We start from the raw sequence: 109,637 nt of genomic DNA, 5'->3' as shown, positions 1-109,637 counted from the left end.
AACGCCCCCTACCTGCTGCCCGCCATGCGCGGCGGCGCCCGGCTGGGGCACGGGAAGGCGATCGACCACATGTTCCTCGACGGGCTGGAGGACGCCTACGACAAGGGCCGCCTCATGGGCACCTTCGCCGAGGACTGCGCCGAGGCGTTCCAGTTCACCCGCGAGGCGCAGGACGAGTATGCGCTGCGCTCGCTGAGCCGCGCGCAGGGCGCCATCGCCGAGGGGCGCTTCGAGGCCGAGGTCGTCCCCTTCACGGTGCGGGGCCGCCGGGGCGAGACTACGGTCGCCGAGGACGAGCAGCCCGGCACCGCGCGGCCCGACAAGATCCCCCACCTCAAGCCCGCCTTCCGCGAGGGCGGCACGGTCACGGCGGCCAACAGCTCTTCGATCTCGGACGGCGCGGCGGCGCTGGTGATCGCCTCGGGCGACGCGGGGCTTCCGGAGCGCGCGCGCATCGTCGGCCACGCCTCCCACGCGCAGGCGCCGGGGCTCTTCACCACCGCACCGGTGCCCGCGGCGCGCAAGCTCCTGGAGCGGATCGGCTGGACGGTGGACGACGTGGACCTGTGGGAGGTCAACGAGGCCTTCGCCGTGGTGCCCATGGCGTTCATGCACGAGATGGGCCTAGATCCGGACCGCGTGAACGTCGAAGGCGGCGCCTGCGCGCTGGGCCACCCCATCGGCGCCTCAGGCGCGCGCATCGTGGTGACGCTGCTCCATGCGCTGGAGCGGCGCGGTCTGCGACGCGGCGTGGCGGCGATCTGCATCGGCGGCGGCGAGGGGACGGCCGTGGCAATTGAACGGCGCGGAGCCTTGTAAACCTGCAAAGGCGGATGTGCTGCCACATGCCGGGTTTGGAAACGCGGCGCATTCCCCGCGTTTACACGTCCTTGCGGCTTCGTGGACGGGTTTGCGCAGCGCCGGTTTCGCCCGGAACGGGGGCGCCGCTTGCTTGTGAGAACGCGTCGGTCCACGTCTAATTGACGGATCAACGAATTCAATCACAGGTGGGAGCCGTGCCCAGATTTGACTCGATACGCGCCCGTTTGCGCAATGCCACCGAGGGCGAGGACGACGTCGTCGCGCTGATGGCCACCGTGGTGCAGGAGCTGCACAACTCCGATGCCCGCTTCGACTGGACCGGGTTCTACCGGGTCGCCGGGCCCGGGATGCTGAAGCTCGGCCCGTTCCAGGGCGGGCCGGCCTGCACCAGCATCCCGTTCGGCCGGGGCGTCTGCGGCGCCGCCGCCCGCACCGGCACCACCCAGGTGGTGCCCGACGTGGACGCCTTCGCGGACCACATCGCCTGCGGGTCGACCACGCGCTCCGAGATCGTGGTGCCGGTGCGCGACGGCGCCGGCACCTTGCTCGGCGTTCTCGACATCGACAGCGACGAGCTCGACGCCTTCGACGATCTGGACGCGGAGCGGCTGGCGCTGCTGCTGGAGGACACCTTCGGGCGCCTCAACGCCGGCCCGGCGGAGCTGGACATAGCGGTCTAGGGGGCGTTGCGGACCCTGCGCGAGTTGATGGCCCGCCACCACCGCGACGGGCAGGTGGCGTGGATCGGGCTGCGGCCCGCGCGCCGCGCGCCCGTGCGGGCGGTGGAGGCGGCGGAGGTCGGCCCCGCGGGGCTGGAGGGCGACCGCCATCCCAGCCCCGGCAAGCGCGCCGTCACGCTGATCCAGGCCGAGCACCTCGCCGTGATCTCGGCGCTGTGCGGGACCGAGGCGACCTATCCTCTCCTGCGCCGCAACCTCACCGTGTCTGGCCTCAACCTCGCGGCCCTGAAGGGGCGCGAGGTGGCGGTCGGCAGCGCCGTGCTGCGGATCGAGGGGCCCTGCGCGCCCTGCTCGCGCATGGAGGAGACGCTGGGGCCGGGCGGCTACTCGGCGGTGCGCCACCATGGCGGCTGGTGCGCCTCGGTGGTGGCGCCGGGGGCGGTGGCGCTGGGCGACGCGGTGGTGCCGCGGTAGGCGCCTACTTCCGCATTCGCTCCAGGAGGCGCGGGCCGGCGTAGCCGTCGGGGACCAGGCCGCGCTCGGCCTGCCAGCGCTGGATCGCCGCGAGGGTCAGGGGGCCGACAAGCCCGTCCACGCCGCCCGGGTCGATGCCGGCCCGCTCCAGCAGCGCCTGCACCTCCATCCGCTCGTCGCGCGTGAGCGCCCGGTCCTGCCGCGGCCAGTCGCCCGCGATGGGCGCGCCGCCGGCGATGCGGTCGGCGAGGTGGCCCACGCCGATTACGTAGGCATCGGCGGGGTTGTAGGCCTCGATGGCGTCGAAGTTGGGGTAGCGCGCGAAGGCCGCGCCCTCGTGGCCGCCGGGCACGATGACGGAGACGGCGTCATTCGCCGCCAACGGGGCGCCGTCCGCGCGCGCGACCCCCAGCGCCTCCCACTCCGCTGCGGGGCGCTCGCGGCCCACGCCGGTCAGGGCGTAGTCGAAGCCCTCGGGCAGCACGACCTCGGCGCCCCAGGGCTCGCCCCGGCGCCAGCCGTGGTGGGCGAGGTAGTTGGCGGCCGAGGCCAGCGCGTCGAGCGGATCGTCGCCCCAGACGTCGCGGCGCCCGTCGCCGTCCCAGTCCACGGAGAGCTCCTCCCACGAGGTGGGCATGAACTGGGTATGCCCCATGGCGCCGGCCCAGGAGCCTTCCATGCGGGCGGGCGTGGTCTCTCCGGCGGCGAGGATGCGCAGGGCGGCGAGGAGCTGCGCCTCGAAGAAGTCGCGGCGGCGGCCCTCGGCGGCGAGGGTGGCGAGGGCGGAGATCGTGGGCGTGCTGCCCCGGAACCCGCCGAACGAGGTCTCCAGCCCCCAGACCGCCACCAGCACCTCGGCGGGCACGCCCCAGCGGGCCTCGATCCGGGCCAGCGCGTCCGCGTGGCGGGCCAGGGCCTTGCGCCCGTTCGCCACCCGCTGCCCGCTCGCGGCGATCTCCAGGTAGTCCCAGGGGGTCTTCGTGAACTCGGACTGGTTGCGGTCGCGGCGCACCACGTCCGGCAGCAGCTCGGCGTCCCCCATGAAGCGGTCGAAGGCGGCGGCGTCGATGCCGGCCGCCAGGGCGCGGGGTCGGAAGTCCGCAAGCCATGCGCCGAAGTCCACGGGCATGTCGGCGCCGGCGCGCACCGTGAGCAACGCGCCGCTGCGGGCGGGGCGCTGCACGGGCAGAGCGCTGCGGACCGGCGCGCCGGCGGGCACGGGCGCCGCGACGGCGGGGGCCAGGGCGGCGGGCGCGGCGCGGCGCGGCGTGCGGGCGAGCACGGCAAGGGCTTCGCGGGCGATGGCGGCGGCGGCCTCGGGCGTGACGGGGGCCGCGCGTACCGGCGCGGCCGCGCGCAACGGCGCCGACGTGGCCCCGGCGCGGATGCGCGGGCGCATGGAGGTGGCCGGGGCGGCGGGAGGCAGCGGGGCGGCCAGCGCGGAGGGCACGGCCGCGGGCGCGGCACTGCCGGGGGGCGTCAGCGTGGTGGTGACGATCGCGTCCTGCGCAGCGGCGGGCATGGCCAGCGCGAGGAGGGCCGCGACGGGGATCATTCGCATGGGGTCTCGCTCCGGGCAGCTATCGGGGAAGCGTAACGCGCGCGGCGGACGGCCGGAACCGGGGGCGAACGTCGCACGAGGTCTTATCCGCCCCTAGCGCCCCGCGCGCACCCGCCGCCGGCCGGCCTTGGACTTCGAAACCTTGCGCGTGGGCGCCCGCCGCGACCGCCGCACCGCCGCGCCGTCGACCGACAGGAGCTCCAGGATCAGGCCGCCGGTCACGGGCACCGCCTCGGCCAGCCGCACCGTGACGGGCTGGCCCAGCCCCAGCGACATGCCGGTCTCGGAGCCGGTGAGGGTTCCGGCGTCCTTGTCGAAGCGGAAGTACTCGTTGCCCAGGGATCGAACCGGGATCAGCCCGTCGGCGCCCGTCTCGATCAGGCGCGCGAAGGCACCGAAGCTCTGCACGCCCGAGATCATGGCCTCGAACTCCGCGCCCAAGTGGTCGGCCAGGAAGGCGGCGAGGTAGCGGTCGTTGGTGTCGCGCTCGGCCATCATCGAGCGGCGCTCGGCATTCGAGATCGCCTCGCCGGTGGCCTCCAAACCCTCCACGTCCGCCGCGGACAGGCCATCGTCGCCCCAGCCGTGCTTCGCGATCAGCGCGCGGTGCACCACGAGGTCGGCGTAGCGGCGGATCGGCGAGGTGAAGTGGGCGTAGGCCCGCAGCGCCAGCCCGAAGTGGCCGAGGTTGCGCGGGCCGTAGTAGGCCTGCGTCATGGCGCGCAGGGTGCTCAGCGAGATCAGCTCCGACAGCGGCGTGTCGGCCGCCGCATGGAGCAGGCGGTTCAGCGTGGCGGGGCGCACGACCTGCCCCTTGGGGAAGGCGAAGCCCGAGGCCTCGGCGGTCTCGCGCAAGGAGTCGAGTTTGTCCTCGGGCGGCTCCTCGTGGACGCGGAAGAGGAGGGGGCCGCCCTCCAGCGTCTCGGCGGCGGCGACGTTGGCGAGGATCATCGCCTCCTCGATCAGCCGGTGCGCGTCGAGCCGGTCGCGGAAGGCCACGGAGGTGACGGTGCCCGCCTCGTCCAGCACGATGCGCCGCTCGGGCAGGTCGAGGTCCAGCGGCGCCCGTCGCTCGCGGGCGCTCCGCAGCGCAGCGTAGGCGGCGTAGAGGGGGCGGATCACGGTCTCGAGCCACGGCGCGGTGCGCTCGGTGGTCTCGCCGTCGATGGCGGCCTGCACCTCCTCGTAGTGTAAGCTTGCCGGCGAGCGCATCAGCCCGCGCACGAAGCGGTGGTCGATCTTCTCGCCGTTCGGGGCCAGGCGCATGCGCACGGCGATGCAGGGGCGGTCCACGCCCTCGTGCAAGCTGCACAGGTCGCCCGACAGCGCGTCGGGCAGCATCGGCACCACGCGGTCCGGGAAGTAGGTCGAGTTGCCCCGCATCCGCGCCTCGCGGTCGAGCGCGGAGCCGGGGCGCACGTAGTGGGCCACGTCGGCGATGGCGACCCAGAGGACATGGCCGCCCTCGTTGTCGGGGGCGTCATCGGGCGCGGCGAACACGGCGTCGTCGTGGTCGCGCGCGTCCGACGGGTCGATGGTGACGAGGGGGAGGTCGCGCAGGTCCTCGCGGTCGCCCAAGGCCACGGGCTCGGCGGCGGCGGCCTCCTCGACCACCTCGTCGGGGAAGTCGTCGCGCAGCCCGTGCTCGTGGATGGCGATCAGCGAGACCGACTTCGCGGCCCCCGGATCGCCCAGCCGCGCGGTGATGCCGGCCTCGGGCAGGCCCATGCGGGGCTTTCCGGTCTGCTCGGCCTCGACCAGCTCGCCGTCGCGGGCGCCATTCGCGGCGCCCGGCGGCACGCGCCACTCCTTGTCGTCGCCCTTGCCCACGGGAACGATGCGCCCCCCCTCGGAGCCCTCGCGGTAGATGCCTAGCAGCTTGCGCGGCCCCGCGGCGATGCGGCGGATCAGGCGGCCCTCGTGGCTGTGATCCGCGTCTGCGATCTCGGTCAGCCGGGCCAGCACCCGGTCGCCCTCGGCTAGCGCGGGGTCGCGGCCGCCGGGGATGTAGAGGATGTGCGGCTCTGGGGCGTCCCCCTTCCAGTCGTGGGGCGCGAGGAACAGGTCGCCGTCCCTATCCGGCGCCTTGACGCGCAGCACGGCCACGGGGGGCAGGCGGTTCGGGTCGTGATGGGTGCGGCGGCGCTTGGTCAGTTGCCCCTCGTCTTCCATCTCGCGCAGGAGGCGCTTGAGCTCGGCGCGGTCGGCGCCCTTGAGCCCGAACGCCTTGGCGATGTCGCGCTTCGAGCCGTGGGCGGGGTTGTCGGCGATCCAGTCGAGGATCTGGGACTTGGAGGGGATGGTGGCCATGGGGGCCATGTAGCCCCGCGGGCGGCGCATTGCGAGCGGGGGGCGCCTCTAACGCCCGAACAGCCGCTCGATGTCGCCCAGCTTGAGGGTCACGTAAGTGGGCCGCCCGTGGTTGCACTGGCCCGAGCGGGGCGTGCGCTCCATGTCGCGCAGGAGTGCGTTCATCTCGGGCGCGGACATGCGCCGGCCGGTGCGCACCGAGCCATGGCAGGCCATGCGCGAGAGCACCGCGTCGATGCGGCCCCGGAGGGTCAGCGCCTCGTCGTCGCCCTCCTCCAGCGCGTCGGCCACGTCACGCACGAGGGCGGCGGCGTCACAGGGACCAAGGATCGCCGGGGTGGCGCGCACCATCACCGCGCCGGGGCCGAAGGCCTCCAGATCCAGCCCGAGGGGGGCGAGGTCGAGGGCGAGGAGGGGAGTGGCCCGCTCGCCCAGCTCCACCACCTCGGGCAGGAGGAGGCTCTGGGCGGCAATGCCCTTGCCATGAGCCTCGCCCTTCAGCCGCTCGTAGTTGAGGCGCTCGTGGGCGGCATGGGCGTCGACGATCACGAGGCCGTCGGCGGTCTGGGCGACGATCCAGTTCTCGTGGAGCTGGGCGCGCGCGGCGCCGAGGGGGTAGGCCTCGGGGTCCGTCTCCGTCTCGGCGGGGGCGGCCTCGTAGCGGGCCGACGCCTCGGCGAGGCCGGGCATCGGGGCCTGGCCGGCGTAGGCAGCAGTGCGCGCCCCCGCCGAGGGGCGGTCCATCTGGTAGCGCGGCGCGACGGGGCGCTCGGGGCGCGCGGTGCCGAGGAGGGCGTCGCCCACGGTGGTGCTCGATCGGTGCCCGTGCTCGGCGAGCGCGTGGCGCAGGGCCGAGACGATCAGCCCGCGCGGCACGCCCGGCTCGCGGAAGCGCACCTCGGTCTTGGCGGGGTGCACGTTCACGTCCACGGCGCGCATGTCGCACTGGAGGAACAGGGCCGCCACCGCGTGGCGGCCGCGGGGCAGGACGTCGGCGTAGGCCGCGCGCAGGGCCCCGCCGAGCATCGGGTCGCGCACGGGGCGGCCGTTCACGTAGAGGAACTGGTGTTGCGCGTTGCCCCGCGCGAAGGTGGGCAGCCCGGCGTGGCCCCGGAGGCGGAAGCCCTCGCGCTCCGCGTCCACGGCGATCTGGTTGCCCGCGAAGTCCGCCCCGAGAATCGCGGCGAGGCGGCCCAGCACGGCATCCTCGCCGGCGGCGTCGGCGCGCAGGAGCGTGCGCTCGCCCTCGCGCAGGGTGAAGGCGACGTCCGGCCTCGCCATGGCGAGGCGGCGCAGGGCATCCGTGACGGCGCCGGTCTCGGCGCGGGCCGAGCGCAGGAACTTGAGCCGCGCGGGGGTGGCGAAGAAGAGGTCGCGCAGCTCCACCACGGTGCCCGCACCCAGGGCCGCGGGGCGCACCGCTTCCACCCGGCCCGCGACCGCGCGGATCTCGGCGGCCTCGGCGGCGCCCGCGGCGCGGCTGGTGACGCGCAGGCGGCCCACGGCGGCGAGCGAGGCCAGCGCCTCGCCGCGGAAACCGAAGTGGTGGATCGCGAGGAGGTCGTCGCCGTCGAGCTTCGACGTGGCGTGGCGCGTGAGAGCGAGAGCGAGGTCGGAGGCGGGAATCCCGTGCCCGTCGTCGGTGACGCGCACGAGCGCGCGCCCTCCGTCCTCGATCTCGACCAGCACGCGGGCGGCGCCGGCGTCGAGGGCGTTCTCGACCAGCTCCTTCACGGCCGAGGCGGGCCGCTCCAGCACCTCGCCGGCGGCGATGCGGTTCACGGCCGCCTCGGCCAGCTGGCGGATCGGTCGAGGGATGCGGGCTGGCCGGTTCACCGCCCCATCATGGCCCGGCGAGGCACGGCGGGTCGAGGGGGCGGAGCGGGGGATGTCGGGGATAAGTGCGGGCGCGGTTAACGCCGGCGGCCCCCCGCCCGGGCGGGGCGGGGGGCGACGGGGTCAGCCCGGCAGGGCGCCGGTCTCCAGCCCCTCGGGCTGGCCCACGACGACGAAGTGCAGGTCGTCCGCGTCCATGATGCGCGCGGCCACGCGGGCCACGTCCTCGGGCGTCACCGCCTCGATGCGCGCGTTGCGGGTGGCGATGTAGTCGATCGGCAGATCCTGGAGCTGCATGCCCGACAGGATGCCGGCGATCGTGCCGTTGCCGTCGAAGCGCAGCGGGTAGGCGCCCGTGAGGTACGTCTTGGCCGCCTCCAGCGCCTTGGGGTCGGCGCCAGCTTCCGCCATCTCGGCCCATTCCTCGCGCACGATGCGCACCGCCTCGGCGGCCTTGGCGTTCGACGACGAGAACTGTCCCAGATGCTGGGCCGCGTGCTCGCGCGGCACGAGGTAGCTGCCGATGCCGTAGGTCAGCCCGCGCTTCACGCGCACCTCGTCCATGAGCAAGGAGTTGAAGCCCGCGCCGCCGAGCACGTGGTTCAGCACGTAGGCGGCGAAGAAGTCGGGGTCGTCGCGGCGAAGGCTCTCGTGGCCGAACAGCACAACGGACTGGGGCGAGGGATGGGCCACCACGGTCACGCCGCCCCCGAGCGCGTAGTCCGCGTCGGCGACCTCGGGGCCGCCGGTGGCGGGCAGGTCGCCCAAGAGCTCGTCGAGGAGGGGGCCCAGCTCCTCGGCGGTGATGTCGCCGGTCACGCCGACGTGGACGCGGTCCAGCGTCAGGGCGGCGGCATGGGCCGCGCGCAGGTCGTCCGGGGCGAGCGAGGAGACGGTCTCGCGGGTGCCGTCGAGGGGCGAGCCGTAGGGGTGGTCCGGGAAGGCCAGCGCGGCGAGCGTGGTGGAGGCGATCTCCTGGGGGTCGGACTCGGCGCGGTCGATCGAGGCGAGCACCTGCTCGCGCACGCGGTCCACGGCCTCGGCGTCGAAGCGCGGGGCGACCAGCGCCTCGCGCAGGAGGGCGACGGCCTCCGCGCGGTTCTCGGTGAGGATCGAGGCCTCCACGGCGACGGCGTCGTTGGTCGCCTCGAACGAGAAGCGGGCCGCGAGGTCCTCGGCGGCCTCGGCGAAGGCGCGCGCGTCCCGCTCGCCCGCGCCCTCCTCGAGCGTCGCGGCCATGAGGTTCACGGCACCGCGCTTGCCCGGCGCATCCAGCGAGGCGCCGCCCTCGAAGCGGATGTCGAAGGCGGTGAAGGGGATCGAGTGCTCCTCCACCAGCCAGGCGGTGATGCCGCCGGGCGAGACGACCTCCTGGATCTCCACCGCCGCGTGGGCGGCGGCGGGCAGGAGGGTGGCGGCGGCGAAGGCCAGGGCGCGGAGGGAAAGGCTCATGCGTCGTCCTCGGGATCGGTCGGGGCGGTTGGGGCGTCGGCGGGCGTGACGGCAGGCTCCTCGGGGACGGCCTCGAGGGTGTCCGTGGCGGTCTCGGAGGGGGCCTGCAGGTAGCCCGTCACGGAGGCGTCCGCGTCGAACAGCGCGCGTGCGGCGGCCACCACGTCCTCGCCGGTCACCGCGTCGAGGATCGCGGGCCACGCCTGCACGTCCTCGACCGTGAGGCCGGACGTGATGCCCACGCCGTAGGTGCGTGCGCGGCCCTGGAGGCTGTCGCGGCCGTAGATCTCGGCGGCGCGGAGCTGGGTCTTGATGCGCTCGAGCTGCGCCTCGTCGACGCCCTCCTCCAAGAGCCGCGCGATCATGCGGTCCATGTCGGCCTCGGCCTCGGCCAGCGAGCGGCCAGGGACCGGCATCACGACGACGCCGAAGGTCGTCTGGTCGAGCGAGGTGCCCGAGTAGAAGGCCGAGGTGTAGAGTGCGGTCTTCTCGTCCTGCTCCAGCACGCGGCCCATCAGCGAGGTCTGCGACGAGCCGCCCAGCACGCGGGCGAGCACCGTGAGAGCCGCCGCCTCCTCCTGCGCGCCTGGGTCACGCTCGGGGGCGAGGTAGGTGCGGATCACGTAAGGGTTCGAGACGCGCTCGTCCTCGAACACGAGGCGGCGCGGCGCGATCTGCGGCGGCTCCGAGGGGCGCGCGCGGGGCTCGAGGCCTTCCGTGGGCTCCAGCGGGCCGTAGTGCTCCTCGGCCAGGGCGCGCACCTCGGCGGGGTCCACGTCGCCGGCCACGATCAGCGTGGCGTTGTTGGGCGCGTAGTAGCGGCGGTAGAAGGCGAGGGCATCCGCGAGGGTCAGCTCCGAGACCTCGTGGCGCCAGCCGATGATCGGCACGCCGTAGGGGTGGTTGAGGTACTGCGCGGCGTTCCGCTGCTCCGAGAACAGGGCGCCCGGCTCGCTGTCGGTGCGCTGCGCGCGCTCCTCCAGCACCACGTCGCGCTCGGTCAGCATGTCCTTGTCGTCGAGCACGAGGTCGCGCATGCGGTCGGCCTCCATCCGCATCATGAGGCCGAGGCGGTCGGCGGCGACGCGCTGGAAGTAGCCGGTGTAGTCCTGGCTGGTGAACGCGTTGTCGGAGCCGCCCTGGGCCTCGACCACGCGGGAGAACTCGCCGGGCTCCAGGTCGTCGGTGCCCTTGAACATCAGGTGTTCCAGGAAGTGGGCGATGCCGGACTTGCCCGGCGGCTCGTCGGCGGCGCCCACGTCGTACCACATCATGTGGACGGCCACGGGCGCGCGGTGGTCCTCGATGACGATGGCGTCGAGGCCGTTGGGAAGCGTGAAGGTGGTGACCGTGTCGTCGCCGGCGGGCGCGGCGGCGGCGGCGTCCTGCGCGAAGGCGGGCGCGGCGGCGAAGGTCGCGGCGGCCAGGGCGGCGGCGAGGGCGGGGGCTCGTGCGGGCAAGGGGGTCCTCCGGTGCAGGCGTCGGGATGCATGTGCGGCCTCGCGGCCCCCGCGCACAGGGGCGCGCACGGGGACTCACGCCATTGTCAGGGGACGCGCCCCCGCTTCAGCGCGGGTCGGGCGGCGCGGCCACGGTGCGCACGCCCAGCGCGCGCAGGCGTTCCAGCTCGCGGTGCTGGTCGAGCGAGAGCGGGCGGTAGGCGTCGTAGTAGACGTTCACGTTGAACAGCCGCTCCAGCAGCAGCGGGTCGTTGCGGCGGCGGAACGCGAGGTCCTCGGCGGCGAGCACGCCGCGGATGTTCTCGCCCACGCCGTAGCGGAACACGCGGGCAGCCAGCGCCGGGTCGGCGCCCGCGCCCGCGCCGGGGCGCCCGCCGAGCGCGGCCACGGCCGCCGCCTCGGGCGCGGGATCGGCGCGCGAGGGGCCGCCGGGCAGCGGCGCGGGCAGGGCCGCGTAGGTGGGCGGCTGCTCGAGGGGGCGCGAGGGCACGATCGAGAACTCGTCGGGGGTGCGGTCGGCCTTGCTGAGGTTCAGGAGGCGCGGCTCCTCGCGGGCGCAGGCGGCGAGCAGGGCGAGCAGCGGAAGGGCGGCGAGGCGCATGGAGGTTCTCCGGGACACCGGGGCGTTGCTAGCGCGCATCGGCGGCGCCGTCACCCGCCTTGTCGGCGAACAGCACCAGCCCGAAGGCGCCCGCGAAGATGAACACGTCGGCGAAGTTGAAGGCGAAGGGGTTGTGGATGCCCGGCACCGACATGTTGAGGAAGTCGGCCACCGCGCCGTAGAGCAGCCGGTCGAGCACGTTGGCCAACGCGCCCCCCACCACGAGGCCGGCGGACACGAAGGCCAGCGGATGGCGGAAGCCGCGCGACCACCACAGCACCGCGCCGCAGATGGCGAGGGCGAGGGCGATCAGCGCCCACTTCGCGCCGGCGCCCGACATGAGGCCGAAGTTGATGCCCTCGTTCCAGCCCATGCGGAAGCGCAGCCAGGGCGGGGCCACGTCCATGGCGCCGACCTCGCGCAGGTTCAGCAGGTGCACCACGAACAGCTTCGAGAGCTGGTCGATCCCGAAGGCGGCGAGGGCGGTGGCGGCGAGCTTTCCCACGATCAGTGCCGGAAGTGCCGCTGGCCGGTGAACACCATCGCCAGCCCGGCCTCGTCGGCGGCGGCGACCACCTCGTCGTCGCGCATCGAGCCGCCCGGCTGGATCACGGCGCGCGCGCCGGCCTCGGCGGCGGCGAGCAGGCCGTCGGCGAAGGGGAAGAAGGCGTCCGAGGCGACTACCGAGCCCTGCGCCGCCGAGTGCGGCAGGCCCAGCGCCTCGGCCATGTCCTCGGCCTTGCGGGCGGCGATGCGGGAGCTGTCGAGGCGGCTCATCTGGCCCGCGCCCACGCCCACGGTGGCGCCGTCGCGGGCGTAGACGATGGCGTTGGACTTCACGTGCTTGGCGACGCGCCAGGCGAACAGGAGGTCGCGCATCTGCGCCTCCGAGGGCGCGCGCTTGGTGACCACCCGCAGGTCGGATTCCGCGATCATCGCGGCATCATGGTCCTGCACCAGCCAGCCGCCGGCGATCTGCCGCATGGCGCGGCGCGGGGCGCGCGGGTCGGGCAGGGCGCCGGTGGTCAGGAGGCGCAGGTTCTTCTTCGCCGCGAACACGGCGCGGGCCTCGTCGGTGGCCTCGGGGGCGATCACCACCTCGGTGAAGATGCCGGCGATGGCCTCGGCCGTGGGGCCGTCCAGCGGGCCGTTCAGGGCGACGATGCCGCCGAAGGCCGAGGTGCGGTCGCAGTCGAAGGCGCGCGCGTAGGCCTCGGTGAAGCTGCCGCCCGTGGCCACGCCGCAGGGGTTGGCGTGCTTGATGATGGCGACGGCGGGCGTGGCGGGGTCGAACTCGGCCACCAGCTCGAAGGCCGCATCCGTGTCGTTCAGGTTGTTGTAGCTCAGCGCCTTGCCCTGGTGCTGCGTGGCCGAGCCGACGCCGGGCCGAGCCGAGCCGTCGCGGTAGAAGGCCGCCGACTGGTGCGGGTTCTCGCCGTAGCGCAGGGATTGGGCCAGGGTGCCGGCGGCGGCGACGCGGCGGGGCGGCGTCTCCTCCCAGCGGGCCATCCAGGTGGCGACGGCGGCGTCGTAGGCGGCGGTGCGCCCGTAGGCCACGGCGGCGCAGCGGCGGCGGAAGGCGAGCGTGGTGGCGCCGTCGTTGGCCTCGAGCTCCGAGAGCAGGGCGGCGTAGTCCTCGGCGTCCGTGAGGGTGCAGACCCAGGGGTGGTTCTTGGCCGCCGCGCGGATCATGGCGGGACCGCCGATGTCGATGTTCTCGACGGCCTCGTCCTCACCAGCCCCCCGCGCGACCGTCACCTCGAACGGGTAGAGGTTCACCACCAGCAGGTCGATCGGCGCGATCCCGTGGGCCTCCATGTCGGCGGCGTGGGCGTCGCGCAGGGCCAGCAGGCCGCCGTGCACCATCGGGTGCAGCGTCTTGACCCGACCGTCCATCATCTCGGGAAAGCCCGTCAGCTCGCTCACGTCGCGCACCTGGAGGCCGGCGTCCCGCAGGGCGCGCGCCGTGCCGCCGGTGCTGACCAGCTCCACGCCGCGGGCGGCCAGCGCGCGGCCCAGATCTTCGAGGCCGGTCTTGTCGCTCACGGACAGGAGCGCGCGGCGGAGGGGGACGGGGGTGGCGGTCATGGGCAGGCTCGCGTTCAGGTCCGTCTCGAAGCCGCGTCGGGCTCCTGGGTGCGGACGAGGGTCCAGTCGACGGTGGCCGCATAGGACATGACGCTGTCGGTTAAAACCACCTGCCGCGACGGCGTGGGCCGCAGGCGCCCGGGATCGAGGAAGACGGAAGGCCGGATCTCCAGCGGGACGCCGCCGCCGGGGCGCAGCACCCAGATCTCGCCGGTGGGCAGCGCGATCGTGGCCGCGCGCCCGCCCAGCCCGGTCTCGACCTCGGCGTCGGGATGCAGGTGGAAGGCGACCGTGAAGCGCACGGGGCCGTGAGCCGCGATCGCGTCCTCCAGCCGCTCCTTGTCGGGGCCCGACACGGCGCGCAGGGCGTCCTCGCCCTCGAGCCGCCGTCCGTCTGTGGACAGCACCAGCCGGCGCAGGTGGGTCAGGCCGTGCGTGGGGCGCCAGCCGTCGTGGGACAGGATCAGCGTGGAGGCGCGGCGGCCCTCGGTGCGCTGCCACTGCACCGTCTCGGGGCCCTCGGCGAGGGGGGCGATCCGCAGCCCGGGGCCGGCGGCCACGGGCGCGCCGATCCGGGACGAGGAATGGCCGTCGAGGCCCAGCGTGGAGTGCGAGGCGGTGGCGCGCCCGGCGCGGTGCCACTCGGGGCCGAACGGGCCGCCGGGGCCGCAGTTCACGACGACCGGCGTGGTGGCCGAGCACAACTCGAAGGCCAGGGTGGACGCATGGGCCGAGCCGGACGCCGCCCCCTCGGGCGGGGCCTCGGCGTCCACCACCAGCGTGGTGCGCCCGTGGGCGACCGGCACGAAGCCCATGGCGAGGCCGGTGGAGGGGCGCCCCCGCACGCCGCTCTCGCCCAGCACCCGGTCGAGGCGCCCGGCCCGGCCCGCGCCGCCGCCGTGGAACCGGGCCAGGCCGCCGTCGCTGTGGCGCAGGGCACGCAAGGTCGGCACGATCCGCGCCACCGCCTCGCGCAGGAGGGGCGGCACCGGGCGCCCGGCGCTGTCCAGCGAGGCGGCGGCCCAGCCGAGCAGCATCGCCACTTCCAGCAGCGCCTCGGGGTTGCGCGAGGGGATGCCGCCGTCGGCGCCGACGTCCGCGTCCGCGGTGCGGGCCAGCGCGTCGGTGGCGACGTCGCCGAGCCGCTCCATGCCCTCGAGCGCCAGGCCCGCCATCAGGAGGCCAAGCAGCGCCTCGGCGCGGGGCAGGCCCGCGGGCGCGCGGCCCCAGGTTCCCGCCAGCACCTGCGCCTGGCGGTAGAGGCTGTCGCGGAACCGCTCGGGCCGCTCCATGCCGCGCAGGAGCGCGGGGGCGTGGACGATCATGCGCACCAGCCGCCGCCCGGTGGTGGCGGGCGCCCAGCCGGGGCCGGCGCCGCGCCCGAAGCGGTCGACCCAGGCGAGCGTCCAGCCGCGCGCCCGCGCGGTGGCCTCGCGCCCGCCCACCGCCATCACGTCGTCGAGCCAGCCCATGCCGTGGAGCTGCAGCGCGAAGGGCACGGAGGGCGGGCGGATCGCCCAGGGATCCGGGGCGCCCTCGACCAGATGGCCGGCGAGGTGCCACACGCCGCCCAGCATCCGGTGGCCCGCGCGCTCCGAGCCCTCGGCGCGCGGCTCGGGGTGCCACACGAGCCCCTGCGCCCCGCGCGGGGGCGCGGCGCGCCACACCCTGAGGCGGGTCGCGATCCGGTTGCGGAAGCTGCTCATGCGTCCCCGTGGGCCCGTGGATCGGGCCTCTGGCGGGCGACGTTACGCCCGCCCGCGCCCGGTGTCACGCCGCGCTCACCCCTGCGCGAAATGGGCTAGGAGCGCCGCCGCCACGGCCGCCGGCGCCTCCTCGGGCGCGAAGTGGCCCGAGGGCATCTCCCGCCCCGCGAGCTCCACGGTCCAGCGGTTCCAGATCGACAGCGGATCGGGCTGCGAGGCGGGAAAGCCGCGCTCGCCCCACAGGAACAGGGTGGGGGCCTCGATGCGCCGGCCCCGCTCGCGGTCGGCTGCGTCGATCATGCGGTCGGTGTGGAAGCCCGCGCGGTAGTCGGCGCACATCGCCGCCACGCGCGCCGGGTCGGCCATCTGCGCGCGGTACGCCTCCAGCGCGTCGGGGGCGAAGGGTCGCAGATCTTGGTCCAGCGTCCAGGACCGGAGGGTGTGGTCGAGGTAGAGTTCCGGCGCCCCGGCGATCATGCGCTCGGGCATGGGGCTCGGCTGGGCGAGGAAGGTCCAGTGGTAGGCCTTCATGGCCAGCTCGGCGGCCCAGAGGTCCCAGAACTCCACCGTGGGCAGCACGTCGAGCACGGCGAGGCGCCGCACCATCGCGGGGTGGTCGAGTGCGAAGCGGTAGGCCAGTCGCGCGCCCCGGTCGTGGCCCGCCACGTCGGCGCGCTTGATATCCAGATACCGCAGCACGGCGGCGAGATCGCCGGCCATGCGGCGCTTCGAGTAGACGGTGTGGCCCGCGTCGTCCTCGGGCGCGTCGCTGGCGCCGTAGCCGCGCAGGTCCACGAGGATGCAGCGGTGCTGCGCGGCCAGCATCGGCAGCGCGGGCAGCCAGCAGCGGTGGCTCTGGGGATAGCCGTGGAGCAGCACCAGCGGCGGCCCGTCCCCCGCCTCGTAGGCGGCGACGTGGACGCCGGGCTCGGTCTCGATGCGGTGGGCGGTCAGGGGCATGGCGGCTCCCAGGGCTGGGGTTGCTCGGCGTAGGGGATGTAGAGCGGATGCTTCGGGTGGCCCGCCTTCGACAGCCCGAGGCACAGGAGCCGGTGGCCCGCGCCCCGCAGCATCGCCTCGACCTCGGCGCCGCGGTCCAGGTGCGCGCCGTGGGTGCCCCAGGCGCAGACCACGGCGTCGGCCCATCGCGCCGCCTCCAGGATGGCGCGGTCGTTCTCGGGGCGGCCCACCGGCTCGGGGTCGGCGCGCATGCGGCGCGGGTCGGTGGCGCGCAGCGCGAAGATGTTGGTGACGCGGAAGGCGCCGAAGCCGAGCGCGCGGGCCCGGCGCTCGCAGCGTTCCACGGTGGGATCGTTGCGCGCCTCGGTGGCCGTGGAGGGGTTGAGCATGAGGAAGTTCGCGCGCGGGCCGGCCTCGTCCCAGACACGGACGAGGTCGTAGCGGTAGCGCTCGTCGGCGGAGTAGACGGCGTGGGATGGCGCGTCGCCCTTCGTGTGCTCGCGGCGGATCATGGGGGTGGTGTGGCAGAGGCGAGCGAGCGGTGGAAGGGCGGGGCGGCGCCGACCTGTGGGCTACGCCCCGCCCCGGCCTTGAGCCGGGGCCTCGGCTTGCCACTGGCGCTTCCGTCGCGGAGCGGGGGAGGGACGCCGCTCGCCATGGATCGCCACTTCCCCAACCGCATCTCCCGTGGCGGGCGGAGGCCCCGGCGCAAGGGCGGGGCGGTGAGGGGCGCCTACCGCCGGAACACGCGGCTCGGATGGAGCTGCCCGCCGAGGTAGCGCCCGATGGCCACCGCCTCGCCGCCCTCCGACGCCCAGGCCTCGGCGCCCGGCTCGGCGCCCGCGAGGACGTCGCCGGGGTTGCCGTTCGCGAGGCGCACCGCCGCGCCGGGCGCGAGGGGCAGCTCGGGCAGGCCGCGCAGCGCCGTCTCCAGCGGCAGGAGCCGGGCCTCCAGCGCGGGCGTGCGCGCCTCGGCCTCGACCGTGTCCAGCGCGACGCCGTCCTCGGCGCGGAACGGCCCCGACCACGTGCGCCGCAGCCAGGCCGCGTGACCGAGGCAGCCCAGCGCGCGGCCGAGGTCGCGGGCGATGCTGCGGACGTAGCCGCCGCGGCCGCAGGTCATCTCCAGCTCCGCGCCGTCCGCGTCGCAGGCGACGATCTCGAGTTGCGCCACGTGCAGGGGGCGGGCGGCCAGCTCCAGCGTCTCGCCCTCGCGGGCCAGGTCGTAGGCCCGCGCCCCGCCCACCTTCACCGCCGAGACCTGCGGCGGCACCTGCATGATGTCGCCCCGGAAGGCCTCCAGCGCCGCCTCGACCGCCTCCGCGGAGGGGCGTTCGGGCGACGTGCGCAGCACCTCGCCCGCGGCATCATCCGTGGACGTCTCCGCGCCCCACGCGACGCGGAAGCGGTAGCCCTTCGCCCCATCCGTCACGTACGGCACGGTCTTGGTCGCCTCGCCCAGCGCCACCGCCAGCACGCCCGTCGCATCGGGGTCCAGCGTGCCTGCATGGCCCGCCTTCGCCGCATCGAGCGCCCAGCGGACCTTGCCGACCACGGCCGACGAGGTGATCCCGGCGGGCTTGTCCACGACCAGCCAGCCGTGCACCGCGCGCCCCTTGCGCCGCCGCGCCACCCTACCGCGCCCGCACGGCGATCATCGGCCCCATGGGCCAGCCCACGTCGGAGCGCCCGCCGGCGTGGAGCCGCGAGATCTTGCCGTCGAGGTAGAGCGCGTCGCGCACGCCCAGCTCGTCGCGGAAGAGGGTGGCGATCTCGTGGAAGGTCACCGCTCCGTCCGAGATCACGAGATGCAGCGTGCGCCCATCGGGCGAGGCACCGGCACCGTTGCGGACGTTGCGGTAGGGGCTGTCCTCGATGAACCTCGGATGCACCTCGCCATCGATCAGCAGCATCGGCCCCGACTGGGTGGCGTCGCGGCAGGCCAGGGATTCCTCGGCGTAGCGGCGGCTCTCGACCACGCGGGCCTCGCCGTCGCCGAGGCACAGCACGCCGTTGGGCAGCATCCCGAAGTTGCCGGGACCGGCGGAGGTGACGAGGGGGGCGACGTCGCGCCCCTCCTCGCGGTAGAGGCCCACGGGGCTGCGATCGCGGTGGTACATGCCCGCGTTCATGGCCACGAGCGCGGGGCCGTGGGCGGCCTCCATCGCGGCGAAGCTGCCGAGGATGCGGCCCTCGGCGTCGCGCAGGTGCAGGTCGGCGCGGTATCGGTCCAGGTCCACCGAGCAGACCGTGAAGGCCTGGCCCCGGTGCTCGACGCTCCGGCACAGGTCGGCGCCCTGGGCGGCGACGTGGCCGGGCGCGGCGAGGCTCAGGAGGACGAGGAGGGCGCGGATCACCGGGCCTCTCCGCCGTCCTCGCCCTCGTCCTCGGCCTCGACGTCGCGGCGAACCGTCTCGGAGCCGAACAGGTCGCGCGCGGCGTCCATGCGGTCGAAGGTCTCGTCGATGCGGAAGCGCAGGTCGGGCGCGTACTTCAGCGTGAGCTCCCGGCCGATCAGGCGGCGCAGCTCGCCCCGGTTGCGGGCCAGCGCGGCGATGGCGGCCTCGCGGTCCTTGCCGCCGAGGGGCAGCACCCAGGCGGTGGCGACCTTGAGGTCGGGCGAGCAGGTCACCTCGCCCACGGTGATGCTCATGGCGTTCAGCTCGGGGTCGTGCACGTGCCCGCCCTGCAGCACCTCGGAGAGGGTGCGGCGGATCAGCTCGCCCACGCGGAGCTGGCGCTGCGAGGGGCCGGAGCCTTGGAAGCGGGAGCGGGCCATGGGTCGTCCTCCGGATCGGAAGGCGCCCAGATAGGGGCGCGGGCGGAGGCGCGCAACCACGGCCAAAACGCCCGTGCACCCCCCGTGCACCCCCTGTACACCCCCCGTGCAGACATTCGGAGGACATCGCATGAGCGTGGGCATCGTGGTGGCGGGCGGCTCGGGCCGCATGGGGCGGATGCTGTGCGAGGTGGTCGCCGGCAGTGATGGGGCGCATCTGGCCGGCGTCACCGAGCGCGCGGGCCACCCCTGGGCGGGGCGCGACCTCGGCGAGGCGCTGGGCGGCGCGGCCACCGGCGTGCCGGTCACGGACGACCCCATCGAGGTGGTGCGCCACGCCCAAGCGGTGATCGACTTCACGGCGCCGGCGGCCACCGTGGCCATGTCGGAGCTGTGCGCGCAGGCCCGCGCCGTGCACGTCGTCGGCACGACCGGATTGTCCGAGGACGACATCGCGGCCCTGGAGCGCGCCGCCCGCCACGCGCCCGTGGTGCGGGCCGGGAACATGAGCCTCGGGGTGAACCTGCTGACGCAGGTGGTGCGGCAGGTCGCGGCCGCGCTGGGCGAGGACTACGACGTGGAGATCGTCGAGACCCACCACCGCCACAAGGTCGACGCGCCCTCGGGGACCGCGCTGATGCTGGGCGAGGCCGCAGCTGGGGGGCGCGGCGTGGCGCTCGCCGACGTGGCCGACCGGGGCCGCGACGGCATGACCGGCGCGCGGCGGCGCGGCGCGATCGGCTTCCACGCGATCCGGGGCGGCGACGTGGTGGGCGACCACGAGGTGATCTTCGCCGCCGACGGCGAGCGCATCGTGCTGGGCCACAAGGCGTCGGACCGGTCCGTGTTCGCGCGGGGCGCGCTGCGGGCCGCGCTCTGGGGGCAGGGGCAGAAGCCGGGGAGCTACGACATGCTGGACGTTCTGGGGCTGCGGTAACGCCTTCGGGACACACGCCCCGGCCCCGCGCCGGGGCCTCCGGGTGGCCAGCGGGTGCCGCCGAGCCGGAGGGGAGCGCCGGCGGAGGGCGGAGGCCTCGGCGCGAGGCCGGGGCGAAGCAACCTAGTGCAGCGCCGCCTCCATGAGAGGCTCCACCAGATCGGGACGCGAGAGCGGGGCCATGTGGCCGCCCTCGGGCAGGGTCTCGAAGCGCCAGCCGGGGGAGGCATTGCGCAACAGGGCCACGATCCCGGCGATGGGCCGGACCGTGTCGGCGGCGGCGATCACCGTGGTGGCGCGGGGCAGGCGGGCGGCCCAAGCGTCCACGGTGCCGGCCTCGTCCATCACGGCGGCCCATTCGTGGCGGTTCGGGCGGAGCGCATGGAGGAAGCGCGCGCGGCGCGCCTCGGGCATCGCGGCCCACGTGCCCGCGCCGTTCCAGTAGTCGGCGAAGCGCGCCCCGGCCGCCTCCCACGCCGCGTCGTCCGCCGCCCCGCACAGCAGGTCGCGCAGGCGCTCCACCTCGGCGAAGGCCTCCGCGCGCCCATGGAGGCGGAGGAGCCAGAAGGGGTTCGGCTCCAGCAGGACGAGGCGGCGCACCCGGTCCGGGTGCTCGGCCGCGACCCTCATGGCGACGCTGGCGCCGAAGGAGTGGCCCACGAGCGAGACCGGCCCGCCCCCGCGCAGGAGCGGCGCGACGAGCGCCGCCTGATCCGCCAGCGTCTGGGGCCGGCCCTCCGGCCAGGGCGGCGTGGCGCCGTAGCCGTGGAGGTTCGGGGCGAGGAGGTGGAAGCGTTCAGCGAGACGCTCCATCGTCCCGCGCCACTGCCGTGCGCCCGCGCCGCTGGAGTGGACGAGGACGACGCGGGGGCCGGCGCCGGCCTCGATCACGTCGGCCATCGGGGCGTCGCGCATGGGGCGTCTCCCGCGGGGTTGGGCCTGCCCGAGCATACCACGGGCGGACCGTCTCCGGGCGGGGCGACGTTCACCGGCTGGTTCCTCGGAGGCCGAGGGGGTGCGGTCGGCCTATGAATGGGGGCTCCGCCCCCGGCGCTCCGCGCCTCCCCCGAGGTATTTGTGAAACGAAGACGGGGGAGGCTGCCGGGGGGGGCGTTCCGCGGCGGCCGCCCCGGCTGCCGGGAATCGGAGGTTCGGCAGGCTCCCTAGAAGTCGATCGCCAGCCCCTTCAGCTCCCAGTCGCCGTAGCGCACCGGCTCGGGGCCGTCGCGGCCGCCCAGCTCGGGGGGCAGAGCGAGCGTCTCGGCGCGGCGGGCCTCGGCCTCTTCGAGGGCGCGGCGGGCGGGCTCGGGGAGGGCGGCGCGGCGGGCGGCCTCGGCGGCCGGGTCCAGCGGCGCGGGCGCGGGCGCCGCGCGGTCGCGCGACGAGGTGGGGCAGGCGGGGCCGTCGTCGCCGTCGCGCAGGGGCAGGTCCGAGGGATCGACGGTCATGCGCTGGGCCATGGGGCTCTCCTTGCCGCGGGGATGCCTTCGATATACGCGCGCCGGGATGGCGAACAAGGATCAGGGCGGGGCGAAGGCCCCCATGGGGGGTGGCGGAAGCCTCGCGCCGCGGCGCGAGGCGCTGCGCCTCCTGGCGCGGGTGACGCGCGAGGGGCGGATGCTCTCGGACGCGGCCGGCGAGGGCGACGGCGCCGTGCAGGCGCGCGCGCTGCGGCTGGCCGGGCTGGCGCTGCGGCACATGGGGCGGGCCGACGCCCTGATCGCCGGCGCCATGGAGCGGCGCCCGGCGGTGCGGGTGCAGGACATCCTGCGGCTGGCGCTCTCGGAGATGTTCGAGGACGGCGCGGCCCCCCACGGAGTGGTCAACGACGCGGTGACGCTGGCGCGCATGTCGCAGAAGACCGCCCGCCAGGCGGGGCTGGTGAACGCGGTGCTGCGCGGGGCCGGGCGCGATGCGTGGGACGCGACGCCCGCCCCGCGCCTGCCCCAGTGGCTGCGCGCGCCGGTGGGCAAGGCCTGGGGGCAGGAGCGGCTGCGCACCATCGAGGCGGCGCATCTGGCGGGCGCTCCCCTGGACATCACCGCGAAGGACCCCGAGGCGTGGGAAGGGCCGCTGGCCGCGGTGCGCCTGCCCACGGGCAGCCTGCGCCGCGCGGGCGGCCAGGTGACCGCGCTGCCGGGCTACGACGAGGGCGCGTGGTGGGTGCAGGACGCCGCCGCCGCCGTTCCCGCACGCCTGCTGGGCGATGTGGCGGGGCAGCGGGTCGCCGACCTCTGCGCCGCGCCGGGGGGCAAGACGATGCAGCTCGCGGCGGCGGGGGCAAAGGTCACGGCGCTCGATCTCAGCGATGCGCGGCTGGCGCGGGTGCGCCAGAACCTCGCCCGCACGGGGCTGGCGGCGGAGATCGTGGCCGCCGACCTGCTGGACTGGGCGCCGGACGCGCCGTTCGACGCGGCGCTGCTGGACGCCCCCTGTTCCGCCACGGGCACGATCCGGCGCCACCCCGACCTCGTGCACCTGGGCGCGAGCCGCGACCTCGAGGCGCTGACGAAGCTGCAGTACCGGATGCTCGATGCCGCCCTCGCCCTGGTGCGGCCCGGCGGCGCGCTGGTGTTCTGCACCTGCTCGCTGCTGCCCGTGGAGGGCGAGCATCAGGTGCGCGCGGCCCTGAAGCGCCATCCGGGGCTGGTGGCCGAGCCGCTGGACCCTGCCGACTGGGGCCTGCCCGACGAGGCGCGCTCGGAGTGGGGCCTGCGGCTCCTGCCCGACCTCTGGCCCGAGCGGGGCGGCATGGACGGGTTCTTCATGGCCCGCCTGCGCCTGCCGGCCTGAGGCTACTCCGCGACCACGCGGATCAGCGCGGGGTCGATCGCGTCCACGCCGGCGATCCAGGCGACCACGGTGCCGTCGAGCAGGAGGGTCAGGCCGCCGTTCTCGGGGCGGGTGCCGAGCGTGCCGCCTTCCTCGCCCGCGATCAGCTCGATGCGGTCGCCCTCGGGGTCGAAGTCCATGAGGCGGGGCAGGGGGGCGCCGGGCTCGGGCGCGAGCGCGCCGAGGCCCGGGCCGGCGAAGATCGCGAGGTCCGCGCCCGCGCCGCCCCAGCCCTCGTCGCCCGCCCCCATGGCGAGCGTGTCGTCGCCCGCGCCGCCGCGCAGGAGGTCGGCGCCGTCGGCGGGGCCGCCGTCGTGGTGCGTGCCGTCGAGCAGGTCCGCGCCCGCGCCGCCCTCGAGCGTGTCGCTGCCCGCGCCGCCGAACAGCCGGTCCGCGCCGTCACCGCCCAGGAGGAAGTCGTCGCCGTCCTCGCCCGCCAGGAGGTCGTCGCCCCCGTCGCCGTGGAGCGTGTCGGCCCCGCCGCCGCCCATCAGCGCGTCGCCCTCCGCGCCGCCGCGGAGGCGGTCCGCGCCGTGGCCGCCGTCGAGGTGGTCGCACCCGGCGCCGCCGGCGAGCGCGTCGTCGCCCTCGTTGCCCATGATGAGGTCACCCGCCCCGGAGCCGCCGAGCGTGTCGTCGCCCGCGGTGCCGAGCAGCGGGTCGGAGCGCAGGCCGAGGTCGCCGAGCAGCGAGCCGCCGCGACCGTCGGTGAGGTGATCGCCCGGCACCACGTCGACCCCGTCGGGCCCCGGGTCCCCGCTCTCCTCGTCCTCCTCGGGCGGCGGCGCGGCGGCGGACGGGGGGGCGGCTTCGGTGGCGGCGCCGCGCAGCACCAGCGCGGCGTCGTCGACGGGCGGGCGCGGCGGGGTGCCGGAGGGATCGGGGGCGTCGTCGTCGGGGGTGGCCGTGTCGAGCAGGTCGCCGCCGCCCCGGTCGCCGCCGTCCGGTTCGGGCGGGGCGTCCTCGGGGTCATCGGCGGGGGGGACGTCGAGCAGCATCAGCCCGCCCAGAAGGGCGCCGAGCAGCGCGGTGATCGTGAACATGGGGCGGGCCTCCGGATGCGCGCCGGCCCCCGGCGGGCCGGCCGCCGCATCCCCCCGGGCGGCGCTGCCCGGAGCTAGCACGGGCGCCCCCCGCCGGGCGAGCGCGGCATGGCCTCGGGGTTAACGGCGCGGGAGGGGGCTTTCGCCCCGCGCGGGGCTCGTGTACGGGGCGGCCTTCCACTGGCGCGTGCTGGACGACATCCCGGCCGCCGCCGCATCAAGCCATGGAGGCCCCGATGTCGATCACCGTCGAAGAGAAGCAGAAGCTCATCAAGGAATTCGGGACGAAGGAGGGCGACACCGGCTCTCCGGAAGTGCAGGTCGCGATCCTGACCAGCCGGATCAACACGCTGACCGAGCACTTCAAGTCCCACAAGAAGGACAACCACTCGCGCCGTGGTCTCCTGATGATGGTGGCCCAGCGCCGCAAGCTGCTGGACTACACCCGCGGCAAGGACGAGGCCCGCTACCGCTCGCTGATCGAGCGCCTCGGCATCCGCCGCTGAAGGCCGGCCCCCGCGGGGGCACGCCCGACGCCCTCCGGCGCCCCCGCTCGCGGGGGCGTCCTGCGTTTGGGGGGGGCACGCGACGCCGCGTCCGTGTTGACCCGTGCGCGCCTTCGCGGCGATCCTCGGGGGCGTCACAGGGAGAGGACGTGCCATGATCCCGACGCTCCGCGTGCTCGTGCACATGGGCAGCCTGCGGCGGCTCGCGCCGTTCTGGGCGCTCGCCGTCGTGCTGGCCGTGCTGTTTCCGTCGCCGTGGCTGCTCGCCGCCGCGCTCTACGGGGCGGTGCTGCAGTTCTTCGTGGAGTACGCGATGCACCGGTTCCTGCTGCACCGTGCGCCGCCCCGCGAGCAGGGGGCGTTCACGGCGCTGTGGCGCTCCCACATCGGCCACCACGAGTTTCCCGCCGACCCGGAGTTCTTCACCGGCGACGACCACTGGTACCCGGTGCGCTTCGGGCTCCTCTCGGTGTTGCTGCACGTCCTCGTGCTGTGGCCGCTCGTCGGCCTCGGGCCGGCGGCGCTCCTGTCGTGGGTGGCGCTGTTCGGCGGCTCGGCCACGGCCTTCGCGTTCTACGAGTACTGCCACACGCTGGCGCACCTGCGGGTGCCCAAGGGGTGGTTCGGGCAGAAGGTCACGCGCAGCCACCTCACCCACCACTTCCAGGACCACCGCGCCACGTTCCACGTCAGCTTCGGCATGGGCTGGATCGACCGGCTGATGGGCACGCCCCACGATGCGGCGGCGGCGCGGGCCCGCTTCGACCCGCGCACGATGCTGTCGCTGGGCATGGACCCCGAGGACCTGCGGCTGGTGACGGCGCGCAAGGCCCACGGCATCGACACGCCGCCGCGGGCGCGGGGGACTAGCGGACCCAGCCCTCGGTCCGCATGAGCGCCTGCCCCTCCTCGCCCACGAGGAAGTCGAGGAACGCGCGGGCCTCGGGGTCCGCGTCGGGCGAGACGGCCACGTTCACGTCGCGCCAGATCGTGCGCTCGGGCGCGAGCTCGACCATGTCCAGGTCGTCCTTGGTGATCGGCCAGTTGGGCCAGGTGATCCACGCATCCGCATCCCGCTCCGCGAACTGCGCGTAGCTCGCGCCCGAGCCGAGCGCGTAGGCGACGATGTTGCCTCGGAAGCGCGCCACGTCCTCCAGCCGCCCGAGCCGCCCGGCCACGTCCTCCCACACGCCCGTGCCCGAGGTGTTGTAGACGCCAGCGCCCTCGGTGACGACGATGCGGACGTCCTCGGCGAGCAGGTCGTCGAAGCCCTCGATCCCGCGTGGGTTGCCCGCGGCTACGGCGATCACCGCGGGGCGCAGGAAGATCGGCTCGACGCTCGCGGGGTCGAACGCGGTGTAGGTCAGGAGGAACGCGGTCATGGACTGCTCGGAGGTGCCCCACAGGATGTCCGCGCCGCGCTGCGCGTCGGCGGTCCAGTCGCTCTCGGGGCCGGCGACGACCTCGACCTCGGTGCCGGTGCGTTCTTCCCAGACGTCGGCCACCTTCTGGAACGCGGTGTGCGGCCCGCCCGCGCCGTAGAGCCGCACGACTCCGTCGGCGGGGGCGTGCGCGATGGCGGGGTCGTGGAAGGCGGTGTCGCCGCGCCGGTCGGCGGCGGTGTCGGCGAGGGCGGCGGCGGGGGCGAGCACGGCGAGGGCGGCCGCGGCGAGGCGGAGCGCGGGGCGGGACATGGCGATTCTCCGATGGGTCGGCTTCCAACGCGGAGCGGCGAGGATCGTTGCCCCGCGCACCCACGCCGCGGCTTCCCTTCCGCCGCCGATGCCCCTACATGCGCACCATCTGAGACGTGACGCAGCGGACCCCGGCGTCGTGCAGAGGACACAGGGGCCGGCGGCAATGGGGCCGCCACGCATTCGGGAGACCCGCAGGGGCGGGTGCGCTCCCAGACAGGAAAACGCATGTTCGACATCGTGAAGAAAGATATGGAGTGGGGGCACGACACCCTCACCCTCGAGACCGGCAAGATCGCCCGCCAGGCCGACGGCTGCGTGATCGCGACCTACGGCGAGACCTCCGTCATGGCCGCCGTGACCTACGCCAAGGCGCCGAAGCCGGGCCAGGACTTCTTCCCCCTGACGGTTCACTACAACGAGAAGTACTACGCCGCCGGCAAGGTCCCGGGCGGGTTCTTCAAGCGCGAGGCGCGGCCCACCGAGAAGGAGACGCTCACCAGCCGTCTCATCGACCGGCCCCTGCGCCCGCTGTTCGTGCCGGGCTTCAAGAACGAAGTCCTCGTGATCTGCACCGTGCTCAGCCACGACCTCGAGAACGACCCCGACATCGTTGCCATGATCGCCGCCTCGGCCGCGCTCACCATTTCGGGCGCGCCCTTCCGCGGCCCGATCGCCGGCGCCCGCGTGGGCTTCGTGGACGGCGAGTACGTGCTGAACCCGGCCGTCGATGACATGCAGGGGCTCCGCATGGACCCCGAGCAGCGCCTCGATCTGGTCGTCGCCGGCACCAAGGACGCCGTGATGATGGTGGAATCGGAGGCCTACGAGCTGTCCGAGGCCGAGATGCTGGGCGCCGTGAAGTTCGGCCACGAGCAGATGCAGCCCGTGATCGACCTGATCGTCGCGCTGGCCGAGGACGCTGCCAAGGAGCCGTTCGACTTCCAGGCGCCCGACTACTCGGATCTGTTCGAGGCCGTGAAGGCCGCCGGCGAGCAGCGCATGCGCGACGCCTACGCCATCACCGACAAGCAGGAGCGCACCTCGGCCGTCTCGGCCGCCAAGGACGCGATCCGCGAGGCGCTGACGGACGAGCAGCGCGAGGACGCAAACCTCGGCTCCGCGCTCAAGAAGCTGGAATCCACCGTCCTGCGCGGCGACGTGGTGCGCAACGGCAAGCGCATCGACGGGCGCGCCCTCGACACCGTGCGCGCCATCGACGCCGAGGTCGGGCTGCTGCCGCGCACCCACGGCTCGGCGCTGTTCACGCGCGGCGAGACGCAAGGACTCGTGGTGACCACGCTGGGCACGGGCGACGACGAGCAGATCATCGACGCGCTGCACGGCAACTTCCGCTCGAACTTCCTGCTGCACTACAACTTCCCCCCCTACTCGGTGGGCGAGGTGGGCCGCTTCGGGCCTCCGGGCCGCCGCGAGATCGGCCACGGCAAGCTTGCCTGGCGCGCGCTGCAGGCGGTGCTGCCGGCGCCGACCGACTTCCCCTACACGATCCGCCTCGTCTCGGAGATCACCGAGTCGAACGGCTCCAGCTCCATGGCCACCGTCTGCGGCGCCTCGCTGTCGATGATGGACGCGGGCGTGCCGCTGAAGGCCCCCGTGGCCGGCGTGGCGATGGGCCTCGTGCTCGAGGACGACGGCGCCTACGCGGTGCTGACCGACATCCTGGGCGACGAGGACCACCTCGGCGACATGGACTTCAAGGTCGCCGGCTCCGAGGCGGGCATCACCTCGCTCCAGATGGACATCAAGGTCGCGGGCATCACGCCCGAGATCATGGAGACCGCCCTCGAGCAGGCCAAGCGGGGCCGGATGCACATCCTCGAGGAGATGGGCAAGGCGCTGACCGAAGGGCGCCGCGAGTTCTCGGAGCACGCGCCGCGCATCGAGACCATGCAGATCCCCACCGACAAGATCCGCGAAGTGATCGGCTCGGGCGGCAAGGTCATCCGCGAGATCGTCGAGGTCTCGGGCGCCAAGGTGGACATCAACGACGACGGCGTGATCAAGATCGCGTCCGCCAACGGCGAGGCCATCAAGAAGGCCTACGAGATGATCCACTCGATCGTGGCCGAGCCCGAGGAGGGCAAGGTCTACCGCGGCAAGGTCGTGAAGATCGTCGACTTCGGCGCCTTCGTGAACTTCTTCGGCAAGCGCGACGGGCTGGTGCACGTCTCCCAGATCGAGAACCGCCGCCTGAACCACCCCTCGGACGTCCTCAAGGAGGGCCAGGAGGTCTGGGTCAAGCTCCTGGGCTTCGACGACCGCGGCAAGGTCCGGCTGGCCATGAAGATGGTCAACCAGGAGACCGGCGAGGAAGAGGCCAAGGCCGACGCCGAGTGATAGGCGGGCAAGCGCGACAGAGGGCCCCGGCATCGCCGGGGCCCTTTGCGTTTCACGGGTCCGCGTTCTAGGCCGGGGCGAAACCCGGAGGCCCCCATGCACCTGACCGTCTACCTCGCCGGCGAGATCCACTCGGGCTGGCGCGCCGAGATCGAGCGGGCCTGCGAGGGGCTGCCCGTGCGCTTCACCATGCCGGTCACCGACCACGCCGCCTCGGACGACTGCGGCGTCGCCATCCTCGGCGAGGAGGAGCGGCAGGTCTGGCACGACCGGCTGGGCGCCGGGATCAACGGCATCCGCACGCGCAAGGCCATCGCCGAGGCCGACGTGGTGGTGGTGCGCTTCGGCGAGAAGTACCGCCAGTGGAACGCCGCCTTCGACGCGGGGCAGGCGGCGGCGCTGGGCAAGTCGCTCGTCGTGCAGCACCCGCCCGAGCACGGGCACGCGCTCAAGGAGGTCTGCGCGGCGGCGGCCGCCGTGTGCGAGACGCCCGCGCAGGTGGCAGCGGTGCTGCGCTACGTCCTGACGGGCGCGCTGCCGGACTGACCGCCGATCGGGGCCGTTAACCGACCGTCAACGCCTCGCGGCGCAAGGTTCGCGGATGATCGAACGTCTGGAAATCGCGGTCCTCGCGCTGTCGCTGCTGTCCGTCCTCGTGATCCTCGGCTGGGGCGTCGCGGCAACGACATGAGGGGCGCGGCTCAGCCCGCGCGCGGGGGCACGTCCCATCCGCGCGCCACGGCCGGGCGGGCGCGGAAGCGGTGGAGGTAGGGGGCGAGGTTCGCGAACCCGTCCCAGCCCGCGATCTCGCGCGCGCCGTACATCTCCAGCCCGTCCAGCCACGGCGCGATCGCCATGTCCGCCACCGAGTAGTCGCCGGCGATCCACGCCCGCCCCTCCAGCGCGCCGTCGAGCACCCCCAGGAGCCGCCGCACCTCGTCCGCCGCGTGCCGGCGGGGCCGCGGGTCCGCGACCGCGCGGCCCGCGCCGCGGACCAGCCAGCCCAGCCGCCCCGTGGCCGGTCCGAGGCCCCCCATCTGCCACATCAGCCAGGCGGTGACGTGCGCCCGCTCCGCGGCGTCGCGGCCGAGGAACCGGCCCGCCTTCTCGCCGAGGTAGAGCAGGATCGCGCCGCTCTCGAACAGCGCCACGGGCCGTCCGTCCGGGCCCGTGGGGTCGAGGATCGCGGGGATCCGCCCGTTGGGGTTCAGCGACGTGAAGGCCTCCGACTTCACGTCCGCCGGGTCCAGCGTGACGCGGTGGGCGTCGTAGGGGAGGCCCGTCTCCTCGAGCATGATCGCCACCTTGCGCCCGTTCGGCGTGGGGAAGCCGTAGAGCTGGACCGCGTCCGCGCGCCGGGGCGGCCAGCGGCGGGTGATCGGAAAGGCTGAGAGGTCGGTCATCGGAAGCTCCCGAAGGGTGTCGCATGGGGGACGCAGCGCGCGGCGCGCGGCGCGCGGGGGGGGCAGACATCGGCGCGCGTTCGGGGGATGGGCCGTGCGCGCAGGGCCCCCGCGGGGCCGGACAACCCAACGAGGACTTCCATGATCCAGGAATTCAAGGACTTCATCGCCAAGGGCAACGTGATCGACCTCGCCGTCGGCATCATCATCGGCGCGGCGTTCACGGCCATCGTCAACTCGCTGGTCTCGGACCTCATCAATCCGGTGATCGCGCTGTTCACCGGCGGCATCGACTTCTCGGGCTGGTTCTACGTCCTCGGGGATGGCCAGTACGCCTCGCTGGAGGCGGCCAAGGAGTCGGGCGAGCCGGTCTTCGCGGTGGGCAAGTTCGTGATGGCGGTGATCAACTTCTTCATCGTCGCCATGGTGGTGTTCATGCTGGTGAAGGCCGTGAACCGCATCAAGGCCGCCGCGGAGCGCCCCGACGAGGTGGCGCCCGAGGTGAAGACCGGGCCAAGCCAGCTCGACGTGCTGATCGACATCCGCGACGCGCTGAAGGGCGAGAAGACGCCCTGAGGGGGGCACGCCCCGGACCTGATCCGGGGCCTCGGGGTGCCGCTGGCGCTTCGGTGGCGGAGCGGGGCGCCAGCGGAGGGCGGAGGCCCCGGCACGAGACCGGGGCGTCGCCGTCCGCCCTCAGGCGGCCAGGCCGAGCACCTGCTCGACGGGCGTCGAGTCCATCCCCAGCGCCTCGCCCACGGCGGCGTAGGTCAGCTTGCCGGCGTGGACGTTGAGGCCGCGGCGCAGGTGCGGGTCGGCGGCGCAGGCCTCCTTCCAGCCCAGATCGGCAAGGCGCAGCATGAAGGGCAGCGTCGCGTTGCCGAGGGCCAGGGTCGAGGTGCGGGCCACGGCGCCCGGCATGTTCGCCACGCAGTAGTGCATGATGCCGTCCACCTCGTAGATCGGGTCCTGGTGCGTGGTCGCCCGCGAGGTCTCGAAGCAGCCGCCTTGGTCGATCGCCACGTCTACGATGGCCGCGCCCGGCTTCATGTGGGCGAGCTGCGCGCGGGTCACCAGCTTGGGTGCCGCGGCACCGGGGATCAGCACGGCGCCGATCACCATGTCGGCGGCGACGACCATCTCGGCGGTGTTGCCGGCCGAGGCGTAGCGGGTCTTGAAGACGCCGCCGAAGGCGTCGTCGAGGTAGCGCAGCCGGTCGATCGAGCGGTCGAGCACGGTGACGTCGGCGCCCATGCCGGCCGCGATGCGCGCCGCATGGGTGCCGACCACGCCGCCGCCGATCACCACGACGCTGGCCGGGCCGACGCCGGGCACGCCGCCCATCAGGACGCCGCGCCCGCCGTTGGCCTTCTGCAGCGTCCACGCGCCCATCTGCGGGGCGAGGCGCCCGGCTACCTCGGACATGGGCGCCAGCAGCGGCAGGCCGCCGCGCGGGTCGGTCACGGTCTCGTAGGCGATGCAGGTGGCGCCGGAGGCCAGGAGGTCCTTCGTCTGCTCGGGGTCGGGGGCGAGGTGGAGGTAGGTGAACAGCACCTGGCCCTCGCGCAGCATGGCGCGCTCGGGGGCCTGGGGCTCCTTGACCTTCACGATCATGTCGGCGCGGGCGAAGACCTCCTGGGCCGTGTCCACGATCTCGCAGCCCATCTGGCGGTACTGCTCGTCCGAAAAGCCCGAGCCGGTGCCGGCGTTGGTCTCGATGACGACCTGGTGGTCGTGGGCGATCAGCTCCAGCGCGGCGGACGGCGTGAGGCCGACGCGGAACTCCTGGGGCTTGATCTCCTTGGGGCAGCCGACAAGCATGGTGGTTCTCCCTGAACAGGCGTGTCTGCACGCAGTCTAGCGCGGGCGCGGCGGCGATGCTTCGCGCAACCCGGCTTGCATCGATGCCCCAGCGCCTGCATCGTGCACGAAACGGCGTTTCGGCGGGAGGATCGTGCGTGGAGCGGGAGTACGACGACACGGACGCGCGCCTCCTGCGAATCGTGCAGGCCGACGCGCGCCTCTCGGCGGCCGAGCTGTCGGAGCGGGTGCACCTGTCGCCCTCGGCGTGCCACCGCAGGCTCCAACGGCTGGAGCGGGCGGGCGTGATCCGCGCGCAGGTGGCCCTGCTCGACCGCCGCGCGGTGGGGCGGCCCGTGGTGGTCTTCGTGGAGATCAGCCTCGCCTCACAGGCCGACGACGTGCTCGACGCCTTCGAGGCCGCCGCCGCGCGCATCCCGGACGTGCTGGAATGCCACCTGATGACGGGCGCCTACGACTACCTGCTGAAGGTGGTGGCGCGCGACTCGGAGGACTTCGCGCGCATCCACCGCAAGCACCTCGCCGGGCTACCGGGGGTGGCCAAGCTGCAGTCGAGCTTCGCGCTCAAGACGGTGTCGGAGACGACCGCGCTGCCCGTCTGAGCGTCAGCTCAGAAGCGCCGCCGCGCCCAGCACCACCGCGCCCGCCGCCACCGCCTGCAGGACATCCTTGCGCCAGGCCGCCACCCCGAGGGTCGCCGCCGCCGCCAGGAGGCGCCACGGATCCACCGCGCCGCCCGTGGAGGCGGGCCAGAGCACCAGCGGCGCCACCAGCCCGGGGATCACCGCGACGCCGGTGTAGCGCAGATGGCGCAGGAGCCACGGGGGCAGGGGGCGGTCGCCGATGAGGCCGAGGAAGCTCCACCGCACGAGGTAGGTCGCCGCCCCGAGGGCCACGATCACGAACCAGACCACCGCGTCGCTCACGACCGCCGCTCCACTTCGGCGCCGGTGGCCATGGCAAGCGCGGCGGCGGCCAGCAGCCCGAGGTTCCAGGGCAGCCACGCCAGCCCCAGCGCCGCCACAACCGACACGAAGGCTGCTGCCACGTGGGCGCGGGTGCGCAGCATCGGGCCGACCAGGGCCAGAAAGGCGAGCGGCATGGCGAAGTCGAGCGGCCAGCTCTCGGGGACGCGCGCGCCCAGTTCGGCGCCGAGCAGCGTGCCGCCGGTCCAGGCCGGGAAGACGGGCAGGGCGGTGCCCGCGAAGTAGCGCATCTTGTCGGGCACGCTCCAGGGCGTCTCCTCGAAGCGCGCGGCCGACAGGGCGTAGGTCTGGTCCACCAGGAGGTAGGAGGCTGCGGCCCGCTGCCAGCGCGGCGCCGAGCCGAGGTGCGGGACGAGGGCTGCCGAGTACATCATCATCCGCAGGTTCACCGCGAGCGCGGACAAGAGCACCACCGCCACGGGCGCGCCCGCGTCCATGAGGCCGAGCGCGGTGAACTGCGCGGCGCCCGCGATCACCACCGCCGAGAAGGCCAGCGTCTGGTCGAGCCGCAGCCCCGCCTCGGTGGCGAGCACGCCGAAGAGCGCGCCGAACGGGGCCATGATGACGATGAAGGGCAGGCCGTCGAGGACGCCGCGGCGGAACGCTTGGGTCATGGAGGCGCGGTAGGGGCGCGCAGGGGCGGTGTCCAGCGGCGGTGCGGCGTTGCAGGGGAGGGGGCGGTGATTCCGGGGCGCTGCCCCGGGCCCCGAGGTATTTGGAGCCAGAGGAAGGAGGGCGGAGCGCACCACGCCCCAGCCCTGCGCCGGGGCCTCGGGGTACGATCCGCGATGCGGGTGGAATGGTGCGGGACCGGGACGGAAGTGTACCCATGCTTCGCCGCTCGCGCGCGCGGCCCGATGGCATCCCCACCGTCCCTCGGAGACCCCGGCGCAAGGCCGGGGCGTGACCCGACCCTACGGCGCCACCCCGTCCCCGCCCTTGCAACTCCCCGCCTGCGCCAGCACCTTCCGCGCCGGAGGACACGCCCTTGGCCACCCAGCTCGCCCCCTCGCTCCTCGTCGCCCCCGACCCGGGCGCCCCGGGCCTCACCGCCCCCGTCGAGGCGCGCGACGAGACCGGCGCGCCCGTGCCCTTGCGCGTGGTCGAGGAGCGGCCCCTGACGATCTACCTCAACGCCCGCGAGATCGTGACGGCGATGACCGTGGGAGACCACCCCGAGTGGCTGGCGCTGGGCTTCCTCGCCAACCAGAGGATGCTGCGCCCCGAGGACGCGGTGACGGGCGTGGACTTCGACGCCGAATTGGGCGTGGTCGTGGTCCGCACGGCCCGCGAGACCGACCACGAGGCCAAGCTCGCCCGCGCCACCCGCACCTCGGGCTGCGCCGTGGGCACCGTGTTCGGCGACATGATGGAGGGCATGGCCGGCCTGCGCCTGCCGCCCCTCGAGGTGCGGACCTCGGACCTCATGGCGCTGAGCCAGGCCATCAACCGCACGCCCTCGCTCTACCTCGAGGCAGGCGCGATCCACGGGACATGCCTCTGCCGCGGCGCCGAGCCGCTGGCCTACTTCGAGGACGTGGGCCGCCACAACGCGGTGGACAAGCTGGCCGGTTGGATGCGTGTCACGGGGACCGTGCCGGACGACAAGGTGATGTACACCACCGGGCGGCTGACCTCGGAGATGGTGATCAAGTGCGCCGCGATGGGCATCCCCGCGCTGGTCTCGCGCTCGGGCTTCACCGCCTGGGGGGTGCGCGTGGCGCAGGAGGTCGGGCTGACGGTGATCGGACGCTTGAAGGGCCGACGTTTCCTCTGCGTCGCGGGCGAGGAGCGGCTGGTGCGGGACCACGCGCCGTGACGCCCGCGGTGATCCTCGCGGGCGGCCTCGCGCGGCGCATGGGCGGCGGCGACAAGGGGCGGCTGGTGGTGCGGGGCCGGCCCCTCGTGGCCCACGTGGTCGCGCGGCTGGAGGGGCAGGCGGCGCCCCTCGCGCTGAACGCCAACGGCGACCCCAAGCGCTGGGCCGACCTCGGGCTGCCGGTGCTGTCCGACACCGTTCCCGGCCACCCCGGCCCGTTGGCGGGGGTTCTGGCGGGCATGGAGTGGGCGGCGTCGCTCGGCGCCGACGCGGTGATCTCGGCAGCCGCCGACACGCCGTTCCTGCCGCTCGATCTGGCCGGGAAGCTCCACGCCGCCGCCGGCCCCTCGGGCCTGGCCCTCGCCTCGGCGGGGGGGCGCCCGCAGCCGACCTTCGGCCTCTGGCCCGTGGCGCTGCGGGGCGACCTGCGCGCGGCGCTGGAGGGGGGCACCCGCAAGGTGCTCCACTGGACCGACCGCCACGGCGCGGGCTACGCCGAGTTCCCCGAGGCGGCGTTCTTTAACGTGAACACCCCCGAGGATCTCGCGGAGGCGGACCGGTGATCCTCTGGGGCATCGTCGGGCGCAAGGACGCCGGCAAGACCACGCTGACCGAGCGGTTGGTGGCGGAACTCACGCGCCGCGGCCTCGCCGTCTCGACGCTCAAGCGCACCCATCACGCGCTCGACCTGGAGGTGCCCGGCACCGACAGCCACCGCCACCGGGTCGCGGGCGCGCGGCAGGTGCTGCTGGCGTCCGATGCGCGCATCGCGCTGATGGAGGAGGCGCGCGAGCAGACGCTCCAGCAGCTCCTCGCCCGGCTCGATCCCTGCGACGTGGTGCTGGCCGAGGGCTGGAAGCGCGGCGACCACAAGCGCATCGAGGTCTGGCGCACCGGGTTGGGCGTGCGCCCGCTCGCTGAGGCCGACCCGACGATCCGTGCGGTGGCTTCGGACGGCGAGACCGGGCTGGCGGTGCCGCGCCTCGATCTGGGCGACGTGGGCGCCGTCGCGGACTTCGTGCTGCGGTGAGGTTCGATCTGGTCGTCGCCGCCGACTGGTCGTCCGCCGCGACGCCCAGCCCGGCCCGGCCCAGCGCCGACGCGATCTGGGTCTGCGCCGACCTGCGCGGCGAGCGGGAGGTGCGCTACTTCCGCACCCGCCACGCGGCGCTGGCATGGATCGACGCGCTGCTGGCGCAGGGGCACCGGACGCTCCTCGGCTTCGACTTCGCCTACGGCTTCCCGCGCGGCTTCGCGGAAGTCCTCACGGGGCGGGCCGAGGCCATCGCCGCGTGGGACTGGCTGGCCGAGCGCGTCCGGGACGGCGCGGACAACGGCAACAACCGCTTCGAGGTGGCCGCGCAGGCGAACGCCCGGTTCGGCGGCATCGGCCCGTTCTGGGGGCACCCGCAGGGACGCGACTACCCGGGCCTTCCCGCCCGGAAGTCGGCGCGCGAGGGGCTGACGCTGCCCGAGCACCGCCGCTGCGAGGGCGGGAGCGGCGCGAAGTCGGTGTGGCAGATCGCGTATTCCGGATCGGTCGGGGGGCAGACGCTCGTGGGCCTGCCGGCGCTGGCCCGGCTGCGGCGCACCCATCCCGATCTGGCCGTATGGCCGCAGCAGACGGGGTTCGCGGTGCCGGACGCGCGGATCGTGCTGGCGGAGATCTACCCGTCGCTGTTCGACGACATGCCCCACGACCACCCTATCCGCGACGCGCGGCAGGTGGCCGCCACCGCCGCCGCCCTGCGCGCCATGCCGGACGCGTGGTTCACCGCGCCCGCCGCAGTTCCCGATGCGGCGCGCGTCGCCCGCGAGGAGGGGTGGATCCTGGGCGTCGGGCCGGAGGGCTCGCTCGTGGCCAAGGGCTCGGTCGACCCGGGCGCGAGCGAAGGCGCCGGTCCGCAGGAGGCGCCCGCCGCCCGCGCGCCCAACGACTGCTTCGCGCTCCCCCCCGGCATCCGCTGGACGCCGGTGGACGAGGCGATGGCGACGCTCTCGCGGCTGGAGCCCGTCGCGGGCGAGGAGACCGTTCCCGTGGGCGAGGCGGCGGGGCGCGTCCTCGCGCGGGACGTAGCGGCGCTGCGGAGCAACCCGCCCCGGCCCAACGCCGCCGTGGACGGCTGGGGCTTCGCGCATCCGCCGCCCGAGGGGGCGGTGCCGATCGCCGAGGGGCGCGCGGCGGCGGGGCAGCCCTTCGCGGGCGCCGTGGCCGCGGGCCACGCCCTTCGCATCCTCACCGGCGCGGCGCTGCCCGAGGGGGTGGATACCGTGGTGCTGCAGGAAGACGCGGAGGCCGACGGCGGCGCGCTCCGCCTGCGCCACGAGCCGAAGCGCGGCGCCAACACGCGGCGGGCCGGCGAGGACGTGGAGGCGGGCGATCCGATTCTCCGGGCAGGCGCGCGGTTGCGGCCCACCGACCTCGCGCTGGCAATCGCGGCGGGGCACGGGCGCCTGCCGGTCCGGGCGCGGCTGCGGGTCGCCGTGCTCTCGACGGGCGACGAGATCGTGCCGCCCGGTGCCACGGGGGAGGGTATCTTCGACGCGAACCGGCCCATGCTGCTCGCCATGCTCGCGGGGTGGGGGATGCGGCCCGTGGACCTCGGGCACGTGGGCGACGATGTGGAGGCGCTGGCCGCCGCCTTGAACCGGGGCGCGGAGGCGGACGCGATCCTGACATCGGGCGGCGCCTCCGCGGGCGACGAGGATCACCTGTCGCGCTTGCTGGGCGAGCGGGGCACGGTCTCGCACTGGCGCATCGCGATCAAGCCGGGGCGGCCGCTCGCCTTGGGCCGCTGGCGGGGCACGCCGCTGTTCGGGCTGCCCGGCAACCCGGTCGCCGCCTTCACCTGCGCCGCGCTCCTCGCGCGCCCCGCGCTGCTGCGCATGGCCGGCGCCCCGTGGAGCGAGCCGCGCACCCTCACGGTCCCGGCGGCCTTCGCGAAGCGCAAGAAGGCGGGCCGCCGCGAGGTGCTGCGCGCCCGCCTCGATGCCCGAGGCCACGCCGAGGTGTTCGCCTCGGAAGGCTCGGGCCGCGTATCGGGCCTGAGCTGGGCCGAAGGCTTCGTCGTCCTCCCCGACGAGGCCATGACGGTGGAGCCGGGCGACCCCGTCCACTACCTCCCCTTCACGGAACTGGGCCTCGGGTAGCCCCCTTCCTCTGGCCGCAAATACCTCGGGGAGCGCGAGGGGCTGGCCCCTCGCTTCGGCCGGCGCCGTCAGTCGAGCCCGTTCGCCCGCGCCACGAAGTCCGCCAGATGCGGCACGTAGTCCTCGGCCCCGTCGCCCCCCATGTTCACCGCGCCCGCGTAGCTGTTGCGGATCGCCGCGCCCATCGGGTTGGCGAGGCCCGCCGCCTCGGCCATGGCGGCGAGGTAGGTGGTGTCCTTGAGGGCATTCGTCAGCGTGAACTTGTGGGCGTCGCGCTGCCCGTGGACGGCGGAGGCCATGAAGGTCTCGTAGAAGCCGCAGCCCATGCGGCTGCCGCGCATCACCTCGTCGAAGCGCGCGGGCGCGATGTCGACCTTGCGCGCGAGGGCCAGCGCCTCGGCGTAGATCGCGCCGTAGCCCATGGCGAGGAAGTTCATCAGCAGCTTCATGCGGTGGCCGGTGCCGCATGGGCCGACGTGCTCGACACCCGCGTCGGCCCAGCGGCGCAGGATCGGCTCGACGCGCCGGAAGGTCTCCTCGGACGCCCCCACCATGGCCGAGAGCTTGCCCTCCATCGCCTGCGCGGGCGTGCCGCCGAGGGGCGCGTCGGCCATGGCGCAGCCCGCCGCCTCGAGCCGCGCCGCCAGCGCCACCGTGGAGACGGGGTTGGCGGTGGAGCAGTCGACCACGATCGATCCGGGGGCGAGGTGGGGCAGGAGGGCCTCGACGATAACCTCGACCTGCGGCGAGCCGGGGGCGCAGACGTGGACCACGTCGGAGGCCTTCGCCAGCGCGGCGAGGTCCGCGGCCTCCGCGGCGCCCTCGGCCACCAGCCGCTCGACGGGCGCGCGGTTGCGGTGGGCGACGACCGTGACGGGGTGGCCCGCGCGCAGGAGGCTCAAAGCCATGCCCTCGCCCATCAGTCCCGCGCCGACGAATCCGATCCGTTCCATGCCTGTGCTCCCTCTGGTCCCGTGCGACTGTTCCACGCCCCGCGGGGGCGCGCCATCAGATGCTGCCGGCCTCCACCATGTAGTTGTTGGCGGTACACATGGCGGCATCATCGGAGGCGAGGAACAGCACCATGCGGGCCACGTGGGCGGGCTCGATCAGGTCGGGCAGGCACTGGCGGGCGCGGTGGGCCTCGATGGCCTCGGGCGTGACCCAGAGCGCCTTCTGCCGCTCGGTCATGATCCAGCCCGGCACCACGGTGTTCACGCGGATGCGGTGCTTGCCGAGGTCGCGCGCCATGGTGCGCGTCAGCCCGTGCACGGCCGCCTTGGCGGTGGCGTAGGCGGGAAAGTTGCCCACCGCCTCCCACCACGAGTTGCTTCCCATGTTGATGATCGCGCCGCCGCCGTGGTCGATCATGTCGGGGGCCACGGCCTGGATCGCGAAGAACATGTGGCGCAGGTTGGTGGCCTGCCGCTCGTCCCAGTACGCGGGCGTCACCTCGCGCCAGTCGTGGCGGTCGTCGTGGGCGGCGTTGTTGACCAGGACCTGGGCGGGGCCGTGGACCTCGCGCAGGCGGGCGAGGGCCGCGCGGGTGGCCTCGATGTCGCGCAGGTCGCAGTGCTCGAAACGCACGGAGTCGAAGCGCGCGGCCATGGCCTCGCCGCCCTCGCGGTCGATGTCGAGGAAGCCCACGTGGGCGCCCTGCTCCACGAAGGCCTCGACGATGCGCGCGCCGATGCCGGAGGCGCCGCCGGTCATCACGACGCAGCGGCCGTAAAGCGAGGGGTAGCGGGCGAAGGTGTCGGACATGGAGGCCTCCCGGGGTGGTTCGCCCCGGACCTATGGCGGGGGCGGGGATGCGTCCAGCGCGGGGGGGGCCGCCGCCGATGCCTGCGGCGGCCTTTCCGCGATATCGGTGGGGCGAAGGCGGCTACGCCTTCGGGCGAAGGCGGATCACCACGTCGACCTTGGCGATCTCCATGCCCTCGGGGGCCTCGGGCAGGTTGGGGATGCGCAGGCCTTCGGTGCCCGCATCCGACAGGTGGCCGCCGCCCTCCCAGTAGAAGTGGGCGTGGTCGTCGAGCCGGGTGTCGAAGTGGCTGCCCGAGCCGTCCACCGTGATCTCCTGCACCAGACCGGCTTCGGTAAAGGCGCGCAGGGTGTTGTAGACCGTGGCCAGCGACACCTTCTCGCCCGTCTCGCGGGCGGCGTCGTGCAGCCACTCGGCGGTGACGTGGCGGTCGCGCCCGTCGCCCACGAGGAGCGCGGCGAGGAGCACGCGCTGCCGCGTGGGGCGCAGGTCCGCGCCGGCGAGCCAGGCTTCGCCGCGCATGCGGTGGGTGTCGCAGAGGGGTTGCATCCCCCGAGGATAGGCACCGACCCCCCATGTTTCAAACGGATTCGCCGCCCGGGGCGCCTCACGGCCGGGTTGCGGCGTTGAAACGTGGGGTGATACGAGTGGCCGCAACTGCGCTTTGGAGGCCCGATGAGCCAGCACCCGACCTTCTTCGACCGCGACGACCTCCTGCGGTGCGCCCGCGGCGAGCTGTTCGGGCCGGGCAACGCCCAGCTGCCCGAGCCGCCGATGCTGATGATGGACCGCATCACCGACATCTCCGCCGACGGCGGGCTGCACGGCAAGGGCCACGTGGTGGCCGAGTTCGACATCACGCCCGACCTGTGGTTCTTCGACTGCCACTTCCCCGGCAACCCGATCATGCCCGGCTGCCTCGGGCTGGACGGCCTGTGGCAGCTCACGGGCTTCAACCTCGGCTGGCGCGGCTGGCAGGGGCGGGGCTACGCGCTGGGCGTGGGCGAGGTGAAGCTCACCGGCATGGTGCGCCCCGACCGCAAACGGCTCACCTACTTCGTCGACTTCACCAAGGCCGTGCAGACGCGGCGCCTGACCATGGGCGTGGCCGACGGCCGGGTCGAGGCCGACGGCGAGGAAATCTACGTGGTCAAGGGCATGAAGGTCGCCCTGTCCGAGTCGTGAAGGATACTGCCATGCGCCGCGTCGTCGTCACCGGGATGGGCATCGTCAGCCCCATCGGAAACACGCCCCAGGAAGTGGAGGCGTCCCTGCGCGCAGGCCGCTCGGGCATCACCTTCTCGGAGAGCTACAAGGAGCACGGCTTCCGCTCCCAGGTCCACGGCGTGCCCGACATCGTGCTCGAGGACCACATCGACAAGCGCGACCTGCGCTTCATGGGGCCGGGCGCGGCCTACAACTTCATCGCCATGGAGCGGGCCATCGCCGACAGCGGTCTCGGCAAGGACGAGGTCTCCAACGAGCGCACCGGCCTCGTGATGGGCTCGGGCGGACCCTCCACCTCGAACTTCTTCACCGCCTTCGACACGGTGATCAACAAGGGCTCGCCGAAGCGCATGGGGCCCTTCATGGTCACGCGCTGCATGAGCTCGACCAACTCGGCCTGCCTCGCCACGCCGTTCGGCATCAAGGGCGTGAACTACTCGATCACGAGCGCATGCACGACCTCGCTGCACTGCATGGGCAACGGCGTGGAGCAGATCCAGTTCGGCAAGCAGGACATCGTGTTCGCCGGCGGCGGCGAGGAGGTGGACTGGACCCTGTCGTGCCTGTTCGACGCCATGGGCGCCATGTCGTCCAAGTACAACGACGCCCCCGAGACCGCCTCGCGCCCCTATGACGCCACCCGCGACGGCTTTGTGATTGCCGGCGGCGCGGGCGTGGTGGTGCTGGAGGAGCGCGAGCGCGCCATCGCGCGCGGCGCGCGCATCTACGGCGAGGTCACCGGGTATGGGGCCACCTCGGACGGCGCCGACATGGTGGCCCCCTCGGGCGAGGGCGGCGAGCGGGCCATGCGCCTTGCCTTGAGCCAGATGCCCGAGGACCGCTCGGTCGACTACATCAACGCCCACGGCACCTCGACGCCGGTGGGCGACATCAAGGAGGTGGTGGCCGTCCGCAACATCTTCGGCGAAGGGTCCACCCCGCCGATCGGCTCCACCAAGTCGATGACCGGCCACAGCCTCGGCGCCACCGGCGTGCAGGAGGCGATCTACTCCATGATCATGATGAACGAAGGCTTCATCGCGCCGTCCATCAACGTGCGCGAGCTAGACCCCGCCTTGAAGCCGGAGGAGATCGCGACCGAGCTGCGCGAGGGCGTGGAGATCGACTCGATCCTGTCGAACAGCTTCGGCTTTGGCGGCACCAACGGCACGGTCATCATCTCGAAGCACCGGGCATGAGCGCCCTGTCGATGGCGGGCAAGCGCGGCCTCGTGATGGGGGTCGCCAACGACCGCTCCATCGCCTGGGGCATCGCCAGGGCCCTGCACGGGGCGGGCGCGGAGCTGGCCTTCACCCACCAGGGCGAGGCCTTCGGCAAGCGGGTCGCCCCCTTGGCCGAGAGCGTCGGCAGCGACATCGTGCTCGACTGCGACGTGACCGACGACGCCTCGCTGGATGCGGTGTTCGAGGCCCTGCAGGCGCGCTGGGACGGGCTCGACTTCCTGGTCCACGCGGTGGCCTTCTCCGACAAGTCGGAGCTGACGGGACGGTTCTCGAACACGAGCCGCGCGAACTTCCGCAACTCGCTCGACATCTCGTGCTACTCGCTGATCGAGCTGGCCCGCCGCGCGGCGCCGATGATGCGGCCCGGCGGCGGCATCGTCACGCTGACCTTCGAGGGCTCGCGCCGGGTCATGCCGCACTACAACGTTATGGGCGTCGCCAAGGCGGCCCTCGAGGCGTCGGTGCGCTACCTCGCCTCGGACCTCGGGGCCGAGGGCATCCGCGTGAACGCGATCTCGCCGGGGCCGATGAAGACGCTGGCGGGCTCGGCCATCGGCGGCGCGCGCCGCACCTTCCGCCACGCCGAGGCCAACGCGCCGCTGCGTGCCAACGCCACGCTGGAGGCCATCGGCGGAACCGCGCTCTACCTGCTGTCGGACGCGGGCATGGCCACCACCGGCGAGGTGATTCACGTGGACGGCGGCTACCACGTCATGGGCATGCCCCGGCCCGACAACCTCTGAACCCCCTTGCCCGCACGCCGTTTCAGGACGTGCGGGCAATGGGGCGGCGTGGCGCCGCATCGTCCACGCCCCGGCCGCGAAGACCCCCCAAACCGACCCATCCGCCGGTTTCTCTGCCCAACTCCTGCCCGATCGTGGGGGCATAAGGGTCCCAAGCAGCAGGGCGGAGGCTCGAACGATGCGAACGATTGGACAGATGGTGCGCGGGGCAGGAGGCCTTTCCTGGGACTGGCTCGTGCTGACCGCGGTGCTCACGGGAACCGGTGTCGCTGTGTCGCGGGACATGGCGGCGAATCCCGACCCGGCGACCGGGCTGGGCACGGCCGCCCCCGCCCACACCGCGGCGGCGTTCCGCAGCGGACCGGACTGCGATTCGGGCAGTCGGACCGAGCGCACGGAGATCGCCGGCGGCGCCAAGGTCGCGGCGGTGGGGGGCAAGGTCCGCTTCCTCTGCGAGCTGGCGGACCGCTAGCCCGCCACCCTTCGATCCGGCCCGAGGCCCGGAGCCGCGTCCCCGCCCGGACGCGGCTCCGGGCCTTCGCCGTGCGCGCGGCTGGACACCGCCCGGCCGCCCTGCGACGAACGGGGCGACCTTGGGGGGACACATGGCCATCACGACCTGCATCTTCGACGCCTACGGCACGCTCTTCGACGTCTCCTCCGCCGCCCGGCAGGCCGCGGAGGAGGACGGGTTCGAGGCGCTGGCGGACCTCTGGCCCCGCCTCGCCGCCGACTGGCGCGACCGGCAGCTCCAGTACACCTGGCTGCGCACCATCGCCGGGGCGCACGTGGACTTCTGGCAGATCACCGGCGACGCGCTGGACTGGGCGCTGGAGGCCGCGGGCCTGCAGGGCCGCGCCGACCTGCGCGAGCGGCTGATGGCCCTCTACTGGGAGCTGGGCGCCTACCCGGAGGTGGCCGACATGCTGGACGCGCTGAAGTCCGCGGGCCTCGCCACCGGCATCCTGTCGAACGGCTCGCCTGAGATGCTGGCCGGCGCCGTGAAGTCCGCCGGCATCGCCCGCAACCTCGACCACGTTCTGAGCGTCGAGAGCGTCGGCGTGTTCAAGCCCGCCCGGGCCGTCTACGACATGGTGGGCCGCTCCTTCGACTGCGAGCCGGGCGAGGTGCTGTTCGTGTCGTCCAACGGATGGGACGCGGCGGGCGCGGCGGGCTACGGCTTCCGCACCGCCTGGGTGAACCGCGCGGGCGCGCCCGTCGACCGGCTGCACGCCCGGCCCGACCTCGAGCTCGCGGACCTCACGACCATTCCCGAGGTCGCCGCCCGTGCCTGAGTTCCGCTCCTCCGACAACCTGCGGCTCTGGTACGAGGACACGGGCGAGCACGGCGGCGACGGCGTGCCGATCCTGTGCCTATCGGGCCTGACCCGCAACTCGACCGACTTCGACTACGTGCTGCCCTTCCTCGCCGGCGAGCACCGGGTGATCCGCCTCGACTACCGGGGCCGCGGCAAGTCCCAGCGCGCGCCCGACCATAAGACCTACACCGTGCCCACCGAGGCGCGCGACGCGGTGGAGCTGCTGGACCATCTGGGGATCGACCGGGCCGCGATCCTCGGCACCTCGCGCGGCGGGCTGATCGCCATGGCGCTGTCGCTGACCCACAAGCCGAGGCTCGCGGGCGTGTGCCTCGTGGACATCGGCCCGGAGCTGGCGCCCGAGGGGCTGGAGGCGATTATGGGCTACGTGGGCCAGCCGCCCGCCGCGAAGACGCTGGACGAGGCGGTGGCGATGCGCGCCTCGCTCATGGCGGGCTTCGAGGGAGTGCCCGAGAGCCGCTGGCGCGAGGAGGTGGAGCACCACTACCGCGAGGGCGCCGACGGGCTGGAGATCAACTACGACGCCCGCCTGCGCGACGCGATGCTGGAGGCGGGCGCCGCGCCGGTGGCCGACCTCTGGCCGCTGTTCGATGCGATGGCGGGGCTGCCACTCGCCGCGATCCGGGGCGCGAACTCGGACCTACTGTCGCCCGCGACCTTCGCCGAGATGCGCCGCCGGCGCCCCGACATGATCGCCGCCGAGGTCGAGGGGCGCGGCCACGTTCCCTTCCTCGACGAGCCCGAGGCGCTGGAGGCCCTGAACGAATGGACGATGCTGCTTTGAAGTCGATCTGGGAGGCGCCGTTCGAGACCGCGCCGACGCTCCGGGACATCGAGGCCGCCGCGCAGCGCATCCGCGGCCACGCGCGGCGCACGCCGCTCCTGAACGCGCCGCTGCTCGATGCCGAGGCGGGCCGCCGGGTGTGGGTCAAGGCCGAGTGCCTGCAATTGACAGGCTCGTTCAAGTTCCGCGGCGCCTTCGCCACCATCTCGGGGATGCCCGAGGCGGAGCGTGCGCGCGGTGTCCTCGCCTTCTCGTCGGGCAACCACGCGCAGGGCATGGCGCACGCCGCCGCGCTGCACGGGATTCCCTGCGTGATCGTGATGCCCCACGACGCTCCGGCGGTGAAGATCGAGCGCACGCGGGCCTACGGCGCCGAAGTCGTGCTCTACCGCCGCGGCGAGGAGGACCGGGACGCCGTGGGCGCCGCGCTGGCCGGAGAGCGGGGGCTGACGCTGGTCAAGCCCTTCGATGACGGGCGCGTGATGGCGGGGCAGGGGACCTGCGGGCTGGAGATCGGCGAGGACCTGCCCGAAGGCGTCTCCGAGGTGCTGGTCTGCTGCGGCGGCGGCGGGCTGACGGCCGGCACCGCGCTGGCGCTGGAGGGCCGCGCCACGGTGCGTCCCGCTGAGCCGGACGGCTACGACGACGTGGCCCGCTCCCTCACCTCGGGCCGGATCGAGCGCAACGAGACCGAGGTCGGGGGGCTGTGCGACGCGATCCTCACCCCGGCCCCCGGCGCGCTGCCCTTCGCGGCGATGCGCCGGCTCTGCGGGCCGGGCGCGGTGGTGACGGAGGCCGAGGCCCTGCGCGCCATGGCCGCCGCCTGGCGCCACCTGCGGATCGTTCTGGAGCCGGGCGGCGCGGTGGCGCTGGCGGCGGCGCTCTACCGCGAGGGCCCGGACTGCGTGGCCGTGGCCTCGGGCGGCAACGTGGATCGCGCGACCTTCGAGCGGGCGCTGGCCGAGGGATAGCGTCCGCCACGCCCCGGCCCTGCGCCGGGGCCTTGGGGTGACGCTGGCGATGGCGTCAGGGTGAGGTGCGGCGCCGACCGCGAACCCACGCCCCGCTCCGCCACCTTATCACCAACGAACCCCGGAGGCCCCGGCGCGAGGCCGTGGCGTGGCGCACTAGCTCCGCGTCGGTCCCAGCGCCTCCGCCGCCGCGCGCCAGCTGCGCCAGAACAGCGCCGCCGCCACCAGCATCAGCGCCGAGGCCAAGAGGAACGGCGCCCCCGGCATGTCGCGCGGCCCGGACGTGGCCCAGCCGAAGGCCTGCGTGAACGCCAGCGGCGAGACGATCGACGCGACCGCGGCGATCGAGGTCAGCACACCCTGAAGCTCGCCCTGCTGGTCGTCCGAGGCGATCCGGCTCGCCACGCCCTGCAGCGCCGGCATCACCAGCGCGCCCAGCGCCGAGAGCGGGATCAACGCCAGGAGCACCCAACCTTCGGTGATGAACGCGATGAGGGCCAGAATCGCCGCGTTGTAGGGGATCCACAGCGCCAGCGTCCGCCGCTCGCCCAGGCGCGGGATCACCAGGCGGATCACGCCGCCCTGCACCACCGCCATGGACAGGCCGTAGACCGCCAGCGACAGGCCCACCGCCCGCTCGCTCCAGCCGAAGGCCGCTTGCGTGAAGTAGGGCCAGATCGCCGGATAGACCCAGTTCGCCACCTGGTAGAAGAACCACACCATGAGGAGCGGGCGCAGCCCCTCCAGCGCGCCGATGGCCCGGAGGCCCCCGAGGGGGTTGGCGCGGCGCCACTCGAAGGCGCGGGGGCGGCGCAGGGTCTCGGGCAGGATCAGGAGGCCGAGGGCCAGGTTCGCCGCCGAGAGGACGGCGGCGGCCCAGAACGGTGCGCGCGGGCCCCACTCGGCCAGGAGGCCCCCCATGGCGGGCCCCAGCACGAAGCCCAGCCCGAAGCCTGCGGAGACCAGCCCGAAGTTCTGCGCCTTCTTCTCGGGGGCCGAGACGTCGGCCATGAAGGCCTGGGCCGTGGACATGGTGGCGGCCGCCGCGCCCGCGACGATGCGGCCCACCAGCAGCAGCCAGATCGTGCCCGCCAACGCCATGATCACGTAATCGACGGCCAGAACGGCCATGGAGACCAGCAGCACGGGCCGCCGCCCCCACCGGTCCGAGACGTTGCCCACCGTGGGCGACAGGAGGAACTGCATCACCGCGTAGCTCGCCGAGAGCACGCCGCCCCAGATCGCCGCCTGCCCGAGGTCGGCGGTGCCCTGCACCTCCTGCAGCAGCGCGGGCATCACCGGAATGATGAGGCCGATGCCCATGGCCTCGATCATCATCGTGGCGACGATGAAGAGGACCGGGAGGTCGAGGCCGCGCGGGGCCGGGCTGGACGTGTCGGACATTGGGCGGGGCTATCGCGGATCGCGGCGCCGCGCCATGCGGCGCGCGCCGGCAGCGGCGCGCCTCCGCCGCCGGCGCGGGCCGTCAGCCCCGGTAGTCGCCCTCGTCCACCGCCTCGGCCCAGTCGGCGGTGCGCCCGTCCACGCGCTCCTGCACGGCGATGTGGGTCATGGCCCCGGCGTCCGTGGCCCCGTGCCAGTGCCGCTCGCCGGGGGCGAAGCGCACCACGTCGCCCACGCCCACGGTCTCGCGGGGCGCGCCCTCGCGCTGGACCCAAGCGCGGCCCGCGACGATCACCAGCGTCTGGCCGGCGGGGTGGGTGTGCCAGTGGGTGCGCGCGCCGGGCGGGAACGTGACCCGCAGCGCCTCGGCGCGGGCGGGGCCTTCGGCGGCCACGAGGGCGCGCATCCGCACCTCGCCCGTGAAGTAGGCGGGATCGGCGGGCTTGCCCGCCGCATCATCCGAGCGGTCGATCTGCACGGCGCTACTCTCCTTCGGCCTTCGGAGCGGCCTTCTTCGCCGCCGGCTTCTTCGCGGCGGGCTTCTTGGCGGCCGGTTTCTTGGCCGCCGCCTTCTTCGCCGCGGGCTTCTTGGCGGGCGCCTTCTTGGCCGCGGGCTTCTTCTTGCCGCCCTTGGCCTCGCGCTCGGCGATCAGCTCCACCGCCTGCTCCATCGTCACGTCCTCGGGGGCGGTGCCCTTCGGAACGGTCGCGTTCACCTTGTCCCACTTCACGTAAGGGCCGTACCGCCCTTCCATGACGTTCACGGGGCCGCCGCGCTCGGGGTGCTCGCCCAGCTCCACCAGCGGCTTGGCCGCCGCCCGCGCGCCGCGCCCGCCGGCCTGCTTCTTGGCCAGCTCCTCGACGGCGCGGTTCATGCCCAGCTCGAACACGTCGTCGGCGGAGATGGGGGCGTAGACCTTGTTCCAGCGGACGGCGGGGCCGTAGCGGTAGAAGTTGGTCTCCACCGTCTCACCGTCCTCGGGGTGCTTTCCGATCTCGCGCGGCAGCGTCAGCAGGCGCAGCGCCTTGTCGAGGTCCATGGCCTCGGCGTCCCAGCCTTTGGGGATCGAGGCGCGCTTGGGCTTCGGGTCGGCCTCGGTGGCCTCGCCGAGCTGCACGTAAGGGCCGAAGCGCCCCGACTTCAGCCAGACCTCCAGCCCGCTCTCGGGCTCCACGCCCAGCATCCGGTCGCCGCCCGCCTGCTCGCCCTCCACGCCCGGCGGGCCGAAGGGGCGGGTGTAGCGGCACTCGGGGTAGTTCGAGCAGCCGATGAACGCCCCGCCCGAGCGCGCCGTGCGCATCGACAGGCGCCCCATGCCGCAGTTGGGGCACAGGCGCGGGTCGATGCCGTCGCCCCGGTCCGGGAAAAGGTGCGGCTCCAGCACCTCGTTGATCTTCTCGAGCACGTCGGTGATGCGCAGCTCCGCGGTCTCGTCCACGGCGGCCTTGAAGTCGCGCCAGAAGCGCTCGAGCACCTCCTTGTAGTTCTCCTCGCCCGCCGAGACCTCGTCGAGCTCGTTCTCCAGCCCGGCCGTGAAGTCGTAGCCCACGTAGCGGCGGAAGTAGTTCTCGAGGAAGGCGATCACGAGCCGCCCCTTGTCCTCGGGGATCAGGCGGTTCTTGTCCTTCCGGACGTAGCCGCGGTCCACGATCGTCGAGAGGATCGAGGCGTAGGTCGAGGGCCGGCCGATGCCCAGCTCCTCCATGCGCTTCACGAGGGTCGCCTCGGTGTAGCGGGGGGGCGGCTGGGTGAAGTGCTGCTGGCCGAGGGCGGCATCCTGTGCGCCCCGGATCAGCGCGTTGTCGGAAGTCTCGTCCGCGTAGGTGCCGGCGGCCTTCCTGGCCTCCTCGCCCTCGTGGATCTGCGGCAGGCGGCGGTCGTCGCCGCTCGCCTCCTCGTCGTCGCGCCCTTCGGTGTAGACCTTCATGAAGCCGTCGAAGACCACGACCTGCCCCGAGGCGCGCAGCTCCGCGTCGCCGTCCTGCGAGAGCACGGACACCGTGGTGCGCTCCAGCCGGGCAGCCTCCATCTGGCTCGCCAGCGTGCGCTTCCAGATCAGGTCGTAGAGGCGCTTCTGGTCGGCCTCGGACACCTTCACCTCGTCGGCCGAGCGGGTCATGTCCGTGGGCCGGATGCACTCGTGGGCCTCCTGCGCGTTCTTGGCCTTGTTCTTGTACATGCGCGGCGAGGAGGGAACGTAGTCGGCGCCGTAGCGATCCTTGATCGCGTCGCGCGCGGCGTGGACCGCCTCGGGCGCCATGTCGATGCCGTCGGTCCGCATGTAGGTGATGAGGCCCGCCTCGTAGAGGCGCTGCGCCGCCGACATGCAGGCCCGCGCGCCCATGCCGAACTTGCGGCTCGCCTCCTGCTGGAGCGTCGAGGTCATGAAGGGGGGGCTCGGGTTGCGCGTGGCGGGCTTGGCCTCGACCGACTGGATGCGGAAATCGCGGTGCGCGATGGCCTCCACGGCCAGCTCGGCCTCGTGGGCCTCCCGAAGCGTCATGCGCTCGATCTTCTTTCCGGCCAGTTGCACCAGCCGCGCCTCGAAGCGCTGACCCCGCGGCGTCTCGAAGGTGGCGCGGACCGACCAGTACTCCTGCGGGCGGAACGCCTCGATCTCCATCTCGCGCTCACACACCAGCCGCAGGCAGACCGACTGGACGCGCCCGGCCGATTTCGCGCCGGGCAGCTTGCGCCAGAGCACGGGGGACAACGTGAAGCCCACCAGGAAGTCGAGGGCGCGGCGGGCGAGGTAGGCGTCCACCAGCGGCACGTCGATGTCGCGGGGGTTGGCGATGGCCTCCTGCACGGCCGCCTTGGTGATGGCGTTGAAGGCCACGCGGCGCACCGGCGTGTCCTTCTTGATGGCGCGCCGCTTGGTGAGTGCCTCGTGGAGGTGCCACGAGATCGCCTCGCCCTCGCGGTCGGGGTCGGTGGCGAGGATCAGGTCGGGGTCGGCGGCCAGCGCGTCGGCGATGGCCTTCACGTGCTTCTTGGACTCGGGCGGCACCTCCCAGAGCATCTCGAAGCCCTGTTCCGGGTCCACCGATCCGTCCTTGGCCAGGAGGTCGCGCACGTGGCCGTAGGAGGCCAGCACCGTGTAGTCGGGGCCGAGATATCCGTTGATCGTCTTCGCCTTGGCGGGGGATTCTACGACGACGACCGGCATGGGCAGGGACCTCGGACTTGGGACACGGGCGGCCCGGGGGCCACGGGCCGAACCCATGTGGGCGGGGCGCAGGGGTTGTCAACGGGGTGGCGACGGGCCGTTTCCGGGGCGTCGCCCCCATGCCCTACGGGCATTCCCGCGGCGCATTTCCGGTCTGCCGGCCCGTAGGCTGCCGCTAGAGCCGCACCACGCCGCCGCCGGGGCGGCGCGCGGCGAGGCCTTCCAGCTCCAGCTCGGCCAGCGCGGCGAGCAGCGCGGACGGCTCCGCGCCGGCGTCGCGGCAGAGCTGGTCCTCGGGCGAGGGGACCGGCGAGAGGAGGGCGAGGAGGCGCGCGCGCAGGGCGTCGTCGGGCAGGGAGGGCGGCGGGGCGTCCGGCGCGGGGGGCGGGGGCGCGGCGTCCTCGCGCTGGGCTTCCAGCGCGGCGAGCACGTCGTCGGCGCCGCGCACCAGCCCCGCGCCGTCCCGCAGGAGCAGGAGGCACCCAGAGGCGCGGCCGTCGATGGGGTGGCCGGGCACGGCCAGCACCTCGCGCCCCTGGTCGAGCGCGTCGCGCGCCGTGATCATCGAGCCGGAGCGCGCCGCGGCCTCGACCACCACCACGGCCTGCGCCAGCCCCGACACGATGCGGTTGCGGCGCGGGAAGTCGCGGGCCTGGGGGGCGAGGCCGAAGGGCCGCTCCGACACGGCGCAGCCCTCGGCGGCGATCCGCGCGGCGAGGGCGGCGTTCTCGGGCGGGTAGGGGCGGTCGAGCCCGCCCGCGTGGACCGCGACGGTGCGGGGCAGGGCGGCCCCGTGGGCGGCGCCGTCGATGCCGCGGGCGAGGCCGGAGATCACGGTGACGCCCGCCTCGGCCAGGTCGCGCCCCAGGGCGCGCGCCATGCGCAGGGCCAGCGACGAGGCGTTGCGGGTGCCGACGACCGCCACGGCGGGGCCACCCATGAGGGCCGCGTCGCCCTGCGCCCAGAGCACCGGCGGCGCGTCGCGCACCGAGGCGAGGCGGGCAGGGTAGCCCGGCGCGCCCCAGAGCAGCAGCCGCGCGCCGGCCCGGCGGGCGGCGCGGACCTCGGCGCGGGCCGCGTCCTCGGAGGCCGGGGCGTAGCGCTCCAGTCCTGCGGCGCGGGCGGCGTCGGGCAGGGCGGCGAGCGCAGCCTCGCCCGATCCGTGCTCGGCGAGCAGGCGGCGGAAGGTGGCAGGGCCGACGCGGGCCGAGCGCGCGAGGCGCAGGCGGGCCAGCGCCTCGGCCTGGCTCGGCGGGCCGTCCATGGGCGGCGGCGGCCCCTCGGCGAGGCCCTCGGGGAGCAGCTCGGTGTCCATGGGGCGGGAGGGTGCGGGGCGGGGGGTTAAGGAAGAGTGAAGCTGGCGCGTCGCGCTCGGAACGGCCGCCCCGCCCCGGCCTCGCGCCGGGGCCTCGGGGTGAGACGAGCGGCGTCGGGATGGGGCGCGGCGTCAGCGGGCTGCGCACCCCCCTGACAGACCATCACCAACGGCCCCCGAAGGCCCCGGGTCGAGCCTGGGGCGTGTCGCGCCTACCCCGCGGCCGAGCCCCCCACCGTCAGCCCGCCGATCAGCAGCGTCGGCTGGCCCACGCCCACGGGCACCCACTGGCCCTGCTTGCCGCAGTTCCCCATGCCCGGATCGAGCGCCATGTCGTTGCCGATGGCCCGGATCTGGCGCAGCGCCGTGGCGCCGTCGCCGATGAGGGTGGCGCCCTTCACCGGCGCGCCGACCACGCCGTTCTTCACACGGTAGGCCTCGGTGCAGGAGAACACGAACTTCCCGTTGGTGATGTCGACCTGCCCGCCGCCGAAGCCGACCGCATAGATGCCGTCCCGCACGTCCGCCACGATGCCCTCGGGCGCCGCATCGCCGCCCAGCATGTAGGTGTTGGTCATGCGCGTCATCGGCGCATGCGCGTGGCTCTCGCGGCGGCCGTTGCCGGTGGGGGCGACGCCCATGAGGCGCGCGGACTGGCGGTCCTGCATGTAGCCCACGAGGATGCCGTCCTCGATCAGCGTGGTGCGACCCGAGGGCGTGCCCTCGTCGTCCACGGTGATCGAGCCGCGGCGGTCGGGGATCGTGCCGTCGTCGAGCACCGTCACGCCGGGCGCCGCCACGCGCTGGCCGAGGAGGCCCGCGAAGGCCGACTGGCCCTTGCGGTTGAAGTCGCCCTCCAGCCCGTGGCCCACGGCCTCGTGGAGGAGGATGCCGGGCCAGCCCGAGCCCAGCGCCACGTCCATGACGCCGGCGGGCGCGGGCTCGGCGCGCAGGTTGACGCAGGCGATGCGCAGGGCCTCGGCGGCAACGCTCTCCCAGTGGGACCTCTCCAGGAGGCCGTCCAGCGCGATGCGCCCGCCGCCGCCCGCAGAGCCCGATTCGCGCCGGCCCCCCTCGTCCACGATTACCGAGACGTTGAGGCGCACCATAGGGCGCACGTCGGAGACCTCGCCGCCCTCGGGGCGCAGGATCGCGACCTCCTGCAGCGAGGCCGCCACCGAGGCCGAGACCTGCACCACGCGGGGGTCGCGCTCCCGGAGCCACGCGTCGATCTCCCGCAGGACGTCGACCTTCACGCCGAAGGCGACGCCCGCGATGGGGTCGGCGTCGCCGTAGAGGCGCCGGTTGGTGGCCTGCGGGGCGTCGGCCATCGTGCCCCCGCCGTCGGCCACGGCGAGGCGCGCGGTCTCGGCGGCGCGGCGCAGGGCGCTCTCGGAGACCTCGGTGGAGTGGGCGTATCCGGCGGCCTCGCCGCGTACGGCGCGCAGGCCGAAGCCCTCGGACGCGTCGTAGGAGGCGGTGCGCACGCGCCCGTCGTCGAACACCACCACCTCGGAGCGCCGCCGCTCCAGGAACAGCTCGCCGTCGTCGGCGCCGTCGGTGGCGGCGCGCAGGATGCCGAGCGCGGCGTCGCGGTCGAGATGGGTCTCGAAGGGGCGGAAGGGGGCGTCGGTCATGGGGCGGGCCTCGGATGCGGTTTCCCGCCCTAGATAGGGGCGCGGGGCGCGGATGTCGCGGGTGCGGCATGGGGTCCGCCCCCGGCGGGCGGCCTTGCGGACAGCCCCCCCGGTGTGGTCTTAGACCGGGCGAGCGGCGTCATGCCGTCCGATCCGACCGCACAAGACGCGAGACCTGCCATGAAGAAGCTGCTCCTCTCGGCCGCGCTGGCCCTTCCGGCCCTCCCGGCGGCCGCGCAACAGACCGCGGAGACGCTGTTCGGCGAGCTGCCGATCATCGGCGCGCCCTCGGCCGGGGGCATCGGCTTCCAGCCCGCCGCGACCTCGCTCGCCGCCGAAATCCAGTGGCTCGACGGCTTCCTGCTGGTGATCATCACCATCATCACCCTGTTCGTGATGGGCCTGCTGGCCTGGGTGGCGATCCGCTACCGCCGCTCCGTCAACAAGGTGCCCGCGCGCTTCACCCACAACTCGCCCCTGGAGATCGCCTGGACCATCGTGCCGGTCGTGATCCTGATCTTCATCGGGGGCTTCTCGCTGCCCGTGCTGTTCGACCAGCAGCGCATCCCCGAAGGCGACGTCGTGGTGAAGGTCACCGGCTACCAGTGGTACTGGAACTACGAGTACCCCGACGAGGAGCTGGACTTCGCCTCCTACATGATCGGCGCCGATGCGGGCAACGATCTGACCCCCGCCGTTCTCGAGCAGCTCGAGGCCGCGGGCTACTCCGAGGACCTGTTCCGCCTCGCCACCGACACCGCCGTGGTGGTGCCCGTGGGCAAGACCATCGTGATGCAGGTGACCGCGGGCGACGTGATCCACTCCTGGACCATCCCCGCCTTCGGCGTGAAGCAGGACGGCCTGCCGGGCCGCCTCGCGCAGCTGTGGTTCCGCCCCGAGGCCGAGGGCGTCTACTTCGGCCAGTGCTCGGAGCTGTGCGGTCAGGCCCACGCCTACATGCCGATCACCGTGAAGGTGGTCTCCGAGGAGGCCTACGCCGCGTGGCTCGCCGCCGTGAAGGCGGGTGAGCTGGAGAGCTGGTGATCCATCGCCCCCCGCGCGGGGCAGGGAGGCCCTGAGCCGATGACCGACGCGTCGCTGCACACATCCACCGGGGCCGCCTCCCAGGAGGCGGCCTTCGGCGACTACGTGGCCCTCCTCAAGCCGCGGCTCATGTCGCTGTGCGTGTTCACCGCGCTGGTCGGCCTCGTGGTCGCGCCCGCCGCGATGCATCCGCTGCTGGCCGCCGCCTCGGTGCTGTTCGTGGCGCTGGGCGCGGGGGCCGCGGGCGCGCTCAACATGTGGGTCGACCACGACATCGACGCGGTGATGCGGCGGACGCGGGGCCGCCCGATCCCCGCGGGCAAGGTGCGGCGCGAGGACGCGCTGGGCCTCGGGCTGGGGCTGTCGGGCCTCGCCGTCGTGATGCTGGGGCTGACCGCGAACTGGCTGGCGGCCGGGCTGCTGGCCTGCACGATCTTCTTCTACGCCGTGGTCTACTCCATGTGGCTCAAGCGCCGCACGGACTGGAACACCGTCGCCGGCGGCGTGGCCGGCGCCTTGCCGCCCGTGATCGGCTGGGCCGCCGCGACCGGCTCCGTGGGCTGGGAGGCGGCCGCGATGTTCGCGCTCCTGTTCGCCTGGCAGCCCACGCACTTCTGGGCGCTCGCCCTCTTCGTGAAGCTCGACTACCACCGCGCCGGCATCCCGATGCTCACCGTCACGCGCGGCCGCGCCGAGACGCGGCGGCAGGCGCTGATCTGGGCCGCCCTCACGGTGCCCGCCTCGCTGGCGCTGGCGCTCTCGGCGGTGGGCGGCCCGCTGGTGCTGGCCGTGGCGCTGCCGCTCAACGCCGTGTGGCTGTGGCGCGCCTTCGCCGTGTGGCGCCGCGACGACGCCGCCTCGGAAGGGGACGCCCACCGCGCCGAGCGCGCCCTGTTCCGCTGGTCGCTGGTCTACCTCTTCGCGTCCTTCGCCGTGCTCGTGGCGCAGGCCGCGCTGCCCGCCGCGTGGGGGTGGTGATGCGCCCCGACAGCGAGACCCACGTCCGCCGCCGGGGCCGCAACTTCGGCGTGCTCGCGGCCCTCGTGGGCTTCATCCTCGTGGTCTTCGCCGTCACCGTCGTGAAGGTGCGCGAGGGCGGGCTCTCGGAAGGGTTCGACCACGTGATGCGCCCGCAGATGCTGCCGCTGCCGGAGGACACCGAATGAAGTGGTTCCGCGACCTCTCCCCGAACGGGCGCGTGGTGGCCGCCACCCTCGCCACCGTGATCGGCATGGGGAGCCTCGGCTGGGCGTCGGTGCCGCTCTACGACCTGTTCTGCCGCGTGACGGGCTACGGGGGCACCACGGTGGCCTCGGCTTCGGGCGCCGCGGAGGTGCTGGACCGCACCGTGAAGGTGCGCTTCGACGCCTCGCGCGAGCGCGGCATGCCCTGGGAGTTCCGACCCGTGCAGCGGCAGATGGAGGTCCGCATCGGCGAGACCCACATCGCCTTCTACGAGGCCACCAACCCCACCGATGCCCCCGTGGCCGGCACGGCGAGCTTCAACGTCGCGCCTTTCGCCGCCGGGCCGCACTTCGTGAAGATCGACTGCTTCTGTTTCGAGGAGCAGGTCCTTGCCCCCGGCGAGACCGTGTCCATGCCCGTGACCTTCTACGTCGACCCCGCCATGGTGGACGACGTCGAGGCGCAGGGGGTAAGCGAGATCACCCTGTCCTACACGTTCCACGTGACGGACCTGCCCGAAGACTATGCGGCGCTGGCGCAGGACGCGCCGCCCAGGACCAACTGAGAGGGACGACGATGGCCCACGCCAAGAACCACGACTACCACATCCTGCCGCCCTCGATCTGGCCCTTCCTGGGCGCCGTCTCGGGCTTCTTCATGCTCATCGGCGCGGTGCTGTGGATGAAGGGCTCCGGCCCCTGGCTCTTCGCCGCCGGCTTCGTGGGCGTGCTGGGCGTCATGTTCGCCTGGTGGGCCGACGTGATCCGAGAGTCGAACCAGGGCGACCACACCCCCGTGGTCCGCATCGGCCTGCGCTACGGCTTCATCTTCTTCATCATGTCCGAGGTGATGTTCTTCGCGGCGTGGTTCTGGTCGTTCTTCAAGCATGCCATGTACCCGATGGGCCCCGGCTCGCCGGCCGTGGACGGCGTCTGGCCGCCCGCCGGCATCGAGACCTTCGACCCCTGGCACCTGCCGCTGATCAACACGCTGATCCTGCTGTGCTCGGGCGCCGCCGCCACTTGGGCGCACCACGCCCTGGTCCACGAGAACAACCGCGAGGACATGAAGTGGGGCCTCGTGCTCGCCATCGGCCTCGGCGTCCTGTTCACGTTCTTCCAGGCCTACGAGTACTCCCATGCCGCCTTCGGCTTCTCGGGCAACATCTACGGCGCCAACTTCTTCATGGCGACGGGCTTCCACGGCGCCCACGTGGTGATCGGCACGATCTTCCTCGCGGTCTGCCTCGTGCGGCTCCAGCAGGGGCACTTCACGCCCGAGAAGCACATCGGCTTCGAGGCCGCCGCCTGGTACTGGCACTTTGTGGACGTGGTCTGGCTGTTCCTCTTCGCCGCCGTCTACATCTGGGGCGGCTGACCCCCGCACCCACGACCCATCTTCGCGGCGCGGGATCTCCCGCGCCGCTTCGCGTTTGAAGGGCCCGCCCATGCGCTTTCTCTTCCTCGTCCTGTTCGGCCTCGGCGGCTGCGCCGTGCTCGTGGCGCTGGGGCTGTGGCAACTCGACCGCATGGCGTGGAAGCGGGGCGTGATCGCCGACATCGAGGCGCGTCTCGAAGCCGCGCCCACCGCGCTGCCCGAGGCGCCCGACCCCGAGGCCGATCGCCTGCGCGCCGTCACCGTCGAGGGCGCCGTGGGCGAGGGGCGCCTGCGCGTCTTCGGCACCTGGCGCGGGGGCGGGGCGGGGCACCGCGTGGTGGTGCCGCTGGAGACCCCGGCCGAGGCGGGCGGCCGCCGCATCCTCGTGGACCTCGGCGTCTCGCCCGAGGGCACCGAGCCGATCCCTGCGCGCCTCCTGGTGACCGGCAACCTCGACTGGCCTGCGGAATCGGGCGGCGCGATCCCGGACCCGGACGGCGACCTGTGGTTCGGCCGCGACGTGCCCGCCATGGCGGCGGCCCTGGGCACCGAGCCGGTCATGGTCGTCGCCCGCACCGTCTCGCCCGCGGGCATCCCCGTGCGGCCCGCCCCCGTGGGGACGGCCGGCATCCCCGACAACCACCTCGGATACGCCGTGCAGTGGTTCGGCCTGGCCCTCGTCTGGGCGGGGATGACAGCGTTCCTCGGCTGGCGTATGACCCGCCCGACCGCTTGAGGGGCCCTATGCGCTACGTATCCACCCGGGGGCAGGCCCCCGTGCTTTCGTTCGAGGACACGATGCTCTCCGGCCTCGCCCGGGACGGCGGCCTCTACGTGCCCGAGACCGTGCCGACCCTCTCGCATGCCGACATCGCCGCCCTCGCGGGGCTGCCCTACGAGGAGGTCGCGCGCCGCGTGATGATGCCCTTCGTCGGGGACGCCTTCGACGAGGCGACCTTCGCGGACCTCGTCACCTCCGCCTACGCGGGCTTCGGCCACGACGCCCGTGCGCCGCTCAAGCAGCTCGGCCCCGACCACTTCCTGCTGGAGCTGTTCCACGGGCCGACGCTGGCCTTCAAGGACTTCGCCATGCAGCTCATCGGCCGCATGTTCGAGCACGTGCTGGCGCGCCGGGGCGAGCGCGTCACGATCGTCGGCGCCACCTCGGGCGACACCGGCTCGGCCGCGATCGAGGCCTTCGCGGGGCTCAATGCGGTGGACGTGTTCATCCTCTACCCCCACGGCCGCGTCTCCGAGGTGCAGCGCCGGCAGATGACCACGCCCGATGCCGCCAACGTCCACGCCGTCGCCGTGGACGGGCACTTCGACGACTGCCAGGCGCTGGTGAAGGGGATGTTCAACGACTTCGCCTTCCGCGACCGGGTGGGGCTGGCGGGCGTGAACTCCATCAACTTCGCCCGCGTGCTGGCGCAGGTGGTCTACTACTTCACCGCCGCCACCGCCCTCGGCGCCCCGCACCGGCCCGTCAGCTACACCGTGCCCACGGGCAACTTCGGCGACGTCTTCGCCGGCCACATCGCCAAGCGCATGGGCCTGCCGATCGAGCGGCTGGTGGTGGCCACCAACCACAACGACATCCTCGACCGCGTCCTGCGCACCGGTGAATACCGCACCGGCGAGGTCCTTCCTTCGATCTCGCCGTCGATGGACATCCAGGTGTCATCCAACTTCGAGCGCGCGCTCCACCTCGCCTACGGCGGCGACGGCGCCGCAGTCCGCCAGCTGATGGAGGAGCTGGCCTCGGGCGGCTTCACCGTCTCGCAAGGGGCATTGCAGGCGTTGCAGGAGACCTACGCCTCGGGCCGCGCCTCGGAGGCGGAGACCACCGCCACGATCCGCGCCTTCGCCCGGCGCACCGGCGAGACGCTGTGCCCCCATTCGGCGGTGGGCGCCTTCGTGGCCGAGCAGCATCTGGGAACCACGCCCATGGTGACCCTCGCCACCGCGCATCCCGCCAAGTTCCCGGACGCCGTGGAGGCCGCGACGGGGGTGCGCCCCGCGCTGCCCCCCCGCATGGCCGACCTCATGGACCGCCCCGAGCGCACCGAGCGCATCGCAAACGACCTCGCCGCCGTGGAGGCGCTGATCGACCGCAGCCGCGAGGCGCAGGCCGCATGAGCGCGCAGCTCCACCGCCTTGCCAACGGCATGCGCATCGTGACCGAGCGCATGCCGGGCCTCGAGTCGGCCGCCGTCGGCGTATGGGTCAACGCGGGCGGCCGCCACGAGCGGCCCGAGCAGAACGGCATCGCCCACTTCCTCGAGCACATGGCCTTCAAGGGCACCGCGCGCCGCTCGGCCCTGCGCATCGCCGAGGAGATCGAGGACGTGGGCGGCTACATCAACGCCTACACCTCGCGCGAGGTCACCGCCTACTACGCCCGCGTGCTGGCCGCCGACGTGCCGCTGGCCGTGGACCTGATCTCGGACATCGTTCTGAACCCCACCTTCGATCCCGCCGAGATCGAGATCGAGCGCGGCGTGATCCTGCAGGAGATCGGGCAGGCGCTGGACACCCCCGACGACATCATCTTCGACTGGCTGCAGGAGGCCGCCTATCCGCGGCAGGCCATGGGCCGCACCATCCTCGGCCCCGCCGAGCGGGTGGGGACCTTCGGGCGGGGCGACTTCCAGCGCTTCACCGCCGAGCACTACGGCGCGGGCTCGCTGATCCTCTCGGCCGCGGGCGCCGTGGACCACGACGAGATCGTGCGCCTGGCCGAGCGGCTGTTCGGACATCTGCCACCCTCCGCCCCCTCGGCCGCCGATCCCGCCGAGTGGCGCGGCGGCGAGCACCGCACCCGCAAGGACCTCGAGCAGGCCCACCTCGCCTTCGCGCTGCCCCAGCCGGGCTACCGGGACGACGCGATCCACGCCGCCCAGGTCTATGCCGGCGCCATGGGGGGCGGCATGTCGAGCCGCCTGTTCCAGGAGGCCCGCGAGAAGCGCGGCCTGTGCTACACCATCTTCGCCTCCGTCAGCGCCTATGCCGACACTGGGATGCTGACGGTCTATGCCGGCACCGGCGCCGAGGACGTGGGCGCACTGGCCGAGCTGTGCGTCGACGAGCTGAAGCGCTCCGCCGAGGACATGACCGAGGCCGAGGTGGCGCGCGCCCGGGCGCAGATGAAGTCGGGCCTGCTGATGGGCCTCGAATCCCCGTCCTCGCGCGCCGAGCGCCTCGCCCGCGTGGTCGCCATCTGGGACCGGGTGATCCCGCTTTCGGAGACCGTAGAGCGCATCGACGCCGTGGACGCCGCCGCCCTGCGCGCCCATGCCGAGGCGCTGGTGGGCACCGAGCCTGCGCTCGCGCTCTACGGCCCCGTGGAGGCCGCGCCCGAGGCGGCTCGCCTGCGGGAGCGGCTCGTCGCCTGATGTTCTCGCGCCTGCGCCGTCCCCGCATCGAGACCGACCGCATGACCCTGCGGCTGCCCCAGCACGGGGACTACCGCGCCTGGGTCGCGCTGCGCGAGGGCTCGGCCCGGTTCCTGCAGCCATGGGAGCCGTCCTGGGCCCACGACCACCTGAGCCGCCGCGCCTTCACCAACCGCGTCTACTGGGCGCAGCGCAGCCAGTCCGGGGGCACCGCGCTGGCGCTGTTCCTCCAGCGCCGCGAGGACGGCGCGCTCCTGGGCGCGATCACCCTCGACAACGTGCGGCGCGGGCCGGCGCAGTCGGGCACGCTGGGCTACTGGATCGGCCAGCCCCACGCCCGGCAGGGCTACATGCGCGAGGCCATCGACGCGCTGGTCCACCACGCCTTCCGCCGCCTCGACCTCAGCCGCCTCGAGGCCGCCTGCCTCGAGGAGAACGCCGCCAGCCGCGGGCTCCTGGAGCGCTGCGGGTTCAAATACGAGGGCGTGGCGCAGAGCTACCTGCAGATCGACGGCCGCTGGCGCAACCACGTGCTCTACGCCAGCCTGCGCTCCGACCGCCGGGGCCGCACCGAGGTCGGCTAGGGGGGGTGCCGCGCCCGCATCCCGCCCTAGCTCTCCGGGCGGAGGGTTCCGCCATGATCCGAACGCTTGCCGCCATGCTCGCCGCCGCCGCCACGCTCGCACTGCCCGCGGGCGCGCAGGAGCGGCGTCCCAGCCACTGCATCGCCGTGGCCGACGCCGCGCCGGGGCTGGTCTGGCGAGCCGCCTTCGGGGCGCCGCTGGAGCGGAACTCGGTGCGCCTGAACTACGTCGACCACTCCATGTTCCTCCTGGAGACCGAGGGCGGGCTGCGCGCGGTGACCGACTACAACGGCTTCGCGGGCGTCGGGATCGTGCCGGACGTGGCCACCATGAACCGCGGCCACATCTCGCACTGGACGCCCGACCCGGGCGAGGGCATCGCCCACGTGCTGCGGGGCTGGTCCGAGGACCGTCCCGGCACGCCCGCGGATCACTACCTCGACCTAGGCGAGATGCTGGTGCGCTCGGTCTCCACCGACCTGCGCCCGGGCCGGGGCGGCGAGCGGAGCGGCAACAGCATCTTCGTGTTCGAGGTCGCGGGCCTGTGCATCGGCCATCTCGGCCATCTCCACCACGAGCCGACCCCCGAGCAGTACGCAGCCCTCGGCCGGCTCGACGTGGTGATGGCGCCCGTGGACGGCGGCCTGACGCTGCCCCACGCGACGCTCGCGCGGGTGCTGGGGCGCCTTCAGTCCTCGCTGGTGCTGCCGATGCACTGGTTCGGCGAGGCCACGCTCGGGCGCTTCCTCGACGCGATGGCGGCCGAGGGCGCCTTCGCGGTGGAGCGCCGCGCCGAGCCCTTCGCGGAGGTCTCGCTGCGCACGCTGCCCCAGCGCCCCACGATCCTCGTCCTCTCCCCCCGCTACCCGAGCGCGCAGTGACCCCGGCCTCCGCCATCGAGGCGCGCCTCCGCGCGGCGCTCCCCGCGCGCGCCGTGCGCGAGACGGAGCCGCGCTACCTCGAGGAATCGCGCGGCCGCTGGACCGGGCGCGGCGGCGTGGTGGTGGCCCCCGGCAGCACCGCGGAGGTCGCCGAGACGGTGCGGATCTGCGCCGACGCAGGCGTGCCCGTCGTCCCCTACGGTGGCGGCACCGGGCTGGTGGGCGGACAGGTCTCGGACGACCTGGAGCCGGTGATCCTCTCGCTCGAGCGCATGGACCGCGTGCGCGCCGTGGACCCGACCGAGAACGCCATGACCGTGGAGGCGGGCGTGGTGCTCCAAGCCGCGCAGGAGGCCGCCGAGGGCGTGGACCGGCTGTTCCCGCTGACCATCGCGGCGCAGGGATCGGCCCGGATCGGTGGCGTGCTCGCCACCAACGCGGGCGGCGTGAACGTGCTTCGCTACGGCAACGCGCGCGACCTGTGCCTCGGTGTCGAGGCGGTGCTGCCCGACGGATCGGTCATGCACGGGCTGTCGCCGCTGCGAAAGAACAACACCGGCTACGATCTGCGGCACCTGCTGATCGGGGCGGAAGGCACGCTCGGCATCATCACCGCCGCCACGCTCAAGCTTCTGCCGCGGCCCGCGCGCGCGGGCGCGGCGATGATGGTGGTGCCCTCGCCGGATGCGGCGCTCGGCCTCCTGAACCTCGCACGCGAGCGAATCGGCGAGGGAGTGTCGGCGTTCGAACTGATCGGGCGCCAGGGCCTCGACTTCCTCGCGGAGCACATGCCCGAAGTGCGCCTGCCCGTGGGCCGGCCCGACTGGTCGGTGCTGGTGGACCTCGGGCTGGGCGCGTCGGGCGATCCGCAGGCGGCGCTGGAGGGTCTGTTCGAGGCCGGGCATGCGGCCGGGCTGGTCACCGACGGCGCGGTGGCCCAGTCCGAGGCGCAGCGGGCCGAGATGTGGCGCGTGCGCGAGTCCATTCCGGCGGCGAACCGCAAGGTCGGCGCGGTGTCGAGCCACGACATCGCGGTGCCCATCGCCGCGATCCCGCGCTTCATCGCCGAAGGTCCGGGGCGGATCGCCCCCATCGGGGATTTCCGCGTGAACTGCTTCGGCCATGTGGGCGACGGCAACCTGCACTGGAACGTGTTTCCCGCCGAGGGGCGCTCCCGCGCCGATCACGAGGGCGACCGCGATGCGATCAAGCGCGCGGTGCACGACCTCGTGCACGAGATGGGCGGCTCGGTCAGCGCCGAGCACGGTGTGGGGCGCCTGAAGGTGGGCGACCTGGAGCGCTACGGCGACCCGGCGCGGCTGGCGGCGATGCGGGCGATCAAGCGCGCGCTCGACCCGGCGGGGATCATGAACCCCGGCGCGGTGCTGCGGCGCCTCTGACGCGGCGAACGGCGCGGCCCCCCGCGTGGTGGCGGCCCGCGCCGCCGCGCAGCGGCGATCGACCCGGACCCTTGCATGCGCCCGCGACGACCATCCGCACCCTAGCACGCTTCGGCCCCGCGGCGAAGCCGCGCGGCGTGGCCCCTCCCCGAACGAAGTGCGCCCCGCCGGGGGGAGGCGGGGCGCTGGGGGATTGTGTGACTTCTGCGATCGCCACGTCCGAGCTGTAGCCGGGCAATCGTTAAGGATGCGTTACCGCGGAGGCGGAAACCGTCAGGCGCCCTCGAATTCGCACAGGGCGTGCACGGGCATCCCGGCCGCCTCCAGCCGGGCCCGTCCGCCCAGCTCCGGCAGGTCGATCACGAAGGCCGAGGCGACGACCTCCGCGCCCAGGCGGCGCAGGAGGGCGATGCCCGCCTCGGCGGTGCCGCCCGTGGCCAGCAGGTCGTCCACCATCAGGACACGCGTGCCCGGCTCCAGCGCGTCGCGGTGCACCTCCAGGGTGGCCTGGCCGTATTCCAGCGCGTAGTCCTGCTGGTACGTGGGCCCCGGCAGCTTGCCCTTCTTGCGCAGCGGCACGAAGCCGGTGCCGAGCTGGTGGGCGATGGCGCCGCCGAGGATGAAGCCCCGCGCCTCCAGCCCCGCCACCGCGTCGATGGTGCGCCCCGCGAAGGGGTCGAGCATCTGGTCCACCGCGAGCCGCATGCCGCGCGGGTCGGCGAACAGCGTGGTCACGTCGCGGAACAGGATGCCCGCGTGGGGGAAGTCCGGAATGGTGCGGATGTAGTCGCGCACGGTCTTCTTCTGCATCGCATCCCCCGGATCGGCCTCCCTCCCTAGCGGCGAGCGGGACGGGGGTGCAACCGGCGGCGCGCGGGCTCAGCCGGGGTAGTGACGCCGCAGCGCCATGCGGTCGCGCTCCGACAGGGCCTCGGCGGCGTTGGCGTCCTCGGAGAACACGCTCCGCCCGAGGCCGGGGCCGCGCACGTCGGTCATCAGCCCCGTGGCCTGCAGCACCTCCTCGAGCAGCACGGGCGCCACCTCCGGGGGCGGGGCGTGGGCCGAGATGGCGATGAGGCCGCGCTGGATCTCGCCGCCCCGCGAGGCCAGCGCCACGCGCCCGAGCTGCAGCAGTTCGCCGTCGAGGCCGGGCACGCCGATGCCCTCCATCACCGTGTCGGGCGGCGTGGGCACCACGTGGATCGCCACGTCCGGCGCCACGTCGTCGCGCAGGAGCCGCAGGCCCGCGCCGGCGCCGTTGATCTGCGCGATCGCCGCATCGAGGCCTTCGTCGAAGCGCCGCTGGTCCGGGCCGCGCAGGATCGGCGTGACCGAGACGAGGCCGACGCGCAGCGGCGCGCGCCGCGCCTCGGGCCAGTGGAGGAAGGGCTTGGCGCACTCGCCCCCGGGCGGCGCGGCGCAGGCGACCGCGCGGTAGAACGCCTCGTCGTCCGGCACGGCGCGGAAGGGCACGAACTCCTGCGCCACGGCAGAGGCGGGAAGGAGCGCGGCGAGGAGGAGGGCGCGCGTCACAGGACGCGGCCCGCCACGGGGCGCAGGCGCTCCACCATCGCGGGGTCGCGGCGGTCGGGCGCGGTCATGACGGCGCCGTCGAGCGCCGTGGCGCAGCCGGTGCCGCAGGCGCCGTCCAGCCGCTCGGCCAGGAGGGCGACGGTCCGCTGCGCCGCGGCGCGGGTGCGGCGGAGCGTGTCCAGCACCTCGGCCACGTCCACCGCCGCGTGCCCGGGGCGCCAGCTGTCGTAGTCGGTCACGGTGGCCAGCACGGCATAGTGCAGCTCCGCTTCGCGGGCGAGCAGGGCCTCGGGCATCGCGGTCATCCCGACCACGTCGGCGCCCATGCCGCGGTGCAGCGTGCTCTCGGCTCGGGTGGCGAACTGGGGGCCTTCGATGGCGACGTAGCTGCCGCCCTCGTGGACGCGCGCGCCGGCGTCGCGGGCAGCAGTGGCGCAGGTGACCGACAGCCCTGCGCAGACCGGGTCGGCGGCGCCCACGTGGGCCACGAGGCCGGGGCCGAAGAAGGAGCGGGCGCGGCCCTCGGTGCGGTCGATGAACTGGTCCACCACCACCACGTCGCCCGGCGCCATCGCCTCGCGCAAACTCCCCACGGCCGAGACCGAGACCACGTGGGTCGCGCCCAAGTCCTTGAGCGCGCAGAGATTCGCGCGCCGCGGCACCGAGGCGGGCGTGTGCACGTGGCCGCGTCCGTGGCGGGCGAGGAACAGCACGCGCCGGCCCGCGAGGGTGCCGTCGAGCACCGCGTCCGAGGGCGCGCCCCACGGGGTCCCGACCTCGCGCCACGTGCCGCGGAGGCCGGGCATGGACCCCAGTCCCGATCCGCCGATGATGCCGAGCACGGGCCCGTCCGCATTCCCCATGGGCGCGATAGAGCGGATGGGGCGGGGGCGCGTCAACGCCCCGAATCCGGGGGGCGCCCCCCGTACACCCCCCGTGCACCCCCCGTGCATACCGAAGGGCACCGCCCCCCCGGCCCCCGGCGCTTCCCATCCCGGCCCCCGGCTGATAGGCGCGCCCCCGACCGACCATCCCGAGAGACCCGCCATGACAACCCCCACGCTCCTCGCGCGGCTGGGCGACCGCATCGGCTCGCCCGACCTGCGCGTCGCCCCGACCGATCCGCTCACCCCCTCGCGCATGCGGGTCGAGGTGTTGGCCGGCCTCACGGTCGCGCTCGCCCTCGTGCCCGAGGCGGTGGCCTTCGCCTTCGTGGCCGGGGTGGACCCGCTGGTGGGCCTCTATGCGGCGTTCATCGTCGGTATGGTGACCGCGCTGATCGGCGGGCGGCCGGGCATGATCTCGGGCGCCACGGGCGCACTGGCCGTCGTGATGGTGAGCCTCGTGGCGCAGCACGGGGTGGAGTACCTCTTCGCCGCCGTGGTGCTGATGGGGATCTTCCAGTTGATCTTCGGCGCCATGCGCTGGGGCAAGTTCATCCGGCTCGTGCCGCACCCCGTCATGCTGGGCTTCGTGAACGGGCTGGCCATCGTGATCTTCCTGGCCCAGCTCACCCAGTTCCGGGACGGCACGGGGGCGTGGCTGCCCCTGGGGGACATCGCGCTGATGCTGGCGCTGGTGGGCGTGACCATGGCCGTGATCTGGGGCCTGCCGCGGATCACCAACGTCGTCCCCGCGCCGCTGGCGGGCATCCTGGTGACGGCCGTGATCGTGATCGCCGCCGGCCTCGACACGCCCACCGTGGGCGACCTGGCCTCCGTGCAGGGCGGTCTGCCGGCGTTCCACGTGCCGAGCGTGCCCCTGACCTGGGAGACGCTGGAGATCATCCTGCCTTACGCCCTCATCCTCGCCGCCATCGGCCTGATCGAGTCGCTGCTGACCCTGAATCTCGTGGGAGAGATCACCGGCCAGCGCGGCGGCGCCTCCCAGGAGTGCATCGCCCAAGGAGCGGCGAACACGGTCACCGGCTTCTTCGGCGGCATGGGCGGCTGCGCCATGATCGGCCAGTCGATGATCAACGTGAAGTCGGGCGGGCGCACGCGCATCTCGGGCGTCTCGGCGGCGCTGTTCCTCCTGCTGTTCATCGTCGCCGCATCCCCTCTGATCGAGCGCATCCCGCTCGCCGCGCTCGTGGGCGTGATGTTCATGGTGGTGATCGGGACCTTCGCCTGGAACTCGCTGAAGATCCTGGCGCGGGTGCCGCGCACCGACGCGGTGGTGATCGTGCTGGTCACGGTCGTGACCGTGGCGACCGACCTCGCCATCGCGGTGATCGTGGGCGTGATCGTGAGCGCGCTGGCCTATGCGTGGCAGAACGCGACGCGCATCTCGGCCACCACCTCGGACGCGGGCGGCGTGCGGACCTACCGGGTGCGCGGGCCGCTGTTCTTCGGCTCGGCCGCGGGCTTCGCCGAGATGTTCGACCCGGATGCGGACCCGGACACGGTGGTCGTGGACTTCGCCGAGAGCCGGGTGGCCGACCAGTCCGCGCTCCAGGCCATCGAGGCGGTGGCGGCCAAGTACGAGGAGCGCGGCAAGGAGCTGCAGCTGCGCCACCTGAGCCGCGACTGCCACCGCCTGCTCCAGCGCGCGGGGCACCTGATGATCGACAGCGACGACGACCCCGACTACGCGATCGCGGCCAACTACAACGTGCGGACGGGGATCCTGGGCGGGCACTGACCTCGCCGGGGCTTGATCGGCGGGCGCTTCGGGCGCATGGATCGGGGCGGCGGATGGCAGAGATGATCCGCCGCCCCTTTCCCATCGCCGACCGTCCGGAGGAGCCGTATCGCCATGGAGGCGTCGCGTCGTTCGCCGGGTCCGTTCGAGGCGTGGCTCGCCGCGCACGAGCAGACCCTGAAGTGGATCGCCCTGCTGCTGGGCCTGACAAGCACGGTCGCCATCGTGCAGGACTGGCAGCCCTGGCCGATGGTGTTCGGCCTGCCGTTCTGCGTGATCTGGATCGCCTGCGGCTGGCTGCACGGCGAGCGGCAGCTTAAGTGGATCAACGTGATCTTCACGGCGCTCTACGTCTACGGGCTGACGCGTTGGGCGGTGGTGGGGTAGGGGGACGCGGCGGCCGCTCCGGCTTGGCACCGCTTCGAATGTAAGGTGCCAAGCTAGGCACGCCCCGGCCTTGCGCCGGGGCCTCGGGGGGACGTCGGCGCTGCGATTACGGAGCGAGGTGCTCGTGGTGGGCGGAGGCCCCGGCGCGAGGCCGGGGCGTGGCCGGGGGCGGTGGCGTCTTCGTTGCGGAGTGCGGCGCCAGCGGCGGGCGGAGGCCCCGGATCAAGTCCGGGGCGTGGCGGACTTCACGGGGACGGCGCCCTCGCTTACGCTCGGACGTTCGCGCCTCGGGTCGATCCCCGTTCGGCGGGGCCGAAGCCCACCGGGATTCGTCCTCGATCCGCCTCACCGACCCGTCCGGCCTGTGGCCGGACCGGCGCTCACTCCCCCGGCCGCTTCAGCGTGAACACGTTCTCCACCACCGCGTAGTCGCGGTAGCCGAGGCGCGAGAGGGGGCGGAAGGTCTCCACGTCGAAGCGGCCCTCGCGCAGGCAGTCGTCGCGCATGTGCACGCCCGTGACCTCGCCCAGCACGAGGAAGTTGGCCGCGCCCGGAAGCTCCACGATGCGGGTGAGCTTGCACTCCAGCGAGGCGGGGGCGTCGCCCACGCGGGGGCAGTCGATGGTCTCGCATTCGGCCTTGAGCGCGCCCGAGACCTCGAACTCGTCGACGCCCGCCGGGTGCGCGCCCGACGAGGCGTTCATCACGTCGCGCGCCGCCGACGCCACGATGTTCACGCAGAAGACCCCGGTCTCGCGGATCTGCGCCACGCTGTCCTTGGTGCCATCCCGGTCGTCCTTGGCGGAGGTGGAGGCGAACATCACCTGCGGCGGCACGTAAGCCACCGCGTTGAAGAACGAGTAGGGGGCGAGGTTGTCGCCCTGCGCCCCCCGCGTCGAGATCCAGCCGATGGGGCGGGGCGCGACGATGGCGCCGAAGGGGTTGTGGGGCAGGCCGTGGCCGTCCTCGGGGCGGTAGAACATCGCGGGGCTCCTCGTAGGTCCGCCCGGGACGTAGCGGCGCGCCGGCCCGGTGGCCAGCCTTGCGCCCCGCCCGCAGGGGCGCCATGTCCGCGCCCCATGAGGATCGAGAGCGAGACCGCGGCCGACGGCCCGGAGGTGGAGGCCCTGCTCGACACCTGCTTCGGGCCGGGGCGCGTGGCGCTGTCGTCCTACCGCCTGCGCGACGGGGTGCCGCCCGCCGGGGGCCTGTGCCTCGTGGCGCGGGGGCGGGCGGGCGAGGTGTCGGGGGCGATCCGGTTCTGGCCCGTGCGCGTGGGGGTCTGGGACGCGATGCTGCTCGGCCCCGTGGCCGTGCACCCCACGCGCCAGGGCGAGGGGGTGGGGGCGCTGCTGATCGGCACGGGGCTGGACCGGGCCGCCGCCTCGGGGGTGGAGCGGGTGCTCCTGGTGGGCGACGAGCCGTTCTACCGCCGCTTCGGGTTCCGGCGGCTGGGCGGCGTGGCGATGCCGCCGCCCACCAACCCCGACCGGGTGCTGGGGCTGTGGGACTGGGCGGGGGTCGCGGGCGAGGTCGAGCGCGCGGCGCCCTTGCAGGGGGAGGGGGGAGGGGCCATGTCGTCGGCATGACCCAGACCGTGTTTCCCCCGCTCGACCGGGACGAGGAGCTGGCCCGCCTCGCGGCCGTGACCAAGAACGCCCAAGGGGCCGGGTTCCAGGTGCTGGGGCTCGTGGGCGCCCAGGCCGAGGGCCTGCTGCACATGCTGCCCGGCGGCGTGCGCGAGCGGCTGGAGAAGGCCACCGTGTCGGCGCTGGAGTACGGCTTCGACGCCGCCAAGCGCTCGCGCGGCGGCCGGATTCCCGACGGGTCGGACTGGCTGACGCGGGCCGTCACGCTCGGGACAGGCGCGGCGGGCGGCTTCGGCGGGCTGGGCACGGCGCTGGCGGAGCTGCCCGTGACCACCACCGTGATCCTGCGGGCGATCCAGGCCATCGCCGACGAGCACGGGTTCGACCCCGAGAAGCCCGAAGTGCGCGCCGCCTGCCTGCGCGTGTTCGCCGCCGCGGGCCCCCTCGACGACGACGACGACACCGACCTCAGCTTCCTCACCATGCGCCTGACGATCACCGGCTCGACCATGCAGGGGCTGATCGCCAAGGTCGCGCCGCGCCTGGCCATACCCTTGGGCCAGAAGGTCGCCGCGCAGATGGTGCCCGTGATCGGCGCCGCGGCGGGGGCGGCCATCAACTACGTGTTCACGGCCTACTACCAGGACATGGCGCGGGTGCAGTTCGGGCTGATGCGCCTCGCCGAGCAGACCGGCGAGAGCGTCGAGAGCCTGGCGCTGCAGATGAAGGCGAAGCTGGCCGCCTGACGGCGCACGCGGGCGGCCTCAGGGGCGCGGCGCCTCGCGCCCGGCGCGCTCGCGCGCGTGGCCGCCGTCGAAGTGGTCGGGATCGGCGGGGTAGACTCCTAGGACCGCAAGGTGGTCGGTGAAGTAGCCCAGCTCCTCGAGGGCGCGGGCCACGGGCGGGTCCGCCGGGTGGCCCTCGATGTCGGCGTAGAACTGCGTGGCCTGGAACGAGCCGTCGATCATGTAGCTTTCCAGCTTGGTCATGTTCACGCCGTTGGTCGCGAAGCCCCCCATCGCCTTGTAGAGCGCCGCGGGGATGTTGCGGACGCGGAACACGAAGGTGGTCTTCACGGGGCCCGCGCCGGCCTCGGGCGCCGCCGGCGCGGGGGCCATCACGAGGAAGCGGGTGGTGTTGTGGCCGTGGTCCTCGATGTCCTCGGCCAGCACCTGGAGCCCGTGGGTCTCGGCGGCCAGCCGCGAGGCGAGCACGCCCTCCGCGGGGTCGCCGCGCGCGAGCAGCTCGGCGGCGGCGCCGGCGCTGTCGGCGGCGGCTTCGGCGCGGATGCCGCGGGCATGGAGGAAGGCGCGGGCCTGGGGGATCAGCACGAGATGGGCGCGCACGCGGGCAATGTCCTCGAGCCGCGCGCCGGGCAGGCCCATCAGCGCGATCCGCACCCGCAGGAACGCCTCGCCCACGATGTGGAGGCCGGATTCGGGCAGGAGGCGGTGGATGTCGGCCACGCGCCCGTAGGTGGAGTTCTCCACGGGCAGCATGGCGAGCGCGGCACGGCCCTCGCGCACGGCGGCCACCACGTCCTCGAAGGTGTCGCAGGGCAGGGGATCGAAGTCCGGGCGGGCCTCGGCGCAGGCCTCGTGGCTGTAGGCGCCGAGCGCGCCCTGGAAGGCGATGCGGTCGGCCATCGGCGCCTCGCGTGCTGCATTTGGTCGCGTGACCTATCCCTTGCGCCGGGGGGGCGAAAGCCCATAGATGCGGGCCGGACGCGAAGGCACGAAGGAACGCCCCCATGGACACCATGACGCTCACGAAGGCTGGCGGCGCGCTGTGCGGCGCGCTCCTGGTGTTCCTGCTCGGGGGCTGGGCCGCCGAGGAGCTGTACCACGTGGGCACGGAGGCGCACGGCGACGAGGAGGTGGCCATGGGCTACCGCATCGAGGTCGCCGAGGCCGGCACGGGCGGCGACGCCGCCTCGGCCGAGCCCGAGGTGCCCTTCGAGGAGGTGTTCGTGAACGCCTCGGCCTCCGAGGGCGAGAAGCTCTGGCGCCAGTGCGGCTCGTGCCACAAGCTGGAGGACGGCGCCAACGCCACCGGCCCCTACCTGCACGGCGTGGTGGGCCGTCCCATCGCCTCGGCCGCAGGCTACAGCTACTCCGACGCGCTGGCCGGCAAGGACGCCGCCTGGACTCCCGAGGAGCTTCAGGCCTTCCTGCTGAACCCCAAGGAATACGCGCCCGGCACCAAGATGGCCTACCGCGGCATGAGCGACGTCGAGGACCGCGCCAACATCATCGCCTACCTCGCCACCCAGGGCGGCTGACGCCGCCGGCACGGGGATGGATACCGGGGCCGCCACCGCGAGGGGCGGCCCTTCGCATGCTCGCCTCCGATCACAGCGGCGCTAGATGGGGCGGGACACGGGCGGCGCCCCTTGCGGAGCGCGGCGCGCCGTCCGTAGGTGTCCGGGAAGCGATTTGGGAGAGGATTGCCGATGTTCCGCCTTCTCGCCGCGGGCGCGCTCGCCGCCGCGGCCCCTTCCGTCCTCCTGGCCGACGCCCACGAGACGGTGATCGAGACCCACGCCTACGCCAACTTCGGCGAGCCGAAATACGGCCCCGACGCCGAGCGGCTGGACTACGTGAACCCCGACGCCCCCCGCGGCGGCGAGATCAGCCTGAGCACGCAGTCGACCTTCGACAGCTTCAACGGCTACACCCGCAAGGGCGTCGAGGAGACCACGGTGCGCGCGCTGATCCCCGAGGGGATCCTGCAGGGCACCGCCGACGACGCCTACGCCTCGTACTGCTACCTGTGCACGACCATGGAGTACCCCGAGTCCAAGGACTGGGTGATCTTCAACCTCCGCGAGGACGTCACCTTCTCGGACGGCACGCCCTTCACCGCCGAGGACGTGGCCTTCACCCACGACCTGATCATGGAGCAGGGCATCCTCGAGTACCGCGCCGTGGTCGAGAACTTCGTGGAGTCGGTCGAGGTGCTGGGACCGCATCGCATCCGCTTCAACTTCCAGCCCGACGCGCCGCGCCTCGACGTGATCGGCTTCGCGGGCGGGGGCACGGTGTTCTCGAAGGCCGAGTTCGAACGCGACGGCCTGCGCCTCGACGAGAGCCTGGAGCGCCCGTTCCTCGGCACCGGGCCTTATGCGATGGGCGACGTGGACATGGGGCGGTCGGTTACCTACCGGCGCGTCGACGACTGGTGGGGCGAGGACCACTGGATGAACGTTGGTCGGCACAACTTCGACGCCGTGCGCGTGGAGGTGTTCGCCGACGGCGCCGCCGCCCTCGAAGGGTTCAAGGCGGGCGAGTACACGTTCCGCGACGAGAACTCCTCGAAGCAGTGGGCCACCGCCTACGACTTCCCGGCCGTCGAGAAGGGCTGGGTCAAGGTGGTGGAGCTGCCCGACGGCAACATCGGCGACGCGCAGGGCTTCGTGTTCAACCTGCGCGACCCGAAGTTCCAGGACCCCCGCGTGCGCGACGCGATCGCCATGATGCTGAACTTCGAGTGGGCCAACGACACGCTGTTCTACGGCCTCTACGAGCGGCCCCAGAGCTTCTGGCAGAACACCGAGCTGATGGCCGTGGGTGCGCCCTCGGACGAGGAGATCGCGATCCTGCAGCCGCTGGTGGACGAGGGGCTGCTCGATCCTTCGATCCTCACGGACGAGGCGCGGATGCCGTTCGTGAACGACGCGGCCCAGAACCAGCCGCCGCGGGGCACGCGCCGCACCGCCTCGCGCCTCCTGGAGGAGGCCGGCTGGGTCACCGGCGACGATGGGATGCGCCGCAAGGACGGCGAGACGCTGGAGCTGGTGATCCTGCAGACCTCGCCCGCCTTCGACCGCATCGTGAACCCGTATGTGGAGAACCTGCGCGGCATCGGCGTGGACGCCTCGCTCCGGCGGGTGGACCCGGCCCAGTACACCGAGCTGCGCCGCACCGGCGCCTGGGACCTGGCGAACCACACGCCGACCCAAGGGTTCGAGCCGACCATGACCGGGCTCAAGCAGTGGTTCCACTCGTCGACGGCCGAGGATTCGAGTCGCAACCTCATGGCGCTGACGGACCCCGCGGTGGACCGCATCGTGGAGGGCTTCGACGGGCTGGAATCGCTGGAGGCGGTGCAGCTCCAGTCGCGGGTGCTCGACCGGGTGCTGCGGGCCTACGGGTTCTGGATCCCGCAGTGGTTCAAGGACGTCCACACCGTCGCCTACTGGGACCAGTACGACCACCCCGAGGCGCTGCCGCCCTACGCGCTGGGCGTGCTCGACTTCTGGTGGTTCGACGCCGAGCGTGCCGCCGAGTTGCGCGCCGCCGGGGCGCTCTAGGTGGGTGCCTACGTCCTCCGGCGGCTCCTGCTCATGATCCCCACGCTGCTGGGGATCATGATCATCAACTTCGCGCTGGTGCAGTTCGTGCCGGGCGGCCCCGTCGAGCAGGTGCTGGCGCAGCTGGAGGGCGGGGGCGACGTGTTCGAGGGCATCGCGGGCGGCGGCTCGGAGCTGGCCACCGGCGCCGAGACCTCCGGCTATGCCGGCGCGCGCGGCCTGCCGCCTGAGTTCATCGCCGAGCTGGAGCGGCAGTTCGGCTTCGACAAGCCGCCCCTCGAGCGGTTCCTGAACATGATGTGGGACTACATGCGCTTCGACTTCGGCGAGAGCTACTTCCGCTCCATCTCCGTGGTCGACCTCGTGCTCGAGAAGATGCCCGTGTCGATCACGTTGGGGCTGTGGTCGACGCTGATCGCCTACCTGATCTCGATACCCTTGGGCATCCGCAAGGCGGTGCGCGACGGCTCGCGCTTCGACACCTGGACCTCCGGAATCGTGATCGTGGCCTACGCCATCCCCGGATTCCTGTTCGCGATCCTCCTGCTGGTGATGTTCGCCGGCGGCTCGTACTTCCAGATCTTCCCGCTGCGCGGCCTGACCTCCGACAACTTCGACCAGCTCTCGCCGCTGGCCAAGGTGGGGGACTACATCTGGCACATCACGCTGCCCGTCGTCGCCTCCACCATCTCGGCCTTCGCGGGGCTGACGCTGCTGACCAAGAACTCGTTCCTGGAGGAGATCCGCAAGCAGTACGTGACGACCGCCAAGGCCAAGGGCTTGCGCGAGAGCCAGGTCCTCTACGGCCACGTGTTCCGCAACGCGATGCTGATCGTGATCTCGGGCTTTCCGGCGCTGTTCGTAAGCGTCTTCTTCGGCGGCTCGCTCATCATCGAGACGATCTTCTCGCTCGACGGGCTGGGGCGTCTCGGCTTCGAGGCCGCCGTGAGCCGCGACTACCCGGTGATGTTCGGCACGCTCTTCACCTTCTCGCTGATCGGCCTCGTGATGGGGCTGATCACCGACCTCACCTACATCTGGGTCGATCCGCGCATCGACTTCGAGAGCCGGGAGACCTGAGATGGCGCTCCTGTCCCCCCTGAACCGCCGCCGGCTGGCGAACTTCCGCGCGAACCGCCGCGCGCTCTGGTCGTTCTGGATCTTCGCGGTCCTCTTCAGCCTGTCGCTGGTCGCCGAGCTCATCGCCAACGACAAGCCGCTGCTGGTCGGCTACCGGGGCGAGCTCCACGTCCCCGTGATGCGCTTCTACCCCGAGACGGCGTTCGGCGGCGACTTCCGCACCGAGGCCGCCTACCGCGACGCCGAGGTGCAGTGCCTCGTGGTCTCAGGCGGGCTGGAGGACTGCTTCGACACCCCCGACGAGGTCATCGCGGAGGTGGAGGCCACGGGCGCCTTCAATGGCGAGGCGGTGGAGCGGGGATGGCTGCTCTGGCCGCCGATCCCCTACAGCTTCGACACCGTGTCCGACATCGAGGGCGCCGCGCCCTCGGCGCCCGACGGCGAGCACTGGCTGGGCACGGACGACACCGCGCGCGACGTGCTGGCGCGGGTGATCTACGGCTTCCGCCTGTCGGTGGCCTTCGCGCTGATCGTGACCGTGCTGACCTCCGTCATCGGCATCGCGGCGGGCGCGGTGCAGGGCTACTTCGGCGGCTGGCTGGACCTGATCTTCCAGCGCGTGATCGAGATCTGGGGCGGGGTGCCGAGCCTCTACATCATCATCATCGTGGCCGCGATCCTGCCCATGAACTTCTGGCTGCTGGTGTTCCTGATGACGCTGTTCGGATGGACAGCCCTCGTGGGCGTGGTGCGGGCCGAGTTCCTGCGCGCGCGCAACTTCGAGTACGTGCGCGCCGCCCGCGCGCTGGGCGTGGGCGACGCCACCATCATGTTCCGTCACGTGCTGCCCAACGCCATGGTGGCCACGGTCACGTTCCTGCCCTTCATCGTGACGGGCACGATCGGGAGCCTCGCCTCGCTCGACTTCCTGGGCTTCGGCCTGCCGTCCTCGGCGCCCTCGTTGGGGGAGCTGACCCTGCAGGCCAAGCAGAACCTCCAGGCGCCGTGGCTGGGCTTCACCGCGTTCTTCACCTTCGCGATCATGCTGTCGCTGCTGGTGTTCATCTTCGAGGGCATCCGCGACGCCTTCGATCCGCGCAAGACCTTCACCGCCGAGCCCGCGCCGCCCATCGCGACGGTGCCGCAGGCCTCGTCCACCGCCGCCGAGGGCAACGCATGAACCTCCTGAAGGTCCGGGGCCTCGACATCCGCTTCCGGCAAGGATCGACCGAGACCCATGCCGTGCGCGGCGTCTCGTTCGACGTGGCCGAGGGCGAGACCGTGGCGCTGGTGGGAGAGTCCGGCTCGGGCAAGTCCGTGACCGCCCTGTCCACCGTGTCGCTCCTGCCAGACTCGGCGGTGATCGGCGGCTCGATCCGCTACCGCGACCGCGAGATGGTGGGCGCCTCCGAGGACGCCCTGCGCGACGTGCGCGGCAACGACATCAGCTTCATCTTCCAGGAGCCGATGACCTCGCTCAATCCGCTGCATACCATCGAGAAGCAGCTGGCCGAGTCGATCCGCCTCCACCAGGGGCTGGAGGGGAAGGCGGTGCGCGCGCGCATCCTCGATCTTCTCGGCAAGGTCGGGATCCCCGATCCCGAGACCCGGCTCGGCGCCTATCCCCACCAGCTCTCGGGCGGGCAGCGCCAGCGGGTGATGATCGCGATGGCGCTGGCCAACGGGCCGGAGCTGCTGGTGGCCGACGAGCCGACCACGGCGCTCGACGTGACCATCCAGGCGCAGATCCTGAACCTCCTGGCCGACCTCCAGCGGGACGAGGGGATGGCGATGCTGTTCATCACCCACGACCTCGGGATCGTGCGCCGCTTCGCCGACCGGGTCTGCGTGATGCAGCACGGCGAGATCGTGGAGACCGGCCCCACGGCCGAGATCTTCGCCAACCCCCAGCACCCCTACACGCGCACGCTCCTGGAGGCCGAGCCGAAGGGCCGCCCCGACCCCGTGCCGGAGGGCGCCCCCGAGATCGCGCGCACCGAGGGGCTGCGGGTCTGGTTCCCGATCCACAAGGGCCTGCTGCGCCGCACCGCGGGCTACGTGAAGGCCGTGAACGACGCCTCCGTGCGGGTGCGCGCGGGCGAGACCACGGGCATCGTGGGCGAGAGCGGCTCCGGAAAGACCACGCTGGCGCTGGCCGTCATGCGGCTGATCTCCTCGGACGGGCGCATCGTGTTCATGGGGCGCGACATCGACGGGCTGCGGTCCAAGGCCATGCGGCCCCTGCGGCAGGGCATGCAGATCGTGTTCCAGGACCCGTTCGGATCGCTCTCCCCGCGCATGACCGTGGCCGAGATCGTGGCCGAGGGGCTGCGCCTCCACGACACCGGCGACAGCCGCCCCCACCGCGAGCAGGTGGCCGAGATCCTCCGCGAGACCGGCATCGACCCGGCCACCATGGACCGCTACCCCCACGAGTTCTCGGGCGGGCAGCGCCAGCGCATCGCCATCGCGCGGGCCATGATCCTGCGCCCGAAGCTGGTGGTGCTCGACGAGCCGACCTCGGCGCTCGACCAGACGGTGCAGGTGCAGATCGTGGAGCTGCTGCGCCGTCTCCAGCGCGACTACGGGCTGGCCTACCTGTTCATCTCGCACGACCTGAAGGTGGTGCGGGCGCTGAGCCACCAGCTCGTGGTGATGCAGCGCGGCGACGTGAAGGAGCAGGGCGAGGCGGCGGCGATCTTCGAGGCGCCGCAGCACCCGTACACGCGGGCATTGATGGCCGCCGCCTTCGACCTGCGCGCCGAGGAGGCCGTGGTCGCGGTCTAGGCCGGGCGAACCGCGAATCTACACTTCCGAAACGAAGCGGGGCGGCGCACTGCGCCGCCCCGTCCGTGGCTCGCGAGGGAGGGCGCGAGCCGGCTCGTGAGGGGGAGGACTCACGAGCCGAAGGTCACCCGGCATTCCACCTCGCGGGCCTGGAGGCGCAGGCAGGCGCGCTGCGCCTCACGCTGGCTGAGGCCCACGAAGGACGGCTCGTAGCCGCCTGCCACCTGCGCCACCTGCCGCAGCGCGTCGTCGAGCGCCTCGAGTTCCTGCAACGCGGTTCGCAGGAGGAGCTTGTCGGCCTCCCAGCGCGAGGGCTGGCGGGGCAGGGTGATGCCGTAGATGCCGCTGCCGGCCTCGGCGCGGCGCACCACCTCGAGCACGGGCGCGTCGGGGCGCGGCTCGGGCGAGGCGGCGGCGACGAGGATCGTCGCGGTGCCCTCAGCGCGGGCCACCAGAACGCCCTCGTCGCCGGGACGCATCATGGGGCGGCGCGAGCGCGCGGGCGCGGCGGGGCCGGCGGGCGGCAGGCCGCTGTAGGCGGGCGCGGCGGGCCGGCGCTCGGCCACGTTGCGGGGGGCGCGCTGGAAGCCCAGGTCGAACAGCTCCATGATGCGCTGGTTGCGGGTGGTGGCCGAGCGGCCGCCGAACACGGTGGCGATCACGCGCACGCCGCCGCGCTCGGCCGAGGCCACGAGGTTGAAGCCGGCGGCGTTGGTGAAGCCGGTCTTGATGCCGTCGGCGCCCTCGTAGGCGTCGAGCACGCGGCGGTTGGTGTTGCGCACCGTCTTGATGCCGATGTTGGTCGTGCGGCGGCCGAACAGGTTGTAGTACTCGGGGTAGTCGTAGAACAGCCGCCGGCCCATGATGCTCATGTCCTCGGCGGTGCTCATGTGGCCCTTCTGGGTCAGGCCGTGGGGGTTCTTGAAGGTGGAGCTCTTCATGCCGAGCGCGCGGGCGGTGCGGTTCATGCGGGCCGAGAAGGCGTCCACGGAGCCGGACACCGCCTCGGCGATCGCCACCGCCCCGTCGTTCGAGGAGCGCACGGCAGCGGCGCGCAGCAGGTAGCGCAGCGGCACGGTGCTGCCGGCGCGGAAGCCGATGGCGTAGGGCGTGCGCGCGGCGTTGCGGCTGATTGGCACCTGGGTGTCGAGGGTGATCTCGCCGCGGCGCACCGCCTCGAAGGCGATGTAGAGCGTGACCATCTTGGTCAGCGACGCGGGATGCAGCGGGGTCTCGGCGTTGCGCGCCCGCAGGGTCTCGCCGGTGCGCGCGTCCATGAGGAACTCGGCGTAGGGCGCGGCGGAGGCCGGCGCGGCCAGGACGGACACGACGAGGAGGAGGGCCGAAAGGCCCCGGGAAAAGATGTTCATGATACTGCTCACTGCCCTGCGGCCCGGTTTCCGGGTCCACTGATTTGCGTCGAGCCTACGTCGAAGGACCCTTCGAATCCAGCAAAACTCTTGCAACGGCGAGTTTTACCTCAGGTTGTGAACAATGCCAGAAACTCGCCTCACCTTCGCCACGATCCGGTCGCCGGCCCGCCACGGAACCGCCGCGAACCGGCCCCGGCCCGCCCCCGCGGCGCTTGTCCGCGCGGCGGCGCCGGTCCAGATCGGGGGCGCATCGAGAGGAGCGCCCATGCCCGATACCGACCGCCGCCGCCGCGCCGCCGCGTGGTTCCGATCCCTGCGCGGCGAGATCGTCGCCCGCTTCGAGGCGCTGGAGGCCGGGACGCCCGGCGACGGCGCGCCGGGGCGCTTCGACGTGACCGAGACGCGGCGCACCGCCGAGGACGGCTCGGAGGCGGGGGGCGGCGTCATGTCGGTGATGCGCGGCGGGCGCCTCTTCGAGAAGGTGGGCGTGAACTGGTCCGAGGTGCACGGGCGCCTGAGCCCCCGCGCCGTGGCGGCGATGGCGGCGCGCAAGGACCTGCCGGGCATGGCCGCCGACCCGCGCTTCTGGGCCAGCGGGATCAGCCTCGTGGCGCACATGGCGAACCCCCACGTGCCGGCTGTCCACATGAACACCCGCATGTTCTGGACCCCTCACGGCGCGTGGTTCGGGGGCGGCAGCGACCTGAACCCCGCAATCCCCTACGCCGAGGACACCGAGCATTTCCACGCCACGATGCGCGAGCCCTGCGAGGCCGCCGAGCCGGGGCGCTACGCGCGGCTGAAGGCTTGGGCCGACGAGTACTTCTTCGTGCCCCACCGCAAGCGGGCGCGGGGCGTGGGCGGCATCTTCTACGACGACCTCGATACCGGCGACTGGGAGGCGGACTTCGCGTTCACGCAAGGGGTGGGGCGGGCGTTCCTGCCCGCGTTCGTGCCCCTGGTGGAGCGGCGGCGCGCACAAGCGTGGGACGAGGCGGACCGCGCGGCGCAGCTCGCGCACCGGGGGCTCTACGCGGAGTACAACCTCGTCTACGACCGGGGCACGAAGTTCGGGCTGGAGACGGGGCACGACCCGGATGCCGTGCTGATGAGCCTGCCGCCGCTGGCCGCCTGGCCCTAGGCCCAGCGGGCCTCGAAGGTGGCTCGGTAGCCCTCGCCCGCCAGCTCCGCGCCGGTGGCCCGGAGCATGCCCAGCCGCCCCAACTCGTCGCCGCACTTCGCCGCGGCGCCGTTGCCGCCCGCGAGGACGGTGACGCCCGGACCAGCGGCATCGACGTAGGGAAAGCCGGTCTCGGTCCAGACCACGGCGCAGGGGCCGGTGCTGGTGGCGGCCTCGCGCAAGCCGGGCAGGGCGCGGCGCAGCTCGGCGAGGAGGGCGGCGCCCACCTCCGGGTCGCCCGGCCCGTGGAACCACGCGGCCATGTCCGCCGCATCCTCGATCCGCGGCCCGCTCGCGCCTTGTCCGCCCACCTTGAGGCGCCAGCGCCCGTCCGGGTAGCGCACCGGGGGCAGGGCGTAGAGGTCGTGGGTCCACGTCTCGCCCGGCACCCAGATCAGGGTGGAGAGGTCCGCCAGTCGCTCCGCCTCGGTCTCGTCCACCTCCACGAAGGCGACGGTGCGCGCCCAAACGGTCATCGCGGGGCGGCGGGGGAGGAAGCCGTCGGAGGCGGCGTGGGGACCGGAGGCGACAATGACGTGTCCCGCCGAGAGTCGCGTGCCGTCGGCGAGCGTGACGTCCCGGCCCGCGCGGGCGATGGCGGCCTGCGGGAACACCTGCGCGCCCGCCGCCTCGGCCAGCCGCACCTGCGCGCGCGCCATGGCACGGGGGTCGATCCAGCCGCCGCCCGGTTCGCAGGCGGCCACCGACCCTTCGGGCAGGGTCCATCCGCCCGCGTCGCCCTCCGCCACCGCGGGCGCGGGGTCCATGCCGCTCGCCACGGCGAGGAACCGCTTGGTGAAGCCCGCAAGCGGTCCCGCCCGCAGCCCCGCCAGTACGCCCCCGGAGCGGCGGAAGATGCGCTCGCCCGAGCGCGCCTCGATGTCGGCGTAGCGCGCCATCGACCGCGCCCCGAGGCGCGCCCAGTCCGGATCGGAGGCCAGTGCCCGTGCGATGCGGGCGGCGTCATGGTGGCTCGCGAACGGCCCCGCGCCGCCCGGCGCCGGTTCGGGCGCCGCGACCAGCGCCACGGAATGCCCCGCCTCGGCGAGGTAGCGGGCGCAGGGCGCCCCCATCATCCCCCCGCCGATCACGATGAAATCGAAGCGCTCCATGATCCCCGTCTTCGTTTCGAAAATACCTTGGGGGGAGGCGCGCAGCGCCGGGGGGCAAAGCCCCCTGCTACGTCTGTTGCTCCCGCAACACCGCCAGCATCCGCGCCACGTTCTCCGGATCCGCATCCGGCGTGATCCCGTGCCCGAGGTTGAACACGTGCGGCCCCCCCGCGAAGGCGTCGCGGATGCGCCGGATCTCGGCGTCCATCGCCTCGCCCCCGGTCACCATGTGGCGCGAGGCGAGGTTGCCCTGCACGCAACCCCCTGCCTGGACATGCGCGGCGGCCCACGCGGCCTCGACCCCGTCGTCGAGCGCGATGCAGTCGGCGCCGATGGCGGCGTGGAGCCCCTCGTAGCGGGCGCCGGCGCCGCGCGGGAAGGCGATGACCGGCAGGCCGGGGTGGCGGCGCTTCAGGGCCTGGGTGATGCGGCGCATGGGCTCGACGGAGTAGCGCCGGAAGTCGCCGCCCTCCAGCGAGCCGGCCCACGAGTCGAAAAGCTTCACGACCTCGGCGCCGGCCTCGACCTGTGCGGAGAGGTACTCGACCGTGGCGGCCTCGATGCGGTCCAGCAGGGCCTCGAAGGTCGCGCGGTCCTCGCGGATCAGGGCGTAGGCCGGCCCCTGGTCGGGCGTGCCGCGGCCGGCGATCATGTAGGTGGCCACGGTCCAGGGCGCGCCGGCGAAGCCGATCAGGGCGACCGGCGCGGGCAGGGCGCCCGCGAGGTTGCGGACGGTCTGGTACACTGGGGCGAGGTGGTCGTGGATGGCGTCCGCGGGCTTCAATGCTGCGACCCCGGCGGGCGTGGTGATCGTGGACAGGCGCGGGCCCTCGCCGGTCACGAACCACAGGTCGGCGCCCAGCGCCTGCGGGACCAGCAGGATGTCGGCGAAGAGGATCGCGGCGTCGAAGCCGAAGCGGCGGATGGGCTGAAGCGTGACCTCGGTGGCGCGCTCGGGATCGTAGCAGAGGCTCAGGAAGTCGCCGGCCTCGGCGCGGGTGGCGCGGTACTCGGGCAGGTAGCGGCCCGCCTGCCGCATCATCCAGGCGGGGGGCACGGGCAGCGTCTCGCCGGCGAGGGCGCGCAGGAGGGGCTTGGCGGCGGCGGCGTCGGGCAAGGGGCGTCTCCGGGTCGGGGGCTGGACAGCGAATGCGGGGCCGGGGATGGAGTGTCAAACCCCCGAGGAGCGCCCATGGACCTGCCGACCCCCGACCGCCCGTTCCGCATCGGCACCCGCGGCTCGCCCCTGGCGCTGGCGCAGGCGCACGAGACGCGGGCAAGATTGATGCGGGCGCACGGGCTGCCGGAGGAGGCGTTCGCGGTGGTCGCGATCAAGACCACCGGCGACCGGGTGCAGGACCGGCCCCTGAAGGAGATCGGCGGCAAGGGGCTGTTCACGAAGGAGATCGAGGAGGCGCTGCTGGCGGGCGCGATCGACGTGGCCGTCCATTCCATGAAGGATATGCCGACCGAGCAGCCCGCGGGGCTGGTGCTCGACGCGTACCTGCCGCGCGAGGACCCGCGCGACGCCTTCGTGGCGCTGGACGGGGGCACGCTGGCGGCGCTGCCGGAGGGGGCCGTCGTGGGCACGTCGTCGCTGCGGCGGGGCGCGCAGCTCCGGCACCGGCGGCCCGATCTGCGGGTGGTGGAGTTCCGGGGCAACGTGCAGACGCGGATGCGGAAATTGCGCGAGGGGGTGGCGGACGCCACGTTCCTCGCGGTGGCGGGGCTGAACCGGCTGGCGATGGCCGAGGTGCCTCGCACGGCGCTGGAGCCGGCGGAGATGCTGCCCGCGATCGCGCAGGGCGCCATCGGGATCGAGCGGCGCGGGGCCGACGACCGGGCGGGTGCGATGCTGGCGGCGATCCATGATGCCCCCACGGGCCTGCGGCTGGCCTGCGAGCGAGCGTTCCTCGCCGCCCTCGACGGGTCGTGCGAGACGCCGATCGCGGGGCTGGCGGAGCTGGAGGGCGGGCGCCTGCGGTTCCGGGGCGAGATCCTGCGGCCCGACGGGTCGGAGGTGCTGACGGCCGAGGGCGAGGCGGTGGAGGGCGAGGGGGCCGAGCTGGGCGAGCGCCTCGCGCGGGACCTCTCGGGCCGCGCGCCGCGGGGGTTCTTCGACTGGCGGGCGGGGTAGGGCCAAGCCCCGGCCTTGCGCCGGGGCCTTTGCTTGCGGGGAGGGCTCCGCTCCGGAGTGACGGTGCCGACGGGCAGCCGGAGGCCCCGGGTCAAGCCCGGGGCGCAGCGGACGTCACGGGTACGCCACGCCCCGGCCTCGCGCCGGGACCTTCGCCAACCAGGGGCGCTTAGCTCCCCAGCGATTGCGCAAGCGGCGGCCTGGGGCTCTGGCGCGAGGCCGGGGCGGGGCCCGTGTGCTCAGTCCGGGAGCGCCACCCCGCGCCGCTCCAGCGCGGCGACGAGCGGCTCCAGCTCCGCCGCGTGCCGCCGCCAGGCACCCACGCGGCCCGCGTGCATCGGCGCGCGCACCTGCTCGAAGCTGAGCGTGTCCACCCGTCCCGCGCGCTCGTGGAAGCGCAGGACGTCGGCGTCCCATTCCAGACCGCACGCGTCCAGCAGGGCGCGGGCGCGCCCCTCGGGGTCGGCGAGGAGGTCCTCGTAGGCGATCTCGTGGAAGGCATCCTCGGGCAGCGCGGCGCGCCAGTGGGCGAGGGCGGCCTCGAACAGGGCGACGTGCTCGGCGATGCCCTCCCAGGTGGCCGCGTATCGGTGGGTGCCGTCCGGGAAGTGGTTGCGCCAGATCGACAGCGCGGTGTCGCGGGGGTCGCGGCGCACCACGACGACGCTCGCCTGCGGCATGGCCCGCAGCACCGCGCCGACGTGCAGGAAGGTGTGGATCGACTTGTCGGTGATGCGTCCCGGCCCGCGCAGGCGCTCGACCGCGTCCACGTAGGCGTCGGCGGCGGCGCGCAGGGGCGGGGCCATCCCGGCCTCGGCGGCGTCGTAGAGCGGGGCGAGCGCCGGTTGCAGCACCCCCATCTCGCCGCCGGCCCGAAGCGCGGGGTGGGCGGCCAGCACCTGCTCGACCAGCGTCGTGCCGGAGCGTGGCAGGCCGGTCACGAAGACCGGTCGGGCCGGGCTGTCCGAGGGCGGCACGTCGCGCAGGGCGTTCCACAGGGGCCCTGCGATCCGCGCCCAGCCGGCGGCGTCGGCCTCGGCGTCGTAGGGAAAGGCCTCGGACTGGAGACGGTTGGCGCGGGCGAGGTGCGCGGCGGCGGCCTCGGGGGCGTGGGGCGCCTCGGCGCGGGCGAGGGCGTAGGCGGCGAGCCGGCCTTCGGGGCCGTCGAGGGCGGCGCGCATCACCGGCAGCACCGGATCGTCGGGCGCGAGCGCGGTGCCGTAGGCCAGCGCGCGCATCGCAAGCCCCGCGCCGGGGTGGGCGCGGATCGCGGCGCGCAGGTCGGTCTCGGCGGGCTCCGCGCGGCCCAGCGACTGAAGGAGCTGCGCCCGGCCCGTCAGCGCGGCGAGGTCGGTGGGGGCCTCCGTGAGGATCGCGCCGTAGGCGTCGAGCGCCGCCTCGTCCTCGCCCGCCGCGGCGAGGGCGCGGGCCTCCAGCAGGGCGCGGCCCGGTGCATTCTCGGGCATGCGGCGCAGGTGGGCGAGGGCGGTGCGCGGGTCGCGGGCGAGGGCGGCCTCGGCGGCGCAGCGCAGGGCGTGGGGGTCGCGGGGCGCGAGGCGCAGCGCGGCACTGGCCAGGCGGGCGAGCGCCGGCGCGCGGGCCGCGAGGGCGAGCCGGGCGGCGAGCACGGCCGGCGCGGCGAGGCGGGGGGCGAGGCGCGCCGCCTCGGCCGCCTGCGGCAGCGCCGCCGCCGGGCCTTGCACGCGCGCGGCGACCTCGGCGAGGCGCGCGCGGGTGGCCGCGACCCAGGGCTCCGCGGCGGCGGCGCGCTGCAGCGCCTGCGCGCCGCCCGCGCCGTCGCCGCGCCCGAGCCGGGCCTCGGCCAGGAGGCCGAGCGGCACCGCGCCGGGCGTGGCCCCTGCGAGCGCCGCCTCGGCGCCGCGCCAGTCGCCCGCGTCCAGCCGCCGCTGCGCCCCGGCCAGCGCCTTCGGCGCCAGCCCCCCGGTGCCCTGCGCGCGCGCGCCGCGCCCCGAGGCCAGCTCGCCCAGGGCGGCGGCGAAGGCCGGCGGCAGGCCCGCATCCCGCACGCGGCGCCCGAAGGCCCGCGCGCCGTCCGCCGCGTGGGCCGCCAGCGCGCGGTCGGCCCACAGGGCGGCCTCGCGCGGGCGGGCCTCCAGCGCCCGGTCCAGCCACGCCTCGGCCTCCGCGGGCGCGCCGACCTCGAGCGCCACGCGCGCGCAGGCCTGCAGCGTCCGGGGGTCGGCGTCGGCGGCGGCCTCGCGGGCGCGGGCCATGGCGAGGAGGGGGCGGCCCGTGTCGAGCAGGCGGCGGAGCGTTGCGGCATCGGCGGTCATGGGGCGCGCCCTAGCACGGGGGTGCGGCGGGGCGCGAGGGCGGTGGAAACCCGCTGTTTCTCCCATGCCGCTTGCTCGATGCGCCCCGCGCCGCGATAACCGGCGCAGCGGTGGGGGCCGCCACACGAGGGGGGCCGCCCCATGTCTGCCGAACGCCATCCGCCATCCTCCTTCCGCCAGGGCGCCCGCGCGGTTCCGCCGGCGGTGCCGGAGGGGCCGCTCGCCACCTACGACGTGTCTTGGCTCGACGCGCAGGGCCGCGAGCGCTGGGAGACGCTGCGCCTGCCGGCCGAGGGCGCCGTCGGCGACGTCGTCGCCACCTTCGCGCGGGGCACCCCCATCGAGACCCCGCGCGGCCCCGTCGCCGTGGAGGACCTCTTGCCGGGCGACCGGGTGCGCACGCCGTCGGGCAGCGCCGCGCTGCGCTGGTGCGGCTCGCGCAGCCACGGGCCGACCGAGGCGCGGCCCACGCTCTACCGGATCGGCGAGGGCGCCTTCGGGCGCGGGCGCCCCGCGGGCGACGTGGTGCTGGGCGCGGGCGCGCACGTGCTGGCCGAGGGGCCGCGCTGCCGCCCCCTGGTGGGAAGCGACGCGGCCTTCGCGCCCGTGGCGGCCTTCGAGGACGCGATGCACGTGATCGCCGTGCAGCCCCCCGGCGAGGTCGCCACCTACGGGCTGGCCTGCGAGGGGCAGGAGGCGGTGATCGTCGGCGGCATCGCCGTGGGTAGCTACCACCCCGCGCGCGAGATGATGCGCCGGGTCACGCCCGCCACGCTCGAGGCGCTGCATCGGCTGATCCCGCCGCTGGCCGAGGGCTTCGGCGCGGCGCGGATCCCGTACCTCACGGCGACGGAGGCGCAGTCGCTGAACCTTCCCTGACCGGCCGGGGGGGCCGCGAGGGGAACCGGGGGGTGGGGAGCGGGGGGCGTGCCTGGGGACACGCCCCCCGCGACGTGTCCGGATGGCGGGCGTCAGGCCTCCTCGGCGAGGCGGGCCTCCAGCACCTCGAAGGGCACGCCGGGCGCGTCCTTCGCGCCGCGGATCACCAGCGAGGTCTTCACGCTCGCCACGTTGTCGGCGGCGGTCAGCGCGCCGGTCAGGAACTGCTGGAAGGTCGGAAGGTCGGGCGCGACGCACTTGAGGATGAAGTCGATCTCGCCGTTGAGCATGTGGCACTCGCGCACCAGGGGCCATTCGCGAGCGCGGGCCTCGAAGGCGGCGAGGTCGGCCTCGGCCTGGCGCTGGAGCGACACCATCGCGAAGACCTGCACCTCGAAGCCGAGTCGCCGCGCGTCCACGTCCGCGTGGTAGCCGCGGATCAGCCCCGCCTCCTCCAGCGCGCGCACGCGGCGCAGGCAGGGGGGCGCGCTGATGCCCACGCGCCGCGCCAGCTCCACGTTGGTCATGCGCCCGTCGGCCTGGAGCTCCGCGAGGATCTGCCGGTCGATCGGGTCGAGCTTGCCGCTGGCCATGGGGGTCCTTCCTGTTTCGTGGCGTTTCCTTCCCATGCGGGAGGCCTGCGCGCAAGAAAGTTTCGCGGAAGGGGGCTCCGCCCCCGCGCCCGTCGGGCGCTCCCCCGAGGTATTTCCGGAACGAAGACGGAGGGGCCGTCCCGCGCGTGCGTGTGCCCCTTCCGTCGATGGCGATTCCCGCCCATATCGGGGGCCGCCCATCCGAGGAGTCCGCCCATGTCCGACACCAAGCACAGCCGCGTCCTGATCGTCGGCTCCGGCCCCGCCGGCTATACCGCCGCCGTCTACGCCTCGCGCGCCATGCTGGAGCCGGTGCTGGTGCAGGGCATCCAGCCGGGCGGGCAGCTCACCATCACCACCGAGGTCGAGAACTGGCCCGGCGACACCGAGGTGCAGGGCCCCGCGCTGATGGAGCGCATGGAGGCCCACGCCCGCGCCGTGGGCACCGAGATCGTCGGCGACCACATCTCCTCGCTCGACCTGTCGAAGCGTCCCTTCACAGCCCACGGCGATTCGGGCACCACCTACACCGCCGACGCCCTGATCCTCGCCACCGGCGCACAGGCGAAATGGCTTGGGCTGGAATCGGAGGAGCGGTTCAAGGGATTCGGCGTGTCGGCCTGCGCCACCTGCGACGGGTTCTTCTACCGCGGAGAGGAGGTCGTGGTGGTGGGCGGCGGCAACACCGCCGTGGAGGAGGCGCTGTTCCTTACCAACTTCGCGTCGAAGGTCACCCTCGTGCACCGCCGCGACGCCTTGCGCGCCGAGAAGATCCTGCAAGACCGCCTGTTCAAGCACCCCAAGGTCGAGGTCGTCTGGGACCACGTGGTGGACGAGATCCTCGGCACCGACATGCCGCGCGGCGTGGAGTCGGTGCGCCTCGCCCACCGCGAGACCGGCGAGACGCGCGAGCTGCCCTGCAAGGGGGTGTTCGTCGCCATCGGCCACGCCCCCGCGAGCGGTCTGGTGAAGGACATCCTCGAGACGCACATGGGCGGCTACGTGGTCACGAAGCCCGACTCCACGGCGACCTCGATCCCGGGCGTGTTCGCGGCCGGAGACCTGACCGACCACATCTACCGCCAAGCCGTGACCTCGGCGGGCATGGGCTGCATGGCAGCCCTCGAGGCCGAGCGGTTCCTCGCGGAGCACGGGCAGGACGCGGGGCCGGCGGACGACGTGCGCGAGCCTCTGGGCTACGGCGCGCCCGTGGACGAGGGCGCGAGCGAGCCGGCCGAGTAGGCGCGCCTTGCCCGCGCCCGCCGCGCCGGCCTAAGCAGGGCCGACCCCGACGGAGACCCTCCCCATGCGCCTCGCCCCCCTCGCCGCCCTTCCGCTGCTCCTGGCCGCCTGCAACGCGGGCGCGCCGGCCCCGAGCGCCAACCCGTCGCTGGAGACCGCGCGCAGCCTCGCCGAGGGCCGCAGCTGCCCCCTCGCGGTGCCGGAGCGCGACGCGCTGCTGGGCGGCGCGATCGCGGCCGGCGACGCGGCGCCGATCGACGCCTTCCTCGACGCGCGCCCCGAGGACCCCGTAGGCCTCGCGGCGATCGACGTGGTGCGCGGACAGCCCGTGCGCGACCCCGACCAGCTGGCCTGCCTCGCGCCCTTCCTCTAGGCGCCGCGGCGGGGCGCGGGGCGCATTCCGGCAATGCGCCGGGCGCGCTTGAATTCGGCCACAAACGGTGACTAGGGGCGGGGGAAATTCCACTGCCGAGGCCGCCGATGTCGTTCAACGCCCCCAATCTCGTTCCGATTCCCGAACTGTACGTGTCCTGGGACAGTGCGCAGAAGCTCAAGCACGAGGCCGGCGCGCTGGCCTCGTGGGACCTGAACCCCCGCCAGGTCTGCGACCTCGAGCTGCTGATGAACGGCGGCTTCGCCCCGCTGACGGGCTTCCTCGGCGAGGCCGACTACGACCGCGTGGTCGAGGAGATGCGCCTCGAGGACGGTACGCTCTGGCCGATGCCGATCACGCTCGACGTCTCCGAGACGTTCGCGGACGGGATCGAGGAGGGCACCGACATCGCCCTGCGCGACGCCGAGGGCGTGATCCTCGCGATCCTGTCGGTCACCGACAAGTGGTCGCCCGACAAGCACCGCGAGGCGGAGAAGGTCTACGGCGCCGACGACCTCGCGCACCCGGCCGTGAACTACCTGCACAACAGCGCCGGTCCGGTCTACCTCGGCGGGCGCATCACCGGCCTCCAGCCGCCCACCCACTACGACTTCCGGGCGCGGCGCGACACGCCCAACGAGATGCGTGCCTACTTCCGCAAGCTCGGCTGGCGCCGCGTGGTCGCCTTCCAGACGCGCAACCCGCTGCACCGCGCCCACCAGGAACTGACGTTCCGCGCCGCCAAGGAGGCGCAGGCCAACCTGCTGATCCACCCGGTGGTGGGCATGACCAAGCCGGGCGACGTGGACCACTTCACCCGCGTGCGCTGCTACGAGGCGGTGCTCGACAAGTACCCGCAGGCCACCACCACCATGTCGCTGCTGAACCTCGCCATGCGCATGGCCGGCCCGCGCGAGGCGGTGTGGCACGGCATCATCCGCCGCAACCACGGCTGCACCCACATGATCGTGGGCCGCGACCACGCGGGCCCCGGCAAGAACAGCCAGGGCGAGGACTTCTACGGCCCCTACGACGCGCAGGAGCTGTTCCGCGAGCATGAGGCGGAGATCGGCCTCGAGATGGTCGACTTCAAGCACATGGTCTACGTGCAGGAGCGCGCCCAGTACGAGCCGGCCGACGAGATCGAGGACAAGGATAACGTCACGATCCTCAACATCTCGGGCACCGAGCTGCGCCGCCGCCTGCGCGAAGGGCTGGAGATCCCCGAGTGGTTCTCGTTCCCCGAGGTGGTCAAGGAGTTGCGCCGCACCTCGCCGCCGCGCTCGAAGCAGGGCTTCACGGTGTTCTTCACCGGCCTCTCGGGCTCGGGCAAGTCCACGATCGCCAACGCGATGATGGTGAAGCTGATGGAGATGGGCGGCCGTCCCGTGACGCTGCTCGACGGCGACGTGGTGCGCAAGCACCTCTCCTCGGAGCTGACCTTCTCCAAGGAGCACCGCGACATCAACATCCGGCGCATCGGCTACGTCGCCTCGGAGATCACCAAGAACGGCGGCATCGCCATCTGCGCGCCCATCGCGCCCTACACGGCCACCCGCCGCGCGGCACGCGAGATGATCGAGGCCTACGGCGCCTTCGTCGAGGTCCACGTCGCCACCTCGCTGGAGGAGTGCGAGCGCCGCGACCGCAAGGGCCTCTACAAGCTGGCGCGCGAGGGCAAGATCCCCGAGTTCACCGGCATCTCCGACCCCTACGAGGCGCCCACCGAGGCCGAGCTGGTGGTCGACACGGAAGGCTTCGAGGTCGACAACTGCGCCCAGCAGGTGCTGCTCAAGCTCGAGGGCATGGGCCTGATCGGCACCACCTGACCGGCCGGAATCCCCCCCGCTTGCGCGGGGCGGCGCCCGGCCCTTAGTGGGGGCCGGGCGAAGCGGGACGGCGGAGCGGTGGTGGCAGCCTTGTGGAAGAGCGACGGCGCGCGCGGGCGCGGGGTGATCCGTTCGGTCCCCTGGCGCCTCGGGGCGGCGACGGCGCTCGCGCTTCTGCTGAGCGCGACGCTGATGGTGGCGGTGGCGATCCAGGGCCAGCGCATCGCCGGCGACCGCGCCTCGGCCCGCGGCGAGGCCACCGTGGACACGCTGCTGCGCCTCGAGACCATCCTGGAGCTGACGCTCGTCGCCGAGAACGGGCAGCGGGGCTACCTGCTGACCGGCGAGCCCGAGAGCCTCGCGGCCTACGAGCGCGCGATCGGCCGGCTCCCCGTCGCCCTCGACGAGACGAGCGCGCGCCTCGCCGCCGGGGGCGACCCCCAGCAGGTCGCGCGCTTCGCCACCGTGCGGCGGGCGATCGAATCGAAACTGCTGGAGCTGTCCGAGACGCTGGCGATGCACGAGGCGGGCCACGACGAGGCGATGCGCGCCCTCGTGCGCTCGCGCCTGAGCCGGGAACTGGCCGAGCAGGTGCAGGCGGTGATCGGCACCATGCGCCGCATCGAGCAGCGCGCGCGCGCCGTGAGCCGCGGCGAGGCGGACCGGGCGCGCGACCGGCTCGCCATGCTGGTGGGGCTGGCCATCGCGCTCCTGGTGGCGGTGGCGGCCCTGACGGCGTGGCTGGGCTACCACGCCGCGCGCGACCTGACCTTGCGCACCACGCTCGACTCCGTGCGCGCCGAGCGGGACCGCGTGGACCTCCTGCGCCGCGAGCTGTCGCACCGCATCAAGAACCTGTTCGCGATCACCTCCTCGATTGTCAGCGCCACGGCGCGCGAGACGCCGGGCGACACCCGCGAGACGGTGGCCGCGATCCGCGCGCGCATCGACGCGCTGGGCCGCGCCCACGCCCTGTCGCTGGGCGAGGCCGACGGCGAGCGCGGTGCGGTGGGCATGGCGCAGCTCCTGCGCAGCGTGGCGGGGGCCTACGCCGACGCGCCCGAGCAATTGCGCATTTCGGGAAATGCCGCCGCGACCGAGGAATCGATCACCCCGATCGGGCTGATCGTCAACGAGCTGGCGACCAACGCACGGAAATACGGTGGGTTTTCCCGGCCGAGCGCCCATGTGGAGGCGCGCATCGCGGGCCAGGGGGCGAACGGGTTCTCGCTCGACTGGATCGAATTTTGCGCCTCCGGACCGGAACGGATCGGCGCCTCGGAAGGTTTCGGTACCAGACTGCTGGACACGGCCCTGCAGCAACTGGGTGCGACGATAGACCGCCAGGTGACGGAAGCCGGCATCGCGGTCCGTATTGTCGTTCCAAGGCAACACGAGGGCCCGGACTGAAACCGAGTGAGGCACAATGCTGGATGATCTCAATATCCTGGTGGTGGAGGACGAGGCGCTGCTCGCCGTCGACCTGTCGATCACCCTGGAGGACGAGGGCGCCTGCGTGACCGGGCCTTGCTTCTCGCTCGACAGCGCGATGGAGACGTCCGCCTCCGCGGTGGATGCCGCCGTGCTCGACGTGGACCTGCGCGGCACCCCGGTGTTCCCGCTGGCCGACCGTCTGGCCGCCGAAGGCAAGCCCTTCGTGTTCCACACGGGCCGCGCCGACCTGTGCGAGCTGCGCCGCCGCTACGGCGACGACGTCCCGATCCTGATCAAGCCCACCCGCCCCGAGGACCTCGTGCGGACCCTCGCTGCCGCGGTGACCGCCGGCTGACACCCCCGTCGCGGGCCGCGCGGCCCCCGGAACGAGAGAGGCGCCGATCCGCGGATGCGGACGGCGCCTCTCTCGTTCGTCGGTGCGCGGGGCGGCACGGGCCGCCCCGGCGGCTCAGTGCACGCTCACCGGGTTCAGGTGGTTCTGCCGCGCCAGCGTGAAGGCCAAGGTCCGGTCGCCCACCAGGGCCACCTGCTCGCCGTCCTCGCGGTGGAGCGCGTAGAGCTCCTCCAGCCCGGTCTCGCGCGCCTCCTCGCGCACGGCCCTGGGCAGGTCGACCAGGGCGACCTTGCGGACGTAGACGGTCGCGTTCTCCGCCTCGTGCTCGGTGGTGTTCATGCGCAGGCCTCCTCTCGCAGTGGCCGAAGCGGCGCCGCGATGGTCATCGGGCCGACTCGATTTTGATCTTGGTGACAACGTTCTCGGGCGCCGATCGTTGCAGGTCGATGTCGAGCAGCCCGTTGCGGAGCTTGGCGCCCTCCACCTCCACGCCGTCGCCCAGCACGAAGGCGCGCTGGAACTGGCGGGCGGCGATGCCCCGGTGGAGCCAGACGCGCTCGCCCTCGTCGGCGGCGCGGCCGCGCACCACGAGCTGGCGGTCCTCGAGCGTGATCTCCAGGTCCGCCTCCTCGAAGCCCGCCACCGCGAGCGTGATCCGGAAGCCGTGCTCGCCGGTGCGCTCGATGTTGTAGGGCGGGTATCCGTCGGAGGCGCGCGCGGTGCGCTCCACCAGACGCTCCAGCTCGTCGAAGCCGAGCAGGAAGGGATGGGTGCCGAAGGTCGGCTTGCTCATGGTGCGGGTCCTCCTCGGGAGCGATCCGTGGGTCCGGCCCGCCAGGCGGCGCCGGTTCGAACCATCATGTGGGGGGCGGGCGCGCCGGAACAACCCCGGCGTGCTTGGCGCGGGCGGGGGGATCGGGTAAGCCCGCATCACGTCGACGCGAGGAAGGCCCTTGACCGCACCCCCCCGGAGAATGGACCACGAGGACGTGCTGCGCGCAGAGCTCGTCGTCCTGCGCCAGCGGCACCGCGACCTCGACGACGCGATCGGGGCGCTGATGGAGCGGGCCGCGCCGGACCTCTTGCAGGTGGGCCGCCTCAAGCGCCAGAAGCTGGCCCTCAAGGACCAGATCGCCCGCATCGAGGACGAGCTGCTGCCGGACATCATCGCATGAGCGCCGCTCCCGTCGGGATCGTCATGGGCTCCACCTCGGACTGGCCGGCCATGCGGGGCGCCGCCGACGTGCTGGGCGAGCTCGGCGTCGCCCACGAGGCGCGCATCGTCTCGGCCCACCGCACGCCGGACCGCCTGTGGGACTACGGGCGCGCGGCCGCGGACCGCGGCATCCGCGTGGTGATCGCGGGGGCCGGGGGCGCGGCGCACCTGCCGGGCATGATGGCCTCCAAGACGCACCTGCCGGTGATCGGCGTGCCGATCCGAACCGAGGCGCTGGGCGGCCTCGACAGCCTCTACTCGATCGTCCAGATGCCGCGCGGCTTTCCTGTCGCCACCATGGCGATCGGCGCGGCGGGGGCGGTGAACGCAGGATTGATGGCCGCCGCGATCCTGGCCCTGTCCGACGAGGCGCTGTCGCGGCGCCTGTGCGACTGGCGCGCGGCCCTCGCCGCGTCGATCCCCGAGCGCCCCGAATGACGCCGCTGCCCCCCGGCGCCACGCTGGGCATTCTCGGCGGCGGTCAGCTCGGCCGGATGCTCTCGGTGGCCGCGTCCCGCCTCGGCTACCGCACCCACGTCTTCGAGCCGGGCGACGCCCCCGCCGCCGACGTGGCCCACGCGCACACCCGGGCGGGCTACGACGACGCCGATGCGCTGGCCGCCTTCGCGCGGACTTGCGACGCGGTGACCCTGGAGTGGGAGAACGTGCCCGCCCGCGCCCTCGACGCCGTGGAGGCCCACGCCCCCGTGCGACCCGGCCGCCGCGCGCTGGAGACGGCGCAGGACCGGCTGGCCGAGAAGGACTTCCTCGCCGGCCTCGGCCTCGCCACGGCGCCCTACCGCGACGTGCCCGATCTGGCGGCGGTGGAGGCCGCACTGGAGGCGTTCGGCACCCCCGCGATCCTGAAGACCCGGCGCATGGGCTACGACGGCAAGGGGCAGGCCGTGATCCGCGAGGCCGGCGAAACGGCAGCGGCCTTCGCCTCGCTGGCGGACGCGCCGGCCATCCTGGAGGGGTTCGTGGCGTTCCGCCGCGAGGTCTCGGTGATCGTGGCGCGGGGGCAGGACGGCGAGACCGCCGCCTTCGACCCGGGCGAGAACGTCCACGAGGGCGGCATCCTGCGCACCACCACCGTGCCGGCCACCCTCAGCCCCGCGCGCCGCACCGACGCCGTGCTGATCGCCAGCCGCATCGCCGCCGCGCTCGACTACGTGGGCGTGATGGGGGTGGAGCTGTTCGAGACCGACGCGGGCCTCGTGGTCAACGAGATCGCGCCGCGGGTCCACAACTCCGGCCACTGGACGCAGCTCGGCTGCGCCGTGGACCAGTTCGAGCAGCACGTGCGCGCGGTGGCGGGCCTGCCCCTCGGCGACGGCGCGCGCCACGCGGACGTGACGATGGAGAACCTGATCGGCTCCGACATGGACCGCGTGCCGCAGCTCCTGCGCGAGGGCGGGGTGCAGCTCCACCTCTACGGCAAGGCCGAGGTCCGCGCGGGCCGCAAGATGGGCCACGCGAACCGCCTGCGGGGGCGGCCCGCCTAGGCCAGCAGGCGCGGGTCGGGGCCCATCTCCAGCCCCGGAAAGATCGTGCCCTCCAGCGTCGCGCGGTCCAGCCCGAACTGCCCCGCGAGCAGCCACGCCGCGTAGGCGCGCACGTCGCGCGTGGGGCGCAGGTCGCGCCCGTCCACGAGGTCGCCCCCGTCCAGCCCCGGCCAGTCGCCCCAGACCCGCCCGCCGCGCAGCGCGCCGCCCACGAGGATCGCCGCGCCGCCGGTCCCGTGGTCGGTGCCGCGGGTGCCGTTCTGGGCCACGGTGCGGCCGAACTCGGTGACGGCGAGCACGGCCGTGTTCCCCCAGTCGGGGCCCAGCGTCTCGCGCAGAACCGCCAGCCCGGCCACCAGCTTGCGCATGGTCTGGGCGAAGCGGCCGCTGCCGCCGATCTGGCTCTGGTGCGTGTCCCAGCCGCCGAGCGACATGGTGGCGATGCGGGTGTCGCCGCGCAGCTGCTCGGCGGCGAAGCGGAACGTCGCCTCGCGGTCGCGCGGATCGGAGGGATCGCCCGAGAGCGCCAGCGCCTCGGTGGCCGAGGCGCGGAACAGGGCGTCGTCGTGGTAGACGTGGCGCAGGAGGTCGGCGGTGGGGTCGGTGACCTCCAGCTGGGCGTCGGGTGCCCAGCGGGCGTGGGGGGCGGGGCCGGCGAGGATGTCCATGTGGTCGCGCCCCACCGCGAAGGCGGTGCGCCCGTGGGCGCCGGGAAGGACGCCCACGAGGCGGTTCAGCCAGCCGTCGCGGCGCGCGGCCGGCGGCATGCCCGGCGTGCCGGCCTCCAGGATGTCCTGCCCGTCGAAGTGGCTGCGCCCGTCGCGGTAGGGCGTGGAGACGGCCTGCACGAAGCCCAGGGACCCCTCGCGCCACCACGGCAGCAGCGGCGCCATGGTCTCGTGCATGGCGTGGAAGTCGGTCAGCGCCACGGCGCCCGCGCCGGGGCCGATCGCGAAGTCGGGGCGCAGGAGCCGGAGCGCCGGGTCGCCGAAGGGCTGGAGCGCGTCGAGCCCGTCCATGGCGCCGCGCAGGATCACCACCACCAGCCGGCGGTCCCCCGGCACGGCGGCGAGCGAGATCGGCGTGACGAGGGGCGAGGCGGCGAGCGAGCAGCCAAGCAGGAAGGAACGGCGGTCCATGCTCATCTCCGTTGGAACTCGGGCGAGGCGAGCACGAGGCCGATGCCCGCCTCGCGGGTCTCGGCGGCGCCGGCGGCGAAGCGGGTGCGCCCGGTGGCTAGCGGCCCCAGGGCGGTGTCCACGAACCCCCGCGGCTCGGGCAGATCCGCAAGCCGCACGGGCACGGTCATGGCCCACTCGATGCGCGCGGCCAGCCCCTGGGGCGTGATCCAGGCCTCGGCCGCCTCGGGCCAGCCGTCGGGGCCGGGGGTCTCGTGGATCTGCTGGCCCATGAGCTGCATGGGCTTCCAGATCGCCACGCGCAGGTCGTTGCGGCCCCGCTGCGTCAGGTCCGCGTCGGGGTCCAGCGCGCGCATCCCGGCGACGATCACCTCCAGGGGCCGGCGCACCTTGCGCAGCTCCGGCGCCCAGGCGGCGGGGTGGTCCAGCAGCGCGGCGTAAACGGCCATCAGGTCGCCGCCCGTGTGCAGCCACGTCCGCTCCAGCGCCTCCACCAGCGCGGGCTCGGGATCGTCGGCCACGAAGTGGACGGCGAGCTTGCGCGCGAGGTGCCGTGCGGTGGCGGGGTGCACGGCGAGGTCCTCGACGGCGGCGCGGAAGTGCTCGGGCGACGGATCGCCGCCGCCGTAGGAGCGCCCGAGCACGGTCTCGGCGCCCGGCTCGGCCATGTTGGGCTGGAACTGCGGCAGGCCCTCCTTCGTGACGGTGAAGCCCGTCATCAGCTTGGCCAGCTCGGTGACGTCGGCCTGGCCGTAGCCCCCGTCCGCGCCGAGGGTGTGCAGCTCCAGCAGCTCGCGCGCGAGGTTCTCGTTGAGGCCGCCCCCGCGCCGCCCCCGCGGCGAGTTCGGCCCCGCCGAGCGCCGCTGGTCGAGGTAGTCCAGCATCGCGGGATGGGTGACGGCCGCATACAGCAGGTCCGCGAAGCGCCCCGCGACGTGGCGCCGGATGTCGGAGCGGTAGGCGGGGATGGTACGCCGCAGGTAGCCCGACATGCCGGAGACGGTGAAGTGGTCGGACCAGAACCAGTCGAGCCGCTCGCGGAAGCCGTCGGTGGTGGTCACGGCGCGCTGCACGACGCGGGCCATGTCGCCCCACCAGCGCTCGGTCATGGCGTCGCGCATGTCCCGGAACGCCTGGTCGGCGGCCGCGCTGTCGTTGCGCTTCCGGCGCACGGCCACGAACTCCATAGCCTCGGCGGCGACCACGTGCCACGGCGCGTGCGGGTAGGAGGCCATGGCGAGGTCCGGCCCCGCGAGGCGCGCAAGGATCGCGCCCGCATCGCGCGGCGCGGGCAAGCGCGGCGAGAGTCCGGTGCCGAAGCGCACGGCGGCGAGGGTGGGTCGCAGGTCCATGGGGCGGAGATAGTCGTTTCGCCGCTCCAGCGGGAGGCCCTCCGGAGGCCGGCGGCGACACTTCGCCGTGCCCCCCGCCCCGGGGGCGGGCCGTCACCGGGGCGCGGTGCGCGTCCCCCGCGCCCCTACCGGCGACGGAACCGCTGGAACAGCTTGTAGAGCGCGAAGAGCTTGAGGATGCGGCGCATGGGGGTCTCCTGTGATGATGCCCCCGCAACGCGCAGGCACGTCCGGGGGTTCAACCCGGCCGCGACCTACTCCGTGGGCATCCGGCGCAGGCCCAGCTCGGCGAGCTGGCCGGGGAGGGGCTCGGAGGGGGCGCCCATCATCAGGTCCTCGGCGCGCTGGTTCATCGGGAACAGCATGACCTCGCGGATGTTCGCCTCCTCGGCGAGCAGCATCACCATGCGGTCGATGCCGGCCGCGCAGCCGCCGTGGGGGGGCGCGCCGTACTGGAACGCGCGCACCATGCCGCCGAAGCGCTTGCGCACCTCGTCCTCGCCGTAGCCGGCGATCTCGAAGGCGCGGAACATGATCTCGGGCTCGTGGTTGCGGATGGCGCCCGAGATCAGCTCGTAGCCGTTGCAGGCCAGGTCGTACTGCCAGCCGAGCACCGCCTCGGGGTCGCCGTCGAGCGCCGCGAGCCCGCCCTGGGGCATCGAGAACGGGTTGTGGCTGAAGTCGATGCGGCCCTCGTCGTCGCGCTCGTACATCGGGAAGTCGACGATCCAGGCGAAGGCGAAGCGGTTCTGGTCCACCAGTCCCAGCTCGGTGCCGATCACGGTGCGCGCCCGGCCCGCCACGGCCTCGAAGTCCGAGGCCCGGCCGCCGAGGAAGAAGGCCGCGTCGCCCACGCCGAGGCCGAGCTGCCGGCGGATCGCCTCGGTGCGCTCGGGGCCGATGTTCTTGGCGAGGGGGCCGGCGGCTTCATGCGTGCCGAAATACGCCTCGGTGAGAAAGCGAACTCGCTCCGCGTCTCCTGCACTTACGGCGTCCGCGATCTTGTTCGCGGCTGTGGCGTTCTCGGCTCTTGTCATCGCGTTCGCACGTTCGCGCAACAGTTCGACCGACGGTTCTTTTCCGGAGACTTTGGAGAGAAAGAGGTGACGTAGTGCTCCGACCTGCTCCAGATCGTCTTCGAAGGTCTTATCTTCCCGCTTCCGCCAAAAAATGTACCCCATCCCCGGCAGGCCCTCGCCTTGCGCGAACTTGTTCATCCGGTCGCAGAACTTGCGCGACCCGCCCGTCGGCGCGGGGATGGCGCGCACCTCCGTGCCGTCCTTCTCCAGCAGCGAGGCGAAGATCGCGAAGCCCGAGCCGCGGAAGTGCTCGGACACGTCCTGCATCTCGATCGGGTTGCGAAGGTCGGGCTTGTCGGTGCCGTACTTCTGGAGCGCCTCCGCGTAGGGGATGCGCGGCCACGTCTCGGGCGCGTCCACCGTCTTGCCGCCGCCGAAGCGCTCGAAGCAGCCCGCGACCACGGGGGCGATCGTGGCGAACACGTCGTCCTGGGTGACGAAGCTCATCTCCATGTCGAGCTGGTAGAAGTCCGTGGGCGAGCGGTCGGCGCGGGGGTCCTCGTCGCGGAAGCAAGGCGCGATCTGGAAGTACTTGTCGAAGCCCGCCACCATCAGCAGCTGCTTGAACTGCTGCGGCGCCTGCGGCAGCGCGTAGACCTTGCCGGGATGGAGGCGCGAGGGGACGATGAAGTCGCGCGCACCCTCGGGGCTGGAGGCGGTGATGATCGGGGTCTGGTACTCGCGGAAGTCGCGGTCCCACATCCGCTCGCGCAGGTCGCGCACCACGTCGGAGCGCAGCTTCATGTTCGCCTGCATCGCCTCGCGGCGCAGGTCGAGGAAGCGGTAGCGCAGGCGCGTCTCCTCGGGATACTCCTGATCGCCGAACACCATCAGCGGCAGCTCGTCGGACTTGCCCAGAACTTCGAGGTCCCTCACGAAGACCTCGATCTCGCCGGTCGGGATCTTGGGGTTCACGAGCGCCGCGTCGCGCGCCTTCACGGTGCCGTCGATGCGGATGCACCATTCGGACCGCACCTTCTCCATCTCCGCGAACACCGGGCTGTCGGGGTCGCACAGGAGCTGCGTCATGCCGTAGTGGTCGCGCAGGTCCACGAACAGCACGCCCCCGTGGTCGCGGATGCGGTGGACCCAGCCGGCCAGGCGGACGGTCTCGCCCACGTCGCCGGTGTCGAGCCCGGCGCAGGTGTGGGTGCGGAACTGGTGCATGGGAACCCCCTCGGATGGCGCCGCGCCTATGGGCACGGGGCGCACGGGGGTGTCAACCGCGGGGCGCGCGTCACTCGGCGGCGGTTGAGAACCCGGCGAGGAGGTCAAGAAGCCGGGGCTGGAGGCGGTCCACCACCAGGAGGCCGGGCGGGAAGTCCGCCGCCGCCGCGCCGCCGCCCGGAAAGCCCAGCACCCGGCAGCCCGCGGCGAGCGCCGCCTCGGCGCAGGGCGCGCTGTCCTCCACCGCCACCGCCGTGGCGGGCGGCACGTCGAGCACCGCGAGCGCGAGGCACAGGGCGTCGGGCGCGGGCCGGGGGCGCGCGGCGCGGGTCGCGTCGCCGACCCAGGCGAAGTCCGCGCGCAGCACCACCGGGGCCAGCGCTCCGACCACCGCCGCCACCACCGGCGCCGGCGCCGTGGAGCACAGCGCGACGGGCAGGCCGCGGCGGCGCGCCGCGCCGATGGTCTCCACGATGCCGGGACGGGGGCGCAGGCCCTCGGCGGCGACCAGGGCGCCGAACCGCGCGGCGCCGGGGGCTCCGCCGCCGGCCTCGGCGAAGGCCCTCCGCTCCAGGGCGTCGGTCTCGGCGAGCGCGCCGATGGAGCCGAAGATCAGGGCGCCGATGGCCATCGGATCGTGCTCCAGTCGGGAGGGCGGGCGTGGGAACGGGGTCGCCGGATACAACCTGAAGGTGTGGCGCGGGGCATTCCCCGTCAAGGACATTCCGTCTCCGCCCGTTCTCCGCGAGGGTTGCGGACGGCGGACGGCTGGGCTTTGGGTCGCTGCGGATCGACGGGGGAGGGGCAGATGGGCACGGCGCAGGGCATGGTGCGGAGGCTCTTGCGGCGCGTCGTGCGCCTCGGCCGGCTGGAGGTCGCCTATCCCGACGGGCTGGTCGAGGGCTACGGCTCGGGCGAGGGGGCGCCCCACGTGGCCGCGCGCCTGCACACGGACCGCGCCGTGCGCGCCATCCTGCTCGACCCGGAGCTGGCGCTGGGCGAGGCGTGGATGGACGGCACGCTGACGCTAAACCGGGGCACGCTGCACGACTTCTTCACCCTGCTCGCGCGCAACGGCGGGCGCCACAACGCCGGCCCGCTGGTGGGCGCGGGCTACAAGCTGCGCTACGCGGTGCGCCGCTGGGCGCAGGCCAACGGGGTGGGGCGCGCGCGCGCGAACGTGGCCCACCACTACGACCTCGGCGACGACTTCTACGCCCTCTGGCTCGACGAGGACCACCAGTATTCGTGCGCCTACTTCCCGCGCGAGGGCATGACCCTGGAGGAGGCGCAGGAGGCCAAGAAGGCCCATATCGCCGCCAAGCTGGTGCTGCGCCCGGGGATGCGGGTGCTCGACATCGGCTGCGGCTGGGGCGGCATGGCGCTGACGCTCGCGCGCGAGCACGGGGTCCACGTCACCGGCATCACCCTGAGCGAGAACCAGGCCGCCGCCGCCCGCGCCCGCGCCGAGGCGGCCGGGCTCGCGGACCGCATCGACATCCGCCTCACCGACTACCGCGACCTCCACGAGTGCTTCGACCGCGTCGTCTCGGTGGGCATGCTGGAGCACGTGGGCGCGCCCAACTACGGCACCTACTTCGCCAAGGTGGCCGATCTGATGGACGAGGACGGCGTGGCGCTGATCCACACCATCGGCCGCTGCGGGCCGCCGACCACCACCTCGTCGTGGCTGGCCAAGTACATCTTCCCGGGCGGCTACAACCCCTCGCTCTCGGAGCTGGCGGCGGCGTTCGAGCGCACGGGGCTCTGGCAGGCCGACGTCGAGGTCTGGCGCGGCCACTACGCCGAGACCCTGCGCCGCTGGCGGGCGCGCTTCGAGCGGAACGTGGACGAGGTGCGCGCCATGTACGACGAGCGCTTCGTGCAGATGTGGCGCTACTACCTGACCGGCGCCGAGGTCGGCTTCGACGACCTGCACCACGTGGTTTACCAGATCCAGCTCGCCAAGCGCCGCGCCACCGTGCCCGAGACGCGGGACTACCTCTACCGGTAGGGACGCGGCGGTCCCGCCGGGGGGCTAGATGCCGGGCACGACCAGCCGGGTCGCGTCCAGCGCGACGCCCCCGGCCTGCACGGCGACCGAGGCGGCCCCGATGGCCACGCCGGCCGTGCCCGTGGCGACGCGCCCCGCGGCGCATCCCGCCAGCCCCGCGCAGAGCGCGGCGGCCAGCATCAGGCGGACGGCAGGGCGCGCGCCGGTCATTCGCCGTCGTCGCCCATGCCCATGACGCGCCCGGTTCCGCGCACGACGGCGCCCGTGCCGCGGCCCACGGCCTTGCCGGTTCCCACGACGACCTTGCCCGTGCCCATGGCCACGCGGCCGGTGCCCGAGGCGACGTCGCCGACGCCGCGCGCGACGCCGCAGCCGGTCAGGGCGAGGACGAGGCCCGCCGCGGCGGCGAAGGTGAGCTTGGATTTCATGTCGCGAGTCCTTGCGGGAAGGGGCGGGACGCCCGCCGGTTGAGCGGGAATATCAACCCGGCCGCGGCCGCGGAAATCACGTTTCGTGTCCGCGCCGCAGGATCGCGTGCGCCCGCGGCCCCGCGGCGGCTCCGCCGCGCCTTGCACCCCCCTAGCGCGCCGCATACACGCCAACTCGTTTGCGCAAACGGGGGACGAGCCAATGCCGAAGCGGACGGACATCCGGTCCATCATGATCATCGGCGCCGGCCCCATCGTGATCGGCCAGGCCTGCGAGTTCGACTACAGCGGCGCCCAGGCCTGCAAGGCCCTGCGCGAGGAAGGCTACCGCGTCATCCTCGTCAACTCCAACCCCGCCACGATCATGACCGACCCGGGGCTCGCCGACGCCACCTACATCGAGCCGATCACGCCCGGCGTGGTGGCCTCGATCATCGAGCGCGAGCGGCCCGACGCGCTGCTGCCCACCATGGGCGGGCAGACCGCGCTGAACACCGCCCTCAGCCTCGACGACATGGGCGTGCTGGAGAAGTTCGGCGTGGAGCTGATCGGCGCCAAGCGCGCCGCGATCGAGATGGCCGAGGACCGCAAGCTGTTCCGCGAGGCCATGGACCGCCTCGGCATCGAGAACCCCAAGGCCACCATCGTCTCGGCCCCCAAGCGCGCGGACGGCAAGTTCGACATCCGCGAGGGCCTCGCCCGCGCCCTGGAGGCGCTGGAGCACGTCGGCCTGCCTGCCATCATCCGCCCCGCCTTCACCCTGGGCGGCACCGGCGGCGGCGTGGCCTACAACCGCGCCGACTACGAGCGCATCTGCCGCACGGGGCTGGAGGCCTCGCCGATGGCGCAGATCCTGGTCGACGAGTCCCTGCTCGGCTGGAAGGAGTACGAGATGGAGGTCGTGCGCGACCGCGCCGACAACGCCATCATCGTGTGCGCCATCGAGAACGTGGACCCCATGGGCGTGCACACCGGCGACTCCATCACCGTGGCCCCCGCGCTGACGCTGACCGACCGCGAGTACCAGCGCATGCGGACCCACAGCATCGAGGTGCTGCGCGAGATCGGCGTGGAGACGGGCGGCTCCAACGTCCAGTGGGCCGTGAACCCCGCCGACGGCCGCATGGTCGTGATCGAGATGAACCCCCGCGTGTCGCGCTCCTCGGCGCTCGCCTCCAAGGCCACCGGCTTCCCGATCGCCAAGATCGCCGCGAAGCTCGCCGTGGGCTACACGCTCGACGAGCTCGACAACGACATCACCGGCGTCACTCCGGCCTCGTTCGAGCCCTCGATCGACTACGTGGTCACCAAGATCCCGCGCTTCGCCTTCGAGAAGTTCCCGGGCGCCGAGCCGCTGCTGACGACGGCCATGAAGTCGGTGGGCGAGGCGATGGCCATCGGCCGCACGATCCACGAATCCCTGCAGAAGGCGTTGGCCTCCATGGAGACCGGCCTCACCGGCTTCGACGAGATCGCGCTGCCCTCAGATCCCGCCGGCATCCGCGCCGAGCTGGCCCGCCAGACCCCGGACCGCCTGCGCGTCGTGGCGCAGGCCATGCGCCAGGGCCTCTCGGACGACGACATCAACGCCGTGACCCACTTCGACCCGTGGTTCCTGGCCCGCATCCGCGAGATCGTCGACCTCGAGGCCGAGGTGCGGACGGGCGGCCTGCCGCTCGAGGCCGAGGGCCTGCGCCGGCTCAAGCAGTTCGGCTTCACCGACGCCCGCCTCGCCACGCTGACGGGCCGCGACGAAGGGCAGGTGCGCCGCGCCCGCCGGAACCTCGGCGTCCACGCCCAGTTCAAGCGCATCGACACCTGCGCCGCCGAGTTCGAGGCGCAGACCCCCTACATGTACTCCACCTACGAGACGCCAGTGATGGGCGACGCGGAGTGCGAGTCGCGCCCCACCGACGCCAAGAAGGTCGTGATCCTCGGCGGCGGGCCGAACCGGATCGGGCAGGGCATCGAGTTCGACTACTGCTGCTGCCACGCCTGCTTCGCGCTCAGCGATGCGGGCTACGAGACCATCATGGTCAACTGCAATCCCGAGACCGTCTCCACCGACTACGATACCTCGGACCGCCTCTACTTCGAGCCGCTGACCTTCGAGCACGTGATGGAGATCCTGCGCGTCGAGCAGGACCGCGGCACGCTCCACGGCGTGATCGTGCAGTTCGGCGGGCAGACGCCGCTGAAGCTGGCCGACGCGCTCCACGAGGCGGGCATCCCCATCCTCGGCACCACGCCCGACGCCATCGATCTGGCCGAGGACCGCGAGCGCTTCGCCGCGCTCGTGCGTGATCTGGGTCTCAAGCAGCCCCGCAACGCCATCGCCACCACGGACGCGCAAGCCCGCGAGGAGGCCGAGAAGCTCGGCTACCCGCTGGTCATCCGCCCCTCCTACGTGCTCGGCGGCCGGGCCATGGAGATCGTGCGCGACACGGCCCACCTGGAGCGCTACATCCGCGAGGCCGTGGTGGTGTCGGGCGACAGCCCCGTGCTGCTCGACAGCTACCTCTCGGGCGCCATCGAGGTGGACGTGGACGCGCTCTCGGACGGGACGGACGTCCACGTGGCCGGCATCATGCAGCACATCGAGGAGGCGGGGGTCCATTCCGGCGACTCCGCCTGCTGCCTGCCGCCCCACACGCTCTCGGACGAGACCGTCGCCGAGATCCGCCGCCAGACCGAGGCGCTGGCCAAGGCGCTCCACGTGGTGGGCCTCATGAACGTCCAGTTCGCCGTGAAGCCCAACGAGGCGGGCGAGGACGAGGTGTTCCTGATCGAGGTGAACCCCCGCGCCTCGCGTACCGTGCCGTTCGTGGCCAAGGCCGTCGACTCGGCCATCGCGTCCATCGCCGCGCGCCTCATGGCGGGCGAGCCCCTCTCGAACTTTCCCCTCCGCGAGCCTTATCCCGAGGGCACCGTCGACCACGTGCCGATCGGCGACGCCATGCAGCTCGCCCACGCCCATACCCCGTGGTTCTCGGTCAAGGAGGCGGTGCTGCCCTTCGCGCGCTTCCCCGGCGTGGACACCCTGCTCGGGCCCGAGATGCGCTCCACCGGCGAGGTCATGGGCTGGGACCGCTCGTTCGCGCGCGCCTTCCTCAAGGCGCAGCTCGGAGCCGGCACCGTCTTGCCCGAGGAGGGCACCGTGTTCCTGTCGATCAAGGACGACGACAAGACCGCGCAACTGGTCGAGACCGCGACGCTGCTGCGCGACATGGGCTTCCGCATCCTCGCCACCGAGGGCACCCGCGCCTTCTTGGCCGGGCACGGCATCGCCAGCGACCTCGTGGCCAAGGCCTACGAGGGCGGGCGCACCGTGGTCGACGTGATGAAGGACGGCGAGGTGGCCCTGGTGATGAACACCACCGAGGGCGCGCAGGCCGTCGAGGACTCGCGCTCCATGCGCGCGGTCGCCCTGTCGGACCGCATTCCCTACTACACCACGCTCGCCGGCAGCCACGCCGCGGCCCGCGCCATGCAGGCCCGCGCCGAGGGCGACCTCGAGGTGCGGCCCCTCCAGTAGGGCCGCCGCCGGGCTCGCCCGCGCGGCGGCGGCCCTTCCTCCGATTCCCCCATGGCGCGAGGCCCCCCGCCCCGCGTGCCGTCCCGCGCGAGGCGGCGCCGCACAGGCGCCCCATTTCGGGTTCCTGCAACGGCGGGATCGCTGCGGGAACGGCGACGGTCCCCCGCCGGCAGGGGTCGTCGTTTCCGGATCGTGCCGCGAGACGCCACAGGATAAACCATTTCGGCGCCGCGAAGGCGCCCGACCGGCACGGGAGAGTGAGGGCATACCACTCATCGGACGGAATTCGACAATGGACCCCATCATGCTCTCGCTCCTCTCCATCGGCGCCTCCGGGATGGTGATCCGCCGCTGCCTCTCGCGGGCCAAGGCCCGGGCCGCCGACGGGGGCCGGACCACCGCCGCCGTCGCCCCCGACCCGCTGGACCGGGGCCGGGAGGAGGGGACGCGCGTCTCCGCGCTCCGCTCGCTGTCGCGCACCGGACTGCGCGTCCGCTCCCTCGTGCGCCCCGAGGCCGAGCCGGTGCTGGCCAAGTTCCAGCGCATCGCCAATTCCGAGAACCTCCTCCTGGGCACGCAGGTGTCGCTCGGCGCGCTGTTCGCCCCCGAGGAGGGGTCCGCCTCCGCCGCCGCGGCGGCCGCCGATGCCGTGCTCGCCGGACGCCGCGTGGACGTAGTGCTCTCGACCGCCTCGGGCACGCCCCTGTGCGGCGTGGAGATCGCCCCCGCCCGGGGCGAGGGCGCCGCGCCCGGCTTCCGCGACCACGTCCGCGCCCGCGCCTTCGCCGCCGCCGGCCTGCCGCTCGCCACCGTGCCCGCCGACGCCGACTGGACCGAGCTGCGCGACCTGCTCTGCGCCGCCATGGGCCAGCCCACCGAGGCCGGGGCGCCCGCCGCCAACGACGTGACGCCGATCTCGCCCGTCACCGCGGACGCGGCCCCCGGGGACCGCGCCCTGCCCGACGCCGCCGCGCTGCTCGCCGCGCTCGGCGCCGAGGACGCCGACGTGCTGGCCTTCGATGCGCCGGACCCGCAGGGCGAGGCCGTCCCGGCCCGCCACGTCCGGGCCGCCTGACGCCAGTCCTTCCTCCAAGCCGCGTGGCGCCCCGCGCCCTTGACCCCGGCCCCGGCCGGGGTCCATCCCGTCTCGGATACGGGAGAGACCCATGCATACCGCCGCCATCACCGGCACCGGCGTCTTCACGCCCCCCCACGCCATCTCGAACGACGAGCTGGTCGAGGCCTTCAACGCCTACGCCGACCGCCGCAACGCCGAGGGCGCCGACCCGCCGGTGCCCCACAGCTCCGCCGACTTCGTCCGCTCCGCCTCCGGGATCGAGAGCCGCTACGTGATGGACAAGGAGGGCGTGCTCGACCCCGCCCGCATGTTCCCGCGCCTGCCCGAGCGCGCCGACGACGAACCCTCGCTCATGGCCGAGATGGCACTGGACGCGGCGCGCAAGGCGCTCGCCGAGGCGGGCGTGGACGCCGCCGACATCGACTGCGTCATCTGCGCCGCCTCGAACCACGAGCGCGCCTACCCGGCCGTGGCGATCGAGATCCAGCAGCTTCTCGGGGCGGGCGGCTTCGCCTTCGACATGAACGTCGCCTGCTCGTCGGCCACCTTCGGGATCCAGACCGCCGCCGACATGATCCGCGCGGGCTCCGTGCGCCGCGCCCTCGTGGTCTCGCCCGAGATCTGCTCGGCCCACCTCGAATGGCGCGACCGCGACTGCCATTTCATCTTCGGCGACGTGGCCACCGCCGTGGTGCTGGAGCGCGAGGCGGACGCGGCGGCCAAGGACCGCTGGACCGTCGAGTCCACCCGCTGCGCCACGCAGTTCTCGAACAACATCCGCAACAACGACGGCTTCCTGCGCCGCACCCGCGACGCGATGGAGGACCGGCGCGACATGCAGTTCGTCCAGGAGGGCCGCAAGGTGTTCAAGGAGGTGCTGCCCCTCGTGTCGCGCCACATCGCGGGCCACCTCGCGGAGGAGGGCGTCGCCGCCTCGGAGCTGCGCCGCCTCTGGCTGCACCAGGCCAACAAGGCGATGAACGACTACATCGGCCGCAAGGTGCTGGGGCGCGAGCCCGAGCCGGGCGAGCAGCCCAACATCCTGCAGGATTACGCGAACACCTCGTCGGCCGGCTCGATCATCGCCTTCTCGAAGCACTCGGACGGCCTCGCGCCCGGCGACCGGGGACTGATCTGCTCGTTCGGGGCGGGCTACTCGGTGGGCTCGGTGCTGGTCACGCGGCGCGCGGCCGCGGCCTGAGCGCTACTCGGCGGCTTCGGCGTCCATGCCGAGGTCCACGCGCAGGTCGTGGAGCATGTGCTCGAGGTTCCGCAGCTCCGCGAGCAGCGCGCGCCGCTCCAGCGCGTCGCCGCCGTCCGCGAGGATGCGGGAGTGCTCGGCCAGCGCCCGGCGCAGCCGCCGGGGCGGGGCGCTCTCGGCCTCGGCGTCCGACGTGTCCACGCCCGCCAGCTCGCACAAGGTCAGCGTCACGATGGGACGGCGCGCCGCCTCCTCCAACAGGGCGAGCGAGTCGACCGGGATGAACCGGTCCCGATGCTCGTCGTGCACGGAGTAGTAGCGGCCGAGCGTGGCCTTGGACTTGCCGATCGCCGCGCAGGCGGCTTCGACGCCGACGGACTTCACCAGAAGCTCGGTGCGGCGCTTGAGAAGGGGGCGGACGTCTCGGGGCATGGAGCACCTCCCGACGTGCATGTTACCCTACGTAAGCCTCCGGGGGAACCGGGTAGAGTGCCCTAATGTTACGCAGCGCGCGAACCGGCCCGTGCGGGTCCGGGCCGCCCTTGCGCGCGGGCCCCGCCCTCGGCCATCACCGCGCCCATGGCCAAGCTGCACTTCAACTACTCCACCATGAACGCCGGCAAGAGCACGCTGCTCCTGCAGGCCAGCTACAACTACGTGGAGCGGGGGATGCGGACCTACCTGCTGACGGCCGACTTCGACGGCCGCTCCGGCGAGGGGCGCATCGCCAGCCGAATCGGCATCGAGGCCCCCGCCGACACCTACGGGCCCGCGACCGACCTCTTCGCCCGGATCGAGGCCCGGCTTGCCGAGCCCTGCGCTTGCGTGTTCGTGGATGAGGCCCAGTGGCTGAGCCGCGAGCAGGTCTGGCAGCTCGCCCGCGCCGTGGACGACCTCGGCGTGCCGGTGATGTGCTACGGCCTGCGCGTGGACTTCCGGGGCGAGCTGTTCCCCGGCTCCGCCGCCCTCCTGGCCCTGGCCGACGAGATGCGCGAGGTCCGCACCATCTGCCACTGCGGGCGCAAGGCCACCATGGTGGTGCGGGTGGACGCCGAAGGGCGCGCGCTGCGCGAGGGCGCGCAGGTCGAGGTCGGGGGCAACGACCGCTACGTGTCGCTCTGCCGGCGCCACTTCCGCGAGCGGATCGGGGACCGGGTGCCGGCCGAGCCGCCGGTCTAGTGGAGAGCGCCGGGGGCTCTGCCCGTCCGCAGGCGGATCGGTCCACTGGACCGATCCCGGGAAGCCTGCGAACCCCCGAGATATTTATGGCCAGAGGAAGGGGGCGTCAGGCCATGAGGTCGCGGACGAAGCCTTCCGCTCTGCAGATTTCCGCTTCGAGGTCGAACGTAGTGATCCGCCCGTCCTCGACCACGCGGCGGCCCTCCACGAGGAGGTCGCGCACGCGGCGGGGGCCGGCGAGGAGGAGCGCGGCGTGGTCCCACGAGCCGGCCGCTTCGACGCCCCTCATGTCCCAGATCGCCACGTCGGCGCGGTAGCCCGGCGCGAGCACGCCGATGTCGCTCCGCCCCAGCACCCGCGCGCCGCCGCGGGTCGCCACGTCCAACGCCTCGCGCACGCCCATCGCGTCCGCCCCCCGCACGACCCGCTGGAGCAGCATCGCCTGCCGCGCCTCGCCCACCAGCGAGGCCGCGTCGTTCGAGGCCGACCCGTCCACCCCCAGCCCCACCGGCACGCCCGCGTCAAGCATCGCCCGCAGGGGCGCCACGCCCGAGCCGAGCCGGCAGTTCGAGCAGGGACAATGTGCCACCCCGGTCCCGGTCCGCGCGAAGAGCGCGATCTCGGCTGCGTCGAGCTTCACGCAATGCGCGTGCCACACGTCGGCGCCGGTCCAGCCGAGATCTTCGGCGTACTGCCCCGGACGGCACCCGAACCGCCCCAGCGAGAAGGCGACGTCCTCGTCGTTCTCGGCGAGGTGGGTGTGCAGCCGCACCCCCTTGTCGCGCGCCAGCAGCGCCGCGTCGCGCATCAGCCCACGCGAGACCGAGAAGGGCGAGCAGGGCGCGATGCCGACCCGGCACATGGA

Annotated in this window: 108 protein-coding genes (2 of these 108 only partly in view); 58 read left to right on the top strand and 50 right to left on the bottom strand. The window is 73.6% G+C overall.

From position 1 onward, the window contains the following. From K3554_RS15995 to K3554_RS15985, 3 genes are all read left to right on the top strand, one after another. Window positions 1-819: the 3' portion of a thiolase family protein gene (locus K3554_RS15995; RefSeq protein ID WP_259942052.1), read on the top strand. Its footprint begins 357 nt before the window's first position; 819 of the gene's 1,176 nt are visible here — the last part of the coding sequence; its start codon lies off the left edge, out of view; the stop codon is at window positions 817-819. A 227-nt stretch (window positions 820-1,046) separates the two neighbouring features. Further along, window positions 1,047-1,502: a GAF domain-containing protein gene (locus K3554_RS15990; protein WP_409197325.1), complete on the top strand. Its 456-nt coding sequence runs from the start codon at window positions 1,047-1,049 to the stop codon at window positions 1,500-1,502. A 27-nt stretch (window positions 1,503-1,529) separates the two neighbouring features. Continuing rightward, window positions 1,530-1,976, top strand: coding sequence for an MOSC domain-containing protein (locus K3554_RS15985; RefSeq protein WP_259942050.1), 447 nt, complete (start codon window positions 1,530-1,532; stop codon window positions 1,974-1,976). Between the two features lie 4 nt (window positions 1,977-1,980). Here the strand turns inward: K3554_RS15985 and K3554_RS15980 are convergent, their stop codons facing one another. The 14 genes from K3554_RS15980 to rbfA all read right to left on the bottom strand — a co-directional run bounded on the left by K3554_RS15980 (window position 1,981) and on the right by rbfA (window position 18,729). Next, entirely contained in the window at window positions 1,981-3,537 is a 1,557-nt protein-coding gene (locus K3554_RS15980; protein ID WP_259942047.1) for a lytic murein transglycosylase, read from the bottom strand. Between the two features lie 93 nt (window positions 3,538-3,630). Further along, complete coding sequence (gene rnr, locus K3554_RS15975; protein WP_259942045.1) at window positions 3,631-5,847, bottom strand: ribonuclease R; 2,217 nt, start codon at window positions 5,845-5,847, stop codon at window positions 3,631-3,633. A 48-nt stretch (window positions 5,848-5,895) separates the two neighbouring features. Beyond that, window positions 5,896-7,683 (bottom strand): DNA mismatch repair endonuclease MutL, encoded by a 1,788-nt coding sequence (gene mutL / locus K3554_RS15970; protein ID WP_259942043.1) that lies wholly within the window; start codon window positions 7,681-7,683, stop codon window positions 5,896-5,898. Window positions 7,684-7,806: 123 nt separating this feature from the next. Then, on the bottom strand, window positions 7,807-9,135 hold the full coding sequence (locus tag K3554_RS15965; protein ID WP_259942042.1) for a pitrilysin family protein: 1,329 nt from the start codon (window positions 9,133-9,135) through the stop codon (window positions 7,807-7,809). Next, a complete protein-coding gene (locus tag K3554_RS15960; protein WP_409197358.1) occupies window positions 9,132-10,562 on the bottom strand; it encodes a M16 family metallopeptidase in 1,431 nt (476 codons plus the stop codon). Before K3554_RS15960 ends, K3554_RS15965 begins: the two co-directional genes overlap by 4 nt. Before the next feature lie 139 nt (window positions 10,563-10,701). Then, on the bottom strand, window positions 10,702-11,196 hold the full coding sequence (locus K3554_RS15955) for a DUF3035 domain-containing protein (protein WP_259942038.1): 495 nt from the start codon (window positions 11,194-11,196) through the stop codon (window positions 10,702-10,704). A 28-nt stretch (window positions 11,197-11,224) separates the two neighbouring features. Then, window positions 11,225-11,701, bottom strand: a complete 477-nt coding sequence (gene lspA, locus K3554_RS15950; RefSeq protein WP_259942037.1) for a signal peptidase II — start codon at window positions 11,699-11,701, stop codon at window positions 11,225-11,227. Between the two features lie 2 nt (window positions 11,702-11,703). Beyond that, window positions 11,704-13,284, bottom strand: a complete 1,581-nt coding sequence (gene purH, locus K3554_RS15945; protein ID WP_259942036.1) for a bifunctional phosphoribosylaminoimidazolecarboxamide formyltransferase/IMP cyclohydrolase — start codon at window positions 13,282-13,284, stop codon at window positions 11,704-11,706. Between the two features lie 14 nt (window positions 13,285-13,298). Further along, window positions 13,299-14,990, bottom strand: a complete 1,692-nt coding sequence (locus tag K3554_RS15940; protein ID WP_259942033.1) for a heparinase II/III family protein — start codon at window positions 14,988-14,990, stop codon at window positions 13,299-13,301. Between the two features lie 75 nt (window positions 14,991-15,065). Then, window positions 15,066-15,950, bottom strand: coding sequence for an alpha/beta hydrolase (locus K3554_RS15935; protein WP_259942032.1), 885 nt, complete (start codon window positions 15,948-15,950; stop codon window positions 15,066-15,068). Beyond that, the gene (locus K3554_RS15930; protein WP_259942030.1) at window positions 15,941-16,462 is read right to left on the bottom strand and encodes a DUF1643 domain-containing protein; all 522 of its coding nucleotides are present in this window, start codon (window positions 16,460-16,462) and stop codon (window positions 15,941-15,943) included. The genes K3554_RS15935 and K3554_RS15930 overlap by 10 nt, the downstream gene beginning before the upstream one ends. Window positions 16,463-16,683: 221 nt before the next feature. After that, the gene (gene truB, locus K3554_RS15925) at window positions 16,684-17,583 is read right to left on the bottom strand and encodes a tRNA pseudouridine(55) synthase TruB (protein WP_259942028.1); all 900 of its coding nucleotides are present in this window, start codon (window positions 17,581-17,583) and stop codon (window positions 16,684-16,686) included. A gap of 1 nt (window position 17,584) precedes the next feature. After that, window positions 17,585-18,307, bottom strand: a complete 723-nt coding sequence (locus K3554_RS15920) for a phosphodiester glycosidase family protein (RefSeq protein WP_259942025.1) — start codon at window positions 18,305-18,307, stop codon at window positions 17,585-17,587. Continuing rightward, the gene (rbfA, locus tag K3554_RS15915) at window positions 18,304-18,729 is read right to left on the bottom strand and encodes a 30S ribosome-binding factor RbfA (RefSeq protein ID WP_259942024.1); all 426 of its coding nucleotides are present in this window, start codon (window positions 18,727-18,729) and stop codon (window positions 18,304-18,306) included. The genes K3554_RS15920 and rbfA overlap by 4 nt, the downstream gene beginning before the upstream one ends. Before the next feature lie 130 nt (window positions 18,730-18,859). On the opposite strand from rbfA, the gene dapB reads away from it, so the two are divergent. Beyond that, a complete protein-coding gene (dapB, locus tag K3554_RS15910; RefSeq protein ID WP_259942023.1) occupies window positions 18,860-19,666 on the top strand; it encodes a 4-hydroxy-tetrahydrodipicolinate reductase in 807 nt (268 codons plus the stop codon). Between the two features lie 123 nt (window positions 19,667-19,789). Here dapB and K3554_RS15905 read toward each other — a convergent pair whose 3' ends face one another. Then, window positions 19,790-20,581 (bottom strand): alpha/beta fold hydrolase, encoded by a 792-nt coding sequence (locus K3554_RS15905; protein WP_259942021.1) that lies wholly within the window; start codon window positions 20,579-20,581, stop codon window positions 19,790-19,792. Window positions 20,582-20,829: 248 nt separating this feature from the next. Beyond that, a complete protein-coding gene (locus tag K3554_RS16875) occupies window positions 20,830-21,126 on the bottom strand; it encodes a DUF1674 domain-containing protein (protein WP_409197324.1) in 297 nt (98 codons plus the stop codon). 82 nt (window positions 21,127-21,208) lie between these two features. Here K3554_RS16875 and K3554_RS15895 point away from each other — a divergent pair, with 82 nt between their 5' ends. Next, window positions 21,209-22,459 (top strand): RsmB/NOP family class I SAM-dependent RNA methyltransferase, encoded by a 1,251-nt coding sequence (locus tag K3554_RS15895; protein ID WP_259945996.1) that lies wholly within the window; start codon window positions 21,209-21,211, stop codon window positions 22,457-22,459. A gap of 2 nt (window positions 22,460-22,461) precedes the next feature. Here K3554_RS15895 and K3554_RS15890 read toward each other — a convergent pair whose 3' ends face one another. Beyond that, entirely contained in the window at window positions 22,462-23,541 is a 1,080-nt protein-coding gene (locus K3554_RS15890) for a calcium-binding protein (protein WP_259942020.1), read from the bottom strand. A 236-nt stretch (window positions 23,542-23,777) separates the two neighbouring features. Here K3554_RS15890 and rpsO point away from each other — a divergent pair, with 236 nt between their 5' ends. Further along, on the top strand, window positions 23,778-24,047 hold the full coding sequence (gene rpsO, locus K3554_RS15885) for a 30S ribosomal protein S15 (RefSeq protein WP_259942019.1): 270 nt from the start codon (window positions 23,778-23,780) through the stop codon (window positions 24,045-24,047). Window positions 24,048-24,201: 154 nt separating this feature from the next. Then, complete coding sequence (locus tag K3554_RS15880; protein WP_259942017.1) at window positions 24,202-24,942, top strand: sterol desaturase family protein; 741 nt, start codon at window positions 24,202-24,204, stop codon at window positions 24,940-24,942. Here K3554_RS15880 and K3554_RS15875 read toward each other — a convergent pair. After that, the gene (locus K3554_RS15875; RefSeq protein WP_259942015.1) at window positions 24,914-25,741 is read right to left on the bottom strand and encodes an extracellular solute-binding protein; all 828 of its coding nucleotides are present in this window, start codon (window positions 25,739-25,741) and stop codon (window positions 24,914-24,916) included. The two genes, K3554_RS15880 and K3554_RS15875, sit on opposite strands and share 29 nt — an antisense overlap. A gap of 228 nt (window positions 25,742-25,969) precedes the next feature. Here K3554_RS15875 and pnp point away from each other — a divergent pair, with 228 nt between their 5' ends. Together pnp and K3554_RS15865 are read left to right on the top strand one after the other, a co-directional pair. Continuing rightward, window positions 25,970-28,102 (top strand): polyribonucleotide nucleotidyltransferase, encoded by a 2,133-nt coding sequence (pnp, locus tag K3554_RS15870; protein WP_259942013.1) that lies wholly within the window; start codon window positions 25,970-25,972, stop codon window positions 28,100-28,102. Window positions 28,103-28,198: 96 nt separating this feature from the next. Next, the gene (locus K3554_RS15865; RefSeq protein ID WP_259942012.1) at window positions 28,199-28,648 is read left to right on the top strand and encodes a YtoQ family protein; all 450 of its coding nucleotides are present in this window, start codon (window positions 28,199-28,201) and stop codon (window positions 28,646-28,648) included. A gap of 155 nt (window positions 28,649-28,803) precedes the next feature. Here K3554_RS15865 and K3554_RS15860 read toward each other — a convergent pair whose 3' ends face one another. Continuing rightward, on the bottom strand, window positions 28,804-29,505 hold the full coding sequence (locus tag K3554_RS15860) for a glutathione S-transferase family protein (RefSeq protein WP_259942011.1): 702 nt from the start codon (window positions 29,503-29,505) through the stop codon (window positions 28,804-28,806). A 141-nt stretch (window positions 29,506-29,646) separates the two neighbouring features. On the opposite strand from K3554_RS15860, the gene mscL reads away from it, so the two are divergent. Beyond that, complete coding sequence (gene mscL / locus K3554_RS15855) at window positions 29,647-30,081, top strand: large conductance mechanosensitive channel protein MscL (protein WP_259942009.1); 435 nt, start codon at window positions 29,647-29,649, stop codon at window positions 30,079-30,081. A gap of 120 nt (window positions 30,082-30,201) precedes the next feature. On the opposite strand, the gene ald is transcribed toward mscL, so the two are convergent. Continuing rightward, window positions 30,202-31,326, bottom strand: a complete 1,125-nt coding sequence (gene ald, locus K3554_RS15850) for an alanine dehydrogenase (RefSeq protein WP_259942008.1) — start codon at window positions 31,324-31,326, stop codon at window positions 30,202-30,204. 137 nt (window positions 31,327-31,463) lie between these two features. Here ald and K3554_RS15845 point away from each other — a divergent pair, with 137 nt between their 5' ends. Next, window positions 31,464-31,928, top strand: a complete 465-nt coding sequence (locus K3554_RS15845) for an Lrp/AsnC family transcriptional regulator (RefSeq protein ID WP_259942007.1) — start codon at window positions 31,464-31,466, stop codon at window positions 31,926-31,928. Between the two features lie 3 nt (window positions 31,929-31,931). Here K3554_RS15845 and K3554_RS15840 read toward each other — a convergent pair whose 3' ends face one another. Beyond that, window positions 31,932-32,252 (bottom strand): AzlD domain-containing protein, encoded by a 321-nt coding sequence (locus K3554_RS15840; RefSeq protein WP_259942006.1) that lies wholly within the window; start codon window positions 32,250-32,252, stop codon window positions 31,932-31,934. Further along, entirely contained in the window at window positions 32,249-32,926 is a 678-nt protein-coding gene (locus K3554_RS15835; protein WP_259942005.1) for an AzlC family ABC transporter permease, read from the bottom strand. Before K3554_RS15835 ends, K3554_RS15840 begins: the two co-directional genes overlap by 4 nt. A gap of 374 nt (window positions 32,927-33,300) precedes the next feature. On the opposite strand from K3554_RS15835, the gene K3554_RS15830 reads away from it, so the two are divergent. The 4 genes from K3554_RS15830 to K3554_RS15815 are packed head-to-tail and all read left to right on the top strand — an operon-like array spanning window position 33,301 to window position 37,281. After that, complete coding sequence (locus K3554_RS15830) at window positions 33,301-34,131, top strand: formate dehydrogenase accessory sulfurtransferase FdhD (RefSeq protein ID WP_259942004.1); 831 nt, start codon at window positions 33,301-33,303, stop codon at window positions 34,129-34,131. 38 nt (window positions 34,132-34,169) lie between these two features. Then, on the top strand, window positions 34,170-34,694 hold the full coding sequence (mobA, locus tag K3554_RS15825) for a molybdenum cofactor guanylyltransferase MobA (protein WP_259945994.1): 525 nt from the start codon (window positions 34,170-34,172) through the stop codon (window positions 34,692-34,694). After that, entirely contained in the window at window positions 34,691-35,161 is a 471-nt protein-coding gene (mobB, locus tag K3554_RS15820) for a molybdopterin-guanine dinucleotide biosynthesis protein B (protein ID WP_259942003.1), read from the top strand. Before mobA ends, mobB begins: the two co-directional genes overlap by 4 nt. After that, the gene (locus K3554_RS15815; protein WP_259942002.1) at window positions 35,158-37,281 is read left to right on the top strand and encodes a molybdopterin-binding protein; all 2,124 of its coding nucleotides are present in this window, start codon (window positions 35,158-35,160) and stop codon (window positions 37,279-37,281) included. The genes mobB and K3554_RS15815 overlap by 4 nt, the downstream gene beginning before the upstream one ends. A 68-nt stretch (window positions 37,282-37,349) precedes the next feature. Here K3554_RS15815 and K3554_RS15810 read toward each other — a convergent pair whose 3' ends face one another. From K3554_RS15810 to irrA, 3 genes are all read right to left on the bottom strand, one after another. Further along, on the bottom strand, window positions 37,350-38,234 hold the full coding sequence (locus K3554_RS15810; protein WP_259942000.1) for an NAD(P)-dependent oxidoreductase: 885 nt from the start codon (window positions 38,232-38,234) through the stop codon (window positions 37,350-37,352). A gap of 55 nt (window positions 38,235-38,289) precedes the next feature. Beyond that, complete coding sequence (locus K3554_RS15805; protein ID WP_259941999.1) at window positions 38,290-39,045, bottom strand: SDR family NAD(P)-dependent oxidoreductase; 756 nt, start codon at window positions 39,043-39,045, stop codon at window positions 38,290-38,292. 121 nt (window positions 39,046-39,166) lie between these two features. After that, complete coding sequence (gene irrA / locus K3554_RS15800; protein ID WP_259941997.1) at window positions 39,167-39,595, bottom strand: iron response transcriptional regulator IrrA; 429 nt, start codon at window positions 39,593-39,595, stop codon at window positions 39,167-39,169. 126 nt (window positions 39,596-39,721) lie between these two features. Here irrA and fabA point away from each other — a divergent pair, with 126 nt between their 5' ends. From fabA to K3554_RS15765, 7 genes are all read left to right on the top strand, one after another. Next, a complete protein-coding gene (fabA, locus tag K3554_RS15795) occupies window positions 39,722-40,231 on the top strand; it encodes a bifunctional 3-hydroxydecanoyl-ACP dehydratase/trans-2-decenoyl-ACP isomerase (protein ID WP_259941996.1) in 510 nt (169 codons plus the stop codon). Window positions 40,232-40,242: 11 nt separating this feature from the next. Then, window positions 40,243-41,472 (top strand): beta-ketoacyl-ACP synthase I, encoded by a 1,230-nt coding sequence (gene fabB, locus K3554_RS15790; protein ID WP_259941995.1) that lies wholly within the window; start codon window positions 40,243-40,245, stop codon window positions 41,470-41,472. Continuing rightward, entirely contained in the window at window positions 41,469-42,260 is a 792-nt protein-coding gene (locus K3554_RS15785) for an enoyl-ACP reductase (RefSeq protein WP_259941994.1), read from the top strand. The genes fabB and K3554_RS15785 overlap by 4 nt, the downstream gene beginning before the upstream one ends. A 178-nt stretch (window positions 42,261-42,438) precedes the next feature. Next, entirely contained in the window at window positions 42,439-42,732 is a 294-nt protein-coding gene (locus tag K3554_RS15780; protein ID WP_259941993.1) for a hypothetical protein, read from the top strand. A gap of 133 nt (window positions 42,733-42,865) precedes the next feature. Next, entirely contained in the window at window positions 42,866-43,555 is a 690-nt protein-coding gene (locus K3554_RS15775; protein WP_259941991.1) for a haloacid dehalogenase type II, read from the top strand. After that, entirely contained in the window at window positions 43,548-44,384 is an 837-nt protein-coding gene (locus tag K3554_RS15770) for an alpha/beta fold hydrolase (RefSeq protein WP_259941989.1), read from the top strand. Before K3554_RS15775 ends, K3554_RS15770 begins: the two co-directional genes overlap by 8 nt. Beyond that, complete coding sequence (locus tag K3554_RS15765) at window positions 44,366-45,355, top strand: threonine/serine dehydratase (RefSeq protein WP_259941988.1); 990 nt, start codon at window positions 44,366-44,368, stop codon at window positions 45,353-45,355. Before K3554_RS15770 ends, K3554_RS15765 begins: the two co-directional genes overlap by 19 nt. Before the next feature lie 156 nt (window positions 45,356-45,511). On the opposite strand, the gene K3554_RS15760 is transcribed toward K3554_RS15765, so the two are convergent. The 5 genes from K3554_RS15760 to tldD all read right to left on the bottom strand — a co-directional run bounded on the left by K3554_RS15760 (window position 45,512) and on the right by tldD (window position 52,881). Further along, entirely contained in the window at window positions 45,512-46,759 is a 1,248-nt protein-coding gene (locus tag K3554_RS15760; protein ID WP_259941986.1) for a TCR/Tet family MFS transporter, read from the bottom strand. An 82-nt stretch (window positions 46,760-46,841) separates the two neighbouring features. Continuing rightward, window positions 46,842-47,237 carry a cupin domain-containing protein gene (locus tag K3554_RS15755; protein ID WP_259941985.1) on the bottom strand — a complete coding sequence of 132 codons (396 nt, stop codon included), beginning with the start codon at window positions 47,235-47,237 and terminating at the stop codon, window positions 46,842-46,844. A gap of 4 nt (window positions 47,238-47,241) precedes the next feature. Next, window positions 47,242-49,929: a type I DNA topoisomerase gene (topA, locus tag K3554_RS15750; RefSeq protein WP_259941983.1), complete on the bottom strand. Its 2,688-nt coding sequence runs from the start codon at window positions 49,927-49,929 to the stop codon at window positions 47,242-47,244. Between the two features lie 175 nt (window positions 49,930-50,104). After that, on the bottom strand, window positions 50,105-51,193 hold the full coding sequence (gene dprA, locus K3554_RS15745; RefSeq protein ID WP_259945992.1) for a DNA-processing protein DprA: 1,089 nt from the start codon (window positions 51,191-51,193) through the stop codon (window positions 50,105-50,107). Window positions 51,194-51,456: 263 nt separating this feature from the next. Then, a complete protein-coding gene (gene tldD, locus K3554_RS15740; RefSeq protein WP_259941978.1) occupies window positions 51,457-52,881 on the bottom strand; it encodes a metalloprotease TldD in 1,425 nt (474 codons plus the stop codon). A gap of 180 nt (window positions 52,882-53,061) precedes the next feature. On the opposite strand from tldD, the gene coxB reads away from it, so the two are divergent. From coxB to K3554_RS15685, 11 genes are all read left to right on the top strand, one after another. Further along, a complete protein-coding gene (gene coxB, locus K3554_RS15735; RefSeq protein ID WP_259941976.1) occupies window positions 53,062-53,925 on the top strand; it encodes a cytochrome c oxidase subunit II in 864 nt (287 codons plus the stop codon). 39 nt (window positions 53,926-53,964) lie between these two features. Further along, window positions 53,965-54,903, top strand: a complete 939-nt coding sequence (gene cyoE, locus K3554_RS15730) for a heme o synthase (RefSeq protein WP_259941973.1) — start codon at window positions 53,965-53,967, stop codon at window positions 54,901-54,903. Then, complete coding sequence (locus K3554_RS15725; RefSeq protein WP_259941972.1) at window positions 54,903-55,091, top strand: hypothetical protein; 189 nt, start codon at window positions 54,903-54,905, stop codon at window positions 55,089-55,091. The genes cyoE and K3554_RS15725 overlap by 1 nt, the downstream gene beginning before the upstream one ends. Continuing rightward, the gene (locus K3554_RS15720; protein ID WP_259941970.1) at window positions 55,088-55,675 is read left to right on the top strand and encodes a cytochrome c oxidase assembly protein; all 588 of its coding nucleotides are present in this window, start codon (window positions 55,088-55,090) and stop codon (window positions 55,673-55,675) included. The genes K3554_RS15725 and K3554_RS15720 overlap by 4 nt, the downstream gene beginning before the upstream one ends. Window positions 55,676-55,686: 11 nt before the next feature. After that, window positions 55,687-56,487 (top strand): cytochrome c oxidase subunit 3, encoded by an 801-nt coding sequence (locus tag K3554_RS15715; protein WP_259941969.1) that lies wholly within the window; start codon window positions 55,687-55,689, stop codon window positions 56,485-56,487. Between the two features lie 70 nt (window positions 56,488-56,557). Further along, window positions 56,558-57,223 (top strand): SURF1 family protein, encoded by a 666-nt coding sequence (locus K3554_RS15710; protein WP_259941967.1) that lies wholly within the window; start codon window positions 56,558-56,560, stop codon window positions 57,221-57,223. 8 nt (window positions 57,224-57,231) lie between these two features. Then, window positions 57,232-58,626, top strand: a complete 1,395-nt coding sequence (thrC, locus tag K3554_RS15705) for a threonine synthase (protein ID WP_259941965.1) — start codon at window positions 57,232-57,234, stop codon at window positions 58,624-58,626. After that, window positions 58,623-59,882: a pitrilysin family protein gene (locus tag K3554_RS15700; protein ID WP_259941963.1), complete on the top strand. Its 1,260-nt coding sequence runs from the start codon at window positions 58,623-58,625 to the stop codon at window positions 59,880-59,882. Before thrC ends, K3554_RS15700 begins: the two co-directional genes overlap by 4 nt. Next, window positions 59,882-60,466, top strand: a complete 585-nt coding sequence (locus K3554_RS15695; RefSeq protein ID WP_259941961.1) for a GNAT family N-acetyltransferase — start codon at window positions 59,882-59,884, stop codon at window positions 60,464-60,466. The genes K3554_RS15700 and K3554_RS15695 overlap by 1 nt, the downstream gene beginning before the upstream one ends. Window positions 60,467-60,519: 53 nt before the next feature. Continuing rightward, window positions 60,520-61,347 (top strand): MBL fold metallo-hydrolase, encoded by an 828-nt coding sequence (locus K3554_RS15690; RefSeq protein ID WP_259941959.1) that lies wholly within the window; start codon window positions 60,520-60,522, stop codon window positions 61,345-61,347. After that, on the top strand, window positions 61,344-62,747 hold the full coding sequence (locus K3554_RS15685) for an FAD-binding oxidoreductase (RefSeq protein ID WP_259941958.1): 1,404 nt from the start codon (window positions 61,344-61,346) through the stop codon (window positions 62,745-62,747). Before K3554_RS15690 ends, K3554_RS15685 begins: the two co-directional genes overlap by 4 nt. A 273-nt stretch (window positions 62,748-63,020) precedes the next feature. On the opposite strand, the gene K3554_RS15680 is transcribed toward K3554_RS15685, so the two are convergent. The 3 genes from K3554_RS15680 to K3554_RS15670 all read right to left on the bottom strand — a co-directional run bounded on the left by K3554_RS15680 (window position 63,021) and on the right by K3554_RS15670 (window position 65,143). Next, window positions 63,021-63,557, bottom strand: coding sequence for an adenine phosphoribosyltransferase (locus tag K3554_RS15680; RefSeq protein ID WP_259941956.1), 537 nt, complete (start codon window positions 63,555-63,557; stop codon window positions 63,021-63,023). A 69-nt stretch (window positions 63,558-63,626) separates the two neighbouring features. After that, window positions 63,627-64,280, bottom strand: a complete 654-nt coding sequence (locus K3554_RS15675; RefSeq protein WP_259941953.1) for a hypothetical protein — start codon at window positions 64,278-64,280, stop codon at window positions 63,627-63,629. Continuing rightward, window positions 64,277-65,143, bottom strand: coding sequence for an S-methyl-5'-thioadenosine phosphorylase (locus K3554_RS15670; protein WP_259941951.1), 867 nt, complete (start codon window positions 65,141-65,143; stop codon window positions 64,277-64,279). Before K3554_RS15670 ends, K3554_RS15675 begins: the two co-directional genes overlap by 4 nt. Before the next feature lie 184 nt (window positions 65,144-65,327). On the opposite strand from K3554_RS15670, the gene K3554_RS15665 reads away from it, so the two are divergent. Together K3554_RS15665 and K3554_RS15660 are read left to right on the top strand one after the other, a co-directional pair. After that, window positions 65,328-66,923, top strand: coding sequence for a SulP family inorganic anion transporter (locus tag K3554_RS15665; RefSeq protein ID WP_259941949.1), 1,596 nt, complete (start codon window positions 65,328-65,330; stop codon window positions 66,921-66,923). A 114-nt stretch (window positions 66,924-67,037) separates the two neighbouring features. Then, window positions 67,038-67,310 carry a peptidase gene (locus K3554_RS15660; protein ID WP_259941947.1) on the top strand — a complete coding sequence of 91 codons (273 nt, stop codon included), beginning with the start codon at window positions 67,038-67,040 and terminating at the stop codon, window positions 67,308-67,310. 380 nt (window positions 67,311-67,690) lie between these two features. Here K3554_RS15660 and K3554_RS15655 read toward each other — a convergent pair whose 3' ends face one another. After that, the gene (locus K3554_RS15655) at window positions 67,691-68,293 is read right to left on the bottom strand and encodes a flavin reductase family protein (RefSeq protein ID WP_259941945.1); all 603 of its coding nucleotides are present in this window, start codon (window positions 68,291-68,293) and stop codon (window positions 67,691-67,693) included. Window positions 68,294-68,389: 96 nt separating this feature from the next. Here K3554_RS15655 and K3554_RS15650 point away from each other — a divergent pair, with 96 nt between their 5' ends. Next, the gene (locus K3554_RS15650) at window positions 68,390-68,899 is read left to right on the top strand and encodes a GNAT family N-acetyltransferase (RefSeq protein ID WP_259941943.1); all 510 of its coding nucleotides are present in this window, start codon (window positions 68,390-68,392) and stop codon (window positions 68,897-68,899) included. Beyond that, window positions 68,896-69,645, top strand: a complete 750-nt coding sequence (locus K3554_RS15645; protein ID WP_259941942.1) for an EcsC family protein — start codon at window positions 68,896-68,898, stop codon at window positions 69,643-69,645. The genes K3554_RS15650 and K3554_RS15645 overlap by 4 nt, the downstream gene beginning before the upstream one ends. Window positions 69,646-69,663: 18 nt before the next feature. On the opposite strand, the gene K3554_RS15640 is transcribed toward K3554_RS15645, so the two are convergent. After that, window positions 69,664-70,545 carry a prephenate dehydratase gene (locus K3554_RS15640; RefSeq protein ID WP_259941940.1) on the bottom strand — a complete coding sequence of 294 codons (882 nt, stop codon included), beginning with the start codon at window positions 70,543-70,545 and terminating at the stop codon, window positions 69,664-69,666. Window positions 70,546-70,649: 104 nt separating this feature from the next. Here K3554_RS15640 and K3554_RS15635 point away from each other — a divergent pair, with 104 nt between their 5' ends. From K3554_RS15635 to K3554_RS15615, 5 genes are all read left to right on the top strand, one after another. Beyond that, window positions 70,650-71,180 (top strand): cytochrome c family protein, encoded by a 531-nt coding sequence (locus tag K3554_RS15635; protein ID WP_259941937.1) that lies wholly within the window; start codon window positions 70,650-70,652, stop codon window positions 71,178-71,180. Window positions 71,181-71,351: 171 nt separating this feature from the next. Further along, on the top strand, window positions 71,352-73,211 hold the full coding sequence (locus K3554_RS15630; RefSeq protein WP_259941935.1) for an extracellular solute-binding protein: 1,860 nt from the start codon (window positions 71,352-71,354) through the stop codon (window positions 73,209-73,211). Then, entirely contained in the window at window positions 73,212-74,291 is a 1,080-nt protein-coding gene (locus tag K3554_RS15625) for a microcin C ABC transporter permease YejB (protein WP_259941933.1), read from the top strand. It abuts the gene before it with no gap. A gap of 1 nt (window position 74,292) precedes the next feature. Further along, window positions 74,293-75,471 (top strand): ABC transporter permease, encoded by a 1,179-nt coding sequence (locus tag K3554_RS15620; protein ID WP_259941930.1) that lies wholly within the window; start codon window positions 74,293-74,295, stop codon window positions 75,469-75,471. Beyond that, entirely contained in the window at window positions 75,468-77,078 is a 1,611-nt protein-coding gene (locus tag K3554_RS15615) for an ABC transporter ATP-binding protein (protein WP_259941927.1), read from the top strand. Before K3554_RS15620 ends, K3554_RS15615 begins: the two co-directional genes overlap by 4 nt. Window positions 77,079-77,188: 110 nt before the next feature. On the opposite strand, the gene K3554_RS15610 is transcribed toward K3554_RS15615, so the two are convergent. Continuing rightward, window positions 77,189-78,448: a D-alanyl-D-alanine carboxypeptidase family protein gene (locus tag K3554_RS15610; RefSeq protein ID WP_259941924.1), complete on the bottom strand. Its 1,260-nt coding sequence runs from the start codon at window positions 78,446-78,448 to the stop codon at window positions 77,189-77,191. 268 nt (window positions 78,449-78,716) lie between these two features. Between K3554_RS15610 and hemF the strand changes: the two genes are divergently transcribed. After that, window positions 78,717-79,592 carry an oxygen-dependent coproporphyrinogen oxidase gene (gene hemF, locus K3554_RS15605; RefSeq protein WP_259941922.1) on the top strand — a complete coding sequence of 292 codons (876 nt, stop codon included), beginning with the start codon at window positions 78,717-78,719 and terminating at the stop codon, window positions 79,590-79,592. On the opposite strand, the gene K3554_RS15600 is transcribed toward hemF, so the two are convergent. Beyond that, entirely contained in the window at window positions 79,589-80,743 is a 1,155-nt protein-coding gene (locus K3554_RS15600) for an FAD-binding oxidoreductase (protein ID WP_259941920.1), read from the bottom strand. The two genes, hemF and K3554_RS15600, sit on opposite strands and share 4 nt — an antisense overlap. 67 nt (window positions 80,744-80,810) lie before the next feature. Further along, on the bottom strand, window positions 80,811-81,860 hold the full coding sequence (hemE, locus tag K3554_RS15595) for a uroporphyrinogen decarboxylase (RefSeq protein WP_259941917.1): 1,050 nt from the start codon (window positions 81,858-81,860) through the stop codon (window positions 80,811-80,813). Between the two features lie 75 nt (window positions 81,861-81,935). Here hemE and hemC point away from each other — a divergent pair, with 75 nt between their 5' ends. After that, window positions 81,936-82,880, top strand: a complete 945-nt coding sequence (gene hemC, locus K3554_RS15590) for a hydroxymethylbilane synthase (RefSeq protein WP_259941914.1) — start codon at window positions 81,936-81,938, stop codon at window positions 82,878-82,880. Window positions 82,881-83,119: 239 nt separating this feature from the next. Here hemC and K3554_RS15585 read toward each other — a convergent pair whose 3' ends face one another. After that, window positions 83,120-85,174 carry a sulfotransferase gene (locus K3554_RS15585; protein WP_259941912.1) on the bottom strand — a complete coding sequence of 685 codons (2,055 nt, stop codon included), beginning with the start codon at window positions 85,172-85,174 and terminating at the stop codon, window positions 83,120-83,122. A 141-nt stretch (window positions 85,175-85,315) separates the two neighbouring features. Between K3554_RS15585 and K3554_RS15580 the strand changes: the two genes are divergently transcribed. Next, window positions 85,316-86,053, top strand: a complete 738-nt coding sequence (locus tag K3554_RS15580) for a Hint domain-containing protein (protein WP_259941909.1) — start codon at window positions 85,316-85,318, stop codon at window positions 86,051-86,053. Between the two features lie 92 nt (window positions 86,054-86,145). On the opposite strand, the gene K3554_RS15575 is transcribed toward K3554_RS15580, so the two are convergent. After that, entirely contained in the window at window positions 86,146-86,646 is a 501-nt protein-coding gene (locus K3554_RS15575; protein WP_259941906.1) for an Lrp/AsnC family transcriptional regulator, read from the bottom strand. Between the two features lie 216 nt (window positions 86,647-86,862). Here K3554_RS15575 and trxB point away from each other — a divergent pair, with 216 nt between their 5' ends. The 5 genes from trxB (at window position 86,863) to K3554_RS15550 (ending at window position 91,879) form a co-directional block, all read left to right on the top strand. Beyond that, window positions 86,863-87,888 (top strand): thioredoxin-disulfide reductase, encoded by a 1,026-nt coding sequence (gene trxB / locus K3554_RS15570; RefSeq protein WP_259941904.1) that lies wholly within the window; start codon window positions 86,863-86,865, stop codon window positions 87,886-87,888. 64 nt (window positions 87,889-87,952) lie between these two features. Continuing rightward, on the top strand, window positions 87,953-88,261 hold the full coding sequence (locus K3554_RS15565; RefSeq protein ID WP_259941902.1) for a hypothetical protein: 309 nt from the start codon (window positions 87,953-87,955) through the stop codon (window positions 88,259-88,261). A 107-nt stretch (window positions 88,262-88,368) separates the two neighbouring features. Then, the gene (locus K3554_RS15560; protein WP_259941900.1) at window positions 88,369-90,090 is read left to right on the top strand and encodes a bifunctional sulfate adenylyltransferase/adenylylsulfate kinase; all 1,722 of its coding nucleotides are present in this window, start codon (window positions 88,369-88,371) and stop codon (window positions 90,088-90,090) included. A gap of 81 nt (window positions 90,091-90,171) precedes the next feature. After that, entirely contained in the window at window positions 90,172-91,500 is a 1,329-nt protein-coding gene (locus K3554_RS15555) for a CHASE3 domain-containing protein (RefSeq protein WP_259941897.1), read from the top strand. A gap of 16 nt (window positions 91,501-91,516) precedes the next feature. After that, window positions 91,517-91,879 (top strand): response regulator, encoded by a 363-nt coding sequence (locus tag K3554_RS15550; RefSeq protein WP_259941895.1) that lies wholly within the window; start codon window positions 91,517-91,519, stop codon window positions 91,877-91,879. Between the two features lie 114 nt (window positions 91,880-91,993). On the opposite strand, the gene K3554_RS15545 is transcribed toward K3554_RS15550, so the two are convergent. Next, window positions 91,994-92,218: a DUF1150 domain-containing protein gene (locus tag K3554_RS15545; protein WP_259941893.1), complete on the bottom strand. Its 225-nt coding sequence runs from the start codon at window positions 92,216-92,218 to the stop codon at window positions 91,994-91,996. A 43-nt stretch (window positions 92,219-92,261) separates the two neighbouring features. Continuing rightward, window positions 92,262-92,672, bottom strand: coding sequence for an Hsp20 family protein (locus tag K3554_RS15540; protein ID WP_259941889.1), 411 nt, complete (start codon window positions 92,670-92,672; stop codon window positions 92,262-92,264). Between the two features lie 181 nt (window positions 92,673-92,853). Between K3554_RS15540 and K3554_RS15535 the strand changes: the two genes are divergently transcribed. The 3 genes from K3554_RS15535 to K3554_RS15525 are packed head-to-tail and all read left to right on the top strand — an operon-like array spanning window position 92,854 to window position 94,600. Further along, window positions 92,854-93,054 (top strand): YdcH family protein, encoded by a 201-nt coding sequence (locus K3554_RS15535; protein ID WP_259941886.1) that lies wholly within the window; start codon window positions 92,854-92,856, stop codon window positions 93,052-93,054. Continuing rightward, window positions 93,051-93,533, top strand: coding sequence for a 5-(carboxyamino)imidazole ribonucleotide mutase (gene purE, locus K3554_RS15530; protein ID WP_259941883.1), 483 nt, complete (start codon window positions 93,051-93,053; stop codon window positions 93,531-93,533). Before K3554_RS15535 ends, purE begins: the two co-directional genes overlap by 4 nt. Next, window positions 93,530-94,600: a 5-(carboxyamino)imidazole ribonucleotide synthase gene (locus tag K3554_RS15525; RefSeq protein WP_259941870.1), complete on the top strand. Its 1,071-nt coding sequence runs from the start codon at window positions 93,530-93,532 to the stop codon at window positions 94,598-94,600. Before purE ends, K3554_RS15525 begins: the two co-directional genes overlap by 4 nt. Here K3554_RS15525 and K3554_RS15520 read toward each other — a convergent pair. The 4 genes from K3554_RS15520 to K3554_RS15505 all read right to left on the bottom strand — a co-directional run bounded on the left by K3554_RS15520 (window position 94,597) and on the right by K3554_RS15505 (window position 99,968). Further along, window positions 94,597-95,739 (bottom strand): DUF1501 domain-containing protein, encoded by a 1,143-nt coding sequence (locus K3554_RS15520; RefSeq protein ID WP_259941868.1) that lies wholly within the window; start codon window positions 95,737-95,739, stop codon window positions 94,597-94,599. The genes K3554_RS15525 and K3554_RS15520 overlap by 4 nt on opposite strands. A 2-nt stretch (window positions 95,740-95,741) precedes the next feature. Beyond that, entirely contained in the window at window positions 95,742-97,091 is a 1,350-nt protein-coding gene (locus K3554_RS15515; RefSeq protein WP_259941865.1) for a DUF1800 family protein, read from the bottom strand. Between the two features lie 254 nt (window positions 97,092-97,345). Continuing rightward, a complete protein-coding gene (gene aspS / locus K3554_RS15510) occupies window positions 97,346-99,337 on the bottom strand; it encodes an aspartate--tRNA ligase (RefSeq protein WP_259941863.1) in 1,992 nt (663 codons plus the stop codon). Window positions 99,338-99,407: 70 nt separating this feature from the next. Beyond that, complete coding sequence (locus tag K3554_RS15505; RefSeq protein ID WP_259941862.1) at window positions 99,408-99,968, bottom strand: HAD-IA family hydrolase; 561 nt, start codon at window positions 99,966-99,968, stop codon at window positions 99,408-99,410. A gap of 177 nt (window positions 99,969-100,145) precedes the next feature. Here K3554_RS15505 and K3554_RS15500 point away from each other — a divergent pair, with 177 nt between their 5' ends. Next, a complete protein-coding gene (locus K3554_RS15500; protein WP_259941860.1) occupies window positions 100,146-101,351 on the top strand; it encodes a cyclopropane-fatty-acyl-phospholipid synthase family protein in 1,206 nt (401 codons plus the stop codon). Between the two features lie 24 nt (window positions 101,352-101,375). Here the strand turns inward: K3554_RS15500 and K3554_RS15495 are convergent, their stop codons facing one another. Beyond that, window positions 101,376-101,561, bottom strand: a complete 186-nt coding sequence (locus K3554_RS15495) for a hypothetical protein (protein ID WP_259941858.1) — start codon at window positions 101,559-101,561, stop codon at window positions 101,376-101,378. Continuing rightward, window positions 101,558-101,779 (bottom strand): hypothetical protein, encoded by a 222-nt coding sequence (locus K3554_RS15490; protein WP_259941856.1) that lies wholly within the window; start codon window positions 101,777-101,779, stop codon window positions 101,558-101,560. The genes K3554_RS15495 and K3554_RS15490 overlap by 4 nt, the downstream gene beginning before the upstream one ends. 202 nt (window positions 101,780-101,981) lie before the next feature. Here K3554_RS15490 and carB point away from each other — a divergent pair, with 202 nt between their 5' ends. From carB to K3554_RS15475, 3 genes are all read left to right on the top strand, one after another. Next, a complete protein-coding gene (carB, locus tag K3554_RS15485) occupies window positions 101,982-105,314 on the top strand; it encodes a carbamoyl-phosphate synthase large subunit (protein WP_259941855.1) in 3,333 nt (1,110 codons plus the stop codon). A gap of 292 nt (window positions 105,315-105,606) precedes the next feature. Continuing rightward, on the top strand, window positions 105,607-106,389 hold the full coding sequence (locus K3554_RS15480; protein WP_259941853.1) for a DUF2726 domain-containing protein: 783 nt from the start codon (window positions 105,607-105,609) through the stop codon (window positions 106,387-106,389). A 91-nt stretch (window positions 106,390-106,480) separates the two neighbouring features. After that, entirely contained in the window at window positions 106,481-107,593 is a 1,113-nt protein-coding gene (locus K3554_RS15475) for a beta-ketoacyl-ACP synthase III (RefSeq protein ID WP_259941852.1), read from the top strand. Between the two features lie 3 nt (window positions 107,594-107,596). Here K3554_RS15475 and K3554_RS15470 read toward each other — a convergent pair whose 3' ends face one another. Next, a complete protein-coding gene (locus tag K3554_RS15470; protein WP_259941851.1) occupies window positions 107,597-108,025 on the bottom strand; it encodes a hypothetical protein in 429 nt (142 codons plus the stop codon). A gap of 147 nt (window positions 108,026-108,172) precedes the next feature. Between K3554_RS15470 and K3554_RS15465 the strand changes: the two genes are divergently transcribed. After that, window positions 108,173-108,772, top strand: a complete 600-nt coding sequence (locus tag K3554_RS15465; protein ID WP_259941850.1) for a thymidine kinase — start codon at window positions 108,173-108,175, stop codon at window positions 108,770-108,772. A gap of 106 nt (window positions 108,773-108,878) precedes the next feature. On the opposite strand, the gene K3554_RS15460 is transcribed toward K3554_RS15465, so the two are convergent. Beyond that, a protein-coding gene (locus K3554_RS15460) for an 8-oxoguanine deaminase (RefSeq protein ID WP_259941848.1) crosses the window boundary here: on the bottom strand, window positions 108,879-109,637 show its 3' portion. It continues 558 nt past the right edge of the window; 759 of the gene's 1,317 nt are visible here — the last part of the coding sequence; its start codon lies beyond the right edge, outside the window; the stop codon is at window positions 108,879-108,881.

The sequence above is a fragment of the Jannaschia sp. W003 genome (assembly GCF_025144335.1).
In the GTDB taxonomy this organism is placed as follows: domain Bacteria; phylum Pseudomonadota; class Alphaproteobacteria; order Rhodobacterales; family Rhodobacteraceae; genus Jannaschia.
The sequence above is the reverse complement of the archived record's forward strand: the minus strand, read 5'-3'. Positions and strand labels throughout refer to the sequence as shown.

Excerpts from the sequence above, each read along its gene's own strand:
- K3554_RS15505 (WP_259941862.1), bottom strand. The coding sequence starts at position 99,968 with ATGGCCATCGGCGCCCTGATCTTCGGCTCCATCGGCGCGCTCGCCGAG.
- pnp (WP_259942013.1), top strand. The coding sequence starts at position 25,970 with ATGTTCGACATCGTGAAGAAAGATATGGAGTGGGGGCACGACACCCTC.
- K3554_RS15835 (WP_259942005.1), bottom strand. The coding sequence starts at position 32,926 with ATGACCCAAGCGTTCCGCCGCGGCGTCCTCGACGGCCTGCCCTTCATC.
- rnr (WP_259942045.1), bottom strand. The coding sequence starts at position 5,847 with ATGGCCACCATCCCCTCCAAGTCCCAGATCCTCGACTGGATCGCCGAC.
- K3554_RS15600 (WP_259941920.1), bottom strand. The coding sequence starts at position 80,743 with ATGGAGCGCTTCGATTTCATCGTGATCGGCGGGGGGATGATGGGGGCG.
- K3554_RS15560 (WP_259941900.1), top strand. The coding sequence starts at position 88,369 with ATGTCGTTCAACGCCCCCAATCTCGTTCCGATTCCCGAACTGTACGTG.
- K3554_RS15660 (WP_259941947.1), top strand. The coding sequence starts at position 67,038 with ATGGAGGCGTCGCGTCGTTCGCCGGGTCCGTTCGAGGCGTGGCTCGCC.
- ald (WP_259942008.1), bottom strand. The coding sequence starts at position 31,326 with ATGCTTGTCGGCTGCCCCAAGGAGATCAAGCCCCAGGAGTTCCGCGTC.
- K3554_RS15535 (WP_259941886.1), top strand. The coding sequence starts at position 92,854 with ATGGACCACGAGGACGTGCTGCGCGCAGAGCTCGTCGTCCTGCGCCAG.
- trxB (WP_259941904.1), top strand. The coding sequence starts at position 86,863 with ATGTCCGACACCAAGCACAGCCGCGTCCTGATCGTCGGCTCCGGCCCC.
- K3554_RS15810 (WP_259942000.1), bottom strand. The coding sequence starts at position 38,234 with ATGGAACGGATCGGATTCGTCGGCGCGGGACTGATGGGCGAGGGCATG.
- thrC (WP_259941965.1), top strand. The coding sequence starts at position 57,232 with ATGCGCTACGTATCCACCCGGGGGCAGGCCCCCGTGCTTTCGTTCGAG.
- K3554_RS15775 (WP_259941991.1), top strand. The coding sequence starts at position 42,866 with ATGGCCATCACGACCTGCATCTTCGACGCCTACGGCACGCTCTTCGAC.
- topA (WP_259941983.1), bottom strand. The coding sequence starts at position 49,929 with ATGCCGGTCGTCGTCGTAGAATCCCCCGCCAAGGCGAAGACGATCAAC.
- K3554_RS15550 (WP_259941895.1), top strand. The coding sequence starts at position 91,517 with ATGCTGGATGATCTCAATATCCTGGTGGTGGAGGACGAGGCGCTGCTC.
- K3554_RS15515 (WP_259941865.1), bottom strand. The coding sequence starts at position 97,091 with ATGGACCTGCGACCCACCCTCGCCGCCGTGCGCTTCGGCACCGGACTC.
- K3554_RS15490 (WP_259941856.1), bottom strand. The coding sequence starts at position 101,779 with ATGAAATCCAAGCTCACCTTCGCCGCCGCGGCGGGCCTCGTCCTCGCC.
- coxB (WP_259941976.1), top strand. The coding sequence starts at position 53,062 with ATGAAGAAGCTGCTCCTCTCGGCCGCGCTGGCCCTTCCGGCCCTCCCG.
- K3554_RS15690 (WP_259941959.1), top strand. The coding sequence starts at position 60,520 with ATGATCCGAACGCTTGCCGCCATGCTCGCCGCCGCCGCCACGCTCGCA.
- dprA (WP_259945992.1), bottom strand. The coding sequence starts at position 51,193 with ATGGACGGCCCGCCGAGCCAGGCCGAGGCGCTGGCCCGCCTGCGCCTC.
- mobA (WP_259945994.1), top strand. The coding sequence starts at position 34,170 with ATGGGCGGCGGCGACAAGGGGCGGCTGGTGGTGCGGGGCCGGCCCCTC.
- K3554_RS15665 (WP_259941949.1), top strand. The coding sequence starts at position 65,328 with ATGACAACCCCCACGCTCCTCGCGCGGCTGGGCGACCGCATCGGCTCG.
- K3554_RS15700 (WP_259941963.1), top strand. The coding sequence starts at position 58,623 with ATGAGCGCGCAGCTCCACCGCCTTGCCAACGGCATGCGCATCGTGACC.
- K3554_RS15610 (WP_259941924.1), bottom strand. The coding sequence starts at position 78,448 with ATGAACATCTTTTCCCGGGGCCTTTCGGCCCTCCTCCTCGTCGTGTCC.
- K3554_RS15805 (WP_259941999.1), bottom strand. The coding sequence starts at position 39,045 with ATGTCCGACACCTTCGCCCGCTACCCCTCGCTTTACGGCCGCTGCGTC.
- K3554_RS15500 (WP_259941860.1), top strand. The coding sequence starts at position 100,146 with ATGGGCACGGCGCAGGGCATGGTGCGGAGGCTCTTGCGGCGCGTCGTG.
- K3554_RS15890 (WP_259942020.1), bottom strand. The coding sequence starts at position 23,541 with ATGTTCACGATCACCGCGCTGCTCGGCGCCCTTCTGGGCGGGCTGATG.
- K3554_RS15645 (WP_259941942.1), top strand. The coding sequence starts at position 68,896 with ATGACCCAGACCGTGTTTCCCCCGCTCGACCGGGACGAGGAGCTGGCC.
- fabB (WP_259941995.1), top strand. The coding sequence starts at position 40,243 with ATGCGCCGCGTCGTCGTCACCGGGATGGGCATCGTCAGCCCCATCGGA.
- purH (WP_259942036.1), bottom strand. The coding sequence starts at position 13,284 with ATGACCGCCACCCCCGTCCCCCTCCGCCGCGCGCTCCTGTCCGTGAGC.
- K3554_RS15640 (WP_259941940.1), bottom strand. The coding sequence starts at position 70,545 with ATGGCCGACCGCATCGCCTTCCAGGGCGCGCTCGGCGCCTACAGCCAC.
- K3554_RS15985 (WP_259942050.1), top strand. The coding sequence starts at position 1,530 with ATGGCCCGCCACCACCGCGACGGGCAGGTGGCGTGGATCGGGCTGCGG.
- K3554_RS15465 (WP_259941850.1), top strand. The coding sequence starts at position 108,173 with ATGGCCAAGCTGCACTTCAACTACTCCACCATGAACGCCGGCAAGAGC.
- K3554_RS15980 (WP_259942047.1), bottom strand. The coding sequence starts at position 3,537 with ATGCGAATGATCCCCGTCGCGGCCCTCCTCGCGCTGGCCATGCCCGCC.
- purE (WP_259941883.1), top strand. The coding sequence starts at position 93,051 with ATGAGCGCCGCTCCCGTCGGGATCGTCATGGGCTCCACCTCGGACTGG.
- K3554_RS15615 (WP_259941927.1), top strand. The coding sequence starts at position 75,468 with ATGAACCTCCTGAAGGTCCGGGGCCTCGACATCCGCTTCCGGCAAGGA.
- K3554_RS15545 (WP_259941893.1), bottom strand. The coding sequence starts at position 92,218 with ATGAACACCACCGAGCACGAGGCGGAGAACGCGACCGTCTACGTCCGC.
- K3554_RS15650 (WP_259941943.1), top strand. The coding sequence starts at position 68,390 with ATGAGGATCGAGAGCGAGACCGCGGCCGACGGCCCGGAGGTGGAGGCC.
- K3554_RS15565 (WP_259941902.1), top strand. The coding sequence starts at position 87,953 with ATGCGCCTCGCCCCCCTCGCCGCCCTTCCGCTGCTCCTGGCCGCCTGC.
- K3554_RS15935 (WP_259942032.1), bottom strand. The coding sequence starts at position 15,950 with ATGCCCCTGACCGCCCACCGCATCGAGACCGAGCCCGGCGTCCACGTC.
- hemC (WP_259941914.1), top strand. The coding sequence starts at position 81,936 with ATGGACCTGCCGACCCCCGACCGCCCGTTCCGCATCGGCACCCGCGGC.
- K3554_RS15955 (WP_259942038.1), bottom strand. The coding sequence starts at position 11,196 with ATGCGCCTCGCCGCCCTTCCGCTGCTCGCCCTGCTCGCCGCCTGCGCC.
- K3554_RS15585 (WP_259941912.1), bottom strand. The coding sequence starts at position 85,174 with ATGACCGCCGATGCCGCAACGCTCCGCCGCCTGCTCGACACGGGCCGC.
- fabA (WP_259941996.1), top strand. The coding sequence starts at position 39,722 with ATGAGCCAGCACCCGACCTTCTTCGACCGCGACGACCTCCTGCGGTGC.
- K3554_RS15895 (WP_259945996.1), top strand. The coding sequence starts at position 21,209 with ATGGGGGGTGGCGGAAGCCTCGCGCCGCGGCGCGAGGCGCTGCGCCTC.
- K3554_RS15495 (WP_259941858.1), bottom strand. The coding sequence starts at position 101,561 with ATGACCGGCGCGCGCCCTGCCGTCCGCCTGATGCTGGCCGCCGCGCTC.
- K3554_RS15680 (WP_259941956.1), bottom strand. The coding sequence starts at position 63,557 with ATGCAGAAGAAGACCGTGCGCGACTACATCCGCACCATTCCGGACTTC.
- K3554_RS15720 (WP_259941970.1), top strand. The coding sequence starts at position 55,088 with ATGAAGTGGTTCCGCGACCTCTCCCCGAACGGGCGCGTGGTGGCCGCC.
- K3554_RS15860 (WP_259942011.1), bottom strand. The coding sequence starts at position 29,505 with ATGACCGACCTCTCAGCCTTTCCGATCACCCGCCGCTGGCCGCCCCGG.
- hemF (WP_259941922.1), top strand. The coding sequence starts at position 78,717 with ATGCCCGATACCGACCGCCGCCGCCGCGCCGCCGCGTGGTTCCGATCC.
- K3554_RS15580 (WP_259941909.1), top strand. The coding sequence starts at position 85,316 with ATGTCTGCCGAACGCCATCCGCCATCCTCCTTCCGCCAGGGCGCCCGC.
- K3554_RS15965 (WP_259942042.1), bottom strand. The coding sequence starts at position 9,135 with ATGAGCCTTTCCCTCCGCGCCCTGGCCTTCGCCGCCGCCACCCTCCTG.
- K3554_RS15630 (WP_259941935.1), top strand. The coding sequence starts at position 71,352 with ATGTTCCGCCTTCTCGCCGCGGGCGCGCTCGCCGCCGCGGCCCCTTCC.
- K3554_RS16875 (WP_409197324.1), bottom strand. The coding sequence starts at position 21,126 with ATGGCCCAGCGCATGACCGTCGATCCCTCGGACCTGCCCCTGCGCGAC.
- K3554_RS15480 (WP_259941853.1), top strand. The coding sequence starts at position 105,607 with ATGGACCCCATCATGCTCTCGCTCCTCTCCATCGGCGCCTCCGGGATG.
- K3554_RS15905 (WP_259942021.1), bottom strand. The coding sequence starts at position 20,581 with ATGCGCGACGCCCCGATGGCCGACGTGATCGAGGCCGGCGCCGGCCCC.
- K3554_RS15765 (WP_259941988.1), top strand. The coding sequence starts at position 44,366 with ATGGACGATGCTGCTTTGAAGTCGATCTGGGAGGCGCCGTTCGAGACC.
- K3554_RS15710 (WP_259941967.1), top strand. The coding sequence starts at position 56,558 with ATGCGCTTTCTCTTCCTCGTCCTGTTCGGCCTCGGCGGCTGCGCCGTG.
- K3554_RS15655 (WP_259941945.1), bottom strand. The coding sequence starts at position 68,293 with ATGTTCTACCGCCCCGAGGACGGCCACGGCCTGCCCCACAACCCCTTC.
- K3554_RS15780 (WP_259941993.1), top strand. The coding sequence starts at position 42,439 with ATGCGAACGATTGGACAGATGGTGCGCGGGGCAGGAGGCCTTTCCTGG.
- K3554_RS15785 (WP_259941994.1), top strand. The coding sequence starts at position 41,469 with ATGAGCGCCCTGTCGATGGCGGGCAAGCGCGGCCTCGTGATGGGGGTC.
- K3554_RS15525 (WP_259941870.1), top strand. The coding sequence starts at position 93,530 with ATGACGCCGCTGCCCCCCGGCGCCACGCTGGGCATTCTCGGCGGCGGT.
- K3554_RS15880 (WP_259942017.1), top strand. The coding sequence starts at position 24,202 with ATGATCCCGACGCTCCGCGTGCTCGTGCACATGGGCAGCCTGCGGCGG.
- K3554_RS15930 (WP_259942030.1), bottom strand. The coding sequence starts at position 16,462 with ATGATCCGCCGCGAGCACACGAAGGGCGACGCGCCATCCCACGCCGTC.
- mscL (WP_259942009.1), top strand. The coding sequence starts at position 29,647 with ATGATCCAGGAATTCAAGGACTTCATCGCCAAGGGCAACGTGATCGAC.
- carB (WP_259941855.1), top strand. The coding sequence starts at position 101,982 with ATGCCGAAGCGGACGGACATCCGGTCCATCATGATCATCGGCGCCGGC.
- K3554_RS15715 (WP_259941969.1), top strand. The coding sequence starts at position 55,687 with ATGGCCCACGCCAAGAACCACGACTACCACATCCTGCCGCCCTCGATC.
- K3554_RS15670 (WP_259941951.1), bottom strand. The coding sequence starts at position 65,143 with ATGGGGAATGCGGACGGGCCCGTGCTCGGCATCATCGGCGGATCGGGA.
- K3554_RS15760 (WP_259941986.1), bottom strand. The coding sequence starts at position 46,759 with ATGTCCGACACGTCCAGCCCGGCCCCGCGCGGCCTCGACCTCCCGGTC.
- aspS (WP_259941863.1), bottom strand. The coding sequence starts at position 99,337 with ATGCACCAGTTCCGCACCCACACCTGCGCCGGGCTCGACACCGGCGAC.
- K3554_RS15725 (WP_259941972.1), top strand. The coding sequence starts at position 54,903 with ATGCGCCCCGACAGCGAGACCCACGTCCGCCGCCGGGGCCGCAACTTC.
- irrA (WP_259941997.1), bottom strand. The coding sequence starts at position 39,595 with ATGCAACCCCTCTGCGACACCCACCGCATGCGCGGCGAAGCCTGGCTC.
- dapB (WP_259942023.1), top strand. The coding sequence starts at position 18,860 with ATGAGCGTGGGCATCGTGGTGGCGGGCGGCTCGGGCCGCATGGGGCGG.
- K3554_RS15620 (WP_259941930.1), top strand. The coding sequence starts at position 74,293 with ATGGCGCTCCTGTCCCCCCTGAACCGCCGCCGGCTGGCGAACTTCCGC.
- K3554_RS15520 (WP_259941868.1), bottom strand. The coding sequence starts at position 95,739 with ATGGACCGCCGTTCCTTCCTGCTTGGCTGCTCGCTCGCCGCCTCGCCC.
- K3554_RS15575 (WP_259941906.1), bottom strand. The coding sequence starts at position 86,646 with ATGGCCAGCGGCAAGCTCGACCCGATCGACCGGCAGATCCTCGCGGAG.
- K3554_RS15940 (WP_259942033.1), bottom strand. The coding sequence starts at position 14,990 with ATGAGCAGCTTCCGCAACCGGATCGCGACCCGCCTCAGGGTGTGGCGC.
- K3554_RS15470 (WP_259941851.1), bottom strand. The coding sequence starts at position 108,025 with ATGCCCCGAGACGTCCGCCCCCTTCTCAAGCGCCGCACCGAGCTTCTG.
- K3554_RS15875 (WP_259942015.1), bottom strand. The coding sequence starts at position 25,741 with ATGTCCCGCCCCGCGCTCCGCCTCGCCGCGGCCGCCCTCGCCGTGCTC.
- tldD (WP_259941978.1), bottom strand. The coding sequence starts at position 52,881 with ATGACCGACGCCCCCTTCCGCCCCTTCGAGACCCATCTCGACCGCGAC.
- K3554_RS15475 (WP_259941852.1), top strand. The coding sequence starts at position 106,481 with ATGCATACCGCCGCCATCACCGGCACCGGCGTCTTCACGCCCCCCCAC.
- rbfA (WP_259942024.1), bottom strand. The coding sequence starts at position 18,729 with ATGGCCCGCTCCCGCTTCCAAGGCTCCGGCCCCTCGCAGCGCCAGCTC.
- rpsO (WP_259942019.1), top strand. The coding sequence starts at position 23,778 with ATGTCGATCACCGTCGAAGAGAAGCAGAAGCTCATCAAGGAATTCGGG.
- cyoE (WP_259941973.1), top strand. The coding sequence starts at position 53,965 with ATGACCGACGCGTCGCTGCACACATCCACCGGGGCCGCCTCCCAGGAG.
- K3554_RS15695 (WP_259941961.1), top strand. The coding sequence starts at position 59,882 with ATGTTCTCGCGCCTGCGCCGTCCCCGCATCGAGACCGACCGCATGACC.
- K3554_RS15540 (WP_259941889.1), bottom strand. The coding sequence starts at position 92,672 with ATGAGCAAGCCGACCTTCGGCACCCATCCCTTCCTGCTCGGCTTCGAC.
- K3554_RS15865 (WP_259942012.1), top strand. The coding sequence starts at position 28,199 with ATGCACCTGACCGTCTACCTCGCCGGCGAGATCCACTCGGGCTGGCGC.
- K3554_RS15635 (WP_259941937.1), top strand. The coding sequence starts at position 70,650 with ATGGACACCATGACGCTCACGAAGGCTGGCGGCGCGCTGTGCGGCGCG.